This window comes from Vibrio sp. 2130-1 (assembly GCF_033339515.1).
In genome coordinates this window covers 57,672-169,306 of sequence record NZ_JAWOUT010000012.1, presented here as the reverse complement: position 1 = coordinate 169,306, position 111,635 = coordinate 57,672, and the positions used below count along the sequence as shown (strand labels likewise).

Annotated in this window: 99 protein-coding genes and 1 tRNA gene (1 of these 100 only partly in view); 54 read left to right on the top strand and 46 right to left on the bottom strand. The window is 44.4% G+C overall.

The window, feature by feature from the left end:
• Together R7Q09_RS17995 and R7Q09_RS17990 are read left to right on the top strand one after the other, a co-directional pair.
• Window positions 1-195, top strand: a 195-nt coding sequence (locus tag R7Q09_RS17995; RefSeq protein ID WP_031855108.1) for a flagellin, incomplete at its 5' end; no start/stop codon positions are given.
• A 116-nt stretch (window positions 196-311) separates the two neighbouring features.
• Window positions 312-1,436 carry a flagellin gene (locus R7Q09_RS17990; RefSeq protein ID WP_154204775.1) on the top strand — a complete coding sequence of 375 codons (1,125 nt, stop codon included), beginning with the start codon at window positions 312-314 and terminating at the stop codon, window positions 1,434-1,436.
• 96 nt (window positions 1,437-1,532) lie between these two features.
• Here the strand turns inward: R7Q09_RS17990 and crr are convergent, their stop codons facing one another.
• The 5 genes from crr to cysZ form a co-directional block, all read right to left on the bottom strand.
• Window positions 1,533-2,042: a PTS glucose transporter subunit IIA gene (crr, locus tag R7Q09_RS17985; RefSeq protein ID WP_005382041.1), complete on the bottom strand. Its 510-nt coding sequence runs from the start codon at window positions 2,040-2,042 to the stop codon at window positions 1,533-1,535.
• 121 nt (window positions 2,043-2,163) lie between these two features.
• Window positions 2,164-3,888, bottom strand: coding sequence for a phosphoenolpyruvate-protein phosphotransferase PtsI (ptsI, locus tag R7Q09_RS17980; protein WP_005389298.1), 1,725 nt, complete (start codon window positions 3,886-3,888; stop codon window positions 2,164-2,166).
• A 140-nt stretch (window positions 3,889-4,028) separates the two neighbouring features.
• Entirely contained in the window at window positions 4,029-4,286 is a 258-nt protein-coding gene (locus R7Q09_RS17975) for an HPr family phosphocarrier protein (RefSeq protein ID WP_005382043.1), read from the bottom strand.
• 300 nt (window positions 4,287-4,586) lie between these two features.
• Complete coding sequence (cysK, locus tag R7Q09_RS17970; RefSeq protein WP_005382045.1) at window positions 4,587-5,555, bottom strand: cysteine synthase A; 969 nt, start codon at window positions 5,553-5,555, stop codon at window positions 4,587-4,589.
• Window positions 5,556-5,719: 164 nt separating this feature from the next.
• Window positions 5,720-6,463, bottom strand: a complete 744-nt coding sequence (gene cysZ / locus R7Q09_RS17965; RefSeq protein ID WP_025998633.1) for a sulfate transporter CysZ — start codon at window positions 6,461-6,463, stop codon at window positions 5,720-5,722.
• Between the two features lie 251 nt (window positions 6,464-6,714).
• On the opposite strand from cysZ, the gene zipA reads away from it, so the two are divergent.
• The 3 genes from zipA (at window position 6,715) to R7Q09_RS17950 (ending at window position 11,694) form a co-directional block, all read left to right on the top strand.
• Window positions 6,715-7,671 carry a cell division protein ZipA gene (gene zipA / locus R7Q09_RS17960; RefSeq protein WP_042523140.1) on the top strand — a complete coding sequence of 319 codons (957 nt, stop codon included), beginning with the start codon at window positions 6,715-6,717 and terminating at the stop codon, window positions 7,669-7,671.
• A gap of 90 nt (window positions 7,672-7,761) precedes the next feature.
• On the top strand, window positions 7,762-9,774 hold the full coding sequence (gene ligA, locus R7Q09_RS17955; RefSeq protein WP_213912460.1) for an NAD-dependent DNA ligase LigA: 2,013 nt from the start codon (window positions 7,762-7,764) through the stop codon (window positions 9,772-9,774).
• Between the two features lie 510 nt (window positions 9,775-10,284).
• A complete protein-coding gene (locus R7Q09_RS17950; RefSeq protein WP_005382055.1) occupies window positions 10,285-11,694 on the top strand; it encodes a hypothetical protein in 1,410 nt (469 codons plus the stop codon).
• A gap of 840 nt (window positions 11,695-12,534) precedes the next feature.
• On the opposite strand, the gene R7Q09_RS17945 is transcribed toward R7Q09_RS17950, so the two are convergent.
• The 5 genes from R7Q09_RS17945 to bcsE all read right to left on the bottom strand — a co-directional run bounded on the left by R7Q09_RS17945 (window position 12,535) and on the right by bcsE (window position 17,452).
• Complete coding sequence (locus R7Q09_RS17945; RefSeq protein WP_005382058.1) at window positions 12,535-12,996, bottom strand: NfeD family protein; 462 nt, start codon at window positions 12,994-12,996, stop codon at window positions 12,535-12,537.
• Window positions 12,997-12,999: 3 nt separating this feature from the next.
• Window positions 13,000-13,917 (bottom strand): SPFH domain-containing protein, encoded by a 918-nt coding sequence (locus R7Q09_RS17940; protein WP_005382060.1) that lies wholly within the window; start codon window positions 13,915-13,917, stop codon window positions 13,000-13,002.
• A 153-nt stretch (window positions 13,918-14,070) separates the two neighbouring features.
• A complete protein-coding gene (gene bcsG, locus R7Q09_RS17935) occupies window positions 14,071-15,696 on the bottom strand; it encodes a cellulose biosynthesis protein BcsG (protein ID WP_213903615.1) in 1,626 nt (541 codons plus the stop codon).
• Complete coding sequence (locus R7Q09_RS17930) at window positions 15,696-15,872, bottom strand: hypothetical protein (protein ID WP_191116321.1); 177 nt, start codon at window positions 15,870-15,872, stop codon at window positions 15,696-15,698. The genes bcsG and R7Q09_RS17930 overlap by 1 nt, the downstream gene beginning before the upstream one ends.
• Window positions 15,869-17,452 (bottom strand): cellulose biosynthesis protein BcsE, encoded by a 1,584-nt coding sequence (gene bcsE, locus R7Q09_RS17925; protein ID WP_213893630.1) that lies wholly within the window; start codon window positions 17,450-17,452, stop codon window positions 15,869-15,871. The genes R7Q09_RS17930 and bcsE overlap by 4 nt, the downstream gene beginning before the upstream one ends.
• A 480-nt stretch (window positions 17,453-17,932) precedes the next feature.
• On the opposite strand from bcsE, the gene R7Q09_RS17920 reads away from it, so the two are divergent.
• The 6 genes from R7Q09_RS17920 to R7Q09_RS17895 are packed head-to-tail and all read left to right on the top strand — an operon-like array spanning window position 17,933 to window position 28,679.
• Entirely contained in the window at window positions 17,933-18,130 is a 198-nt protein-coding gene (locus R7Q09_RS17920; RefSeq protein WP_031781222.1) for a hypothetical protein, read from the top strand.
• A complete protein-coding gene (gene bcsQ, locus R7Q09_RS17915) occupies window positions 18,127-18,906 on the top strand; it encodes a cellulose biosynthesis protein BcsQ (protein WP_213903614.1) in 780 nt (259 codons plus the stop codon). Before R7Q09_RS17920 ends, bcsQ begins: the two co-directional genes overlap by 4 nt.
• Window positions 18,907-18,909: 3 nt before the next feature.
• Window positions 18,910-21,543 (top strand): UDP-forming cellulose synthase catalytic subunit, encoded by a 2,634-nt coding sequence (bcsA, locus tag R7Q09_RS17910; protein WP_213903613.1) that lies wholly within the window; start codon window positions 18,910-18,912, stop codon window positions 21,541-21,543.
• Window positions 21,533-23,818, top strand: a complete 2,286-nt coding sequence (gene bcsB, locus R7Q09_RS17905) for a cellulose biosynthesis cyclic di-GMP-binding regulatory protein BcsB (RefSeq protein WP_120458614.1) — start codon at window positions 21,533-21,535, stop codon at window positions 23,816-23,818. Before bcsA ends, bcsB begins: the two co-directional genes overlap by 11 nt.
• The gene (bcsZ, locus tag R7Q09_RS17900; RefSeq protein WP_120458615.1) at window positions 23,818-24,924 is read left to right on the top strand and encodes a cellulose synthase complex periplasmic endoglucanase BcsZ; all 1,107 of its coding nucleotides are present in this window, start codon (window positions 23,818-23,820) and stop codon (window positions 24,922-24,924) included. The genes bcsB and bcsZ overlap by 1 nt, the downstream gene beginning before the upstream one ends.
• Window positions 24,915-28,679: a cellulose synthase subunit BcsC-related outer membrane protein gene (locus tag R7Q09_RS17895; protein WP_239945333.1), complete on the top strand. Its 3,765-nt coding sequence runs from the start codon at window positions 24,915-24,917 to the stop codon at window positions 28,677-28,679. Before bcsZ ends, R7Q09_RS17895 begins: the two co-directional genes overlap by 10 nt.
• A gap of 60 nt (window positions 28,680-28,739) precedes the next feature.
• Here the strand turns inward: R7Q09_RS17895 and R7Q09_RS17890 are convergent, their stop codons facing one another.
• The 3 genes from R7Q09_RS17890 to R7Q09_RS17880 all read right to left on the bottom strand — a co-directional run bounded on the left by R7Q09_RS17890 (window position 28,740) and on the right by R7Q09_RS17880 (window position 31,853).
• Window positions 28,740-29,594 carry a co-chaperone YbbN gene (locus R7Q09_RS17890; RefSeq protein WP_054578026.1) on the bottom strand — a complete coding sequence of 285 codons (855 nt, stop codon included), beginning with the start codon at window positions 29,592-29,594 and terminating at the stop codon, window positions 28,740-28,742.
• Between the two features lie 472 nt (window positions 29,595-30,066).
• Window positions 30,067-30,894 carry an SDR family oxidoreductase gene (locus R7Q09_RS17885; protein WP_213912466.1) on the bottom strand — a complete coding sequence of 276 codons (828 nt, stop codon included), beginning with the start codon at window positions 30,892-30,894 and terminating at the stop codon, window positions 30,067-30,069.
• Between the two features lie 44 nt (window positions 30,895-30,938).
• Window positions 30,939-31,853, bottom strand: a complete 915-nt coding sequence (locus R7Q09_RS17880) for a TIGR01777 family oxidoreductase (protein WP_005382076.1) — start codon at window positions 31,851-31,853, stop codon at window positions 30,939-30,941.
• 255 nt (window positions 31,854-32,108) lie between these two features.
• Between R7Q09_RS17880 and R7Q09_RS17875 the strand changes: the two genes are divergently transcribed.
• The 6 genes from R7Q09_RS17875 (at window position 32,109) to yfcE (ending at window position 35,355) form a co-directional block, all read left to right on the top strand.
• Window positions 32,109-32,843, top strand: a complete 735-nt coding sequence (locus R7Q09_RS17875) for a DUF1538 domain-containing protein (protein ID WP_005382077.1) — start codon at window positions 32,109-32,111, stop codon at window positions 32,841-32,843.
• Entirely contained in the window at window positions 32,840-33,631 is a 792-nt protein-coding gene (locus R7Q09_RS17870; protein ID WP_005382078.1) for a DUF1538 domain-containing protein, read from the top strand. Before R7Q09_RS17875 ends, R7Q09_RS17870 begins: the two co-directional genes overlap by 4 nt.
• Entirely contained in the window at window positions 33,621-33,971 is a 351-nt protein-coding gene (locus R7Q09_RS17865) for a P-II family nitrogen regulator (protein ID WP_005382084.1), read from the top strand. The genes R7Q09_RS17870 and R7Q09_RS17865 overlap by 11 nt, the downstream gene beginning before the upstream one ends.
• Window positions 33,968-34,375: a CBS domain-containing protein gene (locus tag R7Q09_RS17860; protein ID WP_031781352.1), complete on the top strand. Its 408-nt coding sequence runs from the start codon at window positions 33,968-33,970 to the stop codon at window positions 34,373-34,375. The genes R7Q09_RS17865 and R7Q09_RS17860 overlap by 4 nt, the downstream gene beginning before the upstream one ends.
• A 149-nt stretch (window positions 34,376-34,524) precedes the next feature.
• The gene (locus tag R7Q09_RS17855) at window positions 34,525-34,734 is read left to right on the top strand and encodes a hypothetical protein (protein WP_005382086.1); all 210 of its coding nucleotides are present in this window, start codon (window positions 34,525-34,527) and stop codon (window positions 34,732-34,734) included.
• Window positions 34,735-34,809: 75 nt separating this feature from the next.
• On the top strand, window positions 34,810-35,355 hold the full coding sequence (gene yfcE / locus R7Q09_RS17850; RefSeq protein ID WP_005389637.1) for a phosphodiesterase: 546 nt from the start codon (window positions 34,810-34,812) through the stop codon (window positions 35,353-35,355).
• 39 nt (window positions 35,356-35,394) lie between these two features.
• Here yfcE and R7Q09_RS17845 read toward each other — a convergent pair whose 3' ends face one another.
• From R7Q09_RS17845 to R7Q09_RS17830, 4 genes are read right to left on the bottom strand one after another with little or no spacing between them, the layout of a single operon-like run.
• Window positions 35,395-35,673, bottom strand: coding sequence for a SelT/SelW/SelH family protein (locus R7Q09_RS17845; protein WP_005382088.1), 279 nt, complete (start codon window positions 35,671-35,673; stop codon window positions 35,395-35,397).
• Between the two features lie 21 nt (window positions 35,674-35,694).
• Window positions 35,695-36,450 carry a sulfite exporter TauE/SafE family protein gene (locus R7Q09_RS17840; RefSeq protein WP_213903610.1) on the bottom strand — a complete coding sequence of 252 codons (756 nt, stop codon included), beginning with the start codon at window positions 36,448-36,450 and terminating at the stop codon, window positions 35,695-35,697.
• Window positions 36,451-36,496: 46 nt separating this feature from the next.
• Window positions 36,497-37,012 (bottom strand): transmembrane regulator ToxS, encoded by a 516-nt coding sequence (gene toxS, locus R7Q09_RS17835; protein ID WP_005382091.1) that lies wholly within the window; start codon window positions 37,010-37,012, stop codon window positions 36,497-36,499.
• Between the two features lie 11 nt (window positions 37,013-37,023).
• Window positions 37,024-37,902 (bottom strand): transcriptional regulator, encoded by an 879-nt coding sequence (locus tag R7Q09_RS17830; RefSeq protein WP_130546537.1) that lies wholly within the window; start codon window positions 37,900-37,902, stop codon window positions 37,024-37,026.
• Window positions 37,903-38,173: 271 nt separating this feature from the next.
• Between R7Q09_RS17830 and htpG the strand changes: the two genes are divergently transcribed.
• From htpG to hemH, 3 genes are all read left to right on the top strand, one after another.
• Window positions 38,174-40,078, top strand: a complete 1,905-nt coding sequence (gene htpG / locus R7Q09_RS17825) for a molecular chaperone HtpG (protein WP_213874635.1) — start codon at window positions 38,174-38,176, stop codon at window positions 40,076-40,078.
• 320 nt (window positions 40,079-40,398) lie between these two features.
• Complete coding sequence (gene adk / locus R7Q09_RS17820) at window positions 40,399-41,043, top strand: adenylate kinase (protein WP_005382094.1); 645 nt, start codon at window positions 40,399-40,401, stop codon at window positions 41,041-41,043.
• 167 nt (window positions 41,044-41,210) lie between these two features.
• The gene (gene hemH / locus R7Q09_RS17815) at window positions 41,211-42,173 is read left to right on the top strand and encodes a ferrochelatase (RefSeq protein WP_171344862.1); all 963 of its coding nucleotides are present in this window, start codon (window positions 41,211-41,213) and stop codon (window positions 42,171-42,173) included.
• Between the two features lie 49 nt (window positions 42,174-42,222).
• Here the strand turns inward: hemH and R7Q09_RS17810 are convergent, their stop codons facing one another.
• A complete protein-coding gene (locus tag R7Q09_RS17810; RefSeq protein WP_213874636.1) occupies window positions 42,223-43,611 on the bottom strand; it encodes a peptide MFS transporter in 1,389 nt (462 codons plus the stop codon).
• Between the two features lie 334 nt (window positions 43,612-43,945).
• On the opposite strand from R7Q09_RS17810, the gene rfaH reads away from it, so the two are divergent.
• On the top strand, window positions 43,946-44,446 hold the full coding sequence (gene rfaH / locus R7Q09_RS17805; protein ID WP_213870012.1) for a transcription/translation regulatory transformer protein RfaH: 501 nt from the start codon (window positions 43,946-43,948) through the stop codon (window positions 44,444-44,446).
• A 115-nt stretch (window positions 44,447-44,561) separates the two neighbouring features.
• Here the strand turns inward: rfaH and asnB are convergent, their stop codons facing one another.
• From asnB to nagA, 4 genes are all read right to left on the bottom strand, one after another.
• A complete protein-coding gene (gene asnB / locus R7Q09_RS17800; RefSeq protein WP_005384979.1) occupies window positions 44,562-46,226 on the bottom strand; it encodes an asparagine synthase B in 1,665 nt (554 codons plus the stop codon).
• Window positions 46,227-46,456: 230 nt separating this feature from the next.
• Window positions 46,457-48,046: a cation:proton antiporter family protein gene (locus R7Q09_RS17795; protein WP_047102890.1), complete on the bottom strand. Its 1,590-nt coding sequence runs from the start codon at window positions 48,044-48,046 to the stop codon at window positions 46,457-46,459.
• Between the two features lie 81 nt (window positions 48,047-48,127).
• Window positions 48,128-49,342, bottom strand: coding sequence for a DNA-binding transcriptional regulator NagC (nagC, locus tag R7Q09_RS17790; RefSeq protein WP_005382105.1), 1,215 nt, complete (start codon window positions 49,340-49,342; stop codon window positions 48,128-48,130).
• A 2-nt stretch (window positions 49,343-49,344) separates the two neighbouring features.
• On the bottom strand, window positions 49,345-50,481 hold the full coding sequence (gene nagA / locus R7Q09_RS17785; protein ID WP_151514582.1) for an N-acetylglucosamine-6-phosphate deacetylase: 1,137 nt from the start codon (window positions 50,479-50,481) through the stop codon (window positions 49,345-49,347).
• 489 nt (window positions 50,482-50,970) lie between these two features.
• Between nagA and nagE the strand changes: the two genes are divergently transcribed.
• Both nagE and glnS read left to right on the top strand, forming a co-directional pair.
• The gene (nagE, locus tag R7Q09_RS17780; protein WP_005384985.1) at window positions 50,971-52,464 is read left to right on the top strand and encodes an N-acetylglucosamine-specific PTS transporter subunit IIBC; all 1,494 of its coding nucleotides are present in this window, start codon (window positions 50,971-50,973) and stop codon (window positions 52,462-52,464) included.
• Window positions 52,465-52,740: 276 nt separating this feature from the next.
• Window positions 52,741-54,411 (top strand): glutamine--tRNA ligase, encoded by a 1,671-nt coding sequence (glnS, locus tag R7Q09_RS17775; protein ID WP_005382124.1) that lies wholly within the window; start codon window positions 52,741-52,743, stop codon window positions 54,409-54,411.
• A gap of 221 nt (window positions 54,412-54,632) precedes the next feature.
• On the opposite strand, the gene fcrX is transcribed toward glnS, so the two are convergent.
• Entirely contained in the window at window positions 54,633-55,082 is a 450-nt protein-coding gene (fcrX, locus tag R7Q09_RS17770; protein ID WP_005382141.1) for a ferric iron uptake transcriptional regulator FcrX, read from the bottom strand.
• A gap of 200 nt (window positions 55,083-55,282) precedes the next feature.
• Here fcrX and R7Q09_RS17765 point away from each other — a divergent pair, with 200 nt between their 5' ends.
• A complete protein-coding gene (locus R7Q09_RS17765; RefSeq protein WP_005382144.1) occupies window positions 55,283-55,786 on the top strand; it encodes a DUF4442 domain-containing protein in 504 nt (167 codons plus the stop codon).
• 52 nt (window positions 55,787-55,838) lie between these two features.
• Here the strand turns inward: R7Q09_RS17765 and fldA are convergent, their stop codons facing one another.
• The 3 genes from fldA to R7Q09_RS17750 form a co-directional block, all read right to left on the bottom strand.
• On the bottom strand, window positions 55,839-56,372 hold the full coding sequence (fldA, locus tag R7Q09_RS17760; RefSeq protein ID WP_005382146.1) for a flavodoxin FldA: 534 nt from the start codon (window positions 56,370-56,372) through the stop codon (window positions 55,839-55,841).
• 48 nt (window positions 56,373-56,420) lie between these two features.
• A complete protein-coding gene (locus R7Q09_RS17755; protein ID WP_005393038.1) occupies window positions 56,421-56,642 on the bottom strand; it encodes a DUF2788 domain-containing protein in 222 nt (73 codons plus the stop codon).
• A gap of 112 nt (window positions 56,643-56,754) precedes the next feature.
• Window positions 56,755-57,522 carry an alpha/beta fold hydrolase gene (locus tag R7Q09_RS17750; protein ID WP_017819953.1) on the bottom strand — a complete coding sequence of 256 codons (768 nt, stop codon included), beginning with the start codon at window positions 57,520-57,522 and terminating at the stop codon, window positions 56,755-56,757.
• Window positions 57,523-57,614: 92 nt separating this feature from the next.
• Here R7Q09_RS17750 and seqA point away from each other — a divergent pair, with 92 nt between their 5' ends.
• Both seqA and pgm read left to right on the top strand, forming a co-directional pair.
• On the top strand, window positions 57,615-58,157 hold the full coding sequence (gene seqA, locus R7Q09_RS17745) for a replication initiation negative regulator SeqA (RefSeq protein ID WP_318071052.1): 543 nt from the start codon (window positions 57,615-57,617) through the stop codon (window positions 58,155-58,157).
• A 92-nt stretch (window positions 58,158-58,249) separates the two neighbouring features.
• Entirely contained in the window at window positions 58,250-59,896 is a 1,647-nt protein-coding gene (pgm, locus tag R7Q09_RS17740) for a phosphoglucomutase (alpha-D-glucose-1,6-bisphosphate-dependent) (RefSeq protein ID WP_225473934.1), read from the top strand.
• A gap of 61 nt (window positions 59,897-59,957) precedes the next feature.
• Here the strand turns inward: pgm and R7Q09_RS17735 are convergent, their stop codons facing one another.
• Window positions 59,958-60,731, bottom strand: a complete 774-nt coding sequence (locus tag R7Q09_RS17735; RefSeq protein ID WP_213876690.1) for a DUF1853 family protein — start codon at window positions 60,729-60,731, stop codon at window positions 59,958-59,960.
• 232 nt (window positions 60,732-60,963) lie between these two features.
• Here R7Q09_RS17735 and R7Q09_RS17730 point away from each other — a divergent pair, with 232 nt between their 5' ends.
• Window positions 60,964-61,722 carry a Nif3-like dinuclear metal center hexameric protein gene (locus R7Q09_RS17730; RefSeq protein ID WP_130546545.1) on the top strand — a complete coding sequence of 253 codons (759 nt, stop codon included), beginning with the start codon at window positions 60,964-60,966 and terminating at the stop codon, window positions 61,720-61,722.
• Window positions 61,723-61,814: 92 nt separating this feature from the next.
• Here the strand turns inward: R7Q09_RS17730 and R7Q09_RS17725 are convergent, their stop codons facing one another.
• Window positions 61,815-63,104: a citrate synthase gene (locus R7Q09_RS17725; RefSeq protein ID WP_005382163.1), complete on the bottom strand. Its 1,290-nt coding sequence runs from the start codon at window positions 63,102-63,104 to the stop codon at window positions 61,815-61,817.
• Window positions 63,105-63,500: 396 nt separating this feature from the next.
• Here R7Q09_RS17725 and sdhC point away from each other — a divergent pair, with 396 nt between their 5' ends.
• The 8 genes from sdhC to sucD all read left to right on the top strand — a co-directional run bounded on the left by sdhC (window position 63,501) and on the right by sucD (window position 73,210).
• Entirely contained in the window at window positions 63,501-63,893 is a 393-nt protein-coding gene (sdhC, locus tag R7Q09_RS17720; protein WP_017634811.1) for a succinate dehydrogenase cytochrome b556 subunit, read from the top strand.
• A complete protein-coding gene (sdhD, locus tag R7Q09_RS17715; protein WP_005382169.1) occupies window positions 63,887-64,231 on the top strand; it encodes a succinate dehydrogenase, hydrophobic membrane anchor protein in 345 nt (114 codons plus the stop codon). Before sdhC ends, sdhD begins: the two co-directional genes overlap by 7 nt.
• On the top strand, window positions 64,232-65,998 hold the full coding sequence (gene sdhA / locus R7Q09_RS17710) for a succinate dehydrogenase flavoprotein subunit (RefSeq protein ID WP_005382172.1): 1,767 nt from the start codon (window positions 64,232-64,234) through the stop codon (window positions 65,996-65,998). It begins immediately after the preceding gene.
• A gap of 15 nt (window positions 65,999-66,013) precedes the next feature.
• On the top strand, window positions 66,014-66,724 hold the full coding sequence (locus tag R7Q09_RS17705; RefSeq protein ID WP_005382174.1) for a succinate dehydrogenase iron-sulfur subunit: 711 nt from the start codon (window positions 66,014-66,016) through the stop codon (window positions 66,722-66,724).
• A 171-nt stretch (window positions 66,725-66,895) separates the two neighbouring features.
• Complete coding sequence (sucA, locus tag R7Q09_RS17700) at window positions 66,896-69,721, top strand: 2-oxoglutarate dehydrogenase E1 component (RefSeq protein ID WP_005382176.1); 2,826 nt, start codon at window positions 66,896-66,898, stop codon at window positions 69,719-69,721.
• Window positions 69,722-69,749: 28 nt separating this feature from the next.
• Window positions 69,750-70,958 carry a 2-oxoglutarate dehydrogenase complex dihydrolipoyllysine-residue succinyltransferase gene (gene odhB / locus R7Q09_RS17695; protein ID WP_154204757.1) on the top strand — a complete coding sequence of 403 codons (1,209 nt, stop codon included), beginning with the start codon at window positions 69,750-69,752 and terminating at the stop codon, window positions 70,956-70,958.
• Window positions 70,959-71,171: 213 nt separating this feature from the next.
• Complete coding sequence (gene sucC, locus R7Q09_RS17690) at window positions 71,172-72,338, top strand: ADP-forming succinate--CoA ligase subunit beta (protein ID WP_005382179.1); 1,167 nt, start codon at window positions 71,172-71,174, stop codon at window positions 72,336-72,338.
• Window positions 72,338-73,210, top strand: coding sequence for a succinate--CoA ligase subunit alpha (gene sucD / locus R7Q09_RS17685; protein WP_005382181.1), 873 nt, complete (start codon window positions 72,338-72,340; stop codon window positions 73,208-73,210). The genes sucC and sucD overlap by 1 nt, the downstream gene beginning before the upstream one ends.
• A gap of 119 nt (window positions 73,211-73,329) precedes the next feature.
• Here sucD and znuB read toward each other — a convergent pair whose 3' ends face one another.
• On the bottom strand, window positions 73,330-74,115 hold the full coding sequence (gene znuB / locus R7Q09_RS17680) for a zinc ABC transporter permease subunit ZnuB (protein ID WP_005382183.1): 786 nt from the start codon (window positions 74,113-74,115) through the stop codon (window positions 73,330-73,332).
• A complete protein-coding gene (gene znuC / locus R7Q09_RS17675) occupies window positions 74,108-74,896 on the bottom strand; it encodes a zinc ABC transporter ATP-binding protein ZnuC (RefSeq protein ID WP_005382185.1) in 789 nt (262 codons plus the stop codon). The genes znuB and znuC overlap by 8 nt, the downstream gene beginning before the upstream one ends.
• A gap of 78 nt (window positions 74,897-74,974) precedes the next feature.
• Between znuC and znuA the strand changes: the two genes are divergently transcribed.
• The 5 genes from znuA to R7Q09_RS17650 all read left to right on the top strand — a co-directional run bounded on the left by znuA (window position 74,975) and on the right by R7Q09_RS17650 (window position 83,005).
• Entirely contained in the window at window positions 74,975-75,862 is an 888-nt protein-coding gene (znuA, locus tag R7Q09_RS17670) for a zinc ABC transporter substrate-binding protein ZnuA (RefSeq protein ID WP_033906913.1), read from the top strand.
• Between the two features lie 202 nt (window positions 75,863-76,064).
• A complete protein-coding gene (locus tag R7Q09_RS17665; protein ID WP_318071053.1) occupies window positions 76,065-79,442 on the top strand; it encodes a helix-turn-helix domain-containing protein in 3,378 nt (1,125 codons plus the stop codon).
• Between the two features lie 832 nt (window positions 79,443-80,274).
• Window positions 80,275-80,502 carry a ferrous iron transport protein A gene (locus R7Q09_RS17660; RefSeq protein ID WP_005382190.1) on the top strand — a complete coding sequence of 76 codons (228 nt, stop codon included), beginning with the start codon at window positions 80,275-80,277 and terminating at the stop codon, window positions 80,500-80,502.
• Complete coding sequence (gene feoB, locus R7Q09_RS17655) at window positions 80,502-82,778, top strand: Fe(2+) transporter permease subunit FeoB (protein ID WP_318071054.1); 2,277 nt, start codon at window positions 80,502-80,504, stop codon at window positions 82,776-82,778. Before R7Q09_RS17660 ends, feoB begins: the two co-directional genes overlap by 1 nt.
• Entirely contained in the window at window positions 82,775-83,005 is a 231-nt protein-coding gene (locus R7Q09_RS17650; RefSeq protein ID WP_005382192.1) for a FeoC-like transcriptional regulator, read from the top strand. Before feoB ends, R7Q09_RS17650 begins: the two co-directional genes overlap by 4 nt.
• 108 nt (window positions 83,006-83,113) lie before the next feature.
• On the opposite strand, the gene R7Q09_RS17645 is transcribed toward R7Q09_RS17650, so the two are convergent.
• The 3 genes from R7Q09_RS17645 to argS all read right to left on the bottom strand — a co-directional run bounded on the left by R7Q09_RS17645 (window position 83,114) and on the right by argS (window position 86,072).
• The gene (locus R7Q09_RS17645; RefSeq protein ID WP_005382193.1) at window positions 83,114-83,635 is read right to left on the bottom strand and encodes a YqhA family protein; all 522 of its coding nucleotides are present in this window, start codon (window positions 83,633-83,635) and stop codon (window positions 83,114-83,116) included.
• A gap of 150 nt (window positions 83,636-83,785) precedes the next feature.
• The gene (locus tag R7Q09_RS17640; RefSeq protein ID WP_005382194.1) at window positions 83,786-84,214 is read right to left on the bottom strand and encodes an HIT family protein; all 429 of its coding nucleotides are present in this window, start codon (window positions 84,212-84,214) and stop codon (window positions 83,786-83,788) included.
• A gap of 124 nt (window positions 84,215-84,338) precedes the next feature.
• On the bottom strand, window positions 84,339-86,072 hold the full coding sequence (gene argS / locus R7Q09_RS17635; protein ID WP_005388349.1) for an arginine--tRNA ligase: 1,734 nt from the start codon (window positions 86,070-86,072) through the stop codon (window positions 84,339-84,341).
• A gap of 220 nt (window positions 86,073-86,292) precedes the next feature.
• On the opposite strand from argS, the gene R7Q09_RS17630 reads away from it, so the two are divergent.
• A complete protein-coding gene (locus tag R7Q09_RS17630) occupies window positions 86,293-86,889 on the top strand; it encodes a VOC family protein (protein ID WP_025766980.1) in 597 nt (198 codons plus the stop codon).
• A 72-nt stretch (window positions 86,890-86,961) separates the two neighbouring features.
• On the opposite strand, the gene R7Q09_RS17625 is transcribed toward R7Q09_RS17630, so the two are convergent.
• From R7Q09_RS17625 to purU, 3 genes are all read right to left on the bottom strand, one after another.
• Window positions 86,962-87,330: a hypothetical protein gene (locus tag R7Q09_RS17625; RefSeq protein ID WP_005382200.1), complete on the bottom strand. Its 369-nt coding sequence runs from the start codon at window positions 87,328-87,330 to the stop codon at window positions 86,962-86,964.
• A 4-nt stretch (window positions 87,331-87,334) separates the two neighbouring features.
• On the bottom strand, window positions 87,335-88,954 hold the full coding sequence (locus tag R7Q09_RS17620; protein WP_005382202.1) for a S1 family peptidase: 1,620 nt from the start codon (window positions 88,952-88,954) through the stop codon (window positions 87,335-87,337).
• 206 nt (window positions 88,955-89,160) lie between these two features.
• Window positions 89,161-89,994: a formyltetrahydrofolate deformylase gene (gene purU / locus R7Q09_RS17615; RefSeq protein WP_005382206.1), complete on the bottom strand. Its 834-nt coding sequence runs from the start codon at window positions 89,992-89,994 to the stop codon at window positions 89,161-89,163.
• A gap of 218 nt (window positions 89,995-90,212) precedes the next feature.
• On the opposite strand from purU, the gene R7Q09_RS17610 reads away from it, so the two are divergent.
• The 7 genes from R7Q09_RS17610 to rnd all read left to right on the top strand — a co-directional run bounded on the left by R7Q09_RS17610 (window position 90,213) and on the right by rnd (window position 97,706).
• Entirely contained in the window at window positions 90,213-92,153 is a 1,941-nt protein-coding gene (locus R7Q09_RS17610) for an ATP-dependent DNA helicase (RefSeq protein WP_005382210.1), read from the top strand.
• 29 nt (window positions 92,154-92,182) lie between these two features.
• The gene (gene tsaB, locus R7Q09_RS17605) at window positions 92,183-92,884 is read left to right on the top strand and encodes a tRNA (adenosine(37)-N6)-threonylcarbamoyltransferase complex dimerization subunit type 1 TsaB (protein WP_318071055.1); all 702 of its coding nucleotides are present in this window, start codon (window positions 92,183-92,185) and stop codon (window positions 92,882-92,884) included.
• A gap of 60 nt (window positions 92,885-92,944) precedes the next feature.
• The gene (locus R7Q09_RS17600) at window positions 92,945-93,250 is read left to right on the top strand and encodes a hypothetical protein (protein WP_047102883.1); all 306 of its coding nucleotides are present in this window, start codon (window positions 92,945-92,947) and stop codon (window positions 93,248-93,250) included.
• A 41-nt stretch (window positions 93,251-93,291) separates the two neighbouring features.
• On the top strand, window positions 93,292-93,849 hold the full coding sequence (locus tag R7Q09_RS17595; protein WP_005382214.1) for a Slp family lipoprotein: 558 nt from the start codon (window positions 93,292-93,294) through the stop codon (window positions 93,847-93,849).
• Between the two features lie 6 nt (window positions 93,850-93,855).
• Window positions 93,856-94,710: an alpha/beta fold hydrolase gene (locus R7Q09_RS17590; protein WP_005382215.1), complete on the top strand. Its 855-nt coding sequence runs from the start codon at window positions 93,856-93,858 to the stop codon at window positions 94,708-94,710.
• A 106-nt stretch (window positions 94,711-94,816) separates the two neighbouring features.
• Window positions 94,817-96,508 carry a long-chain-fatty-acid--CoA ligase FadD gene (fadD, locus tag R7Q09_RS17585; RefSeq protein WP_005382216.1) on the top strand — a complete coding sequence of 564 codons (1,692 nt, stop codon included), beginning with the start codon at window positions 94,817-94,819 and terminating at the stop codon, window positions 96,506-96,508.
• Between the two features lie 79 nt (window positions 96,509-96,587).
• A complete protein-coding gene (gene rnd / locus R7Q09_RS17580) occupies window positions 96,588-97,706 on the top strand; it encodes a ribonuclease D (RefSeq protein WP_138939406.1) in 1,119 nt (372 codons plus the stop codon).
• A 77-nt stretch (window positions 97,707-97,783) separates the two neighbouring features.
• Here rnd and minE read toward each other — a convergent pair whose 3' ends face one another.
• Genes minE through minC form a run of 3 tightly spaced genes read right to left on the bottom strand, consistent with a single transcriptional unit; the run spans window position 97,784 to window position 99,542 of the window.
• Window positions 97,784-98,047, bottom strand: coding sequence for a cell division topological specificity factor MinE (gene minE, locus R7Q09_RS17575; protein ID WP_005388332.1), 264 nt, complete (start codon window positions 98,045-98,047; stop codon window positions 97,784-97,786).
• Between the two features lie 2 nt (window positions 98,048-98,049).
• Complete coding sequence (gene minD, locus R7Q09_RS17570; RefSeq protein WP_005388331.1) at window positions 98,050-98,862, bottom strand: septum site-determining protein MinD; 813 nt, start codon at window positions 98,860-98,862, stop codon at window positions 98,050-98,052.
• 17 nt (window positions 98,863-98,879) lie between these two features.
• Window positions 98,880-99,542 carry a septum site-determining protein MinC gene (gene minC, locus R7Q09_RS17565; RefSeq protein WP_005382304.1) on the bottom strand — a complete coding sequence of 221 codons (663 nt, stop codon included), beginning with the start codon at window positions 99,540-99,542 and terminating at the stop codon, window positions 98,880-98,882.
• A 197-nt stretch (window positions 99,543-99,739) separates the two neighbouring features.
• Between minC and R7Q09_RS17560 the strand changes: the two genes are divergently transcribed.
• From R7Q09_RS17560 to R7Q09_RS17545, 4 genes are all read left to right on the top strand, one after another.
• Entirely contained in the window at window positions 99,740-100,021 is a 282-nt protein-coding gene (locus tag R7Q09_RS17560) for a YcgL domain-containing protein (protein ID WP_005382303.1), read from the top strand.
• Between the two features lie 48 nt (window positions 100,022-100,069).
• Window positions 100,070-101,041, top strand: coding sequence for a lytic transglycosylase domain-containing protein (locus tag R7Q09_RS17555; RefSeq protein WP_005388330.1), 972 nt, complete (start codon window positions 100,070-100,072; stop codon window positions 101,039-101,041).
• Window positions 101,042-101,129: 88 nt separating this feature from the next.
• On the top strand, window positions 101,130-102,074 hold the full coding sequence (locus R7Q09_RS17550) for a LysR family transcriptional regulator (RefSeq protein WP_005382299.1): 945 nt from the start codon (window positions 101,130-101,132) through the stop codon (window positions 102,072-102,074).
• A 257-nt stretch (window positions 102,075-102,331) separates the two neighbouring features.
• Entirely contained in the window at window positions 102,332-103,531 is a 1,200-nt protein-coding gene (locus tag R7Q09_RS17545) for a NupC/NupG family nucleoside CNT transporter (RefSeq protein ID WP_005382298.1), read from the top strand.
• A gap of 68 nt (window positions 103,532-103,599) precedes the next feature.
• On the opposite strand, the gene folD is transcribed toward R7Q09_RS17545, so the two are convergent.
• Window positions 103,600-104,460 carry a bifunctional methylenetetrahydrofolate dehydrogenase/methenyltetrahydrofolate cyclohydrolase FolD gene (gene folD, locus R7Q09_RS17540; RefSeq protein ID WP_262687671.1) on the bottom strand — a complete coding sequence of 287 codons (861 nt, stop codon included), beginning with the start codon at window positions 104,458-104,460 and terminating at the stop codon, window positions 103,600-103,602.
• Window positions 104,461-104,663: 203 nt separating this feature from the next.
• Between folD and R7Q09_RS17535 the strand changes: the two genes are divergently transcribed.
• Together R7Q09_RS17535 and R7Q09_RS17530 are read left to right on the top strand one after the other, a co-directional pair.
• Window positions 104,664-104,740 (top strand) — tRNA-Arg (locus tag R7Q09_RS17535).
• 163 nt (window positions 104,741-104,903) lie between these two features.
• Complete coding sequence (locus R7Q09_RS17530; protein WP_005382296.1) at window positions 104,904-106,595, top strand: class I SAM-dependent methyltransferase; 1,692 nt, start codon at window positions 104,904-104,906, stop codon at window positions 106,593-106,595.
• Between the two features lie 93 nt (window positions 106,596-106,688).
• On the opposite strand, the gene R7Q09_RS17525 is transcribed toward R7Q09_RS17530, so the two are convergent.
• The 6 genes in view from R7Q09_RS17525 to R7Q09_RS17500 are tightly spaced (at most 20 nt apart) and all read right to left on the bottom strand, a layout consistent with a single transcriptional unit that may run on beyond the window.
• Window positions 106,689-107,912 (bottom strand): beta-ketoacyl-ACP synthase, encoded by a 1,224-nt coding sequence (locus R7Q09_RS17525; protein ID WP_053307508.1) that lies wholly within the window; start codon window positions 107,910-107,912, stop codon window positions 106,689-106,691.
• The gene (fabG, locus tag R7Q09_RS17520) at window positions 107,909-108,634 is read right to left on the bottom strand and encodes a 3-oxoacyl-ACP reductase FabG (protein WP_213906496.1); all 726 of its coding nucleotides are present in this window, start codon (window positions 108,632-108,634) and stop codon (window positions 107,909-107,911) included. Before fabG ends, R7Q09_RS17525 begins: the two co-directional genes overlap by 4 nt.
• Window positions 108,631-109,095, bottom strand: a complete 465-nt coding sequence (locus tag R7Q09_RS17515) for a hotdog family protein (RefSeq protein ID WP_005388322.1) — start codon at window positions 109,093-109,095, stop codon at window positions 108,631-108,633. Before R7Q09_RS17515 ends, fabG begins: the two co-directional genes overlap by 4 nt.
• Window positions 109,088-110,275 carry a beta-ketoacyl-[acyl-carrier-protein] synthase family protein gene (locus R7Q09_RS17510; RefSeq protein ID WP_318071056.1) on the bottom strand — a complete coding sequence of 396 codons (1,188 nt, stop codon included), beginning with the start codon at window positions 110,273-110,275 and terminating at the stop codon, window positions 109,088-109,090. The genes R7Q09_RS17515 and R7Q09_RS17510 overlap by 8 nt, the downstream gene beginning before the upstream one ends.
• A 20-nt stretch (window positions 110,276-110,295) precedes the next feature.
• Window positions 110,296-110,907 (bottom strand): DUF3261 domain-containing protein, encoded by a 612-nt coding sequence (locus tag R7Q09_RS17505; RefSeq protein WP_104978899.1) that lies wholly within the window; start codon window positions 110,905-110,907, stop codon window positions 110,296-110,298.
• Window positions 110,904-111,635, bottom strand: the 3' end of a protein-coding gene (locus tag R7Q09_RS17500) for an MMPL family transporter (RefSeq protein WP_318071057.1). The gene runs 1,611 nt beyond the window's last position; the window shows 732 of its 2,343 coding nt (coding positions 1,612-2,343); the start codon falls outside the window, past its right edge; the stop codon is at window positions 110,904-110,906. Before R7Q09_RS17500 ends, R7Q09_RS17505 begins: the two co-directional genes overlap by 4 nt.

Genomic DNA, 111,635 nt, shown 5'->3' with positions numbered 1-111,635 from the left:
CGTTTCAACCACGCAATCAGCAACTTGGACAACATTAACGAGAACGTGAATGCGTCGAAGAGCCGTATCAAAGATACAGATTTCGCGAAAGAAACGACGGCAATGACCAAATCACAAATTCTATCGCAAGCGTCAAGCTCAATCCTTGCGCAAGCGAAACAAGCGCCTAACTCAGCGCTAAGTCTGCTAGGTTAATCAATTTAACAAAGCAAGAAACCAAAGCCAGGCTCATCCCTGGCTTTTTGCTTATTGGCTATAACGATTCAGATGTGTCCTGACATTATGTTCGATAAGGCATTCATATCGATTAGATGATCTCTTTAAATTCCAATGTTTCTGCGATGGTGGCGCAGAGACACCTGAGTCAAGCAGCTGCGCAAAATGTTGAGTCACAACGCAACCTAACTTCGGGGTTTCGAATCAACTCGGCGAGCGATGATGCGGCAGGTTTACAGATATCGAATACTCTCCATGTACAAACGAGAGGGCTTGATGTCGCCTTAAGAAATGCGCACGACGCTTTTTCTGTTGCTCAAACAGCGGAGGGAGCATTGCACGAAAGCAGTGACATATTGCAACGCTTACGCTCTCTGGGGCTTCAAGCAGCAAACGGCAGTTATGACTCAAGTGATCGGCAAAGTATTCAATATGAGGTCGTAGCGCTGCAAGATGAGCTTGATCGTGTCGCGATCACGACAACATTTGCGGATAAAAACCTGTTTGATGGATCTTACGGTTCACAAAGTTTCCATATTGGCGCGAACGCTAATTCAATCTCTTTGACGTTACGTAACATGCGTAGCCATATCCCAGAGATGGGAGGGCAGCATTATGTCGGTGATGCGGTCGATAAAGATTGGCGAGTCACTAAAGATAACCAAACCCTAAAAGTCGAATACCAAGACAGTAAAGGGCAAACCCAAACGGAATCCATTGGACTCAAATTGGGTGACCGTATAGAACAGGTCGCCACTTACATCAATGCTCAACAATCGATAGTGAATGCTTCAGTAACGGAAAACAACGAACTGCAATTCTTCGCTTCTACGATGAATGCGCCAGAGGGTGTGCTTCTCGATGGGAGTTTAGCGGATGAGCTTGATGTGAGCGCTGGTCAATTAGTCACAATGGATGACATCGATATGTCGATGGCAGGTAAGGCTCAGCTTTCAGTTGGGGTGATTGATGCAGCAATTAAGTACGTTGATTCGCACCGAAGTGAAATTGGCAGCTTTCAGAACCGTGTAAACGGCTCGATGGATAACTTAAATACTGTGAATCGGAGTGTTACAGAGTCCAAGAGTCGAATAAGAGATACAGACTTCGCAAGAGAATCTACGGAAATGGTGCGTTCTCAAGTGCTCCAAGATGCGACAACAGCATTATTGGCTCAGGCAAAGCAAAGGCCGAGTTCGGCACTTGGATTACTTAGCTGAGCGGATTTCATTGATGTAAGTCGATTAGAAACAAAATTTCAGGTAATAAAAAACGCTGCCAATGGCAGCGTTTTTTCGTGTTCGATTAAGTAAAAATTACTTAGTTACACGTAGAACTGGAGTTTCACCAACAGTTACAGAACCAGAAAGCTTGTTTAGCTCTTTGATTTCGTCCATGTTAGAGATAACAACTGGAGTTAGCGTTGACTTCGCTTTCTCTTCTAGAAGAGCTAGATCGAATTCAATTACAGTGTCGCCAGCTTTAACAGTTTGACCTTCTTCAGCGATACGCGTGAAGCCTTCGCCTTTTAGTTCAACTGTGTCGATACCGAAGTGAACGAAAAGCTCAACACCGTCGTCAGACTCGATAGAGAACGCGTGGTTAGTTTCGAAGATCTTACCGATAGTACCGTTTACAGGAGCTACCATTTTGTTGCCTGCTGGCTTGATAGCAATACCGTCACCAACGATTTTCTCAGCGAAAACAACATCTGGCACGTCTTCGATGTTTACAATCTCACCAGAAAGTGGCGCGATGATTTCGATAGCACCAGCGTCAGCGCTGTCATCAGATACAAGCTTCTTAAGTTTGTCAAACAGACCCATTGTGTCATGCTCCTAAGGTTTGGTTTTATTCTGTCGAATTATAGTATACCAATATAGCTCATTAGACGACTTTTTTCGCCGTCTAATGGCCATTAAGTATTGAATTACTTGGTACTACCGATTACTGAGCTTTCTCAGCAATAAACTTTTCTACCACGGCTTCGATTTCTTCTGCTGTCGGTAGAGAAAGGGCTTCTTCAGCCATTGCTTTCACTTCTGCGAAGTTAGAGTTACGAACTACTTTCTTCACTTTAGGGATTGAAATGCCGCTCATTGAGAACTCGTCCAGACCCATACCTAGAAGTAGAAGTGTTGCACGCTCGTCACCTGCAAGTTCACCACACATACCAGTCCATTTACCTTCTGCGTGAGAAGCGTCGATAACTTGCTTGATCACTGTAAGTACAGCTGGTGATAGTGGGTTGTATAGGTGAGAAATCATCTCGTTACCACGGTCAACCGCTAGCGTGTACTGAGTTAGGTCGTTTGTACCGATAGAGAAGAAAGACACTTCCTTCGCTAAGTGGTGTGCGATCGCAGCAGCAGCAGGAGTTTCAACCATAACACCGATTTCGATGTTTTCGTCGAACGCGTGGCCTTCAGCGCGTAGCTCTTCTTTGTACTCTTCGATCGCTTTCTTAAGCTCACGGATTTCTTCGACAGAGATGATCATTGGGAACATGATACGCAGTTTGCCGTGTGCAGAAGCACGTAGGATGCCACGTAGCTGATCACGAAGGATTTCACGACGATCTAGACTGATACGTACAGCACGCCAACCTAGGAATGGGTTCATCTCTTTTGGAAGATCCATGTATGGGAGATCTTTATCGCCGCCGATATCCATAGTACGGATGATCACAGCTTGACCGTTCATTGCTTCCGCAACTTCTTTGTACGCTTGGTACTGTTCTTCTTCAGTTGGTAGCGCAGTACGGTCCATAAATAGGAATTCAGTACGGTACAGACCAACACCTTCACCGCCGTTACGAAGGATACCGTCACAGTCTTTCACTGTACCGATGTTACCGCAAACTTCTACACGATGACCGTCAGTCGTTTCTGCGTGTAGGTCTTTCAGTTTCGCTAGCTCTTCTTTTTCAGCTAGGAATGCTGCTTTAACCGCTTTCGCTTCTTCTAGCTCAGCTTCTGATGGGTTGACAACAATCTTGTTGTTCATTGCGTCAAGAATCAGCATGTCGCCATTCTTAACTTTCTTCGTGATGTCGTTAGTACCAACGATAGCTGGAAGCTCAAGTGAGCGAGCCATGATTGAAGTGTGAGATGTACGACCGCCGATATCACAAGCAAAACCAAGCACGTAGTCTAGGTTAATTTGCGCAGTTTCAGATGGCGTTAGGTCGTAAGCAACAAGAATTACTTCTTCGTTGATATCGCTAAGCGAAACAATGTTGATGCCTAGTGCGTTCTTAACAAAACGAGAACCGATATCGCGGATGTCAGTTGCACGCTCTTTTAAGTATTCGTCGTCTAGAGACTCAAGAGCACATGCTTGCTCTTCGATCACTGAGTGGATAGCGTGATCAGCAGTCATCTTGTCGTTTTTGATAAGTGCTAGGATTTCCTCTTCTAGCTCTTCGTCTTCAAGAAGCATGATGTGACCTTCAAAGATCGCTTCTTTTTCTTCGCCAAACGTTTCAAGCGCTTTTTGCTTGATAGTTTCTAGCTGAGCTGCAGATTTGTTACGAGCGTCAAAGAAACGCTGAACTTCAGCTTCTACTTGATCGTCAGAAATAGTGTTTGTGTTTAGGACAATTTCATCTTCTTGAAGTAGTAGTGCTTTACCGATTGCAATACCAGGAGATGCTAGGATGCCTGAAATCATAGCCTTACCTTAAGTTTGGTCAACTTTATAAAACGGGAGAATAATGGGTGCGCTAACGAATAGTTTTAGCTTAGTTTTGAGCCTATTTCCAACGAAGCCATTTTGCTTTCACAAAATGGCTTCTGGAGTAGGAGACCGGATTAGTGTAGTTGGTCCATTAGAGCAACTAGGTGGTCAACTGCTTGCTGAGCTTGTGGGCCTTCAGCAGAAATAGTAACTTGAGTACCTTTTACTAGGCCTAGTGTTTGTAGTTTGAACAGGCTCTTAGCGCTAGCGCTTTTACCGTTAGAAGTCACAGTGATGTCTGCGTCGAATGCTTTTGCTTCTTTAACAAACTGTGCAGCTGGACGAGTGTGAAGGCCGTTTTCTGCTGTGATTTCTACTTGCTTCTCGTACATGTGATATACCCCAATAAATGTATTTTTTTGTTAGTTTGTGACCAGATTTTAGCTTAACTGCTTTACATCTTGTGCGCTAGCACGGGAAGAGTTCAAAGCGCGTCAGTTCTGATACTAGTCAAAAGTTTGGTAACTACGCAACTGTTTGCGTGCGTAATCACTTTGAAACCTTTTTGTGTTCTGCTTCTTTATTTTGAAGCTAGAAATAAAACACCCTGATATTACCAAAGGTAGGGCAGGGATCAACAAAAAAGCCCCTAAACGGGGCTTTTTTAAACTAAAAATTGATTTGAACACATATTATTGTTGGTTCTCTTTTTCGGTAAAGATACCTGCAAAGAGTGCTGTACTTAGGTAACGCTCACCGGAACTTGGCAAGACAGTTACAATTGTTTTTCCTTCAAATTCAGGTAGTTCTGCAAGTCGGTTCGCTGCAACAACCGCTGCGCCAGATGAGATACCAGCTAGGATACCTTCCTCTTCCATTAGGCGACGAGCCATCTCAATCGCTTCTTCTGAGGTAACTTGCTCAACACGGTCAATAATGTCTAAATCGAGGTTACCAGGGATGAAACCAGCACCGATACCTTGAATTTTGTGTGGGGCAGGTTGGATTTCTTCGCCAGCAAGTGCTTGTGCAATAACCGGAGACTCTGCTGGCTCAACTGCAACAGAAGTGATGGCTTTGCCTTTTTCACCTTTGATGTAACGGCTAGTACCTGTAATAGTACCGCCCGTACCAACACCAGCAACGAATACGTCGATTTCACCGTCTGTCGCTTCCCAAATCTCAGGGCCCGTAGTCTTTTCGTGGATTTCTGGGTTCGCTGGGTTGTCAAATTGTTGAAGAAGTAGGTACTTCTCAGGGTTGCTTGCTACGATTTCTTCTGCTTTAGCAATCGCCCCTTTCATGCCTTTCGCCGCTTCAGTCAGCTCAAGGTTCGCGCCTAGTGCTTTTAGTAGCTTACGGCGTTCTAGGCTCATTGATTCAGGCATGGTCAATGTTAGCTTGTAACCGCGAGCAGCCGCTACGAATGCTAGAGCAACACCTGTGTTACCACTGGTAGGTTCTACAAGCTCTACACCTGGCTTAAGAAGCCCCGCTTTCTCTGCTTCCCAAATCATGTTTGCACCGATACGGCACTTAACACTGAAGCTAGGGTTACGCGCTTCAATTTTCGCGAGAACTTTGCCTTTACTTACTTTGTTTAGACGAACGAGAGGTGTATTACCAATAGTAAGAGAGTTATCTTCGTAGATTTTGCTCATAGTGATGTTCCTTCATTACACGTTGTGTGAATATGGATAGAAGAATATGCGGTATGAAAAAAAGGGAAAAGGATTAAAAAGTTATATCTTATTAGGTTGGCCCAGAACTTGATAAAAGAAAAGGGAAAAGCTGGCGCTGATCCCTTTCCTTAATCTCTAATCGACTATCGTTGGTGCTTAAACTCCGCGACCCACATAGCGGTTGCACCACATATTGCTACAGGCATGACAATGAGGTTCAAAATTGGGATCGTCGTAAATACAGACACCAATACCCCAAAGCCATAGGCCTTACCTTGCTTTTGTTTCAATTTGTAACGCATGTCGTTAAATGGGATTTTGTGGTTATCAAACGGGTAGTCACAATATTGAATCGCGAGCATCCAGGCGGTAAAGATAAACCATAAAAATGGGCCTACTGTTTGTCCAAGGGCAGGGATGAGCAATAACAGGAATAGGCCTATTGCTTTAGGTAAAATGTAAAGGAGCTTTCTCCACTCACGAGCTAAAACGCGAGGAACATCTTTCAGGACGGCAGTGAAACCATCATCATTTACTTTTTGTCCCGTTAAGTACTCTTCCACTTTTTCAGCCAAGAGGCCATTGAATGGCGCGGCGATAAAGTTCGCGAGCGTGCTGAAAAAATAGGAGAAGGTAGCGAGTATCGTCAGAGCGAGTAAAGGCCAAAGAATGTAAGTTAACCAGGATAAAAACTCAGGCAGCTGCCCAATCCAGCCTTCTATCCATATATTAAGGTTTGAAAATAGATAGAAGATGGCACCACCTACAAGCAAGATATTTGCAAGTAGAGGTAAGATGACAAAGCGCCTGATTTTAGGGGCAAGTGCCAATTGTATCCCGTATAGAAAATAACCGAACCCGGTTCTCTGCTGATTGTTTTGCTTCATGTCTATTTTGGCTTCGTGTAAATGAAAACTCATTGTACCTGTGAGGACTTTTCTTTCAATGCCCTGACAAATGACGTCTTGTTAAGTGGAATCGTGGCAAGAATCACAACAAAAAACGGAACTTCTTGCATTAAGTTGTTCTAAATCTACATATAGTTTTGGTAAAGTAAACGTATCATTCAGATTTATTGCACTTGGGTTGCTGCTCAAGGAACTGCGAGTAGTAAAAACAAGTATATTGAGAGTAAATAATGCAGGAATTGCGATTCGTACTCATTGTTGTTGGCGCATTAGCCATCGCGGCATTACTGTTTCATGGTTTATGGAGCAGTAAAAAAGAAGGCAAAGCAAAGTTTGGTAACAAGCCACTTGGTAAGCTGGATGTTGACCAAGAAGACAAAAATGATCTTGTTGAGAAAGAACGAGACTTCGCTCCCGCTCCTGAAGATGACTTTGAGATCATTCGCAAAGATCGCAAAGAACCAGATTTTGGGATGGCGAGCTCTTTCGACAACAAGTTTGAATCTGACCCGTTATTCGGTGGTCCATCTGAAGTCAAACAGACGCAGCAGGAGCCGGATGACATCCCTTCATTTGTTGCAGAAAAAGATAAAGAAGAGGACGTTGAGCCTGTTGTTCAAGCAACAGTAGCTGAAGAGCCATTCCAGCCTGCTGTGGAAGAAGACGTTATTCCCGCCGCGTTTGATATTACGGAGAAAGAACAGCAAGTCGAAACGGTTAGTGAGCCTGTCGTTGCAGAGCCTAAGGAAGAGCCAAAGCCAGAACCTGAAATGCAAGTGATTGTATTGAATGTGCACTGTGCGGGTGAAGAGCCATTTGTTGGTACTGCTTTATTTGAAAGTATGCAACAAAACGGTCTAATTTATGGCGAGATGGATATTTTCCATCGTCATGTCGACTTGTCCGGTAACGGCAAAGTGCTGTTTAGCGTCGCTAATATGATGCACCCTGGTACGTTTGAGCATGCTGATCCTGCTGAGTTTACAACGAAGGGTATTTCATTCTTCATGACATTGCCTTGTTATGGCGAGGCTGAACAGAACTTCAACTTAATGCTCCGAACTGCGCAGCAAATTGCTGATGATTTAGGTGGTAACGTACTTGATGACCAGCGCAACTTAATGACGCCAGATCGTTTAGCATCTTATCGACGTCAAATAGTTGAGTTTAATGCCGCTAACGCATAATCTTAACAGCAAATAATAATAGGGCTCCGGATGGAGCCCTTTTTCTTGGATTTCCCAACCTCACCGATTGAAAATACACGGGGCTTTACTATGTCTGAATCAGTACTTCAGCGACTAGAAGAACTAAAAGAGTCGTTGCATTACCACGCTGTGCGTTACTACGTGGAAGATAACCCAGAGATCCCTGATGCCGAGTACGACCGTTTAATGCGAGAGTTACTGGATATTGAAGCTGAGAACCCTGACTTAATAACCGTAGACTCGCCAAGCCAACGTGTCGGTGGACAGCCTCTCTCTGCGTTTAGCCAAGTGACACATGAAGTACCGATGCTTTCGCTTGATAACGCATTTGATGATAGTGAACTCGATAGTTTCCACAAGCGCGCACAAGAGCGCGTGGGCAGCCAGAGTGTGAAAGAATACTGTTGTGAGCCTAAATTGGATGGACTCGCCGTAAGTTTGTTATATGAGAATGGCGTGTTAGTTCAGGCGGCCACTCGAGGCGATGGTACTACGGGTGAAAACATCACAGAGAATGTGCGTACGATTAAAGCTATTCCTTTAAAACTCAGGGGTAATGACTGGCCAAATCGTCTTGAAGTTCGTGGTGAAGTCTTTATGCCGAAAGCTGGGTTTGAAAAGCTCAATGAATTAGCAAGGAAGAAAGGCGAGAAAATCTTTGTGAATCCACGTAACGCTGCGGCAGGTAGCTTACGACAATTGGATTCACGTATTACGGCTTCTCGTCCGCTTAGCTTCTATGCATACAGTGTAGGCGTGGTGCAAGGCGCAGAATTGGCAGCAAGTCATTACGAACGCTTTTTGCAAATCAAATCTTGGGGACTGCCAATGTGCCCGGAAACTAAGCGAGTTGAAAGCTTGGCGGATGTAAAAGCTTACTACCAAGATATATTGCAGCGTCGTGATGCCCTCCCTTATGAGATCGATGGTGTCGTTATTAAAATTGACGATATTGCCGTGCAAGAGCGTCTGGGGTTTGTTGCTCGCGCTCCACGTTGGGCGATTGCCTACAAATTCCCAGCTCAGGAAGAAATGACGACACTGAATGAAGTGGAGTTCCAAGTCGGTCGCACTGGTGCTATTACACCTGTTGCTAAACTAGAGCCTGTATTTGTTGGCGGGGTAACGGTAAGTAATGCGACGCTTCATAACGCAGATGAGATAGAACGTCTGCAAGTCAAGATTGGTGATCATGTTGTGATCCGCCGTGCTGGCGATGTTATTCCCCAAGTCGTATCTGTCATCAAAGAGCGTCGACCAGAAACAGCTCGAGATATTGTTTTCCCAACTCAGTGTCCTGTTTGTGGTTCGCATGTTGAGCGGATCGAAGGAGAAGCGGTAACACGTTGTATGGGGGGCTTAGTTTGCCAAGCCCAACGCAAACAAGCGCTAAAGCACTTTGTTTCTCGTAAAGCGTTAGACGTTGACGGTTTAGGCGATAAAGTGATCGAGCAGCTTGTTGACCGTGAGATGGTGAAAACTCCTGCTGACTTATTTAAGTTATCAGCGGGGATTTTAACCGTACTAGATCGCATGGGGCCAAAGTCTGCGCAGAATATTGTGAATGCGTTAGAAAAATCCAAAGAGACAACGTTACCTCGGTTTTTGTATTCACTGGGGATCCGTGAAGTTGGCGAGGCAACCGCCGCAAACTTAGCAATGCACTTTAAAACGTTGGGAGCGATCCAAAATGCTACCGAAGAGCAGTTGATTGAAGTGCAAGACATCGGTGCTGTGGTTGCTCAACATATTACGACTTTCTTTAGTGAAGAACAGAACCAAGCGGTGGTTAAAGATTTGCTTGAACAAGGAATTAATTGGCCAGAGATTAATACTACTGAGCAGGTGGGGGAATTACCATTAGAAGGTAAAACAGTAGTATTAACGGGAACACTTTCTCAATTGGGGCGTACAGAAGCCAAAGAAGCCCTCCAAGCACTGGGGGCTAAAGTGACGGGTAGTGTTTCTAAGAAAACCGATATTTTGTTTGCTGGTGAAAATGCAGGTTCGAAGCTCGCAAAGGCACAAGAACTGGGTATCGAAATTAAAACAGAACAAGACTTACTCGAACTGATGAATTAAGTCTTCTCAAAAAAGCTAAAAAATAACTAAAAGCCCCGTATGGTAAGCATGCGGGGCTTTTTCTTGTTCATAATTAAGTGTTTTTTTATTGAGTAATTGATGCCTTTGTTCTTTTCAGTGATCAAGATCGAACCTTGGGTTATTGGTTTTTTTGGCTTTTTTAGTCTGCGAGTGACTTCAAGTTGATACTTTTAATTTAAATCTAAATATTTGATTTTAAATGATATTTTATTGCGTTTTGTTGGTGTTGTTAAAAATAAGATCTGGATCAATAAGTTATATGGAACTTTGGAGTGGCTCATATTTTTTTAGAAAAAAAATAAGTTCCATTTGGATGTTTTTAGCTGCGAAGTTAGTCTTAATCACGTGGATACACGGTGTGTATGCAGGAACTAAAAAAAGCCAAATTAGAAATAATGAGGTTTGATCAGGAATTTACTTCTCTCCTTCGGCGGCCAACTAAAGGTGAGATAGAAAAATACAGCTATATCCATTTTTAGGAGTTTTTCCATGGACAAATTTTTTAAGGTTTCAGCGTTAACCGCAGCAATGTTTGGTGTTGTTGCTGTCGCTCCAGCTACAGCGTCTACTGAAAGTGCAGCAGGTGGCGAGTACGTAGAGAAAGTGAACGAATTTATGCAAGACTCAAGTCTGAATGCATTATTCATAGTTGATACTCGTTCACGAACTCGTACAACAGGTAAGCCCGGCGGTGAAAATGGTGACCGTTGGAGTCGTCTAAACTACTCTTCTTACAACGCAATTTTAGACTTCACTTCTGGTTACCACGATGGTTGGGTGGGCGCAGATGTTGCGGCTTACTACTCTGGCGATCTTTACAACGATAGTCTTTACAATTCAAACGAAGGCTACCTATGTAACGAAATCTCAACTTGTAACAACCTAGACTGGGGTGCAGGTGATGGTCAGCAGCTTAAAGTTTACAAAGCAGCGCTGAAATTCAAAGCAAACGAAAACTTTAATGCTCGTTTCGGTATGTTACAGGCTGGTGGTAACGGTACAATCGGTAACGTTTGGAGCTTTGTACCTGGTACTTACCGTGGTTTCGAACTGAACGCTAAACTTGGTGATTTCAACCTAAGCTACTTTGGCGCAGACCAATTTACAGCACCTTGGCTGCTTCACGAAGATGATTACGCACCAGCGCTTTGGTCTGACACGTCATGGAGCTACCTACACTCTCTAGGTCTAAATGGTAACCTAACTGACAGCCTGTTTATGCAACTTGGTTTGGGTCAAGCTACTGGCGTTCAATATGCAAATGGTGTTGACTGGGGTGCAGGTCAAGTGACTAGCTACCACAACGAGACTGATAACACATCTTACAAAGCGTATTTGAAGTACACAGTGAGCGATCGTACAACTCTAGCATTTGATTTCTACGGTGTTGATGACGATGTGAAATACGATGGTCTAGGTTTCCACACTGGTCTGTCTTTGAACCAATCTTTCGGCAAGCTAGCTTGGATGTCTGAGTTGCGCTACACAGACACAGATAACCGTGCGGACTTCGTTCCTCGTACTATTCATACATATGGTATGAACAATGGTACTTGGTCTCAGTGGTGGGACGCGCTATCTGACTGGAACAAAGCGGGTGAGCTAGCATGGTACAACCGTCTATCTTACAACCAAGGTAACGGCTGGAACTACTACCTAGGCTTTGGTTACGGTACTGGTGCTGACTCTGCAGCAAGCGGAGCATCAGGTGACTGGGATTACGAAAGCGAATACGCAGTTAACGCAACAGTATCTTACTCACTACAAAGTGGCGCGCTTAAAGGTTCTACCATTCGTTTACACGGTACAATCCTAGAACGTGATGAGTACGCAGGTGCTGGCGATGCGGATGAAACAGACTTACGTCTACAAGTTCTTATCCCTTACAGCTTCCACTAATACTTAATGAGATAATAAAAGGAGCCGCTAGGCTCCTTTTCTATTTCACTTCTCGGCCGTCGTATATTTTGCAATATAACGGTGGCAACATATGTACATTACCGTTTGGCAACTCACACTTTATCTCTGGGCCTAACGTACGACCACCGGATGCACCATTAGCATGAGTGGTTAACGGAATTATGGCAAAAGATATTACTAATAGACCAGATAAAAATCTCATAATCATCACCTCAATATAAACTTTAAATATCTACGTACTTGTATAAACCGTGACTACGCAGAAAGGTAAGGTTGAAGAGGGCTCTTATATCAAACTAATCTCTTACTTCTTTACTATTCCCATTCCCCACCTCTAAATCGACACATTTCACTTGGAATATTCGTGACGTCGCCACTTGGCATCTTACATTCGACTATAGGTCCCAAATTAGTTGTACCGCCGTTTCCGTTGTTGTAGGCAAAGGAAGAAAAAGAAAAAATACCGCACAACATTAAAAAGAGAAGCTTATTCATAGTACATCCTCTTACTTACCAAATAAAAAGCACTCAACTTAAATGCTTATGCGTTAAGTATGTATCCGAGGATAAAAAGATCAAAAAATAATTCAATAAAGTTTTATTTTTTAAAATAAATTTAGATCGATAATTTACCTAGATATATTTCTATCTTATTGATTGTCGTGTGTTGAATAATTAAATAATAGGAAATGGTAGGTAGGGTATTAATAATATTACTAATACTTATTTTTTTCTCGATTTTAATTAAGGTAATGAAATGAAAGCAGTTGTTTAGATTAAAGTAATGGAGCATGATTTGCCCCATTACTTTGGCATAAATTAATTAGAATCAGGCTCAATGATTAAAATAATACCTTCCACATCGGTGATTCTTACGCGGGTACCGGCTGGAAGTGCTTGATCCGATTGTGCGGACCATGTGGTATCGGCTACCTTGATGCGATTGAGTCCGACGGAAAAGTCTTCTTCAAGGATAAGAGTACGCCCAATTAACTGCTTGTACTTTTGGTTCAGATCTCTTTCTTGGTCTTCTTGCTTGTCTTTAGACCATTGTCGTCGCCACCAAAGCCAGGTGGTGATTAAGCTGAAGCTTGCAAAGCAAAGCCATTGCAATTGCCAGCTCATTGGCAAAACGGTCATGATTGCTCCAACGATAAGTGCAGACATCCCGAGCCAGAGAAAATACCCTGCGGTACCAAGTAGCTCAACTGCTAAAAGAGCAAAGCCAAACGCTAGCCAATGCCAGAAAGAGATACCTTCCAACAAACTAAAAAAGTCCATAAATTATTCTTTATCTTGTTGTTTAAACATCTCTGCTATCCCTGCAACCGAGCCCATTAGTCCGGTTGCTTCTAATGGAAGCATAATGATTTTACCATTTTCGGCTTGACCAATGCTCTTGATCGCTTCGGTATAACCCTGTGCAATGAAGTAATTGACGGCTTGCATGTCACCTTTTGCAATGGCTTCGGAAACCATGTAAGTCGCTTTTGCTTCTGCTTGCGCGGCACGCTCACGTGCTTCTGCATGGAGAATAGCAGACTGCTTTTCGCCTTCAGCTTTTAATATCTCTGATTGTTTATGACCTTCGGCCTTTAATATCTCAGCTTGGCGAACCCCTTCTGCTTCAAGAATTTCCGCACGCTTATTACGCTCGGCTTTCATTTGCGCATTCATTGCAGCGGTCAGATCGGCTGGTGGCTGGACATCTTTAATCTCAATTCGTGTGACTTTTACGCCCCAAGGGTTTGTTGCTTGGTCAACAATCGCCAACAGCTTAGAGTTGATCATGTCGCGTTGGCTCAGCATTTCGTCCAGTTCCATTGAACCTAAAACGGTACGAATGTTCGTAAGGGTCAAGTTTCTAATAGCGTGTTCTAAGTCGTTGACTTCATAAGCCGCTTTTGCAGCATCGATCACTTGAACAAATCCGACAGCGTCAATAACCACGTTAGCGTTATCTTTTGAAATGACCTCTTGCGCAGGAATATCGAGAACGCGCTCCATCATGTTTACTTTTTGACCAACTTTATCAACGAATGGAATGATCAAGTTTAAACCCGGCTTTAATGTGTGGGTGTAGCGTCCGAAGCGTTCAACTGTCCAGTTGTTTCCTTGCGGAACCGTTTTAATGGCTGAAGATAAGATAACGACAGCAAGAACGACGAAAATACCGATGGTGATCAGTGAATCAATTGGCATGAGTTATTCCCTTAAGTGCATAATGTTCGATCCATTTTTACCTATTTATAGACAATAGACAATTGAAGTTCTGAGACCTTTGAGAGGTTATTGGTTTTTTATATGACAAAGGCCGGAAACACCGGCCTTTGTCATTGCATGGTTTTACTCTCGCTATTTCGCGGGGTATTCAATCCAACTTGAACCATCAAGAGAAACATAATACTTCCCTTGTACTTCAATCACAGTAGAGCCTGAGTTCTGCGCGACAACTCGTGTTTCTGGTAGGTTCTCTGTCAATATTGAAGGGCTAAACGTCTTACTTTGATAAATGTTTTTATCCAGGATATTCGAAACGAGCTGCGACAATGCCAGATAGCTAGATGGCTCGCTTACGTGTTCGGTGTCGCCCTGACGCTGAATTCCTTCTCCGAAGATTTTAATTCCTACCGGTGTATGAATGATTGTCGGTGCAGGAATTTCTCGCATACCTGAAATTTGCATGCGGTCTCCTCGCATACCACCACCATGTTCTGGTACCAAAGCGACAACGATGTTGTGTTTTGAGGACTCTAAGGTTTTAAAGAACGCGTGGAGGTCATCAAGCAAATTCTTAAGGCGCATTTTGTAGCTAGCAATAGATGTGCTTGAGTTCGCATTGATGATCCTGTTGCCATCATGTAGTGAAATTGAGTTGTAGAGTGCCACGACTTTGTCGTCACTGCTGTTAAGTCTTTGCTGCCACCAGTTATCCAATACTTGCTTATCGCGGAAGATCGAAGAGCCATCAAAAGATTTTTGGTAAGGAGTTAAGCCTTCTTGAGACATAAGAGCCCCTTGTAAGTCGCCGTCTTTTTTGATCAACTCAAGGAAGCTATCAAAGACACCATTGTGGTTCATCAGTAAATTTTCTGTGAAGCCTAGTTCTTTCAAACTTTCGAACAAGTAGCACTGCTTTGATGGTGCTGGCTGGAACAGTTGACTGTGTTCTTGTTGACCACAATTGGCTCGTAGCAGACGAATGACAGCAGGCCCACTGTATGACGTAGCGGAGCTAAAATTGTCGAACATGATGTCAAACTCTTTGAACAGAGGATGATCAGCCAGTCCTGCAATTTCGATGTCATCCCACGCGACCGAACAAATACTCAAGAACAGCAAATCAAAAGGAGCATCCATTGCGCTGTTGGTATCGAATGTTACATGTCGGGAAGCTTCTTTAGAAAAGAAATCTGCAGTTAACGTGTTGAGACTGGCATCATTAATTTCCGTTATTTGAGGTTGTTTGCTAGTAGTAACCTCGGTTGGTGGCTGTTGTTGAGTTACTTCTGCAGCCACTGTTGTCTGAGGTTCAGTCGTCATAGGAATACTTATATAGACCATCGCAATAACCACAAAGACTGAAACCCTAACAAACTTGCTCAAAATAAAGTACGCACCACACAAAGCGAGCAATCCGAGTATTGCTTGGAATGATAAAAATCGTCCCAAAAGCTCGACCAGATAACTCAATTCAAACTGCATTAACTGTCCCGCTTGAGCCCAAAGACGGTTTAGAGGAGGTAGGTAAGAATCGTAATGCAAGAGCCACGCTGCGGCGACAAATGAAACGATATGGCGCACCGCATTTAGGCTTTTCATCGAGATAGGAAGCAGGATGAAGATCAACAGCGCAAAGTTTTCCATTGGATGGAAATCGATGATTCCTTGAAAATAGAGCGCTGTTTTTGCGATAAAGTAAATGTTCCACCAGCCCAATCCTATAGTGAGGGGGGTAGAGTCATGAGAATGCGATGTCATTACTTAAGCTTCTTGGTGTTAGTGGCTGATGTATCTAGCTCAAAATAGCGCGAGCGTTTTAAGTGTTTGTGGTAAAAGCGTCGGGTAGCGTTTACTAGGTCACGTAGAAAGTACCCTAGGAGTAGGCCAATACCTGAACTGATACTCACGGTCAGTAAAAAATCGTTAATATTCATGAACGTTCCTTGAGCTCAATGGTTTTTTTCACAGCAAACAAAGGAGGAACATCAACCATAGAATTAATGGCGTTATGGAATATTTTCCTCTCTGTCGCCAGAGCTGAAACGTCGTCGGATATGACGGCTTCATCTTGAACGATGAATTTTAACTCTGTTTCGATATCTAATTGAGTATCAAACGTGTGAGTCGAGTGAAATAAGTCTCTCACTGGGAACTCAAATATATTGTTGAGTGCAATGTCAATATCGCTATGTCGAATAGCACTGAACAAGACATATAGAGCTTTGTTGCAGGCTGTCACGACGTCGCCATCTCTTCGAATATGGCAAAGACGTAAACATTCCTCTGCCGTCATGCCTGGTAATAAGTTCAGCTTGATAAGCGCAAAGTTCACATTTGAGTGTGTTGAGTGGGAAATGACGTCAATACAGTATTGGCTAAAGTCCTGGTTTTGTAAGTAGCCTTTGCTACCAAACTTAAGGTCATACTTTAAGAGCGCCTCTAAACTGTCAGGAATTGGACGCGTAAGCATCTGGCCTTGAATTGCTTCAACCTGAGTCATAAAGCGCATTGGGGGGATTTGCGCGTGAGAAATGAAGTTTGCCCCCGAGCGAAGTAAGAACTTTTCATCTGCATATCTCAGACATTGTTGGGTCTCCCTGACAATAATCTTTAGCTGACGGCCATACGCGGACCTTAAACGGTAGCAATCTAACGCGATCTGTTGAACTTCGCTTTGGTTATCACAGCTGAAAACAATAGTTGAAGAGCGAGGGTTGTTTAACATCGCTATGAGCTCTTGATTACTCTCAGCCATACTCATCCCTTTTGGGGCTTTCTCGCTTTCTCTGAAGGCTCCTCTGCTGATATATATTCTATCACTATCCGATTTGTCTTCCTGTATGGCACGAGGCTGATGCGTTTCGTAAGACGTTGCTTTTAGCTTCTTATCTTTAGTGTTAGAGAGAAGGTATTCGTCTTGGGAAATTACACCGTGTTTATTGGACCAAAAATCCACAAGATAGCAGTAGCGAGCATCATCTAATGATGTCATGGTCGCCAAACCGGCGATGTATCTATTATGAGAAATAAGAATGGGCTTTAATAGTGAAGTCGTCAGATGCCCATATATACAAACACTAATAGTGAGTTTTTTATTATTTGCTAGTTCATTTAAGTTTCGTAGGAAAATACTTACAAAATAATCATCACTTGATGATAGTAGTGAATCTGGAACTACTAATATATATGTGGAGAGTTTCTTTATATTTGTTTGGCGAATGTCTTTCACAAGATTTATAGCGTTCGGCGCTTTATTTGTGAATTTGTTGCTAAGAAAGAAACACTGTTCAATATGGAGTGTGGATAACTCATTGAATTTGCATAAGGCTTCATCATTCAATGCAGACAAAAAAGTTTCCTTGTCTGTAAAGCTTGTAAGTGAAGTGTTGTTATTTTCTGGTAGCGTACTGAACAAATAATCAATGACCATTTGCTTATGTGTAAACAAGTTTACATAAACAGAACTTATCTCTTTTTCAGAAGTAATAGCGGATAACCCGGAGATTGCTGACATCAAAAGGCCTTATATTCAATAGTTTACTGTCATTGTGCGTTGTGGCTTACAATCCGCTGTATGCTAATCGTTACAATGTTAACTTTTCTTGGCGACAAGAAAATGACGCCAAGATATTAAACGAAATTGATCAAAAATTAAAATAGTTATAGCATTGCTTCATATGATGTTTATAAGTTTAAATTCAATAATTTTCAAGCCTATGATTTTGCTGTAAATTATTTATTTCACTTATATGTCGTAAATGGATAATTACAATTCACCTTCATAACCCCTGTTTCTGAAGTCAAACATCATTTAGGGATTTATTAATTATGTGAACTAATAAACAGCCCTGTTCACATTCATTAGCATTCTGTAAATATGAGACGCATAGTTCGATGCGTCAATTTTTTAACAATGGAATTTATACTGCAAAGAGTAATTGGCGGGATTGCCATTACCGCAGTTTAAACCCCGTTATATTGTGAAAAAAATGTTGTGACTGAGTCTGCAAAAGATATTAATTCGATCTACTCTTCTTATAACTTAACTCAACATAAGTATATTGAAACAACAGAAAACGAGTCTTACGTGCAAGCTAAAAATAAGTGGTTGGTCTTTCAAGCCAACGGTGCTCGTAATGCTCTGTTTCAAGTGCGTATTAAGCAGACAGGTTTAGAGACTGAAGCGATATGAAACGCCTTCTTTTTGTTAGTTTAAAAGGTGGTTGTGGCTCAACGACCGTCGCTGCGAACTTGGCACAAGCATTAGTTAAGATAAACAAACAGGTACTGGCCATTGAGGTGGTGTCTAACAGTTTACTGCAAACTCATCTTGGCTTGCCGCAGGAAGAGAAAGATGGCTGGGCGAAACAACTTCTTTCAGATAAACCTTGGACCCAGGCTGGTTATGAAAGCCCACAAGGTGCACTTTTTTTACCGTTTGGCCATCTGAATTCTGAGCAGTTAAAAGCGTTTTTTAACGAGCGTTCTCACTACCTGTCAATGCTAGGTGAAATGACGTTGCAAGTGAGCGAAAACCGTGGTGAGCAGTGGCTGCTTTTTCACGCCGACTTAGCAGAGCTTACTGATCCTGAAGTGCGATCTTTTGTCGACTCAATGGATATGATTGTGGTGGTGGTAACGACAGACGCCCTGAGTTATCTCACTCTTCAATCTTGGCTACAACATGAAGAGCTATCGAGATTGCTTCGCTCTGACAAATTACGTTTTTTGGTGAATAAGTATCAGCCAGAAACCGAAATTGGTCGTGATTTCATGTTGGTGCTGAAAAAGGAACTTAGCGAATCCTTGATTCCTGTTTCGATTCATCGAGATACGGCATTGCTTGAATGTGTGGCAAACCTGACGACCGTTCAACACTATTCGCCATCGAGCCAAGCCGCAAAAGATTTTCAGTCTTTTGCTTTTTGGTGTGTATCAGCGTTATCAAGCGCTCAGGACCAAAGCTAATTTATGCGAAGTCTTAATCTGATTTTCCAACGTTGGGTAGTGGACCAATTCAGACTGCAGAAGAACGCTTACGAGCAAGCCTGGAATTGCAAAACAAACTGGGTTGGTGAGTGTGCTTTGTCTTTTTGGTTTTCATTGAGTTTTGTATTTTTAAAGCCAGTTATTTCGGGTGTTCCCTCATGGAAACTGCCTTTGGTTTACTATCCAAACGTTAATTTTGCTGCGCCAAGATGGTTTGATCCTGTACGTTTTATTATCCAAAGCGTGTGGTTGCTTTGCTTCAAGCAAAACGTAAATACAGCATGGTCCAAAAAAACCAGCAGCTTAGCGATGACTTTAGCCGAGCAAATTCGCAATGCGTTCTACTTGCCATTTGAATTGGTTGCAAAAGGCGTCCGCTGGTTAGAACAGACAGCGAACAACATCAAAGATCCGCAAGTTCGAGAGCGTATTAAAGCAAGTAAGTCAGCGATGGCGTTGAACTACACCTTGCTGTTTTTCGTGGTGTTAATCGCTTTGCTTTGTTTTACGGTGCCATTTGGTTATCAGGCTCAGACTGTCTTTGTGCTGTTACTCTGGGCATTAGCGATGATGGTCCGTCGCATGCCGGGTCGTTTTCCTACCATGCTTTTGATCATCTTGTCGGTTACGGCCTCATGTCGATACTTGTGGTGGCGCTATTCGTCTACCCTGAACTGGGACGATCCTGTTGCTTTGTTTCTAGGGGGCGTTTTACTTCTAGCTGAGACGTATTCTTGGATTGTGCTGATGCTTGGCTATTTCCAAAATATCTGGCCATTGAATCGCAAACCAGTATCGATGCCACCGGACCAGTCAACTTGGCCAACCATTGACTTGATGATCCCTACTTACAACGAAGAGCTCGATGTTGTGAAAGCGACGGTTTATGCCTCGTTAGGTGTCGATTGGCCGAAAGACAAACTTAACATCCACATTCTGGATGACGGCAAGCGTGATAGCTTCCGAGATTTCGCCAAAAGTGTAGGGGTGAACTACATCCGCCGCCCAACGAATGAACATGCGAAAGCCGGTAACATTAACTATGCGTTGAAGCAGACCAGCGGTGAGTTTGTTGCGATTTTTGACTGTGACCATATTCCTACACGAGCATTTTTTCAGCTCACAATGGGGATGTTCCTGAAAGATCCAAAGTTGGCGCTTATTCAGACGCCGCACCATTTTTTCTCACCGGATCCTTTTGAGCGTAACTTATCGAACTTTCGTAACGTGCCAAACGAAGGCAACTTGTTTTACGGCCTGATTCAAGATGGTAACGACTTATGGGATGCGACTTTCTTCTGTGGCTCGTGCGCTATTTTACGTCGAGAGCCTTTAGAGGAAGTCGGTGGTATTGCAGTCGAAACCGTGACGGAAGATGCGCACACGTCTCTGCGCATGCACCGTTTAGGCTATCGTTCTGCATATCTTAAGCAGCCGATTTCTGCTGGTTTGGCGACAGAAACATTGTCTGCACATGTTGGGCAACGCATTCGTTGGGCTCGCGGGATGGCGCAGATATTTAGGGTAGATAATCCATTGACTGGAAAGGGGCTTAAGCTCTCTCAACGGCTTTGTTACGTCAATGCCATGCTGCACTTTCTATCTGGTATCCCGAGGATTGTATTCCTGATCGCACCCTTGGCTTATTTGTTGCTGCATTCCTACGTGATTTATGCACCAGCGCTGGCGATCATTTTGTACGTATTACCCCACATGATTCACGCCAGCATGACCAACTCTCGTATGCAGGGTGACTACCGTTATTCGTTTTGGGGTGAGGTATACGAAACCGTGCTTGCTTGGTATATCGCAAGGCCAACAACGGTGGCTTTGTTTGCGCCCCATAAAGGGACATTCAACGTAACGGCAAAAGGCGGTTTGGTTGAAAAGTCTCACTACGATTGGGTGATCTCTCGACCATATTTGGTTTTGGTTGCACTCAACATTCTGGGCTTTGCTGTAGGGATTTACCGAATGGGGTGGGGGCCTCAAGACGAAATCGGTACGGTTATCGTGAACCTCGTTTGGACGATGTACAACTTGTTGATTTTAGGTGCTGCTGTCGCCGTTGCGGTAGAAGCCAAACAAGTGCGAAAAGATCACCGAGTAGAGGTGGCGATTCCTGTCGCGGTAAGGCTTCACTCAGGACACTTGATTCAAGCGCAGATGAAGGATTTCTCTTTGGGTGGCGTGCGCATTGAAATAGACGGAGTCGATGAACCAACCTGTGCGTACCTACTTGGCCAAACCTTAGAAGTGATCCTCAATCGCGGTGGTCAAGAGTTCGTGTTCCCGATGACGGTTGCCTATGCTCATAAGGGGATATTTGGTTTACAACTCAACGAATTGTCTCATCAACAACAAATCCAATACGTCCAATGTACATTTGCACGTGCAGATACGTGGGCGAAATGGCAACAAGGCTATCAATCAGATAAGCCTCTCTCGAGTATGCAGGCTGTACTGCAAGTCGGCTTTAATGGATACAAACGCTTGTTGCAACATTGCCCTAAATTTGTTCAGGCCAGTGTGGATGCACTTTTATTTTGTATCGAATTTATTTGGTCACTAAGACCTCGTTATGTCCCAATCAGGACCTCAAGTCATGCTAAATAATAAAAAACTAACAGCGTTGACGACGGCTATCACTCTCATGTGTATGTCGGGCAGTCTCGCGGCACAAGAAGTAAGTCAGCAACAACCAACGCCTTTGGCACAGCAAGATGCTGAAAATTCGACCGTATTTAAGCGTGTCATTCCATTTAGTCAATTGGGTTACAGTGGTTCAATTGCTATTCAAGGTAGTGAGGCCAGTGCTTATATTGGTTTCGGTTCGCGACTCGATGAGGTGGTGTCTAAAGCAACGTTGTACTTTGACATCACACCCTCACCAGCGTTGCTCTCTTTGGTTTCTCACGTCAAAGTGTATTTGAACAACGAGCTTATGGGAGTGGCGTCAATCGTCGATGGTCAGCAAGGTAAAAAATTGAGCTTATCGATGCCGCTGGATACTCGTTACTTCAGTAACTACAACCAAATTCGCTTTGAGTTGATTGGGAATACTCAGAAAGACTGTGCTAACCCAAATGACTCGAGCATTTGGGCCGAGATCAGCCAAAGCAGTCGAATTGAAATGTTTGCCCAAAAGACAATGCTGGAAAGTGACTTGAGCTTGTTGCCAGCGCCGTTTTTTGATGTCCGTGATTTTAGCCAGTTAAATCTGCCCGTCGTTATGGGTGGCAAATACGATCTGGATGATGTCAAAGCAGCCGGTGTCTTGAGCTCTTACTTTGGTGCTCTTGCAGGTTGGCGTGGTGCTCAATTCCCTTTTAGTGTCGATACGTTACCTAAGCGCAACGCCATTGTCTTTGTTACCAATGACAACAAACCTGAGTTTCTGAGAGATTTTCCAGACACGGATGGCCCTCGTCTTCAAGTCATCACTCACCCAACTGACCCGTACGTGAAGCTTCTTCTAGTGATAGGCCGTGACAGTAAGGATCTTAACGTTGCAGTGCAAGGTTTGGCGTTGGGAAACCAACTTCTTACTGGGCCAATCGCAAAGATTAATGAAGTCAAACAAATCAAACCACGAGTCCCGTACGATGCGCCAAACTGGGTGAGTACGGCTCGTCCCGTTGCATTATCTGAACTAGTCGAACAAAAAAGCATGTTGCAAGTGGAAGGCCGAACACCTCCTCCAATCAATGTGAGTTTGCGCTTACCACCCGATCTCTTTACTTGGCAGAGCCGTGGTATACCGATGGATCTTAACTATAGGTATTCGCCACCTGCTGCGGATCATTCTGGTTCTCGCCTGACTTTGAGCATCAATGACCAGTTCATTGAGGCGTTTAACTTAACCACAAAAGGCCAAGGTGGTGAGTCTAACCGTGTGCGTGTTCCTCTGTTAGATGACAGTATTCTGAGTGGTGATGCGCTTGTTCGTATTCCGGCCTTTAAAGTTGGCAGTAAAAACCAAATCGAGTTTGAGTTTGGCTTTGCGTCGGTGACTGATGGGCAATGTCAGGTGACGCAACCAAGTAAGCAATACGCGGTCATTGATGGTGACTCTACGGTGGATTTTAGTGGTTTCCCTCACTACATCGAAATGCCAAATATGCGCGCTTTTGCTACTTCTGGCTTCCCTTACACGCGCATGGCCGATTTGTCAGAAACTGCGATTGTTGTTCCAGAGAGAGCACCAAAAGAAGTGTTGCAGACCTTCTTAAACGTCATGGGGTCGTTAGGAAGTGATTCTGGGTACCCAGGTATTCAGGTGCTTTTGACAGATAAATGGAATGCTGAGCAACTAAAAAATAAAGACATCCTGACGATTGGTGTTGTGGATGCACTAGAAGAAGCCGCTAATAACCCTGACCAAGTTAACTTAGTGGTTAAAGAAGGTCAGAGACAAATTCGCCTGCCAAGCAAAAATGAAAAGCAGCTCGGAATGAACTGGATGAGTCCAAGTGATGCTCGTCAAGTGGCCGCGGATTATGTTTCTGTTGAGGCAGAAGGCTCTTTTGCTGCTATTTATGGTGCAGAATCGCCATTTACGAAAAAACGCAGCGTCATTTCTATTATGGCGGCTCACCCGTCAGATTTTGCGTCGGTTGATCGCGCGTTGGCTGACTCCGGTAAAGTGGAGCACATGTTTGGCTCGGTAGTGACTTTGAGAAATAACGAAGTAGCTAGCTACAACGTGGGTTCGCACTACTATGTTGGTAAGCTTCCTGTGTGGCAGCTCGTTTGGTATCACTTCTCTAATCACCCAGTCATCGTTGCGTGCTTTGCCGCCTTGCTAGTGGTGATTGTAACCATTGTGCTTTGGCGCGTATTACGTCAAGTCGCGTCTAGACGTTTAGAAAAAACTGAGGAAGAGGAATAATGAAAAAACTCATCTCATTCCTTATGTTGTTCGTGTCTCCTTACTTGTGGGCTAACACCTGCGAGTGGCCACAATGGGAAACATTTAAGTCTGTATACATGGAGCAAGGCCGAGTCGTTGATGGCAGTGACGAGCGTATGATTACAACCTCGGAAGGCCAATCTTACGCATTGTTTTTTGCCTTGGTTGCCAATGACCCTAAAACCTTCGATCAGGTTTTAAAATGGGCTCAATCACATTTAGCTGGTGGGGACTTGACGGCAAGGCTTCCTGCTTGGTTGTGGGGAAGAAAAGAAAATGGTCAGTTCGGAGTGTTGGATTCTAACCCAGCGTCAGATTCTGATTTGTGGATAGCTTACTCTCTTGTTGAGGCGGGGAGGTTATGGAATAACTACTACTATCAGACCCTTGGACATCTGATCGCGAGTCGTATTTTACGTGAAGAAACCGTCAACATAGCGGGAGTTGGAACGGTATTGTTGCCAGCTCCAACGGGCTTTGATGCCGACGGCCAGTACCGTGTGAATCCGAGTTATGTTCCGTTACAACTGATTGCTCGTATGCAGTCGCTGTACCCGCAATACAACTGGGACTCAATGTATAAGGCAAGTGTTCACATGCTAGAGAAAACGATGCCAGCAGGCTTTAGCCCAGACTGGGCAGTATTGAGAAATGGTCGTTATAGCTCAGATGTGGTTACAGGGCCGATGGGCAGTTACAACGCCATCCGCACTTATCTTTGGGCGGGTATGCTAAATGACCAAGTTTCAGAAAAAGCAGTATTAGTACAAAAAATGCAGCCGTTTGTCGCGGCAACCAAAGCCCTTGGTGCGCCAGCGAGAGAAGTAAATACTGAAACGGGTAAATATACCCAAGCAGGAAGCGCAGGTTTTTCTGCTGCGGCTCTTCCGTTACTCGCGGCTTCTGGTGAATCTACGCTGTTGGAGACGCAGTTTCGTCGTGCTCAAAATGAACTTGTGGTGGACAAAAACGATCATTATTACGACAACGTATTAAGTCTATTTGGACTTGGTTGGCATGAAGAACGTTACCGTTTTGGTGTGCAAGGTGAATTGCTTCCTGTATGGAGCGAGAGATGTCAGTAACAGGACGCGTGTTATGGTGGATTCCACTGGTTGCTTTGGCGGCTGGTGGCGTCGGCACTGTGCATGCAGAAAGCTTTAGCTCAACACCTCTGACAAAGTCGCAGCTCGCACAGGTCTACAAGCCTATCGAGCTGGTTCAATTTTCCACATCATTAGCACGAGTTGACTCGGTTGAGTGGTTGGTTGAGCAGCTAAAACTGGCGGATGCGATTGGCCGAGATGATATTGTCGAGAGTACTCTGGAGAGGCTGTTCGCGATTGAAGAAAGCAATCCAACGGGGCTTTTCTATCAAGCGAATATGTATCTGAAACGTAAGCAGCCAGAATTAGCAAAACTGGTATTTGAGCGCTTAATCAGACAGGCGCCTCATTCGACTCAAGCGAAAAACTTGTCATCGATTATGGCTATTCAGGGAGAGAAAAGAGCGGATTATCAGCGCGCTCAGTTGCTTGCAAAATCTGGTCGTTACGATGAAGCGATTCAAGCTTACAAAGCCCTTTTCCCAAATGGAATGCCATCACCAGCGTTACAACTGGAATTCCTACAGTTGCAAAGTAATTTGCCAGGCAGTTGGATCTCGGTAAAACAGGGACTGGAACGTTTAAATGCAAATTATCCTAGTGTTCCGTCTTTTCAACTCGCGTTAGCCAACCACATTCGCAAAGATAATCCTGCCGATCCATGGATTCTCGATACCTATAAAAAGTTAGCGCTTGCTCCTTCGGTTGGAACAAATGCGGCAACGTCGTGGTTGCGTGCATTGGATCAATTGCCTATTTCAGATCAAGTTGTTCAGCAATATGCCATCTTAGCTAGCTACTACCCGTCTGACATGGAGATACAAAGAGCGAATCAAAGCGCGAAAGATCGCTGGAAAAAGGAAAAGGAACTACGCAAAGACCCCACTTATCTCGCCAAGCTCAAAGGGTTAGCGTTGCTCGAGGAAGATAAAACCGACCAAGCAGAAGCTCAGCTGCGTTATGCGTTGACGACTCGTCCGCAAGATCCTGAATTGCTTGGTGCTATGGGTAAGGTTTATCTACGTAGAGGGCAGCAACAAAAAGCGCTCGGATACTTTAAACAGGCTCAGCACTTAGATCATAATCCTGACTCGGCCTCAAAATGGGCAGCGCTAATCGAGACTTCTCAATATTGGGCGTATCTTGATCAAGGTGATGCCTTGGTCGAAAAAGGCCAGTTTAAGCAAGCAGAAAGCGCTTATCAAAAAGCGATTCAAGTAGATAAATCCCAACCTTATGCTTATTCATCATTAGGCTCTTTGTATCTGGTACAAGAAAATTATGCCGCGGCAGAGAAGGTTTTCAAACAAGCTTTGCAACTGGATAGCAGCAATAGCTCTGCATTGCGTGGTCGCTTAGATGTTCGTATTCAGCAGCAAGATTGGTCTGGCGCGGAAGCACTCGCGCGCAGTTACTCAGCCCCACAGCAGAAAGTGGTCGCTGAAAAAATAGCGAGCATCAAGTCGGAAGTTATTTTGACTCGTCTGCGGATCGCAATCGCTCAAAATGATCAGGCAACGATGAAAGCGTCCGTAGAGGAATTGATTGCGCTACAGCCAACCTCCCCATGGTTAAGGCTTGATATTGCTGACGTGGTTCATTCAATGGGCGACAAAGTACGCGCGGATACGCTGATGTCCGATTGGGCTACATCTAGTAATGACCCTGAAATGAAATTTGCTTACGCGCTTTATCTCGCGCAGGACTTCAAAGTGAATGAGGCCATCGCTGAGCTAGAGAGCATCGCACAACATGACATGACAGACGCAATGCAGCGCAATTTAACTCGCTTGAAGCTTGATGCTCAGTTGAGAGAGATTCGAACGCGTTACTTAGCTTCTCCTGAATCAGTAACGGCGACATTACGTGCGCTAGAGTCGGATTATCAAGGTCAAATTCAACCGCTCGCTCGTCTAGTGAGTGCGTGGTTAGACATTGATGAAGTTAAGGAAGCTGAGAGGATTTTCCAAAGCATTTCGTTTGCAGAAGATTGGTCAACCGATGACAAACTGGCTTACGGCAGCATGATGGTAAGCTTGAATCACTTTGAAGATTTTGATAGTTGGTATGCGAGCTTAGCATTAAATTCCGCAACACAAGATTTAAGTGCTTCGGAAGCATTACAGCTTGATGAACTCAAAACCCGTCGACTGTTGAGTCAAGCGGATCTGATGCTGGTTAATCAACAGCCTAAGCTTGCGTTGGATTTGTATGAACAAGTTTCTTTAAAGCCTGAGCCATTTAAAACTCAAGCAGAAATTGGCATGTTGCAAGCTAGTGCTTTGACTGGATATGAAGCGACGTATCACGACATGCACCTCATTTTGAATAAAAAGCGCGATAGCTTAACTGCGGCACAGTTGATGACAGTGGCCGCGGTGTTTAATCAACAAGGCTATCGAAATGACGCTAATGCGCTAAATCAGTTGTTGGATGCGATGCCTGATGCTGACGCATTAGCATTTCGCAATAGCATGTCTATAGCAATGGAAAATCAACAGTGGGCGTTAGCTGAAACACGCGCCTATCAAGCCTTAAATCGTGACCGAATGGATAAAAATCGTGAAACTGAAGAGGCGAAAAAAGAACCCCTAAGCTTACGCGAGCTATATGATACTGCTGACGACTACTGGTTGACTCGTAACGTCAAATCGGACATCGATAAACTGCATGATCGGAGTGATGGGCATGTCATGATTGGCTGGGATTACAGTGCACGAGATGGCCGTAATACTTCGAATCAAGTGCCCATAGAAGCCCGAATCCCGATAGAGAGCTGGGATGGGCACCTGTTGCTAAAAGCCGATTATGTTTCTATCGATTCAGGTCAGTTGGACTATTATGAAAAAACCACCGATTCTGACAGCACTTCGTTCCAAAATGACGCATCAGGTATGGCATTTGGAGTGGGCTGGCAGGCTGAAGATTGGTTGGTCGATATCGGCACGACACCAATTGGTTTCGACCATACCACATGGGTTGGTGGTGTGCGCATCAATGGGGACCTGGGTGAGTTCGGTTGGACGGCAGAAGCTTCGCGTCGCCCAGAGACCAGTAGCGCGCTTTCTTATGCTGGAATGTCTGTCCCTAGCGGCACGACTGACCCTCAAGGGACTAAATGGGGCGGAGTTGCTCGTACAGGTGTGAAGTTGAGCTCAAGCTGGGACATTGGTGGCCCTTACGGTTTTTGGAGTAGCTTGCAGTATCATGTTTTGACTGGTGAAAAGGTTGAGGACAACACTCGTTTAGGCGTGCTAGGTGGAGCGTACTACAAGTTAATTGCAACGGATGACCAGCGTTTAAGTATAGGTACGAACTTAATGTACCTTGATTACGACAAAAATCTGGGTGAGTACACGCTAGGTCACGGTGGCTACTACAGTCCGCAAAGTTACTTCTCGGTGTCTTTACCTATCAACTTTTATGGCCGATACAACAGTTCTTGGTCATATCAATTGAGTGCATCCGTCTCTAACTCTTGGACTAAGGAAGACGCGCCATACTTATCGACAGTAGCGGAGTCAGACAAAGGTGGTGGTTTTGGTACGTCGTTGCAAGCGGCGGTGGAAAAGCGAGTCAGCAAACGTTGGTATCTTGGTGCGTTAGTCGATGTACAACGTTCTGAGTTTTATACACCAAACCATTTCATGCTTTATGCCAAGTACACCTTTAATGATCGTTGGCAACCAATAGAGTATCCGCCAGTAGCACCAACGTTGTATAGCGACTTCTAACAAAAAACAAAGGCCGGAAATCCCGGCCTTTGTTGTCTTCTTCCTAGAAGAATGCGACGCTTAGTACAAAATTGAGTAAAGCTGGCGACGATATTTGCTTGCTAATGCGTTACCTTGACCTAGCGCACTGAGAATATCCATAAAAGTCTTCTTCACTTCACCGTCTTGGGCGCCCAAGTCTTTTTTAAGAATATTCCACAGCAGTTCCAACGCTTCTTCATCCCGACCAACTTGGTTGTATTGTACCGCCAATTCACAAGCGAGTTCGAAGTTTGCCATGTCTGCTGCGTATGCTTGTTCTAGTCGCTGTAACTCAGGGCTATCTGCAGCCTGCAAATGCAGCTCGAGCTTGGCTATTAGGCTCTTGTAGTAGTTATCTTGATACTCGAGAGGGATAGCGTTCAGTAGTTCTTGGGCAATATCAAATTGTTTGGTTTCTAGCAAACAATCAGCCATCGCGAGTTTCACATCACCACGCTCTTGCAGCTCTGGCGGCAAAGTGTGGATGATACTCAAAGCCTGAGCATGCTCACCTTGCTGAAGAAGTTCACTGACTTGTTTTAATAGTTGTTCATCTGGGCTTGGCAAATGCTTTTGTAGCATGGTAGCAATGGCATCAATTGGCTGGGGGCCTCCCAGACCATCGACGGCTTGACCATTTATAAACAGCGCGATAGTTGGCAATACTTGCACGCCAAATTGAGACGCTAAAGCTGGCTGATCTTCACAATTTAGTAGAGCAAGCGTAAATGCACCGTTGTACTGTTGAGCAAGAGATTGCAACTCAGGGAGTATCTGTGCGCTTTCTGGCTGAGCGTTGGCCCAAAAGTGGATCAAAACGGGCGTGTTCATTGATCCTTCAAGCGTTTCGCGAAAGTTCTGTTCTGTTATCTCAACGATAAATGGGGATTGCATCAGAGTATCCTTGCCTTGTGTCTTGTCGTTGATATTAGATATGGAGTTGATTTAGGTGAAATTCAAGCGACATTCACCATCAATAATGAATCATTCTATTTTGAGAAAACGTGAGGTAATAGAGTGAGGTTATTGCTGCTCAGGTGTTAGATAAAAAGAAAACGCTGCCGAAGCAGCGCAATTCTAATGCTATTCGTTAGTGCGGTATCAAAATAGGATGAACATGGTCAACACTACACCCACACTAAGCCAGTTAAGCTGATTTAATGTCATTGTTGCCTCGCAGTAGTATAAACATTGCTACAAAACGTAATGGGTGGCGATACCAAATCTAAGCAACTCAATCACTTTGGGCGAAAGAATCCCCGCTGAATTGCGTAGAAATTGATTCGTTTAGTTGAGGTTTTTTTAACCTACATGTTCATAATGACATCACATTGTTACGGTGAAATTACATTTCGACAAAACTTTTTTATGCAGCCTGTCGCAAAATTTTATCAAGTACATGGGTTGGTAATAGTCTTTTCAAGACTGCGAATAATTTAGTCGGTGTAGTAATTCGATAACGAATTTTCGGTGAAACGCTAGTTAATGCATGAAGAACTGGTGCGATGCAAGACTCTGCAGGCAAAACAAATCGATTATTAGACTTGTCGTTGTTGAGTCGCTCTCTTTGTCCTTCATAAGCATGACGATGGGGGCTAGATTCAATATCAACCCACTTCTCAAAGGCTCGTAATGCATTGTTTCTAAATTGAGTTTCGATCGGTCCTGGTTCTATCAATGCCACTTTGATATTCGTATCCGCAAGCTCTAGCCTGAGCGTATCTGTCCAGCCTTCTAAGGCAAATTTTGATGCATTATAGGCACCACGGTATTTCATTGCGGCAAAACCAAGAACAGAGCTGTTTTGTATGATGCGTCCTTCGCCTTGCAGGCGCATATGAGGAAGCACTTCTCTGACCAACTGGTGCCAACCAAAAAAGTTGGTCTGAAATTGATCTTGAAGAGCCTCGGTGGGTAAGTCTTCCAGTGCTCCGGGCTGACCATAGGCACCATTATTGAACACTGCGTAAAGCTTACCTTCTGCTAACTCTAGCGCTTGCTTCACGCCCGAAGAAATGCTTTCTGGGCTATTTAGGTCTAGATTGATGCAGGTTAGCCCTTCATTAATTAGGCGCTGGACATCTTGTTCTTTCCTACAAGATGCAATGACATTAAATCCCTTGTTTTGTAGGGCGTGAGCGCACACGTAACCGATGCCGGTTGAACAACCCGTAATAAGAATCGACTTTTTCATAATTTAATTTAAGACTCAGAAACCTTGATTAGAGCCATCATTCATCAGCTCCGGTCATGAAGCAAGTGCTTGAGTGCTGGCTCTATTCTGGAGTAGCTAAATTTAAAGCCCAGTTCGGTGAGTTTTTTGGGTTTGGCTCTCATGCTATCAAACAATAAGCAGGAAGATTCTCCCATTAGGAGTTCCATCGCCCATTTAGGCGTGAACAAGATATGCGGACGTTTTAGCGTTTTAGCTAGTGTGCCGCTGAATATACGATTAGTCACAGGATGGGGGGCGCACATATTGAATGCACCGTGGGCATGTGGTGTTTCAAGCAAGTACATGATGGCGCGGACCATATCTAGGATGTGAATCCAAGGCATGTACTGATTACCGTTCCCAAGTGGGCCGCCTACGCCAAGCTTGTAAGGTAATAGCATTTTTGCCAACGCACCACCATTAAGGCCGAGTACCACGCCAGTTCTCAGTAGACAAACCCGTGTTTGTTCCGACTCTGCGCGCTTGGCTATTTGCTCCCACTTTGCACAAACCTCGTGAGGAAAGTCGTCGCTATTAACATGTAAGCACTCATCAAACGGATGGTCTTGTTGATCACCATAGTAGCCAACTGCCGAGCCACTAATAAAAACAGAGGGAGGTTCGGTACTTGCGTGGATCAGCTCAACAATTTGCTCGGTAATTTTCCAACGACTTTTGCAGATTTTTTCTTTTTGCTCGCTGGTCCACCTTTTATCCGCAATAGGCTCACCTGCAAGATTAATGACGGCATCAACGTGATTGAGATCGGCGAACGACTCGAGCGAGTCAAGGTATTCGATATTACCCAGATCAGCATGCTGTAGGCGTTGTTTTGCTCGCTCTGGAGAGCGTGTAAGTAGCATAACCTGGTGAGTTGATAGCAGCTTGAGCAACTCCGAGCCAATAAACCCAGTGCCACCTGTGAGTAATATCTTCATGTTATCTCTTTGAATGTACACGTATTAGAACATTATAGTCGTTTTGTGCTTAGCTTGATCATCTCAACACCATTATTTCTGGGATAGTGACAAGCTGACAGAGAGGCTATTAACTTCACATATTAGAAAATATGTAACTAAATGTTATAGATGGCGCTAGTGCATTCACGGTAGAAGAGTGAAATCTATGCCAGACTAAAAGTTATCGCTCATTGGAACGAGCGTAATCAGTTTGCATAATCAAGGAGGATAGGCATGGAAGCATTTGTTGCGCTTTTTCGAGCGCTCCTCAATAGTGCTCGTGACTTATTACCCATCATCATTGTTATCACTTTTTTCCAATTAGTCGTTTTGCAAGAGCCGCTGCCCAACCTGGTCTCCATTCTTTTTGGCTTGTTGCTTGTCGTTTTAGGATTAACCTTTTTTATCTTTGGCCTAGAACTTGGTCTTTTTCCTATCGGAGAGAGTATGGCTCAAGCCTTTGCAAAAAAAGGCAGCGTGTTTTGGTTATTAGTCTTTGCGTTTTGTTTGGGGTTTGGCACCACGATAGCTGAACCTGCATTAACCGCGGTAGCGGAAGAAGCCTCAGAAGTTGCGGCTGAGGGCGGAATGATCGCTAACTCAGAGCAGTCCATGCAGGATTACGGAGAAGGACTTCGAGTAACAGTAGCTCTCTCTGTGGGGATAGCCATCGTTATCGGCGTTTTGCGTATCTTAAAAGGGTGGCCGATTCATTACATGATCATTGGTGGCTATGTAGGCGTTGTAATACTGACGTGGTTTGCACCTGAAGCCATTATTGGCGTCGCTTACGATTCCGGAGGTGTAACCACGTCCACCATAACAGTACCTTTGGTCACTGCTCTGGGCGTCGGTTTAGCGTCTTCTATTAAAGGGCGCAACCCTATGGTGGATGGCTTTGGTTTAATTGCTTTTGCCTCGCTGTTACCGATGATGTTTGTGATGGTTTACGGAATGGTCGTAACATGATTTCAATTGATCATTTCCTAGACACTTTATTATCGACCGTTAGAGACGTCGTTCCCATCGCCAGCATTATTTTTGGTTTTCAGTTAGCCGTGTTAAGGCGTCCTGTTAGCAACCTTAAGAAAGTTTTGCTTGGGTTCGTTTATGTGATTTTCGGGTTAGCTCTTTTTTTACTTGGATTAGAAATGGCGTTGTTTCCACTTGGGGAGACGATGGCTGTGCAATTAACGGCGCCGGAGTTTTTACAAGAGTTCAAAGTATCGGTAGGGAAAGCCTTAATGTGGGTCGACTATTATTGGGTTTACACCTTCGCCTTTTTTATAGGCTTTAGTACCACGATTGCAGAGCCTTCTTTAATCGCTGTAGCGATAAAAGCAAACCAAGTCTCTGGAGGCAGTATCAGTATTAACGGCTTGCGCGTAGCCGTTGCGTTTGGGGTGGCAATTGGTATTGCATTAGGGAGTTACCGGATTGTCGTGGGCGATCCCATTCATTATTACATCATCGCGGGTTACATCGTCGTTGTGATTCAAACGTTTTACGCTCCTAAGCTTATTGTTCCACTCGCCTACGATTCTGGAGGCGTAACAACTTCTACCGTCACTGTCCCACTTGTAACTGCATTAGGGTTAGGGCTTGCTTCGACCGTCCCTGGAAGAAACCCAATGATTGATGGCTTTGGCTTGATCGCGTTTGCCAGTCTATTTCCTATGATCTCTGTGATGGGCTATGCGCAAATAACCCAGTGGCTGAATAAAAACGTCTCGGAGGAAGAAGAAAATGCGCTTTAAATTGATACTTGCGTTTGTTGAAGACAGCAAAACAGACAAGGTGTTGGACGCTGCACGCGATGCTGGTGCGACCGGTGCAACAGTGATTAACAATGCTCGCGGGCAAGGTTTAAATCAAAAGCGAACGTTTTTTGGTTTAACGCTAGAAGTGCAAAAAGATGTGCTGCTGTTTGTGGTCGAGGAACATCTCTCTCGACACATATTAGAAACCATTAATGAGGTTGGTGAATTTGACAGAGAGTCGGGACAGGGGATTGCTATTCAGATCGATATTGAAGATGCAGTCGGTGTCGCGCATCAAGTAGAAACGTTGACCAAAGTGGTTGAGGATGAGTTATGAGCAGTCAAACGATAATTAGAGTTCGAGATGTAATGGCGGCTACTTATGTCATGGTTGATGGGCTAATGACAGTTTATGAAGGCATAACGCTAGCGAAAAAATACCAAGTCAAAGCACTGGTGGTGAAAAAGCGAGATGATAATGATGAATATGGCATCGTGTTGATGAATGATATCGCCAAAAAGGTGCTGGCGAATAATCGTTCTCCTCAGCGCACAAATATTTATGAAATCATGACCAAGCCCGCTTTGTGTGTCGAACCAGATATGAACGTAAAATATTGTGCACGTTTGTTTGAGCGATTTGGCATAAGCAGAGCGCCGGTCATTGAAAGTGGCGAGGTCATTGGGATGGTGAGTTATAACAATATTGTCATCAATGGTATGGTGCGAGAAGAAGTGTAATAGGTTGATATAAATGAAAAATCAACGAATTTTTTCTCAAGTCAGCGACTGTTACAAAGAACTAAAATATTTAATATATGTTAGGTTGCATATGTGTTAATTCACCATTATTCTTTGCGCCCTAAGCCTAATGTCGAGGAATCTGTATCATGCCTTTAGTCTCTTGCCCCGTGTGTGAGAAACAAATCTCAAAACGCGCTCATGCATGTCCAGGATGCGGAGAGCCCGATCCGCTGCACCATCTAGCCAAATCAAAATTTATGTCGATGGTGTTTTGGATACTGGTGTTGGTTGGAACAGCGTATGCAGCATGGTTCTATGTTTTGCCTATGGTCATTGAATCATTGCGCTATCAGTAGTATTCAAACCGTCGTAGGTTGAGCTGCTAAAAAAATGCCGTAGAATGACCTCATACTTTTTGAGGAGACGATGTCGTGAAACTATTTTTTGCCTCAGACCTGCATGGCTCTTTGCCAGCAACTAAAGAAACCATTGATCTATTTTTGGCCTCTGGTGCGCACCACCTGATTTTGCTAGGAGATACGCTAAACCATGGGCCGCGAAACCCTATTCCAGAAGGCTACAACCCTCCACAGGTAGCAGACTTATTGAACCAATACAGTGATCAAATTATTTCTGTACGTGGCAACTGTGATAGTGAAGTGGACCAAATGCTATTGAAGTTTCCAATGATGATGGATTACTCATGGGTGCTACTTGAATCTGGCAAGAGAATCTTTTTGACTCATGGTCACTTGTACAACTCTGAAAAACGGCCGCCACTGCGTGAAGGTGATATCATCGCCCACGGTCATACACATGTTCCCGTCGCAGAGATGCAAGACGGAGCCATTATATTCAACCCAGGCTCGATGACATTCCCACGTAATGGCTTACCGAGAAGCTTTGGTACTCTAGAAGACAATAAGCTAACGGTAAAAACGCCAGAAGGCGAAGTATTAGCACAAACCATGATTTAACGGTTTTACTAAGTAAAAAAATAGGGAGCGAATTGCTCCCTATTTTGTGTCTGAATGTCCTAAATCGCGTTCTGGGTCGATAATGTCTCTAACGCGCTGTTTTAGCACCTTGGCTTCAGGAAAGCCGCTGTCTTTTTTCCGTTCCCAAATTTGCTGGCCATTACAGAAAATTTCGAAGCGACCACCTGTGTCCGGGTGTAAGCTGATTGTTTCTATTTCTTCGCTAAAAGTATGCAGTAATTCTTGCGATAGCCAAGTTGAACGCAACATCCAGTTGCACTGGCGGCAGTAATAAATATCAATGATTGCTTTATCCATGAAACTTTCCTTTTAATCTTTTTAAACCAGCAACTTGATGCCCACGGCAAACGTGAGAATTTCGAATGCAACTTTAATCACTCTGTTACTGTATCGAGTCGCGGCCCATGCGCCTAAACTGCCGCCTAGAAAAGAGCTTAACAATAAAACAGGTAACCAAACCCAGTGAATAGGCGCCCCTGCCTGTACGACGGCAATGCCTCCAATGCCATTCCAAAACAGGCCGACACAAATCATGGTGTAAGCAACGGCTTGTTTGTAGTCGTAACCAAACCAGCGCACCAAAAATAGTGTCACGAGCAAACCAGAACCTGCGGTAAGAGATCCGTTGATGATGCCGATAAACAGTAAGCCAATTCCACCAATAACCCAACCGATAGGATGACGGTTACGTATTACTTCAGCTTGGCCTAGCGATGTCTTAAATCGCGAGTAGATACCTAGCGCTAGGATCATCGTACCGAGCATCTTTTCCGCGATACCATCAGGGATCTGTACAATTAAGTTAGCCCCTAAAATCACGCCAATACTACCGGACAATATAAGGTAGAGCGCGATTTTCCATTTAATAGTGCCTGATCTTAAATGCGTGCTTGCTGCGCCTAAGCCTAAAGCGACCGAAGCCACTTTATGTGTGCCTAGCGCAACGGAGAACGGTAAGCCGAGAAAGATGAGTAAAGGGAATTGAAGCAAGCCTGCTCCGCCACCAGAAAGTGAAGCCAGCGTGTTGGCGATTAGTGAACCGAAAAAAAGGGTAAGGGTATCTAGCCAATCCATAAGCAAAACAAAGGGGGCGTCTTGCCCCCTTATCATCCAATCAAAATTAGTTTTTAAACAGTACCGAAGAACCGTGGTTCAAGCTAGTGAGCAATAGTGTTTTTTCGTTCACGACGTCAATACGACGACTTTGCTCCGCATCTAGCTTAAAAATTTGAGTAATCAAACGTAGCTGTGCTTCGGAAAAGTCTTTTGATTGAGAAGATGAAATATCTTTAAACTCCGAAGGCGAGACCAACAAATAGTTGTCACTTACTTCCCAGCGGCCTTTTTCCGAGATATTTATCGTTGATTCTGCGGTTGAACCTTGAGCGAATAGTTTTATATTTGCTACGCGAATATAGTCACCATTAGGGAGATATTTCACGTTTGATTCAACATTAACTCGGCGTAGTGGGCCGACAGTATCGTCAGGCAAGCTGTCTGTAATGACTGTCACCATGGTCGACTGCCATTCGTTTGCTGTGAGGAGCTGCTCCACTTTTAGGTCACTTCCCCAATACAACCAACTACTAAAAAGAACGGATACGGCCAAAACCGCAGATGCTAATTTAATCTTCATATTGGCCTCCTTTATTTGCAGATGTCTGTTGGATCGTTTTGACCTGCGAAAATACGCAGTGTTACGTTCTCGTAAGAGTGGTTACTGTCATGAATGTAGTTCAGAATCAGCTGGTTATTTTGTCCACCAGTGGCAATCACTTCAACTGGCAACGAGTCTTCTGCATGGTGCTTCACGTAGCGCTCAATGCATTGCTCTATTGAAGGCAACCAGTTGTTGATTTGAGGGTGATTTACAGGTGTCATCACTGGTACATTTTGATACTCACCAATCTGACGGAATTGGGATTCCGCAGGGTTCGTGAATAACAATACGCAAACAGGAAGCAGCAGAGACAAAAAGATAATGACACGCGGTAGCCAGTTAATCGTGTTAGATGCTGGCTTCGGCTGAGTTTTAGTCGGCTCTACTTGAGGCTCAAGATCAGCAGTAGTATCAGTCACTACCTCTGTTGGTGGCATATCGCTCGCTTCTAACTCCACTGCTGGCGCTTCTTGTTCAGAAGCGGTTTCTTCAACGTCAGTGTTAGAGTCAGTAGAAAATGGGCTCAAGCGTTCCACTGAACAAATGAGTTGGTAGCCACGTTTAGGTACCGTTTTAACAAACTCTGGAGATTTTGTTGAATCCTTCAACATCTTACGCAGAGTAGAAATCGCTTGAGTCAGGCTTGAGTCATCCACCTCAAAACCTTGCTCACGCCAAACAAACTCGTGAAGCTCGTTACGGGTTAAAACTTCGTTTGGTCTCTCTGCCAACATCAGAAGTATACGGCTTTCGTTGCTTCCTAATCGTACAACGTCGTTGCCGTTTTGTTGGTCAGCGAGCGAATTACTATTTGGATCAAAGGTGAACCTTTGAGCAAGTAGAAATTTGGTGCCAATGTTAGTCATTTAGTTCTTCTTAGATGGATGATGTTGTAATTATGGTGATTTATGTCACAAAATTACCGGGGCGCTTGGAGTGCGCACGACATTTTAGATGCTTTTAGACGGGTAGGATAATTAAAATTTTCTAAAAAAACACCGTTTTTAGCAATATTGACCTTGAATTTACATTTGTCAGCCACATGTTAAATGACATCTCGGTAAGGTGATTTCAAGGGGAAAATCACAAACTTGTCCCTATGAAAAAGCCAATTAGTTTAGATGTTATGGAGCACACATGAGCGAAACCGTATCTCAAAATAAAGAAACTCGTGGTTTTCAATCAGAAGTAAAACAACTACTGCATTTAATGATCCATTCTCTTTATTCAAATAAAGAGATCTTTTTGCGCGAGCTGATCTCTAACGCATCAGATGCATCAGACAAACTGCGCTTTCAGGCGTTATCTAACCCAGATCTATACGAAGGTAATGCAGACCTTTGCGTGAAACTGTCGTTTGATGAAAGCGCAAATACCTTAACCATTTCTGATAACGGTATCGGTATGAGCCGTGATGATGTGATTGAGCACTTAGGAACAATCGCAAAATCTGGAACAGCCGAGTTTTTCTCAAAGCTATCTGAAGAGCAGAGCAAAGACTCTCAGCTTATTGGTCAGTTTGGTGTTGGTTTCTACTCGGCATTTATCGTTGCTGACGCCGTTACCGTGCGCACTCGCGCTGCGGGTCTAGCCGCTGATGAAGCGGTACAATGGCACTCAGCGGGTGAAGGTGAGTACACCATCGAAAACATTACCAAAGAGTCACGTGGTACCGATATCATTCTTCATATGCGTGAAGAGGGTAAAGAGTTTTTGAATGAGTGGCGTCTACGTGACGTTATCAGTAAGTACTCTGATCACATCGGCATTCCTGTTTCAATCCAAACTGTCGTTCGTGATGACGAAGGCAAGGAAACAGATGAGAAGAAGTGGGAGCAAATCAACAAAGCCCAAGCACTGTGGACGCGTAACAAATCTGACATTTCAGAAGAAGAGTATCAAGAGTTCTACAAGCACGTATCACATGACTTTGCCGATCCATTGGTCTGGAGTCATAACCGTGTAGAAGGTAAAAACGATTACACGAGCTTACTATACATCCCATCGAAAGCACCTTGGGATATGATGAACCGCGACCACAAATCAGGCTTGAAACTGTACGTACAGCGCGTATTCATTATGGACGATGCAGAGCAATTTATGCCGTCATACTTACGCTTCGTACGTGGTTTAATAGACTCAAACGATTTACCGCTAAACGTATCGCGTGAGATCTTACAAGACAATAAAGTGACTCAGTCTCTACGTAATGCTTGTACTAAGCGCGTGCTAACGATGCTCGAGCGTATGGCCAAGAATGACGAAGAGAAATACCAATCATTCTGGAAAGAGTTTGGTCTTGTGATGAAAGAGGGCCCTGCGGAGGACTTTGCAAACAAAGAGAAAGTTGCAGGTTTATTGCGCTTTGCTTCAACTGAAGTGGGCTCTTCTGAGCAAACTGTGGGCTTGGCGTCTTACGTTGAGCGCATGAAAGAAGGTCAAGATAAGATCTACTACTTGACGGCAGACAGCTATGCAGCTGCGAAAAACAGCCCTCACTTAGAACAGTTCAAAGCGAAAGGCATTGAAGTTATCTTGATGTACGACCGCATTGATGAGTGGCTGATGAACTACTTAACTGAGTTTGATGGTAAACAGTTCCAGTCAATCACTAAAGCTGGGCTTGATCTAAGTCAGTTTGAAGATGAAGCAGAAAAAGAGAAGCAAAAAGAAACCGAAGAAGAGTTCAAGTCGGTTGTAGAGCGCACGAAGTCTTACCTAGGCGATCGTGTGAAAGAAGTTCGTACGACCTTCAAACTCGCATCTACGCCTGCTGTTGTGGTAACGGACGATTACGAAATGGGCACTCAAATGGCGAAGCTTCTTGCGGCAGCTGGTCAAGCTGTGCCGGAAGTGAAATACATCTTTGAGCTAAACCCTGAGCACGAATTGGTTAAGCGTATGGCTGACGAAGCCGATGAAGAAGCGTTTGGTCGCTGGGTTGAAGTTCTGCTTGGTCAGGCAATGCTAGCGGAGCGAGGCTCTATTGAGGACCCAACAGAGTTCTTAGGAGCCGTTAATCAACTTTTGACTAAGGTGTAATAACCTCTGCAAATCAAAAAGCTCGCATTTCGCGAGCTTTTTGTTTGTTGTCGCAAAATTTTGCATCTCAAGTGCTGAGTTAATAATCAATAGGGCGTGAAAGAGGGTACTGTTAACATTCTTTAGTCTTAATACACTCTTTGCTCAGAGAACCTGTGATAGAATCTGCGACTTGAATGTGAGTAATAAGGCGTGTATTTTTGCTCGCCTATATACGTTATACCGAAACTTATCGTTGCAGGTGCTTCTCAGGTTTGATGTCTAAGAGGTCAGCTATTGTGAGCTTCGGTATAAATCTTAAATATTAAAGAGGATAAATCATGCGCATCATTCTTCTAGGTGCTCCAGGTGCAGGTAAAGGCACACAAGCAAACTTCATCATGGAAAAATACGGTATTCCACAAATCTCTACTGGTGATATGCTTCGTGCTGCTATCAAAGCAGGTACAGAGCTTGGTAAACAAGCCAAAGCTGTTATTGACGCTGGTCAGCTAGTTTCTGATGAAATCATCCTTGGTCTTATCAAAGAGCGCATCGCTCAAGAAGACTGTGCAAACGGTTTCCTACTAGATGGTTTCCCACGTACTATCCCTCAAGCTGACGGCCTAAAAGAAATGGGCGTAGACGTAGACTACGTTATCGAATTTGACGTTGCAGACGATGTAATTGTTGAGCGTATGGCTGGTCGTCGTGCTCACCTTCCTTCTGGTCGCACTTACCACGTGGTTTACAACCCGCCTAAAGTGGAAGGTAAAGATGATGTAACTGGTGAAGATCTTGTTGTTCGTGATGACGACAAAGAAGAAACAGTACGTGCTCGTCTAGGTGTTTACCACGAGCAAACTGCACCGCTAATCAACTACTACGGCAAAGAAGCTGAAGCAGGCAAGACTAAGTACCTTAAGTTTGATGGTACTAAGCAAGTAGCTGAAGTTAGTGCGGATATCGAGAAAGCACTATCTTAATTTGCTGAAGTCAAAAATTTAATATTTTGATATATTGAAAGCGGCCCAAGTGGTCGCTTTTTTTAGTTTACTCGTAAACATATATCTAATTAACTTCAGCTCGGCTATTCGTTACTTCGAGGTTACTTAAATATATGAACCAAGCCGTTTACCATGAATAGGATGTTATGAAAGAGAATAATAAACAGGGTGTACTCCTAGTTAACCTGGGAACTCCTGACGCACCAACCGCTCCTGCCGTAAAGCGCTTTTTAAGTCAGTTTCTTCATGATCACCGAGTGGTAGACATGACTCGATGGCTTTGGTGTCCACTATTGCACGGCGTTATCCTTCCTATCCGAGCTCCTAAAGTTGCCAAACTCTATCAATCAGTATGGATGGAAGAGGGCTCGCCGTTGATGGTGTACTCTAAACGCCAAACTGAAAAGTTAGCACAAAAGCTTGATATACCTGTAGAGCTTGGTATGACGTATGGTAACCCAAGTTTACAATCAGGCTTTGAAGCCCTATTGGCGCAAGGCGTTGATGAAGTCATTGTTTTACCGTTGTATCCGCAATACTCGGGAACAACAACGGCAGCGGTTTCTGACGGAATCACTAAAGCATTTAAAAACCTGCCTGTGATGCCAAGCTTTAGCTTTATTCGTGATTATTACAATCACCCGAAATATATTGAAGCGTTAGCGCATTCAGTTCGTGAACATTGGCAAAAGAATGGTCAGGGAGATTACCTGCTGTGTTCTTATCATGGTATTCCAAAACGCTATGCTGACAATGGTGATGTTTACCCACAGCATTGTGAAGAGACGACTCGCTTGCTTGGGGAAGCGTTAGGTTTAAGCGAACAACAAATTGGCATGACGTATCAGTCCCGATTTGGGAGAGAAGAGTGGCTTCAACCTTATACCGACAAGACCCTAGAGGCACTTCCTGCAAAGGGTGTGAAAAATATTAATGTTGTGACCCCTGCATTTTCGTCAGATTGTTTAGAGACGTTGGAAGAGATCTCGGAAGAGTGTAAAGAGATTTTCCTTGAAGCTGGTGGTGAAAACTTTACCTACATCCCTTGTTTGAACGATAGTGAACTTCATATCGAGATGATGGTTGAGTTAGTTCAATCTAAACTTTAGATACAAAAAAGGGTCGCAATAGCGACCCTTTCTACGTTTAGTTGAGCGATCAAGCAACTTGTACTTGCTGCTCTTCTACTTGCTCTGCCGTGCTGTGCGTATTTTCAGCGCCATGCATCCAGCGAACGAGTGTATTAGAGAATAGGAGCAAAATTACGCCACTTACGGTTGCGCTGACCGCAATACCACTAAAGATAGCCATAGCGCCTAACTCGCCTACGTGAGAGCCCACATAGCCCGCAACATAGTTAGCAATCGCATTACAGCCAAACCATGCACCCATCATAAGTGAAGCTAAGCGAAGCGGTGCTAATTTAGTCACCAATGAAAGACCAATTGGTGATAAACACAGCTCGCCTAATGTGTGGAAGAAGAAAGCGCCGACCAACCATAACATCGATGTTTTTACTGTTGTATCTCCACCTTGTTCTAGCACTGCGCCAACCATACAAAGGAAACCAATCGCCAAGAAAAATAGTGCCATCGCAAATTTCACTGGCGAAGTAGGTTCACGTTTACCCAATTTTACCCAAAGGACAGCCAGAACTGGCGCTAGAGTAATAATGAAAAATGGGTTTAGTGATTGGAACCACGCAGCAGGAACTTCGAAACCACCAATCATGCGATCAGTATATTGTTGAGTGTAGATGTTCATCAGACCACCAGCTTGTTCAAAGCCTGCCCAGAAGACAATAGTGAATAAGCTCATGACCAGAATTACTTTTAGTCGATTCACTTCTTCTTTGTTGAGTGGCTGCTTCGTGGTGGCGTTTTTGTTGTTTAGATCTCGTTTCGCCGCTGGTTCGCGACCAATATCACCAAGCCATGATTGAGCCAGTACCATTTGCATCACTAGGCTAACCAGCATACCCACACCAGCGGCAACAAAGCCTGCTTTCCAACCGTAAGAGGTTGTCACAGAGCCAGAAACGACGCCGGCAAGTAATGCACCTAAGTTGATACCCATATAAAAGATAGTGAATGCGCCGTCACGACGGTTGTCACCTTCTTGATAAAGGTCGCCAACCATGGTTGAGATATTTGGCTTAAAGAGACCGTTACCAGTGATAAGTAGGCCAAGACCTAAATAGAAACTGTGTAGCGAACCAATACCTAAAGCATCAGCAGGAAGTGCAAGAGTAAACTGGCCGATGGCCATTAACGCGCCACCAAGCAAAATTGAGCGACGTTGACCTAAATAGTTATCTGCTAGGTAACCACCGATAAGAGGCGTGATATACACAAGCCCTGTGTATATGCCGTATAGGTCTAATGCGTCTTTGGTTGACCAGCCAAGGCCGCCGTTCATTGTTGTATCGGTGAGGTAAAGCACGAGAATGGCACGCATTGCGTAGTAAGAAAAGCGTTCCCACAGTTCTGTACCGAACAATAAGAACAGGCCACGTGGATGACCAAAATATTGATGTTGGTTTGACATAAGCTCTTCTAATAATAGTTATTACATTTTTTAACGACTTCTACGTATACAATGCAATTCAACGAGTGACAAATAATAAAATTTTGCCATTCGACTATTTTTGTTTGTTAAGTAGCTGTTTTTGATTGGATTTGCAGATTATATGATGGTGTATTGGTGGTGTTACAAACTTAATTTCCATTTTTGCCTATGGACTTCTTTATCGTAAGTTGCTGAAAAAATGTCGTTAATGCGAGCGATGTATAATCATACTTTTATAGATAAACTGAATATCAATGACTCAACTTTGGCTTAATGCTAGGATAAAAACAAAATAGAATTGGCTAGTAAAAAGATGAAACGTTGGTATCTACTTTATTGTAAACGTGGGGAGCAGGTTAGGGCGAAACAACACCTTGAAAACCAAGGTGTGGAGTGCTTTTATCCAACTGTAGAAGTTGAGAAGATTTTGCGCGGTAAAAGACAAAAAGTCGAGGAACCGCTGTTTCCTTGTTACGTATTCGCTTACTTTGATTATGAGCAAGGGCCAAACTTCACCTCAGTCCGCTCTACTCGAGGTGTTGTTGACTTTGTGCGTTTTGGTGCTCAACCGAAAGAAGTTCAAGGTGATTTGGTCTTCGAATTGATGAAGCTAGAAAAGTGTTGTAATGACAATACCGTTTCTGAATGCATGCCAAAACCAGGCGATCAAATTAGAGTTAAAAGCGGTCAATTTGCGGGCATAGATGCCATATTCCAAGAACAAGATGGTGAGAAACGCTCAATTATGCTAGTTCAGATGATCACCAAGCGTGTGCCTGTCAGCATAGACAATAGTGATTTAGATTTAAAATAGCCTAATTCCATCAAACATAAAAAGAGGTGCAAAAGCACCTCTTTTTGATCGTATCTAATTTTTTGTCTGTTTTAAAAGGGTTGGACGAACCGACCCTTATCTTTATCGTAGAGAATTAGTATGAGTCGTTGTGAACGGTCTGTACTGCACGACCTGATGGGTCAACACAGTTTTGGAACGATTCATCCCATTCAATCGCCTTCGCTGAAGAACACGCTACTGAAGGGCCTCCTGGTACACACTCTGCTGCTGATGGAAGTGGGAATAACTCTTCAAAGATTTCACGGTACACGTAGCCTTCTTTTGTCGTTGGCGTGTTGTATGGGAATCGATATTGAGCTGTTTCCATCTGCTGGTCTGTCACTTTCTGTTCTGCTACTTCTTTCAGCGTATCGATCCAGCTGTAGCCAACGCCATCAGAGAACTGCTCTTTTTGACGCCATGCGATCGATTCTGGCAGGTAGTGCTCGAAGCACTCACGAAGGATGTGTTTCTCCATTTTACCGTTGCCACACATCTTGTCTGCTGGGTTCAAGCGCATTGCTACATCAATGAACTCTTTATCTAGGAAAGGTACGCGTCCTTCAACTCCCCATGCTGCCAGCGACTTGTTAGCACGAGCACAGTCGAACATGTTCAGAGCAAGCAGTTTACGCACTGTCTCCTCGTGGAACTCTTTCGCGTTTGGCGCTTTGTGGAAGTAAAGGTAGCCACCAAAGATTTCGTCAGCGCCCTCACCAGACAATACCATCTTGATACCCATCGCTTTGATCTTACGACCCATTAAGAACATAGGTGTTGATGCGCGGATAGTCGTCACGTCATACGTTTCAATGTGGTAAATCACGTCACGAATCGCGTCCAAACCTTCTTGAATCGTGTACGTCATTTCGTGGTGAACGGTACCAATTTGGTCGGCAACTTCGCGAGCTGCTTTCAGGTCAGGCGCGCCTTCTAGGCCAACAGCAAAAGAGTGCAGTTGAGGCCACCAAGCTTCAGACTTTTCATCATCTTCAATACGCATCGCTGCAAAGCGTTTTGCTACCGCAGATGTAATAGAAGAATCTAGACCGCCTGAAAGAAGTACACCGTAAGGCACGTCAGTCATTAGTTGGCGTTTAACAGCCGCTTCTAGCGCTTCAGTCAATTCTTCTTTGCTAGTGCTGTTACCTTGTACTGCTGCGTACTCGTTCCAGTCACGAACATAGTAACGTGTTGGCTCAGTATCTTTAGAGCTGTAGTAGCTACCAGGAGGGAATTCACTTACTGTTTTACATACTGGAACAAGAGCCTTCATCTCTGATGCCACATAGTAGTTACCATGCTCATCGTGACCTTGATAAAGAGGGATAATACCAATATGGTCACGGCCGACTAAATACTCATCTTTTTCTTCGTCGTAGAGCACAAAAGCGAAAATACCGTTTAGTTCTTCAAGGAGATCTGCACCCATATCTTGGTAAAGTGCAAGAATGACTTCACAGTCTGAATCGGTTTGAAATTCGTACTTTCCTTCGTAACGAGCACGAATTTCTTTATGGTTGTAGATTTCACCATTGACGGCAAGGATGAGCTTCTTATCAGGGCTGTATAGCGGCTGTGCACCACTATTTAGACCAACAATCGCCAAGCGCTCGTGCGCTAAAATAGCACGCTCTGAAGAGTAAATCCCAGACCAGTCTGGGCCACGGTGACGAAGTTTTTTCGACATCTCTAATGCGATAGGGCGCAATGCGGCTGCATCGCTTTTAATGTCTAAAATGCCAAATACTGAACACATACTACATCCTTACTAAACTAAACAATTTCTAATCGGTATGGTTTAAATTTGCCATTACTAATAAAAAAAGCAACGTTTTGTGATTAAAAAAATGATAAAAGGCCTTGTTGTATGGAAAACATTTAACTCAACCGTTGTTTTGGTGAATGAGATCAAGGTTTGGTATAAAAACTATACAAAAAAGGCTTTCTATCAATAGAAAGCCTTCCGAAAAATATCAGTGCTGTTGCTTATTTAATTGGTGTGAATTTAGGTTGAAGTTGTTTACAGACGTGTCGAGCAAAACCGCTACCAGCTTCACTATAAATATTGAATGCTGCGTCAACGCCATTTTCAAGTAAGCCTTCCAATTGATCTGGGTATTCGGCGATAGCGGCAATTTGCCCCTTATATTTTCTGCGTTTAAGCTGCTCAAGTGCTGTTTGGTTACCTTGATGATGTGGCATTGCAAGCAGAACCAGTTTTACATGACCTGTATCTAAAATTCGCTCCCAGAAATCCGGGTCGGTGGCATCACCAGAAATAACATTTCTTCCTTCTGAACGATGATGATGTGCAGCGTCTTCACGAATTTCTATACCCAATGAAATTTTGCCATAGCGTGAGCGTAGCTCATCATAAGCGCCCGTCCCAATACGCCCCATACCTAAGATCAATACTTGGGCATGACCTGGGTTGATGAGTTGGTCGCGTTGATTGAGCTTTTCTACCGCTGTCTCTTGCAGCCACTTACCTGAATGTTGATAAATTTTATGGCTAAGGCGGTTAAGTGGCGCGGAAATTACAAAGGATACCGACACCGCAACCGCAATCGCAGCAAGCATATCACTTGGCATCCAGCCCATTTTATAGGCCAACCCTGCAACAATAAGACCAAACTCACTGTAGTTAAATAGTGATAAAGAGGCGAGCAAAGAGGTACGTACTCGAAACTTAAAATGATTAATAGTAACGAAGTACAAGAGTCCTTTGATTGGTAGCAGTAAGATAAATAGCAGGGCGAGAACGACGCCATTCACGCTCAATGAGGCGGATAAACCAATGTTTAAAAAGAAGCAGACTAAAAAGAGCTCCTTCATATTGAATAATGACTTGGATAGTTCTGAGGCTTTTGGGTGACCTGCGAGTAGCATGCCTAAAATTAGCGCGCCCAAGTCTGGTTTCATCCCGACCAACTCGAATAGCCCAGCACCGATAACAAGCGCGAAGAAAATACCGAATAGCACTAGCATTTCGCCGTGGCCAACTTTATCGAGCAGCTTATAGAATAGAGGACGAAGGAAAGGCAGTGCGAACAAACCGATGGCATACCATTCTGGGACTTTTCCGGTTGAAGCAGTCAGGAATACTACGGCAAAAATATCTTGCATAACCAAGATACCGATCGCGAGTGTGCCGTAGGTCGCGTTCATTTCGCCTTTTTCTTGCAATGCTTTTACGGCAAAAACGGTACTAGAGAACGATAGTGCAAAAGCTAAAAGCAGGATTTGGCTGCCGTCCATACTGGCTAGCGAAGTCAAGCCCAGTAGTTTTAAGCCGGATAACGCTAGGGCAAAAAAAGCGGTAGAGAGTATGTTGTGGGCGGTTGCCCCTCCCCATATTTCTTTGGACAGCAGGGTTTTTACATCGAGTTTGAGTCCAATAGTAAACAGAAGAAGAGTAACACCAAGATCTGCGAGAGTGACGATAACGTCATTGCTTTGGTAACCAAATGCATGCAAGCCAAATCCAGCTAGTAGAAAACCAACGAGGGGAGGGAGGCTGCATTTAAGCGCAATAAAACCAGCTAAAAAAGCGGCTGTAATTAGAATAATTTCCATACTGTTAAGCTGTATTCCTGATATACAAAAACGGGCTGTGAAAACACAGCCCGAGATTGTAACTCAATTGGTTGTATAAACTTAGTCTTCCAGTAACTTTTGTAACAAAACTCCGTTCAGCATAGCGCGTTTAATCATCGCAAATGCGCCCATCGTTGGCTGCTTATCAATGTGAGAAGCCACGATAGGGAGGTCGTTATGGAAAGTTTTAAGAGATTGATTCTCTACATTGCGTTGAATTGCAGGGAAAACAATATCTTGTGCTGCAGTAATATCGCCAGCAATTACAATTTTCTGTGGATTAAATAAGTTAACCGTAATCGCAATCGCTTTACCTAGCTGGTTGCCCACTCGCACTAAACTCTGTTTCGCAAGTTCATCACCATTCATTGCGTGCTGACATACCGCTTCAATTGTGATGTTTTCAAGGTCGGTTAAGCTTGATTCGTATCCTTGAGTAATCAGTTGCTTCACTCGTTGAATAATCGCTGGGTTTGCAGCTACGGTTTCTAAACAGCCAAAGTTTCCACATTGGCATTGCTCACCAAGCGGGTCAATTTGGATATGACCAATTTCACCGACGTTGCGGTTAAAACCAAGAAAAACCTGGCCGTTAACGATAATACCTGCGCCAGTACCGCGGTGGACGCTAACCAAAATAGAATCCTGGCAGTCTTGGCTTGCTCCAAAGTAGTGCTCAGCCAACGCCATGCCACGTACGTCGTTGCCAACAAAGCATGCTGTATTAAACTTCTCTCCAACAATTTCACCGAGAGCAAGATTATCGATATCGGTATTAGGCATGTATTCGACCACGCCAGTTGTTGGGTTAACAAGGCCCGGTAAAGTGATGCCGATAGCGATGAGTTGATCAATTTTGTCTTCGCAACGGCTTACGAAATCTTTTAATAAATCGATAAGCCCTGCGATTAAGTCTGCTTGGTTAGTGTAGTGCAATTCATGCTGATCTTCTGCCAGCGCGGTGCCACCTAAATCGTATAAACTGAACTGTACGTAATCTCGACCTAAGCGAACGGCAATCGAATGAAAAGGTTTGACTTCAGTAGTCAAAGAGATCGCACGACGACCACCAGTTGAAGCTTGTTGGGCGACCTCCTTAATAAGGCCGCGCTCTAAAAGTTGGCGGGTTATTTTGGTAACACTAGCAGGCGCGAGCTGACTCACGTCCGCGACTTGAATACGGGAGATAGGACCTTGCTGATCAATCAGCCTATATACCGCAGCGCTGTTAAGCTGTTTTACTAAATCTACATTACCAATCTGTCCGCCATTCATGCTTAATTTTGCTCGTATTGTCCGTTAACAACCGTCGCTTTTACTTTAAAGTCACGATCGAAAATAGTCAGGTTTGCAACCATCCCTTTTCGAACTCGGCCAAGGCGATCCTCAACACCAATTGCTGTTGCTGGGTATAACGTGGCCATTCGTAGAGCTTCGTCTAAAGCGATCCCCGCGTGCTCAACTGAATTCTGAACTGCTTCAATCATTGTCAAAGCTGAGCCGCCTAGCGTGCCATTTTCATCAACACACTTACCATCTCGGTAATATACTTTCTTACCGACAAAAATAAAGTGATCAATGTTAGCACCTGCTGGAGCTGTGGCATCCGTCACCAAAACAAGCTTGTCACCTTTGATTTTATGAGCAATTCGGATGTTTGCGTAGTCGACGTGAAAACCATCAGCAATAATGCCAGCGTATACGTCAGGAGTATCGTAAATTGCACCAACAACTCCTGGTTCACGACCAACCATTGGTGTCATTGCATTAAAGAGGTGTGTAGCAAAAGTAATGCCTGCTTCAAAGCTTTTACGTGCTTCGGCGTAGGTTGCATTTGTATGGCCAATTGAAACCACGATGCCAGCAGCCTTTAATCGCGCAATATGCTCTGGGTCGTTATGCTCAGGTGCTAGTGTTACTTTCGCTACGATATCGGCGTTTGCGCAGATAAGGTCGATCATGCTTTCGTCTGATGGGCGAATAAAATCGACGTTATGGATGCCTTTTTTCGCGACGTTAAGGTAAGGACCTTCGAGGTGTAAACCAAGCGATTGATTTTGATACTTGTTGTGGTACTCACGAGCTGCGGCAATTGCAGTTCGCATATCTTCATCAGATGACGTAATGAGTGTTGGCAGGAAGCTAGTACAGCCAGATTTGAGGTTTGCCTGGTGCATGATTTGCATGGTTTTAGGGGTAATTGCATCGTTTAGCATTACACCGCCACAACCGTTCAACTGCAGATCGATAAAGCCTGGACTTAGATTAGCGCCTGCAAGGTCTTTTACTTCGATGCTTTGAGGTAGCTCAGAAACCGGCACAATAGATTGAATAAGATCGTTTTCGATGATGACCGCATGATCGGTAAGAACATCACTACCGGTATAAATTTTACAGTTACTTAGCGCGTACATAGTCAGCTAGTCCTTATAGATGAGAATTCAATTTCTATATCGTTATCTAAGTAGAGACTGCTTCAGTCATATGGGTACTTAGTTTGTATCACTGAATTAGATAACGAGTCACATACAGCAAGTCGCGTTTTATCGATGTTATTGTCATAGTAACTAACTGAAAAGTAATAATTGTATGGTTTTTTATGATTCTTTTTCAGAGCAAAGTTACAGTGATTTACCCGCCTAGATACCAAAATAACACTGATTCTGCCTTGCATAAAGTGCGAGAATATTATCTTTAAAACGCCATTTTTTCGTATAATAAAATAAGTTTTATGATCTCGCTAGCAAAAACCTTCCGAAAGGGCAAATTGTGGTGATTATGATCACAAACGGTGAGCTTTTAATTTGCGGAGCAAAATTAATATCATAAACTTAGGATGACTAAATTGGACGGCTGAAATAAGTCATTCAACATAACATCTAATCCTATAGGGGGAACTTAAGGTGAACATTCTCGGATACTTCCAGAAGGTGGGTAAGGCGCTTATGGTGCCGGTTGCCACACTTCCTGCAGCAGCAATACTCATGGGTATTGGCTACTGGATCGACCCAAATGGCTGGGGCGCAAACAGTGCACTTGCTGCATTTCTTATTAAAGCTGGTGCAGCGATCATTGACAACATGTCAGTATTGTTCGCTGTTGGTGTTGCTTACGGAATGTCTAAAGACAAAGATGGCGCCGCTGCACTTTCAGGCTTCGTGGGCTTCTTAGTTGTCACAACGCTTTTGGCCCCTGGTGCAGTATCACAAATTCAAGGCATTGACCCAAGTGAAGTACCTGCTGCATTTGGTAAAATCAATAACCAGTTCGTCGGTATCTTGGTTGGTATTGTTTCTGCTGAGTTGTACAACCGTTTTTCTCACGTAGAGCTGCACAAAGCACTGGCGTTTTTCTCTGGCAAGCGTCTTGTACCGATCCTAACGTCTTTTGCTGGTATCGTTATTGCGTTCATCCTGATGTACGTTTGGCCATCAGTTTACGGCGGTCTGGTCAGTTTTGGTGAAAGCATTCAAGGTATGGGTGAAGCAGGTGCAGGTGTTTACGCATTCTTCAACCGTCTTCTAATTCCTGTTGGTCTGCACCATGCACTAAACTCAGTGTTCTGGTTTGATGTTGCTGGTATTAATGACATTCCAAACTTCCTTGGCGGTGCGAAATCATTAGCTGAAGGCACGGCAACGGTAGGTGTTACGGGGATGTACCAAGCGGGCTTCTTCCCAATCATGATGTTTGGTTTACCAGGCGCTGCTCTAGCGATGTACCATACTGCGAAATCAAAGAATAAAGAGAAAGTGGCATCTATCATGATTGCAGCTGCGTTTGCTTCATTCTTTACAGGTGTAACAGAACCACTTGAATTTGCATTCATGTTCCTTGCTCCAGGACTGTACGTTCTTCACGCAGCGCTGACTGGTCTATCAGTTTATATCGCGGCATCAATGCAGTGGATTGCAGGTTTCGGTTTCTCTGCTGGTTTAGTCGACTTAGTATTGTCGACTCGTAACCCGCTAGCGGTAAACTGGTACATGCTCATTGTACAAGGTCTTGGTTTCTTTGCGGTTTACTACTTCGTGTTCCGTACCGTGATTGTTAAGTTTGGCCTTAAAACACCGGGACGTGAAGATGATGAAGAAGCTTCATCTAACGTGGCTGGATCAAGCAATTCTTCAGAGCTTGCTCGTCAGTACTTGAAAGCACTTGGCGGTCATGACAACCTAAGTTCTATCGATGCCTGTATTACTCGTTTGCGCCTTTCTGTGAAAGATATGAGCGTTATCAATGAGAAAACTCTGAAAGATCTTGGAGCTATGGGAGTTGTGAAGCTAGGTACAAACAACCTACAAGTTATCCTTGGTCCACTAGCAGAGATTGTTGCTGGTGAGATGAAGAATGTATCTAAAGATGAAGACTTAAGTGGTGTTCAGTTACCAGCTTAACTGTTTAATAGTGGTGCGATTGTTTGTTATTGGTATTGCAAACAATTGATACTACAACATCGCAAAAGGCCTCCGCAGGAGGCCTTTTTTCGTTTAGGCCCTTTGAATCTGCTTTGCTTTCACGCCAACTCGATAAATATTGTCGTTTTAGAGCGAGTTCTTGTTGTCTAATTGCTTAGAATTGTGGATCATTAGGAACAATGTACTCTGTGAAACCATACTTGGATACAGGGTTCCGTTTTCTCTGACAATACTAATATTTTTGAGGTGCTATAGATGAGTGAAGCTGATGCTCGTCCATCAAACTTTATTCGCCAGATCATTGATAAAGATCTAGCGGATGGTAAACACACTAGCGTGCATACTCGATTCCCGCCGGAGCCAAATGGCTACCTGCATATCGGTCATGCTAAGTCTATCTGTTTGAACTTCGGTATTGCTCAGGACTACCAGGGTCAATGTAATCTGCGTTTCGACGATACAAACCCTGAAAAAGAAGACATCGAATACGTTGAGTCTATCAAGAAAGATGTAAACTGGTTGGGCTTTGAGTGGAGTGGTGAAGTATGTTACTCATCAAACTACTTCGATAAGCTTTACGAATATGCAATTGAATTGATTAACAAAGGCTTAGCGTATGTAGATGAGCTAAGTCCAGAGCAAATTCGTGAATACCGCGGCACACTAAAGGCGCCAGGTAAACCAAGTCCATACCGTGACCGTTCTGTTGAAGAGAACTTGGCGTTGTTTGAAAAAATGCGCGCTGGTGAATTTGAAGAAGGTAAAGCGTGTCTTCGTGCTAAAATCGACATGGGTTCTTCATTCATGGTCATGCGCGATCCAGTTTTATACCGTGTGCGTTTTGCTACGCACCACCAAACTGGTGATAAGTGGTGCATTTACCCAATGTACGACTTTACGCACTGTATTTCTGATGCATTAGAAGGCATTACGCACTCTATTTGTACGCTTGAATTCATGGATAACCGTCGTCTGTACGATTGGGTTCTAGACAACATCACGATCGAAAGCCGTCCACATCAATACGAGTTCAGTCGTTTAAACCTTGAATACACAGTGATGTCTAAGCGTAAGCTTAACCAGCTAGTTACTGAAAAACTGGTTAATGGTTGGGATGATCCACGTATGCCGACTGTCTCAGGTCTGCGTCGTCGTGGCTTCACACCTGCATCTATTCGTGAGTTTTGTAAGCGTATTGGTGTAACGAAGCAAGAAAATATGATCGAGTTTAGTTCATTAGAATCTTGTATTCGTGATGACCTAAACGAGAACGCTCCGCGTGCAATGGCTGTACTGGATCCTGTTAAAGTTGTTATCGAAAACTTTGAAGCAGGCGCAGTAGAAAACTTGACAGTTGCCAACCACCCAAATAAACCTGAAATGGGCGTGCGTGAAGTGCCATTCACGCGTGAATTGTGGATTGAGCGTGAAGACTTCCGTGAAGAAGCGAACAAAAAGTACAAGCGTTTAGTGCTAGGTAAAGAAGTTCGTTTACGTGGTGCTTACGTGATCAAAGCTGAGCGCGTTGAAAAAGATGCCGAAGGCAACATCACAACGATCTTCTGTTCTTACGATGCAGATACGCTAGGTAAAAACCCAGCAGATGGTCGTAAAGTGAAAGGCGTTATTCATTGGGTGTCAGCTGATAAAGCTCTTCCAGCGGAAATTCGTCTGTACGATCGTTTATTTACGGTGCCAAACCCAGGCGCAGCGGAAGATTTTGCTTCTACTATCAACCCTGAATCATTAGTTGTGATCAATGGCTTTGTCGAGCCTAGCCTAGCTTCTGCAGAAGCAGAAAAAGGTTACCAGTTTGAACGTATGGGTTACTTCTGTGCAGACTCGAAAGACTCTTCAGCAGATAATCTAGTATTCAACCGCACGGTCGGTCTACGTGATACCTGGGCAAAAATTGAGAATCAATAATCTCGATTAATGCTGAGAATGATGAAAAAATGCCAGCAAACGCTGGCATTTTTTATACCTACTCCCACAGAGCGCTATATAGATGTGCAAGACTGTGGAGAAAAAGATGGGCGTTTAGTAGCTTTTGTTCTGTAACCAAAGTGCTGACGTCTAAGGTACTTACTTCTAGAAACAAAAAACGCCAGCATGTGCTGGCGTTTACTTTTTAAATTAACAAACCCTTATTTTTTCGGTTTGTGTGCATCTGGATTGTCTTTACAACCACCATCGCTACACTTGCCGTACAAGTATAAGCTGTGGTTTGTTAGTGTGACATTGTACTTAGCTGCAATCTCTTTTTGACGTTCTTCAATAAGATCGTCAGAAAATTCAATTACCTCACCACAGTCTAGGCACACTAGGTGGTCGTGGTGATGTTGAGTCGATAATTCGAAGACTGACTTTCCACCTTCAAAGTGGTGACGAGTTACAATACCAGCATCGTCGAACTGGTTTAGAACTCGGTAAACAGTTGCTAGGCCAATTTCTTCACCTAGATCAATCAACTTTTTGTACAAATCTTCAGCACTGATGTGCTGGCAGTCTGGCTGCTGAAGTACTTCTAGAATTTTTAGCCTCGGAAGGGTTACTTTTAAACCCGCATCCTTCAGCGCCTGATTATTATCTGACATATACTTTCCCGTTGGATCATCTGCAGCGATTTAACAGAATTCAATCTTCCTACCATTATAGGATAAGCGTTCGGAACATTAAACCACGAACTTCAAAGGGTTAATAGAATCTTTTTGTAAATTAGAAACAGGTCCATTATATTACAGCTCTGACCAGTTACAATTGTGTAACATTAAGCTTGGAGAGGGCAGGGATAGCGATGAATAGGCGACTAGCGAAGATATACAAACCAGGAATTGTAAAGTTCGCACTCAATATTTGGCCTCCTTTTTGGGGGGCGGGTATTAAAATCTTACATATTTCTCAAGACTTCCGTACTGTAAAGGTACGTTTAAAGCTTCGCTGGTGGAATAAAAATGCCAATCGCACCCAATATGGCGGCAGTATTTTCTCTTTAACTGATCCTATTTACTCGTTGATGCTGATGGGGATTCTACGAGAGGAATATTATGTGTGGGATAAAGAGGCAAGCATTAACTTTATTAAGCCGGGGCAAAGTGATTTGTTTGCAGAATTTGAGGTCACTGAAGGGATGCTGGAAAACATTTATCAAATGACACGGAATGGAGAAAAGTGTTTTCCTGAGTTTATTACTCATGTAAAAGATAAACAGGGGAATGTGGTTTCAGAGGTTCAACGCAAGCTTTATGTAAGAAAGAAACCTCAGTATCGCGAAGAGGAAGTACTTACCGATGCTGTGTGACAATACATACAAAAAGACCTCCAAGTGGAGGTCTTTGCATCATTCAATTTGATTAGCCTTCTAGCTCAGCTAAACACATCTCTTCATAGATCTGTTTAACCCAGCTTTCAACACGCTCGTCAGTCAATTCTGGTTGGCGGTCTTCATCAATACATAGACCTACGAATTGGCTTTCGTCACCTTCAACAAGTGCTTTAGACGCTTCAAATTCGTAGCCTTCTGTCGAGGTATGGCCAAGAATTGTGCCGCCTTTAGATTCAACGATATCACGGACTGTGCCCATCGCGTCACAGAAGTATTCTGCGTAGTCTTCTTGGTCGCCACAGCCAAAGATAGCCACTAGCTTAGTAGAGAAGTCGATTTGCTCAAGCTCAGGGAAGAAGTCATCCCAATCACATTGTGCTTCGCCGTAGTACCAAGTTGGGATACCTAGAAGAAGAAGATCGAAGTTATCAATGTCTTCTTTGCTGCTTTTCGCGATGTCTTGAACGTGAACTAGATGTTTACCTAGTTGCTTTTGAATCATCTTTGCAACGGCTTCAGTATTACCTGTGTCGCTACCGAAGAAGATACCTACACTTGCCATAGAGTCTATACCTTTACATTGTTTGTTATTGGCGATGCTACTAAGGGTTTAACCTAACCCTGAGCCTTCCCAAGTTAGCTGAATTACACCTTTTGCAATAAAGCCAGCACAGCCTAGGAAAAGGACTAACCACACAATACGACGACCAAAAACAGGTACATTGCCTTGCTTTAGCACATCTTTTATCGCCATCCCGATGAAAAAAAAGATAGCAGCAAAAAGAAGATCGAGTCCAATAGACTCGAGCATATCCATATAGTCGTAAAGCATTTTAGCCCTTCATGCCGAAAAATCTTGGGCGCACTATACCACTGTTAAACGGTAAAGTTAATGCACTACAAGAAGGGTTATTTCAATAATCTAGTGTTGCTTTTCGAATTTGTTAACTCGAAATGTATTTTCGAATGACTCTCATTACTTCTGTCGGTTTCTCGGCGTGTAACCAGTGACCAGTGCCAGCGATAATGTGTGCTTTAGCATGGTTAAATTGTCGCTTCACTGCTGGCTGATGTTCTGGCATTAAGTAGTCAGAGTCGCCGCCTTTGATAAATAAAGTTGGGATATCTGTTGGTGTGATTTCTTGCCAGCCAATAATTTGGTCATAATTCTCAAAAAGGCTCGGTACGTTAAACCGCCAATCCATCTTATCGCCATTTTTGTACAGTGATTTAGAGAGAAATTGTCTTACACCATCGAGTTCAATATGTTGAGCTAGGATATCCATGGCTTGCTGTCGATTTGCTGGTTTTTCATTAATAACAGCATGTAAGCCGTTAAAAACATTATCGTGACGGTTCGTAGTGTAGGCAACAGGCGCCATGTCGAGAACGACTAACTGCTTGACTACATTTGGAGCAATGTCCACAAGAGCCATCGCGACTTTTCCGCCCATGGAGTGACCAATAACAATAGATGGTTCAACGTTTAAGTGCTGAAGGAGCTGAGCCACATCTTTTGCCATATCGGTATAGTTATGGACTTCGGAGTGGAAAGAGAGGCCGTGATTTCTCAGATCAATACTGATCACCGTGTGATCTTTAATAAGATCGCGGGCGAGTAGACCCAGATTACTTAAACTACCAAACAATCCGTGAATCAAAACAACTGTTTGGCCTTGGCCTTCCTGCTTATAGTTGAGTAATGCTGACATTTTATCTTATTCGTGATGGGTTTAACGTGGAGTATCCGCGTGGATCTCGTTATAATCCCCCAGAGTTTAAACATTGAGAATGTGAAAAGCGAATGAAAACAATTGAGGTTGATGAGGATCTATACCGTTATATAGCTAGTCAAACTAAGCATATCGGTGAAAGCGCCTCGGATATTTTGCGACGCCTTTTAAACCTTGATGGTCAGTTGCAGGAAGCTAAAGCCGCGCCTGTAGTAGAGAAGCCACAAGGGATTGTAGTAAGTAAAGATGCGGGTAAAACGGAATCTGTTGATGTAGTGAAAGAAATGCGTTCGCTGCTTATTTCTGATGAGTTTGCCAGTCTAAAAAAAGCGATTGATCGCTTTATGTTAGTATTATCGACCTTACATAAATTGAATCCAGAAGGTTTCGCCCAGGCTACGAATGTAAAAGGACGCAAACGCGTGTACTTTGCAGATAATGAAGAAACCTTGCTAGCAAACGGTAATACGACCAAGCCAAAAGCCATTCCTGGTACACCGTTTTGGGTTATCACGAATAACAATACAAGTCGTAAAAGACAGATGGTTGAACAAGTGATGGCACACATGGGGTTCCAACCTGACTTAATAGAAAAAGTAACAGGTTCAATCTAAGAAACCTGATAGAAGCCTCATAATGCGTCGCAGTGAGCGGATATTATGAGGCTTTTTTAATTTTATTTGTATTTAAAGAAAGGATGTCAAACATGGCTATGCACCCTCGTGCTGGGCAAAAAGCGCAGCAGGAAGATCTTCACAATATCCCAGCACTCGTTGCTAACTACTTCTTACTTCAACCAGACGCGGCAAACGCAGAACACAAAGTTCAATTTGGTACTTCTGGCCACCGCGGTACTGCAGACAAGCACACTTTTAACGAAAACCACATTTTAGCGATCGCTCAAGCGGTAGCAGAAGTTCGTGCTGAGCAAGGCACAATTGGCCCGTTGTTTGTGGGTAAAGACACGCATGCGCTATCTGAGCCTGCTTTCTCAAGTGTGATTGAAGTACTGATTGCAAATGGTGTGAGAGTGATTGTCCAACAAGACAACGGTTACACGCCAACACCGGGTATTTCACACGCGATTCTGACTTACAACATCAAACACGATGAAAAAGCAGACGGTATCGTTATTACCCCATCACATAACCCACCACAAGACGGCGGTATCAAATACAATCCGACACATGGTGGTCCTGCAGAAGCAGAGTTGACTCAAGCTATCGAAGATCGTGCGAACGAACTGATTGCTGAAGGTTTACAAGGTGTGAAACGCCTACCACTAGCAGAAGCAAAAGCATCGGATCTGTTTGTAGAGATGGACTTGGTGAAGCCATACATTGATGACCTGGTGAACGTTATCGATATGGAAGCAATCCAAAAAGCGAACCTGAAGATTGGTGTAGATCCATTGGGTGGCAGCGGTATCGATTACTGGCGTCAAATTGGTCAGGCATACAACCTAGACCTAACGCTAGTAAGTGAATCGATCGATCCTTCTTTCCAATTCATGTCGCTAGATAAAGACGGCGTTGTGCGTATGGACTGTTCTTCTCCTTACGCAATGGCGGGTCTATTGGCACTGAAAGACGAATACGATTTAGCATTTGGTAACGATCCTGACTACGACCGTCACGGTATCGTTACGCCAAAAGGTTTGATGAACCCGAACCACTTCTTAGCCGTTTGTATTGACTACTTGTACCGTCATCGTGACGAGTGGGGTAAAGATGTCGCTGTTGGTAAAACACTAGTTTCAAGTGCGCTGATTGACCGTGTTGTTGCGGATCTAGGTCGTGAGCTATGTGAAGTGCCTGTTGGTTTCAAATGGTTTGTAGACGGTCTGTACACTGGTAAGTTTGGTTTCGGCGGCGAAGAAAGTGCTGGTGCGTCTTTCCTTCGTAAAGATGGCAAGCCTTGGTCAACAGACAAAGATGGCATCTTGCTATGCCTTCTAGCAGCAGAGATCACTGCGGTAACGGGTAAGAACCCACAAGATTACTATGAAGAGCTAGCGGCGAAGCACGGTGAGTCGAAGTACAACCGTATTCAAGCTGTAGCAAATGGCCCACAAAAAGACGTATTGAAGAAGTTGTCACCAGAAATGGTTGCGGCTGAAACTCTAGCAGGTGATGAGATCACTGCTCGTCTAACGCATGCACCAGGCAATGGTGCTGCGATTGGTGGCCTTAAAGTAACGACAGCTAACGGTTGGTTCGCTGCTCGTCCATCAGGTACAGAAGATATCTACAAGATTTACTGTGAAAGCTTCAAAGGTGAAGAACATCTGAAACAAATCGAAGCTGAAGCACAAGAAATAGTTAATCAAGTATTTGCAGCCGCTGGTTTGTAAAACATCCAATGGTCAATGTATCTAGCAAAGGGTTGATGTGAAAACATCAACCCTTTCATGTTTAAGTGCCCCGAACCGCTTTATCTCCGGGCCATGAATCTGGTACCACAAACCAGAATTGACCGTCTTCCGTTTGTGCGTGTATGAATCGATCTAAAGGCTTTTCAATAGGTTGAGAGAAATCGTCTGTACCGATCGCCCAGCATGGTTTATGTAAATGATAAAGGGGTTTACCAATTAAATCCCATTGACTTTGATAGCACCAGTAACCACTAATCTGACTTGGATTTAATTCATAACCCAAGCACTCCTTAGGAGTTGGCTCTGGAGTAAACGGATTAATATAGAGTCGTCCTTGCATCATTAGGCGCTCTTCTGGAGAGTCGTTTAAAGGAATTATTTTTTGAAATTCCGGGCGATCGCTCATTTTCAGCTGATGCGTGAGCATTCTATGCAATTTTGCATGTAACTGGTCGTGAGCATTCGGGCCATACCAAATGCCGTTGTAAAGAAGATAAAACTTAATCGCCACTTCCCAATGTTCTATCTGATTTGATTCTGTATTCCTCAACACCAAATCGACAGCACCAATGGTCTTACCTTCCGCGTCGTTTAACTGAATTTCTTCGGCAATAATCTGATATCGTTCTGAATTAGAAAGAGCCGCAGTGCATAGGTGCTGATATAAAAAACCCAGTCTCGGATTACCATTGTATTGTTCTGAGCTATTCAAAGGTTTGACCGAGACATCTTCTAAGGTTGCAAACGGAGGGGTTAACTTGAAAAGCGGAGGTGAAGTGGCGATCCATTGGTAAAAGCGTTGTAGTTGGTTCATCCGTATCCCTAAATTTATGGTGAGGCGACAAGCTTTGTTATTGTAACTAAATTTGCTTTTGAGGGTAGGGTGGCTAGCATCGATATTAGGGTTCGAGATACACTGTAAAGACCTAAATGATATCAAGGTGCCAGATGTCAAAAACGTTGTTGTATCAACTAGGTTGCACTCTTTCGTCTGATTCCATCGAGAGGTTATTTAGGTTTACATGCGCTAGAAATTGGAAGTAATAATGAATAACTTAAAGCTAGAACAGATTCTTAATGACAAACTGTCACCGCAGTTAATTAAAGATTACGCACCAAATGGGTTACAGGTAGAAGGGAAATCGGCGGTAAAGCGTGTTATCACTGGCGTAACCGCCTCTCAAGCCTTAATCGATAAAGCGATTGAGCTTAATGCAGACGCATTGCTTGTTCATCATGGCTATTTTTGGAAAGGTGAGCCTGAGCCAATTCGTGGCATGAAAGGTAAACGAATTCGTAGTCTGATCAAAAACGATATCAACTTATATGGTTATCACCTTCCTCTAGATATTCATCCAGAGCTAGGCAACAACGCTGAATTAGCTCGCTTACTTGAAATCGAAGTAGAAGGGGGGCTTGAAGGGCACCCTCAGTCAGTTGCTATGTTTGGGCGCTTGAAAAAGCCGATGTCTGGTGTTGAATTTGCGAGTAAGATCAACCAAGTTCTTGATAGAGAGCCTCTGCATATCGCTCCAGAGAATACCGATAAGATGATTGAGACAGTCGGCTGGTGCACTGGTGGAGGGCAGGATTTCATTGAACTTGCTGTACAGCACGGGCTGGATGCATTTATCTCTGGAGAAATTTCAGAGCGCACCACTTATACCGCTCGTGAAATGGACATTCATTACTATGCTGCAGGTCATCATGCTACTGAGCGTTATGGTGTTCAGGCTTTAGGCAAATGGCTAGCGGATGAATATGGCCTACATGTGGAGTTTATCGATATTGATAATCCGGTTTAGCGTTCTCCATTAATAACGTTAAACGCAAAAAAGAAAAAAGGGTTGAGACGAAAATCTCAACCCTTTTGTTTTTCTATCTTCGTACTAAAAGATCATTCACGTTCGTGAAGTGGAGAAAACTCACGTTGTGTTTCGCCAGTGTATAGCTGACGAGGACGACCGATGCGGTTCAGTGGATCGCTGTGCATTTCGTTCCAGTGAGCAATCCAGCCGATGGTACGAGAAATCGCGAAGATAACCGTAAACATAGAAACTGGAATACCAATCGCTTTAAGAATGATACCTGAGTAGAAGTCTACGTTCGGGTACAGCTTCTTAGACACGAAGTACTCATCAGAAAGCGCAATGCGCTCAAGTTCCATTGCAACGTCTAGCAGAGGGTCTTGAATGTTTAGCTCTTTGAGAACTTCATGACACGTTTCGCGCATTACTGTCGCACGTGGGTCGTAGTTCTTGTAAACGCGGTGACCAAAGCCCATTAAGCGGAATGGGTCATCTTTGTCTTTCGCGCGGTCTACATATTCAGGGATGTTATCGACGCTGCCAATCTCTTCTAGCATTCTCAAGCAGGCTTCGTTTGCACCACCGTGAGCAGGTCCCCAAAGGGATGCAATACCAGCGGCAATACATGCAAATGGGTTCGCACCAGAAGAGCCAGCTAGACGAACAGTTGATGTCGACGCATTCTGTTCGTGATCCGCGTGTAGAGTGAAAATCTTATCCATCGCACGGGCAACCACAGGATTTACTTCATACTCTTCGCAAGGGTTTGCGAACATCATATGCAAGAAGTTCTCTGCGTAGCTAAGGTCGTTACGAGGGTAAATAAATGGCTGACCGATAGAGTATTTGTAACACATCGCCGCCAGTGTTGGCATTTTTGACAGCAGACGGTACGCTGCAATTTCGCGGTGTTCGTCGTTGTTAATGTCAAGAGAGTCGTGATAGAAGGCTGCAAGTGCTCCAACTACACCACACATTACCGCCATTGGGTGAGCATCGCGTCGGAAGCCATGGAAAAAGCTTGCGATTTGCTCGTGTACCATTGTGTGACGAGTAACGGTCGTTTTGAATTGCTCGTATTGTTCTCGGGTAGGGGCTTCACCATAAAGAAGGATGTAACATACTTCTAAGTAATCTGCGTTATTGGCTAATTGATCAATCGGGAAACCGCGGTGCAAAAGAATACCTTTGCCGCCATCGATGTACGTGATTGATGATTCACAAGATGCAGTGGCAAGAAAACCTGGGTCAAAAGTAAAGTAACCATTGGCTCCCAGCTTACGAACGTCAATTACAGGTGTACCTAGCGTACCGTCCATAATTGGCAGTTCGATTGGCGCTTGACCTTCAACATGAAGGGTCGCTTTCTTATCCGCCATAACAATCTCCTTTGTTTATTATTTAATCCGTCCAGGATGTTTATGTGCCATTTTTGTACTGTTGTTAAAGCTTAAAGTCAATTTTTCTCCATCTTTGTGTGCACTTGTTATGATTTTTCTCATGAAAATCGTTAAAAATCTGTTCTATGTAGCATAATTTGTTACACCAATTGTATTAGAATGTTGCTCGCCGTATATTGGCAAAGAAAATTTTAGTTAAATCCTTATAAATTCGGGGCTAGAAACAAAGTGTGAGGTTTGTTGCTGGATTCCGTTTGTTAACAAATTGTTTACAATTATCTGGGTGGTTACTCGCGATATTTGTTAAATAGATGTTAACTTTTGTACGTTTGGAAGCTGAAATTGGTTATAACAATAAATGCTCAATGGAGCTGAGTGAGCAAGCCCGTGAAAGAAAGAAAGTCAAGACCTGTTAATTTAGATTTACAGACCATCCACTTTCCTATCACAGCAATCGCATCCATCCTACACCGTGTGTCTGGGGTAATTACGTTTGTTGCGGTGGGTATATTACTGTGGTTACTATCCATTTCTCTGTCATCCCCAATGGGTTTTATGGAAGCCGCTGACATCGTCGATAGCTTCTTCGTAAAATTCATCCTGTGGGGAATTCTTACTGCACTTGCCTACCACATCGCAGGTGGTATCCGTCACTTATTGATGGATCTAGGTCACTTTGAAGAACTAGATTCAGGCACGATGAGCGCTAAAGTCGCGTTTGGTGCAACAGCAGTATTATCATTATTGGCGGGGATCTTGGTATGGTAAAACACGTATCTTCATTTGGTCGTAATGGTGTACACGATTTCCTACTAATTCGTGCAACTGCAATCATTATGACGCTATACACGATTTATCTGATTAGCTTCTGTGCATTTTCAGATATCTCTTACGCATCTTGGACCCAATTCTTTGGTGGTACCTTCACTAAAGTATTCACCATGTTGGCACTTGTCTCGATCCTGATTCACGCTTGGGTTGGTTTGTGGCAGGTATTAACTGATTACATTAAGTGCGCGAAACTACGTGGCGCACTACAACTTGGTGTTATTGCCGTGCTATTCGGCTATGTCTTCTCTGGTCTATTTATTCTGTGGGGTGCGTAAGTGTCTATTCCAGTTCGTGAGTTTGATGCCGTAGTAATCGGCGCTGGTGGTGCAGGTATGCGCGCTGCACTACAAATTTCAGAACAAGGCCTATCATGTGCTTTGTTGTCAAAAGTATTTCCAACACGTTCTCATACTGTGTCTGCACAGGGTGGCATTACTGTTGCTCTGGGTAACTCGCACAAAGACGATTGGCAATGGCACATGTACGATACCGTTAAAGGTTCCGACTACATCGGTGACCAGAACGCGATTGAATACATGTGTAAAAATGGTCCTGAGTCAGTTATCGAGCTTGAAAAAATGGGTCTTCCATTCTCTCGTTTTGATAACGGTACCATCTACCAACGTCCATTCGGTGGTCAATCTAAAGAGTTTGGTGGTGAGCAGGCTGCTCGTACAGCCGCTGCTGCAGACCGTACTGGTCACGCACTTCTTCACACGCTTTACCAGCAAAACGTAAAACACAAAACAACCATCTTCTCGGAGTGGTACGCTTTGGATCTTGTGAAAAACCAAGACGGCGCAATCATGGGTTGTACTGCGATTTGTATGGAAACGGGTGAAATCTGTTACTTCAAATCAAAAGCAACCATTCTAGCTACAGGTGGTGCAGGTCGTATTTACGCATCGACCACTAACGCGCACATCAACACGGGTGATGGCGTTGGTATGGCACTTCGCGCAGGCGTTCCAATGCAAGACATGGAAATGTGGCAGTTCCACCCAACAGGTATTGCTGGCGCGGGTGTTCTAGTGACGGAAGGTTGTCGTGGTGAAGGTGGTTACCTTCTAAATAAAGATGGTGAACGCTTCATGGAGCGCTACGCACCAAACGCGAAAGACCTTGCTGGTCGTGACGTGGTTGCTCGTTCAATGATGATTGAAATTCGTGAAGGCCGCGGCTGTGATGGTCCTTGGGGTCCACATATCAAGTTGAAACTTGATCACCTTGGTAAAGAAGTACTTGAATCACGTCTACCAGGTATCTGTGAACTGTCTCGTACATTTGCACACGTTGACCCTGTGAAAGAGCCAATTCCAGTAATTCCAACTTGTCACTACATGATGGGTGGTGTACCTACTCAAGTCTCTGGCCAAGCAATTAAGCAGAAGGCCGACGGTAGCGAGATGGAAGTACAAGGCCTTTACGCATGTGGTGAGATTGCTTCTGTATCGGTACACGGTGCTAACCGTCTGGGCGGCAACTCATTACTAGACTTGGTCGTCTTTGGTCGTGCTACTGGCTTGCACCTTGGCGAAACGCTAGCAGCGCAAGCGGAAGCTCGTCCTGCAACAGAATCTGATATTGAAGCGTCTCTAGCGCGTACTATGCGTTGGGAAAACAGCACTGGTGGTGAAGATCCAGTTCAGATTCGTAAAGACCTACAAGCATGCATGCAAAACAGCTTCTCGGTATTCCGTGAAGGCGATGCGATGGCAACCGGTCTAGAAGAGTTGAAAGTGATTCGCGAACGTTTGAAAGACGCGCATCTAGCGGACAAGTCTTCAGAGTTCAACACGCAGCGTATCGAGTGTCTAGAACTTGATAACCTGATGGAAACCGCGTTTTCAACTGCCGTTGCAGCGAACTACCGTACAGAGAGTCGTGGCGCACATGCTCGTTTCGATTTCCCTGAGCGTGATGATGAGAACTGGCTATGCCACTCTATCTACAATCCGGAAACAGAAGCGATGACTAAGCGTGATGTGAACATGACGCCAACGCATCGTGAAGCTTTCCCGCCGAAAGTACGTACATACTAAAGGGAGGATACGACTATGAAATTAAACTTCTCTTTATACCGTTACAATCCGGATGTGGATACTAAGCCTTACATGAAAGAGTATACCCTTGAGGTAGACGAAGGCTCAGACATGATGGTGCTTGATGCATTGATTCTGCTAAAAGAGCAAGATCCAAGCATCGCGTTCCGTCGCTCATGCCGTGAAGGGGTATGTGGTTCTGATGGTTTGAATATGAATGGTAAAAACGGCCTAGCGTGTATCACACCGTTATCTGCTCTACAAGGCGATAAGATAGTTATTCGTCCACTACCAGGGTTACCTGTCGTGCGCGATCTTATCGTTGACATGACGCAGTTCTATGATAACTATGCGAAAGTTAAACCATTCTTGATTGATGATGGTGCATTACCACCATCACGTGAGAATCTACAATCGCCTGATGACCGTGCGCATTTAGATGGATTGTACGAATGTATCATGTGTGCATGTTGTACAACGTCTTGCCCATCATTCTGGTGGAACCCTGATAAATTCATCGGCCCAGCTGGTCTTCTCGCAGCGTACCGTTGGCTAATTGATAGCCGCGATACGGCAACAGATGAACGTTTGTCTGATCTTGATGATGCATTTAGCGTTTTTCGTTGCCATGGCATCATGAATTGTGTAAGTGTTTGTCCTAAGGGATTAAATCCGACGAAAGCCATCGGTCACATTAAGTCGATGTTGGTTAATCGTTCGGTTTAATTTACTCGCTCTTAGGAATGTCGCAGTGTTGCGGATCACCCGATATGACCGCTTCACTGCTTCAGTAATATTCGAGTAAAGAATACAAAAATTGCCGACCGTATTTTTAGTCGGCTCTTATAGCTCGGCAAAGACCGAAGCAAACGTGAAAACTACTGGTTAAGGGAAAATATGCACAACGGCGTGATGAAGGCATGGCTCGAGTCTTCACACTTGGCTGGCGCCAATGCAACGTATGTAGAGGACCTCTACGAACTGTATCTAAGTGATCCCGATCTGGTAAGTGAGGAGTGGAAACGTGTTTTTGAAGGCTTGCCTAAGCCATCAGAAGAAGTGGCAGAACAACCACATTCACGTGTCCGTGACTACTTCCGACGACTCGCTAGAGAAACAAAGCATTACAATGTCCAAGTTAGTGACCCAGATGTCGATGCAAAACAAGTAAAAGTTCTACAGCTAATCAACGCATACCGTTTCCGCGGGCATGAAGCTGCAGAATTAGACCCACTAGGTCTATGGCAACGCCCAACCGTGGCGGAGTTAGACCCTGCTTTTCATAATCTTACCGAAGATGACTTCGAAGAAACTTTCAACGTAGGTTCTTTTGCTGTTGGGCAAGAAACCATGAAGTTGAAAGATATCTATGAAGCCCTCAACAAAACTTATTGCGGTTCCATCGGTGCTGAATACATGCACATGACTGACACAGAGCAAAAGCGTTGGATTCAGCAACGCCTTGAGTCTGTCGTAGGCCAGCCATCATTCAACAAAGATGAGAAGCGCACATTCCTAGAAGAGCTAACAGCCGCTGAAGGTTTGGAGCGTTACCTCGGGGCGAAATTCCCAGGTGCAAAACGTTTCTCTTTAGAAGGTGGTGATGCGTTGATTCCGATGACGAAAGAGTTGATTCGTCATGCGGGTACAAGTGGAATGCGTGAAGTGGTTATCGGTATGGCTCACCGCGGTCGTTTGAACATGCTGGTGAACGTACTTGGTAAGAAACCTCAAGACCTGTTTGATGAGTTCGCCGGTAAACACGACGAAACTTGGGGTACGGGTGATGTGAAATATCACCAAGGTTTCTCTGCTGATTTTGCGACTCCAGGCGGTGATGTTCACTTAGCGCTTGCATTTAACCCATCGCACCTAGAAATCGTAAACCCGGTAGTCATGGGCTCAGTTCGAGCACGTCAAGACCGCTTGGGTGATAATCAAGGTAGCAAAGTGCTTCCTATCACCATCCACGGTGATTCTGCAATCGCTGGTCAGGGTGTGGTTGCCGAAACGTTCAACATGTCTCTTGCTCGTGGGTTCCAAGTTGGTGGTACGGTGCGTATCGTCATCAACAACCAAGTAGGCTTTACGACGTCTAATCCTCGTGACACGCGTTCTACGATGTACTGTACCGATATCGCGAAGATGGTGCAGGCGCCAATTTTCCATGTAAATGCAGATGACCCAGAAGCAGTTGCTTTTGTTACTCGCATTGCATTGGATTACCGTAACGAGTTCAAGCGCGATGTCGTGATCGATCTTGTATGTTACCGTCGCCACGGCCACAATGAGGCGGATGAGCCAAATGCGACTCAGCCTTTGATGTACCAGAAAATCAAAAAGCATCCTACACCACGCAAATTGTATGCAGATGTTCTGATCGACAAAAATGAGTCAGATATCGAGACAGCGACTCAGTTAGTCAATGAGTATCGCGATGCATTGGATCGCGGTGAAGTGGTTGTTAAAGAATGGCGTCCAATGGCGTTGCACTCTGTAGACTGGTCCCCTTACTTAGGGCACGAATGGGATATGGAGTGGGATTCAAAATACGACAAGACACGCCTTATTGAGCTAGGCAATCGTCTGTGTCAGTACCCAGAAAGCCATAAACTGCAAAGCCGTGTTAATAAGCTATACAACGATCGTCTAGCAATGATGACCGGTGAAAAAGCTATTGACTGGGGTATGGCTGAAACATTGGCGTATGCTACATTGGTTGACGATGGCAAGCGTATTCGTCTTTCTGGTCAGGACTCGGGGCGTGGTACTTTCTTCCACCGTCACTCGGTTCTTCATAACCAAACCGATGCAAGCACTTACATTCCATTAGCGAATATTCATGACAACCAAGGACCATTCCAAGTCTTTGACTCAGTATTGTCAGAAGAAGCTGTGTTGGCGTTTGAATACGGTTACGCAACAGCCGAACCAGGTGGTTTAACTATCTGGGAAGCACAGTTTGGTGATTTTGCCAACGGTGCACAAGTTGTTATCGACCAGTTTATCTCGTCAGGCGAGCAAAAGTGGGCGCGTTTGTGCGGTCTTACTATGCTTCTACCTCATGGTTATGAAGGTCAAGGTCCTGAGCACTCATCTGCACGTTTAGAGCGTTACCTTCAGCTTTGTGCTGAGCAAAATATGCAGGTTGTGGTTCCTTCAACACCGGCTCAGGTGTACCACATGATTCGTCGTCAGGTTGTACGCCCAATGCGTCGACCTCTCATTGTTATGTCGCCGAAATCTTTGCTGCGCCACCCTCTATGTACTTCAACGATTGAAGACTTGGCGGATGGTACATTCCAATCTGCAATTCCAGAAGTAGATGATTTAGAACCAAGCAAAGTGAAACGTGTCGTGTTCTGTGCTGGTAAGGTTTACTTTGATCTACTAGAGCAGCGCCGTAACAACGAGCAAGACGATGTTGCTATCGTGCGTATTGAACAGCTTTACCCATTCCCAATGGAAGAAGTACAAGCAGCAATTGCTCAATACACTAACGTTGAAGACTTCGTGTGGTGTCAGGAAGAACCTCAGAACCAAGGTGCTTGGTACTGTAGCCAACATAACTTCCGTGCCGCTATTCCTGCAGGTGCAAATCTTAAATACGCAGGTCGCCCAGCTTCTGCTTCGCCAGCAGTTGGCTACATGTCGGTGCACTTGAAACAACAAAAAGCGTTGGTTGAAGACGCTCTGAACGTGAACTCAAAAACTTCGAATTAAGAACTAGAAGTTAAAGGAAGAAACAGATATGACAATTGAAATTCTGGTTCCAGATTTACCTGAATCAGTTGCTGATGCAACCGTAGCGACATGGCACAAACAACCAGGCGACGCAGTAGAGCGTGACGAGGTTTTGGTTGACATCGAAACAGACAAAGTTGTGCTAGAAGTTCCAGCTCCGGAAGCTGGCGTTTTAGAAGCTATTGTTGAAGCAGAAGGTGCGACAGTACTTTCTAAACAAATTATTGCTAAATTGAAGCCAGGCGCAGTTGCAGGTGAACCAACTGCAGACAAAACAGAAGGTACTGAAGCATCTCCTGATAAGCGTCACAAAGCTGCGCTTAGCGAAGAAAGTAATGACGCACTAAGCCCAGCAGTGCGCCGTTTATTGGCTGAACATGGCTTAGAAGCAAGCCAAGTGAAAGGCACTGGTGTTGGTGGTCGTATTACGCGCGAAGATATTGAAGCGCATCTTGCGAACGCTAAATCTACGTCAAAAGAAGACTCGCCAGCAGTGGTTGACGTACCAGCAGCAGCTCGTAGTCAGAAACGTGTTCCAATGACTCGCCTTCGTAAGACAGTTGCTAACCGTTTGCTAGAAGCGAAGAACAACACGGCAATGCTAACGACGTTTAACGAAGTGAACATGAAACCAATCATGGACCTTCGTAAGCAGTACAAAGATCAGTTCGAAGAGCGTCACGGTATTCGTTTGGGCTTCATGTCTTTCTACGTGAAAGCAGTAACAGAAGCGCTTAAGCGTTACCCAGAAGTAAATGCTTCGATTGATGGCGATGACATTGTTTACCACAACTATTTCGACATTAGCATGGCGGTATCAACGCCACGTGGTCTAGTTACACCTGTCCTAAAAGACTGTGACAAGCTTGGTTTCGCTGATGTTGAAAAAGGCATCAAAGAACTGGCTATCAAAGGTCGTGATGGCAAGCTAACGGTAGACGAGCTAATGGGCGGTAACTTCACTATCACAAACGGTGGTGTGTTCGGTTCACTAATGTCTACACCAATCATCAACCCACCTCAATCAGCGATTCTTGGTATGCATAAGATCCAAGAGCGTCCGATGGCAGTGGATGGCAAAGTTGAAATCTTGCCGATGATGTACCTAGCGTTATCTTACGATCACCGCCTAATTGACGGTCGTGAATCAGTTGGTTTCCTAGTAACGATTAAAGAGTTACTAGAGGACCCAGCACGTCTCCTATTAGACGTTTAATATCGCTAAAACGTCTAGTTATCGTAGGTAGCTAGACGTTAAAAATTTCAATGGCTAGACTAGCTCAACGTTTGGCCTTCATTTGAATCCTTCAGTATGAGAACTCATGATGAAGGATTGATTTGAGAAGACCCTACAGACGTACAAGCAGCCAAGACTGCAGCGTTATGGAAATAATAAATCCCTTAAGGGAAAAACAAACGGAATATCGAAATGAATTTGCATGAATACCAAGCCAAACAGCTGTTTGCAGAATTCGGTTTGCCTGTGCCAGAAGGCTACGCGTGTGATACACCACAAGAAGCTTTTGAAGCCGCAGGCCGTATCAGTACAGCCAAGAAAGTAGTTAAATGTCAGGTTCACGCTGGTGGCCGTGGTAAAGCGGGTGGCGTAGAGCTACACGATACAAAAGAAGGCGTTAAAGAGTTTGCACAGAAGTGGTTAGGTAAAAACCTAGTAACTTACCAAACAGACGCAAATGGTCAGCCAGTAACAAAAATCCTTGTTGAAGAAGCTTCAAATATTGCGAACGAACTATACCTAGGTGCGGTAGTTGACCGTGCTAGCCGTAAGATCGTTTTCATGGCTTCTACCGAAGGTGGTGTGGAAATTGAAAAAGTTGCGGAAGAAACGCCGGAACTCATCCACAAAGCAGCAATTGACCCACTAGTAGGTCCACAAGCTTACCAAGGTCGTGAGCTAGCGTTCAAACTTGGTCTTGAAGGCGACCAAATCAAACAATTCGTTAAGATCTTTATGGGTCTTGGCACTATGTTTTCTCAGTACGATCTTGCTCTGCTAGAGATCAACCCACTTGTGATTACTGGCGAAGGCAACTTGCTATGTCTTGACGGTAAGATCAACATCGACTCAAACGCACTGTATCGTCAGCCTAAGCTTCGTGAAATGCACGATCCTTCACAAGAAGATGAGCGTGAAGCACACGCAGCTCAGTGGGAGCTGAACTACGTAGCACTAGACGGTAACGTTGGCTGTATGGTTAACGGTGCAGGCCTAGCAATGGGTACGATGGATATCGTAAACCTACACGGCGGCAAACCAGCTAACTTCTTAGATGTAGGTGGCGGCGCGACGAAAGAGCGTGTTGCTGAAGCATTCAAGATCATCCTATCTGATGACAATGTGAAAGCGGTACTTGTTAACATCTTTGGTGGTATTGTACGTTGTGACATGATCGCAGAAGGTATTATCGGTGCGGTTAAAGAGGTAGGCGTAAGCGTACCTGTTGTTGTTCGTCTTGAAGGTACTAACGCTGACCTAGGTCGCGAAGTTCTTGCTAATTCTGATGTTGATATCATTGCTGCTGAGTCGCTAACTGATGCTGCTCAGAAAGTTGTTGCTGCTGCGGAGGCTAAATAATGTCTGTATTAATTAACAAAGACACTAAAGTAATCTGTCAGGGGTTCACTGGTGGTCAAGGTACTTTCCACTCAGAGCAAGCTATCGCATACGGTACGCAAATGGTTGGTGGTGTGTCTCCAGGTAAAGGCGGCCAAACTCACCTAGGTCTTCCTGTATTCAACACAGTTCGCGAAGCAGTAGAAGCGACTGGTGCAACAGCGACAGTCATCTACGTACCAGCTCCTTTCTGTAAAGATGCAATCCTAGAAGCGATTGACGCGGGTATCGAGCTAATCGTAACGATTACTGAAGGTATCCCTACTACAGATATGATCGACGTGAAAGTGAAGCTAGAAGAAACTGGCGTTCGCATGATTGGTCCTAACTGTCCGGGCGTTATCACTCCTGATGAGTGTAAGATCGGTATCATGCCTGGTCACATCCACAAGAAAGGCAAAGTAGGTATTGTATCTCGTAGCGGTACTCTAACTTACGAAGCAGTTAAACAAACCACTGACGAAGGTTTCGGCCAGTCTACTTGTGTTGGTATCGGTGGTGACCCAATCCCGGGTTCAAACTTCATTGATATCCTAAAACTGTTCCAAGAAGACCCTGAGACAGAAGCGATCGTTATGATCGGTGAGATCGGTGGTACTGCAGAAGAAGAAGCAGCAGCATACATTAAAGAAAATGTAACGAAGCCAGTGGTTTCTTACATTGCTGGTGTAACTGCGCCTCCTGGTAAGCGTATGGGCCATGCTGGTGCGATTATCTCTGGTGGTAAAGGTACTGCTGAAGACAAGTTCGCTGCACTAGAAGCGGCTGGCGTTAAAACTGTGAAATCTCTAGCAGAGATTGGCCAAGGTCTACGTGAAGTGACGGGTTGGTAATCGACCACACTGCTTAATAAGTATTAAAAAGCCTGCGATTTCGCAGGCTTTTCTTTTTCCGTTTCAGTGGATTTATGTTTGTTGTTAGCAAGGCCTTTCGCGTTTAATGCTCAATGCGATTATGCTTTGCTTTTAATCAGCTGGCTCAGCATAAATAAGGATGTTGCGCTGATCACTACAGAAGGGCCGGCCGGTGTATCGAAGTGCCATGATAGGCTAAGCCCCATCAGTACTGCCACTGAGCCAATAATAGATGCGAACAATGCCATTTGCTCTGGTGATGAAGAGACTTTACGTGCTGTTGCTGCTGGGATAATTAGGAGCGAAGTCATGATCAACGCGCCAACGAACTTCATACCTACTGCGATTACTACACCCACCATTAGCATTAACACCAATCGAACTAAGTCTGTATTCACGCCCTCAACAGCGGCAAGTTCTTCACTAACAGTGCTAGAAAGCAGTGGGCGCCAGAAGACGTACAAACACGCGCTTACCGCAACAACACCTGCGTAAATAAACATCAGATCTTGTGGAGAGACGGCAAGTAAGTCCCCAAATAGGTAGCTCATTAAATCGACGCGCACGTTTTCCAAAAAGCTAACCGATACTAAACCGATAGAGAGTGCACTGTGTGCCAAGATACCTAACAACGTGTCTGTAGCCACAAGTTGTTGCTTTTGCAGAGTGACAAGCAAAACGGCCAGAGCTAAACAGCAGACGAGTAGCGCAAGGTAGAGATTTACGTTGAGCAAGAAGCCCAGCGCTAGGCCCATTAACGATGCATGAGCTAGGGTATCTCCGAAGTAAGCCATTTTACGCCAAACGACAAATGACCCAAGTGGACCGGCAATGATCGCGATACCAATACCAGCAAGAATAGAAGGTAGGAGAAACTCAATCATGATGGTGATGTCCGTGTTTATGGTGGGAGCATGATGTCGCATCACCGCTTACTGGCGTTCCGGATAAATCGTGATGATGGTGCTCATGGTCGTGATGATAAAACGCGAGAGATTCTCTCGCAGCATTGCCAAATAGTGCGATGTAAGAAGGGTGCTGAGTAATAGTGGCAGGTGAACCTGAGCAGCAAACATGGTGATGCAGACAAATAACATCGTCCGTTTTCGCCATCACTAAATGTAAGTCATGCGACACCATAAATACGCCACAATCAAAGCGGTGACGAATGCTCTCAATTAAGTCATAGAGATCGATTTGACCTTGGATATCCACACCCTGAGCTGGTTCGTCTAATACCAACAGCTGAGGACGCTGAAGCAGAGCGCGCGCCAGTAACACTCGTTGGTTTTCACCACCGGATAAGCGATGCATATTACTATTAAGTAAATGTTCAGCGCCAACAAGCCTTAATGCATCAATGCACTCCTGCTTACTGTATTTTCCTGCTAAATTTAGGAAGCGGGTTACATTCAATGGAAGGGAGTCATTGAGCTTCAACTTTTGAGGAACGTAACCAATTTTCAGTTTTCTTTGTCGGTTCAACTTGCCGCTAGTCGGCTTTTGAAGACCTAAGATAACTTTGACTAACGTTGATTTTCCCGCTCCATTGGGACCAATTAGGGTAGTTATTTTGCCCTTTTCTAATTCCATACTAATGTTATCGAGAACTCTGCGGCCATCGAACTCGACGCATAACTGCTCAAGATGGACTAAGGAAGACATGAATGAAACTCATTTGCAAATCAATAATGTTATAATGTAACATTATCTCACTTTCCACGCCATATCCCAAGTAAAACTATGAAAAGAGCATTAATTCTTGCTGCCTCAGCAATGTTAACACTGCCAGCACAGGCGGTAACGGTACTGACGAGTATCAAACCTATTCAGTTGTTAGTAACAGAGCTTACTCAAGGAGTAACTTCACCAGACGTGCTATTGCAGTCTAACACATCACCCCATGACTATGCTTTGCGTCCATCGGATGTTAAAAAGGTCGCTTCGGCTGATTTGGTTATCTGGTACGGACATGATCTTGAACCGTTTCTAGAGAAAGTTGTTTCGGATAGATCGAATACTTTGACTATTAGTCAAATTCCAAATCTAGAATTGCGTGAATTTGATAGTGAGCACAACCATGACCATGATGGGCACGATCATGGCTCACATGATCCGCACTTTTGGCTAGGTGTAAGCCAAGCACAACAAGTGGCCAAGGCTGTTGTGAATCAACTTGTATCACTTGATCCGGAAAATGCAGCTCAATATCAAGCGAACCTCAAAAAGTTTGAACTCGAGCTAAAAGACACTGACCAACAGATAAAGCAGAAGCTGGCACCAGTAAAAAACAAAGGTTACTTTGTATTCCATGATGCTTACGGTTATTTCGAAGATCGTTATGAACTAAATCAAATGGGGCATTTTACTGTGAGCCCAGAACGCAAGCCAGGAGCGAAGACCTTAATTCAAATTCGTCAAAAGCTAAGTGGTGGAGATGTGGCTTGTGTATTTTCTGAACCTCAGTTTACCCCGGCTGTCGTTCAGAGCGTAATGAGAGGCAGTGATGTCGCTAAAGGCGAGCTTGACCCGTTAGGGAGTACAATTGAAGCAAAACCTGGCAGTTACTTTACTTTTCTCAACAATATGGCGAATAGTTTTGAGCAATGCTTGAACAAAAAGTCAGATTAAGTGCTGTCGTAATGTAGGAGTAGTCTTTTTAACGTGATCCAGTAGTAAGAATTACAACCTTTGGTAAGGCGAGCCTTTTCTCAGAAAGTAATTGAGATATCATTACCAATAATTATCAGCTCAAAATAACCGTATCAATCCATGTTTTACAAACGATGAACGGTCACTTTCAGAGCACAAATTGATACAAAAGGTTTTCGTCTTGCTACGCCAATTAGCCCTTGCTCTGTTGGGCTTTGTCTTATCCTACCAAGCATTTGCGCTTCATAATGCAAATGCAATCTTTTACCCTTTGCCAACTCAGGCAAAGGGTACTTTTATCGCGGCTAAAAAGTTGTTCTTGGGTGAAAAGGGCGGTTTGTGGATTCATGACGTACACGGGAGAGTCCTGTTTTACGATGGTCAAACTATATTGCCTAAATCAGGTAGCTTCCTACAAACGTCGGCCAAGCAGTTGGCCTATCATAAAGGTGCTTTTTGGACCTTTATTGAAAATGAGGTCTATCGAACTTATCCAAATCAGGAGCGACGTTTAGTCTTTAGTTTAAATCCAGGCTCACAAATAAGAAAAATAGGGTCTTCAAAGAACTATATTTGGGTGAGTGATGGCGCGCATTTCTATACCTACAATATCGACACTAGCGAGTTAAACTCTTTCTCTCTATTGCAGCTCTATCAACATAGTAATAATAGCTACGTTTACATTAATGATGCGGTGCTAGTTGAAACGAAGTGGGCACTAGCAACGACTTCCGGCTTCTATCTTTCTGAAGGTGATAAGTTTGACCATGTCGCTGCCTCAGGTCAAAACTACATTGAGAAAGTCTATTATTCACACACGCGAAGAGAAATTTTGATAGGTACATTGCGTGGCGCTTTAATTTTCAACATTTACCAGCCTGATAAAGAAGTGATTAGAATTGGCGGCTCACATGTTTTGACATTCGCAGAGACAAATCAAGAGTATTGGGTGGGGACAGAGCATGGCCTTTATTTGTACTCATTTTTTTCAGGTGAGGTCACCGAAGTCGCGCCTGCAAGTTTTCTTGAGTTAGAGTTAGATAACACGAAGATTTATTCGTTGTTGAGCGACAATATGGGAGGGATGTGGGTTGCGACTAACCAAGGTATTCGTTATTACTCGCTATTTAGTAAAAAATTTGAACGAGTGACCTTTAGTAGTTATGACTCACACACCCTGTCAGGACGAATTCGGCAAACTATTGAAGGTCCTGATGGTGCGCTTTGGTTTGCTGATGACCGAAAGATTTATCGTTCAGGAAAGAGTGGGATTAACCAAGTCTTAGAGTTGGAGTCGCAGATCAATGAATTTGCGTTTCAAAACGGCATGCTGTGGCTTGCAACCTCAAAAGGGCTGGAAATATTTGAGCTAAATGGTCTCAACAAGATTACATTTCCTTATTTACAGGTTATGGCTGGACATGCAGTAGAGCATTTGACCGTTGATGGTGATGACCGTCTTTGGGTATCAAGCGGATACCATCTTTACAATGTTGATACTGCTGCACAAAGCGTACGAAACTTTGGAAGTGAGTGGCTAGTAAGTCAGTATTTGCCTGCTAAGGTTACGCGCCTATATGATACTGAAGATGCCCTATTAATAGGCACCGATCATGGCGTATACCAATACAGTAATGACAACATCCAGTTTATCCGTTTTTCAGAAAAGTTTGGTGAATCATTAGACATGACCACGGCGGTTGATGGCAGCCAGTGGTTTGCTTCATCTTATGGTGTGTTTAAAACAGATACACGAAGCGATGAAAAACGTGTTGTTGAAATGAGTGAGCCCAACGCCAGACCTGCTTGCTTGATCAGAGACAGGCAAGGTGTATGGTTAGCTTCCTCTGTTGGTTTAAGCTATTACCACCTTTCGGGTGAGTTAGTGAAACATTACTCATCGTCATCAGGCTTAATGAACAATGAGTTCCTCCCTGGTATTTGTAGCGTTATACAGCAGACAGAAATTGGTGAGCGAGAGCTTGTTCTGGGGTCGAAGTACGGACTCGTAAAAGCAGAAGCATCCAAGCTGCTTGTATCTAATCCCCCAGAGTCTAAGTTTATTGTTAGCCAAGTTGTGCTTGAAAATGAAGTTCTGCAAGTTGGTAGTGCCGATCTGAATGGGATCACACTGCCATATGGATCTTCGCTGAGTTTTTTATTCGGTGTGATGCCAAAACCAGACAGTCAAAATTTGTACTATCGATTGAACAACGATGACCCATGGCAAACGTTAGAGGGGGGCCAACTGACACTCGAGCACCTTAGTTCCGGTGAATATCACTTGCAGGTCAGTAATGAGTCTCAAGTTGCCACTGGAGTCGTTGGTTTAGAATCTCACTTTATCGTCCTTCATCCTTGGTATCTATCGCGATTTGCTATTTTAGGCTTTGTCGTAGCTAGTATTGCGGTCGTCGCATTACTTGTTTTCTGGCGCTCTCGCTACGTTGTACAGGCTAACCGTGATCTAGCAGCTCAAGTGACTCTCAAAACGAATCAGTTAAGACATCAAAGTAGAGTGTTGCTTACGAGCAACCAGCAATTACGTAAACAGATTCAAGTTAGAAACCTACTCGTAGACCATGTAGCTCTATCCATAAAATCAAGCGTCGACTTTATTGTGGCGAAACTACCTATGCCTCTCGATACTGCGACGGAGGATCATTTGGCTAAAACGAATTGGCAGTTAAATGAACTCAAAAGCGTTCCAAGTGATGTAAGTGGTGGGAGTCAGAACTACAACTTGAGTCAGATAACTCAGTCAGTGGTTGATGTATGGCAAGATGACTTTGCAAAAGCGGGTATTTTGGTAGAGCTAGAAGATGAGAGTAAGCAGAGCCGGGTTGCTCTGGAAAGCTTTAATCTTGATGTTATTTTCAATAGCATTTTTGCCAATATCATCAAGCGCTCTTTCCGGGGTCAAACGGTTAGAATTATGCTAGAAAAGGGGCATGATATTGTGTCATTGAGCTTTCTTGATTACGGGACGCAATTACCTAATAAAGTCGCGACTGGGCTTCCATCTAACTTAAATCACTCTGAGTTGAGTATTGACCACCTTGCCCAACTAGTGACAACGAGTGGTGGTTATTTGGCTGTCTTCTCTTCTGATGCTCAAAACAAAGTCGAGATTACATGGCCATCTGCGAAGGAAAGTAGTTATCTGGATGAACCGCAGCAAGAACTCAATCCTGTAACTATTGCAGAAGATCAAGTCACACCAGAGAAAGAGTGGTTGCAAAAAGTCTATCAATTAGTGGCAGAGCATTACCATGATCCTGAATTTGGCACTGCGTCAGCCGCTAAAATGCTGTATCTGTCTGAACGCTCTTTGCAGAGACGTTTTAAATCTGCCTCGTCAAGAACGTTAAAAGACTATGTCACAGAGGTTCGTTTAGAAACGGCGTGTGAACAGTTATTGGCGGGTGAGAAAATCAGTGAAGTCGCCTTTAACTGTGGCTTTAATGATCCATCTTACTTTAGCCAAAAGTTTAAGCTGCATTTTGGTTTGCCCCCTTCCAAGTTTGCTTTGACTCAAGAAAGCCAAGAAATTAACTAGAAAACCTTCATTATACGCTCCCTAGTTAATAGTTAAGATGCTGGGGAGCTGCATACAGTGCTCTATTATTGCTGCAGTTGCTAACGCAGTAAGTTTCATTGTTTCTTCATCACATCTAGCCTACAAATCCATTCTCAACACGTAAGCACGATCACGTTCTATCTGTTAGTCGCGATGTTCATAGCAATAAGCATAAATGGCTTCAAGAGAATGATTTACTGATAGTTGCAACAAATAAATGACAGTTGTATTGCTGTATCAAAAGAGCGTTGTTCATTTGGGTGAATGATGGCATGCGACATTCGTGAAAACGAAAACTGTGTTGAAAAGATGGATAAGGTAAAGAAGTTTTGAAAGAGGTGAAAAAAATATCGTGGTATAGCCGGGGGGACTATACCACGGGTGTCAAGGACACCTTCGCTTGCTGCCGGAGTGACATGTTGCCATGCCACCTCTGGAATTTATTAGAGAGGTTGCCCTCTCGATGGAGTAACTATACGAGAGGTTACTTATTTTTCTTATAAAAATAACGCCATGTTTATATGAGAAAAGCGACAATGTTTGGTTTTTTACTTAAGCAATTGTTTTAATTTGTATTTTTTGTTTTCTATCTTGGTTTGTGACATTTTTGTTTCGTTAGGTGTCATTTTTAATTGTTAATTTTGACGTAAATAACGAGAGGAAATTTACGAAGTTAACGTTTGAAAGCGTGAAAACATTTACGGAATCTTTGATTTCACACAAGGATTGAAGGGGTATAGGGGAGTAATATTGGCAACCTAAACTTATGAAATAATAATATTTCTCATTAGCAATACTCTTAAGGGCCACTATGAAGTTATCAGAGATTAATCCTGGCGATACGGTGACGATTCGGTTGTTAGATGGTCTTTCATCAGATATCAGAAAGAAACTCATGGTAATGGGGCTGCTTCCCAATACAGAAGTCAAAGTGATTCGACGTGCGCCAATGGGCGATCCTTTACAAGTCGAAGTCCGTGGTGTGTCTGTCGCATTGCGAGAAACAATTGCTCAGAAAATTGAAGTGGAGCGAGTGTAATGCAATATCAAGTGCTAACCGTAGGTAACCCTAATAGTGGTAAAACGACGCTATTTAATGGTTTAACTGGCGCAAAACAGCAAGTTGGTAATTGGGCAGGTGTCACGGTTGAAAAGAAAACGGGACAATTCAAGCATGCTGGGGATGAGTTTTTGCTCACTGACCTTCCGGGTATTTACTCATTAGACAGTGGTAATGATAGTAATAGTATTGATGAATCCATCGCATCGCGTGCGGTTCTAACTCATCCTGCTGATCTCATTATTAACGTGGTGGATGCTACAAGTTTAGAGCGCAGCTTATATATGACGCTGCAACTTCGCGAACTTGGTCGCCCTATGATTGTTGTCCTCAACAAGATGGATGCGCTAAAGCGTGAACGTCAGATGATTAACGTTGCAGAGCTTGAGAAAACGTTAGGTTGTCCGGTTGTCTGTTTATCTGCAACCAATAAAACTCAAGTGGCAGAGTTTAAAGAAAAGCTCCATAAATCCATCGTTCAAGGAGTGCCACTTAAAGAATTGTCTTTGAATTATGGTGAGAAGATGGAGTCGGCAATTCAAACGGTTTCCGCACTTTTTAACGACCAAAACGTCGCTCATCGTGCACTAGCGATTCGTGCGCTTGAAAAAGACATAATGGTGCTCAATAGTCTTTCTGATATTGATAGAAGCAAAGTCTTGGAAGTCATTACGACGATAAATTTGGATATCGATTTGCATGTCGCGGATACTAAGTACACGCATCTGCATGAACAGTGTAAAAAAGTTCGCCGAAGCGAAGGCAAGTTAAGTCGTAGTGTGACTGAAAGACTCGACCAGTTTATTTTGAACAAGTGGATTGGAATTCCTTTCTTCTTTGTTGTTATGTACCTGATGTTTATGTTCTCGATTAACATCGGTAGTGCATTTATCGACTTTTTTGACATTGGTGTGGGCGCATTGTTGGTTGATGGTGGGCATCACTTGTTAGACGGTCATTTGCCTGTGTGGTTAGTTACGGTTCTTGCTGATGGTATCGGTGGTGGTGTCCAGACGGTTGCAACCTTCATTCCGGTTATCGCGTGTTTGTACCTCTTCCTAGCGGTACTTGAGAGCTCAGGTTACATGGCTCGTGCAGCATTCGTACTAGATAAAGTGATGCAGAAGATCGGCCTACCGGGCAAAGCATTTGTACCGTTGGTTCTTGGTTTTGGCTGTAACGTACCGTCAATCATGGCAACTCGTACTCTAGACCAAGAACGTGAGCGTAAACTGGCTGCATCTATGGCGCCATTTATGTCATGTGGTGCTCGTCTGCCTGTATACGCGCTATTCGCTGCGGCATTCTTCCCAGGTTCTGGCCAGAACATTGTATTCGCACTTTACCTACTTGGTATTGTGGCAGCGATCTTCACAGGTCTTTTTCTTAAGCACACGCTTTACCCAGGTAGCAGCGATAGCCTAGTGATGGAAATGCCAGATTACGAGCTTCCGACGCTACAAAACGTGGTGATCAAAACTTGGCAAAAGCTAAAGCGCTTTGTACTTGGTGCAGGTAAAACCATCGTTATCGTTGTTGCTATTCTGAGTTTCTTCAACTCATTGGGTACTGATGGCAGTTTTGGTAACGAAGACAGCGAAAACTCTGTGCTTTCTAAAGCTGCGCAAGTTGTGACTCCAGTATTCGCGCCAATCGGTGTTCAAGAAGATAACTGGCCAGCGACGGTTGGTATCATTACCGGTATCTTCGCAAAAGAGGCGGTAGTTGGTACGCTTAACAGTCTATACACGACGCCAAGTGACGGTGAAGACGCAGAATTTGATCTAATGGGCAGCCTAGAAGAGGCAGTAATGAGTATCCCTGAAAACCTAGCCGGTTTGAGCTACTCAGATCCACTAGGTATTGAAGTGGGTGACTTAACTGACTCAAATGCCGTTGCAGAAGAGCAAGAAGTCGATGCTTCTATCTTCGGTAACATCAAATCGCAGTTTGCGTCTGGTAATGCCGCATTTGCTTACCTAATCTTTATCCTACTGTACACACCTTGTGTGGCGGCGATGGGTGCTTACGTACGTGAGTTTGGTCATAAGTTCGCACGCTTTATCGCGGTTTGGACAATGGGTTTGGCTTACCTATGTGCGACGTTCTACAACCAATTGACGCATTTCGCAGATAGCCCAGTAACAAGTGGTATTTGGATGGCTGTGGTCGTAGCTATCTTCTTTGGCACATACCGTGTGTTCAAACAAGTTGGTAAGAAACAAAACGGTGCATTAGAGGCGCAAATAGCATGATTTTAAAAGAGCTTTATCAATACATTGCAGACAAAGGAACCGTCTCCCAGTCAGATCTGGCTAAACAGTTTGGGATGAGTGAAGATGGCGCCGACGCGATGTTAAACGTGTGGATTAAGAAGGGCAAAATTAGCCGCCTAGTCGACACTAATAAAGCTCATGACGTGACTCGTGTTCGCTACTCAGTGACTAAACAAGATGGTTTGTCTCTGACAGTCACCATGTAGCGACTATCAAAATTAGTCACCTAAAAATTATCACGTAAAAACGACAAAGCCGCATCAGCAATGATGCGGCTTTTCTTTTGCTGGTTATTGTTTGTGAATACAGCGAAATTAATGTTCTTCAGAGTGTTTAGTCGCGCCTAACTCTAGGAACTTTAAACCAAGACTTAAAACTAAAATCGAAATAGGTAATGTTAAGATCGTCCAATCTAAGCTGTCGAAGTTAATCAGCACGAGCTCTAAGAACTTCACAAACAAGATCACGATGATGACTTCAGCCAAAATGTTTTTTAGATGGCCGATGTTTGGGGTTCTGATCCAATGCAAAACCGACTGCTCTTGTGTTTTCGCTTTAGCTTTGTTGGAAATAAATAGTGTGTAGATGCCGTGAGCAAAGATGAACAAAACTAGTGCGACAAGAAACGTATCCAGTGACTTGATCAAATAAGCGATCGCGATGTCTGCTTTATCTAAATGTGCGAGTGCTTCTGGAGGTGTTTGATTGAGAATGAAGACCGCAAATGCCGAATAGGTTTTTGCTGCACCCATAAGAAAAAGCAAGAATGAAGCAGCCATAGAACAGATAATGGCGATCCAGCTGACGTATCGGAATGTGTTGAAGACTTGTTTCATGATGACCCTCTCTAACTGAGCTGGTAGTCTAAACAAGTTTTATTTTAGTGATAATCCCAGAAAAATGAGAAAGATTGTTACAAATACGTATTAATCTTTCTCTGTCTATTTCAGCCGTATTCAAAGGCGAATTATTTTCGCTAGCAGTGCTTATGCTTTTTGGAAAATAGAACTCAGTGACAGCACATTTTTAATGCGACCAAGCAATTCGTTTTGCTCTTCTTCTGTACGGAATTCACCTTTGGTGTTACCCCAAACCGGTCCCGGCCATGCTACGTCATCTTTGAAGCGAGCAATATGGTGAATGTGCAGCTGTGGCACCATATTACCTAGCGCACCAAGGTTTAGCTTGTCTGGACGGAATGTTGCTTCCAGTGCTTGGCTTACCGCTTGAGACTCTAGCAAAAACTGTTGCTGTTCTTGCATTGGCAAGTGGTGAAGCTCTTTTAGGTTTGCACGTTTAGGGACCAAGATAACCCATGGCACGGCGTTATCTTTATGCAGAAGCGCCACACACAGTGGGAAGTGGCCGATAACGGTGGTGTCTTTTGCCAGTTGAGGGTGCAGTTCAAAACTCATTATGTTGTCCGATTTGAATTGAATGACATCAGTATACGCCAGATAAAACAAAAGGTTGACGCTTTCACGTCAACCTTTGTCATCATTTAGCTTGTGCTACTTAAGCTACCTACGTAAAAGCGGATTACATACGCTCTAGAGTATCAATACCTAGTAGAGACAGACCTTGCTTGATGGTCTTCGCTGTTAGCGCAGCTAGTTTCAGACGGCTTTGTTTCACAGCTTCGTCTTCAGCAACTAGGATAGGGCACGCTTCGTAGAAACTAGAGAACTGACCTGCTAGTTCGAATAGGTAGCTACACATGATGTGCGGTTGGCCTTCGCGAGCGACAGATTGAACCGCTTCTTCGAACTGCATAAGTTTAGCAATAAGTGCTTTCTCTTTCTCATCAGTGATTTTGATGTCGCCTTGGAGAGCGTCCATAGCAACACCAGCTTTAGCGAAAATAGAAGCTACGCGAGTGTATGCATATTGCATGTATGGTGCTGTGTTACCTTCAAACGCTAACATGTTGTCCCAATCGAACACGTAGTCAGTCGTACGGTGTTTAGATAAGTCAGAGTATTTAACCGCTGCCATTGCAACTGTTTTAGAGATCTTCTCTTTTTCTTCCGCATCTAGCTCAGGGTTTTTAGATTCGATCAGTTGTGCTGCACGAACTTCTGCTTCATCTAGAAGGTCGGCAAGGCGAACGGTACCACCCGCACGAGTCTTGAATGGCTTACCATCTTTACCAAGCATCATGCCGAACGCGTGGTGCTCAAGAGATACTGACTCAGGTACGTAGCCTGCCTTACGAACAATTGTCCAAGCTTGCATTAGGTGCTGGTGTTGACGTGAGTCGATGAAGTAAAGCACACGGTCTGCGCTTAGCTCTTCATAACGATATTTTGCACATGCGATGTCTGTTGTTGTGTATAGGAAACCGCCATCGCGTTTTTGAACGATAACGCCCATTGGTTCGCCATCTTTGTTCTTGTATTCATCTAGGAATACAACTTGCGCGCCATCATCTTCAACGGCAAGACCTTGTTCTTTTAGGTCTGCAACGATCTTAGGAAGCATGTCGTTGTACATGCTCTCGCCCATCACGTCGTCACGAGTCAGTGACACGTTTAGACGGTCGTAGTTGCGCTGGTTTTGGATCATGGTTACATCAACGAGTTTTTTCCACATTTCTGCACAGTACTCGTCACCGCTTTGCAGTTTCACAACGTAGTTTCGCGCCTTTACTGCGAAGTCTTCATCTTCATCGTACAGCTTTTTCGATTCGCGGTAGAAGCCTTCAAGGTCCGCAAGCTCCATAGAAACTTCGCCAGACTCTTGTTGTACACGTTCAAGGTTTGCGATAAGCATACCGAACTGAGTACCCCAGTCGCCGATGTGGTTCGCACGGATCACTTTGTGACCTAGGAACTCAAGAGTACGTACCACCGCATCACCGATGATGGTTGAACGTAGGTGACCAACGTGCATTTCTTTAGCTACGTTTGGTGCAGAGTAGTCAGCAACGATAGTTTGAGCTTCGTCTGCTGCAACGCCAAGACGTGAGTCAGCCAGTGCTGCTTCCGCTTGTTTTGCTAGGAACTCTTCGCTTAGGAAAATGTTGATGAAACCAGGACCAGCGATTTCTGTCTTGCTTGCAATACCATCTAGGTCTAGAACATCCAGTACTTTCTGTGCAAATTCTCGTGGGTTAGTACCCAGTTTTTTAGCAACGCCCATTACGCCGTTTGCTTGGTAGTCACCAAATTGTGGCTTTGCTGATTGGCGTACTGCCGCAGGACTGCCTGCAGGTGCGCCAGCGGCTTCTAGAGCCTGAGATACTTTGTCATTAATAAGTGCTTGGATATTCACACGCGTTTCCTTCAATTCAAGGACGAAGAACTCGGCGAAGTAAGTGCCGAGTTCTGTTGGAGTTCACAAAAATGGGGCTAATGATAACAACTTTATTGCTTTTCATACAGAGAGGAATTGGGGAAATTTATACTTTTTCGATTGAATGGAAATGTGGTTTGGTTTGCGTTTACTATTGCGCTCAGAGTAATGAGATAAATCGCCCCAAAAGAGAACCACAATGACGACTCAACTAGTTGAAAAACGCCTAGCGCCTGAATTGATGATCCAAGATTTGGATGCATTTATGGCGAAGATTGAAGAGTTTGCATCCCTGTTAAAACTGGATCTGAGCTTTGCTCAAGCTGACCATATTGCGTTGCGTATTAACGATACTGATACCGCAAAAGCTGCGCATGAGGCTTGGAGTCAATACGGAAAGGTGATTTCACAAGCGAAAATCAACGGTCGCCCAATTATTGTTATTGAGTTCGATAAAGCGTTGGAAAGTCGTGGCTGGAAGATTGAGTGTCTGGAGCTGCCATACCCTGCGGAAGGCAAAATCTACCCAACTGAAAGCTGGGAACATGTGGAGTTTGTGATTCCGTCTCATGCCGAAACCGCAGATGAGTTTCTTGCTGATTTGAGACACACTTATCCAGCGTTTGGCGCACGCTTTAATGAGTTAGAAGAGCTGGGTGTGAAGATCAAACTGTCGAGCCCGAAAGGGGATGGCGAACGCTTGAATAACCCAACAGTGGCGTTTAAGTACCAAGGCATTTGTATCAAACTGCACCCGCATTCACTTAAGCGTATTGTGGAGTCTGAGCAGGCGTAAAACGCTAGGGTGAGAATTGCTGAGTTGCGATAGGCAAAAAGGGAGCCGAGGCTCCCTTTCGTAAGCGAATCACTATTTAGCCAGTGACTTGCTTTTTGGGTTGGTAATGGAAAGTTTTTTGCCTTTCAACTCTTCATCTAAAGGCAGTGTAAAAGTTTTGGCAAACGGCATTCGTTTACAATGATCCGCCTTGTCTCTAACGATAGTAATAAGAGCTTCTGTCTGTGAGCTTTGCTCTATTTTTAGGCTAAAATCATCGTTCTTACTGCAGCCGTTAGACTCTGTGATAAATGAAATTTGACTCTCACTTGTCCTATAAGTCTCTACCATCATTGCTTGGTGCTCAGACGTCTGGTTTGTTTGCAGTCCTGCGTTTGCTGAACATGCAGTTAAACTGATAGTGCCCAAACCAAGTAGGAATATCTTGAGTCTATGTTTCATCTCGTTACCTTTTTTTGCGTCGTACGAATGAACCTGCAGCCATTAACACCAGTAGGCCAATAGATAAACTGCCGCCTGAACTAGACTTTTTATTAACGTCGTTACCAGCATCGCCCGTATTATCTGTGCTGACTGACATATTTATGTTGCGAACAAATGCTTGCGCGCTGTAAATGCCACTTGAAAACGGGTGTTGGACGTATTCAAACGTTATCGTATTAGATGCTTTGTAAAGATCGATCTGGATCTCTTTATAATCGAGGAGTTGGTTGGTGCTATCGTAAATTTCACCATTAACTAAGATGAACAAGTAATCAAAACCATCGGACATTACTTTGAGATCCATGGTAAGTTTGCCCTTCGGAAGATCGGTCAAAACCAGCTCAGATACACCAGGATAAGCTCCCATATCCGCTGATTGCAGTTCACCATTTTCAGCCGTCCAAGCGTTTTGACCGGTATAAACATTTGCGTCTGCTAGCGGAATGGCATTACGCACTGATCTGCTTGCTTTATCTACACCTGAATACTCGAAAGTTGTTGTGAGTCTGGACAGTTTCGGATGATCGGTAAAGAGCTCTATCGTTGTTTCTGATCCCGAATAGCTAGGTTGGTAGCCGACGGTAATTTGACAGCTTTGCGAAGGCTTTAAGGTACCAGTACAAGTGCTTTTCTCGATGGTACTTCCGTATGATATTGTGCTTTGGTAGATGTTGAATGGGATAGTATCGTCATTACGAATAGTAAAGGTCTCTTGCTGCGCTTTTCGCTCAACGAAACGAAGATCTCGGTACTTAGTGAAGCTGATAGTATTGCGATGGCTATCTATCCATCCATTGTGTTGAAAATGAGCGACGTTGGCGTAAACACCATAAGCGTTTGGTTGAGCACATCCATCCCCCCAGCTGACCACGCCTAGCAATTTGTTGATACCGTTATCATCAACGATGAGTGGACCGCCGCTATCTCCTTGGCAGCTATCTTTACCTCCCCAATAGTATCCGGCGCAAATACCGTCATCTGATACATTAGAGTAGTTTCCTGGTAGGTTTTGGCAGGTAGCTCGATCTACGTATTCCAAATCTACTTGTTGTAAAACGGTTGGGTATATTCGGTCTGTCGTGGACGTATTTCCCCATCCAGCCACGTGCAACTTGTCTCCTACGCGTACGCTATCTAAAAGTTCTGGCGTTGCCAGGTCAATAGTTGCGCTATCGATATTGCGTTCTAATTCAATAAGAGCGATGTCATTGTTCGTTGTTATGTTGTTATATTCATCATGTGAATAGATGTTTTTAATGGCGATGCGCTGTGCTTGAGACTCTCTGTTTTTGTCATAAAGACCAAGAACGATATCCAGATCGTCCGCATTAAGACCTTCCACACAGTGCGCAGCAGTTAATACGTATTTTCCACCTAGGAAACTGCCACCACAAAAGTGACCAATAGATGTAGGTTGTCCTTTACGTACCAGTGAAGCAATAAATTTCCAGTCGGAAGTGTTGGCAGGTTCGCCGCCGATAATGCGAGTGGATACATCATTCTGAACAGGTTCAAGAGTATCTGCGATTGTGGTTGCTGGTAAAGTCAGCCCAATCAGAAAAGCCACTAACGTTTTTTTCATTTTAATTCCGTAATATTAACGTGGTTTATTATAAGGAGGGCAAATGATAAACGGAATCATTCTCTCAGTAAATAGTTGTGGAGAAATGAAAAATTATAACGTATCGGTTTAACTTTGATGGTTAGAATTGGAGGGGGGATCTTCTGAAAAGATGAAACCCGCCAAGTTGGACGGGTTTCACTATCGTTGTAACTAGTACGGAGGGATTACAGGATCACTGTCTTATTCCCATAAACAAAGACGTGGTCATTGATCACTTTATTCAAAGCCTTACTCAATACGTTCTTCTCTACATCGCGTCCCGCTTGCGCCATATCTTGGGCATTGAATGTATGGTCGACAGGAATTACGTCTTGCTTGATGATCGGCCCTTCATCTAAATCATTAGTCACGAAGTGTGCTGTTGCACCGATGATTTTCACACCGCGATCGTAAGCTTGTTGATATGGCTTCGCGCCAATAAAAGCAGGTAAGAAGCTGTGATGAATATTAATGATTTTGTGGTGATATTTCTCAACAAACGTCGGCGTTAATACGCGCATGTATTTAGCTAGCACCAAAAAGTCAGCATCGTATTGATCGATCACTTCTAGCATCTTCTGCTCGTGTTCTTCACGGCTAAGGTTTTCATGGGTCACATGGTGGTAAGGAATGTCGAAGCGTTCAGTGAGAGTTTGCAGTTTGTCGTAATTCCCCACCACAGCGGCGATCTCAACATCTAGGCTTCCATCGTAGGTTTTCATCAGAATATCGCCTAAACAATGCGCTTCTTTTGTGACGAGAATGACGATGCGCTTACGGCGAGAGCCAACCAATTTACGCTTAGCACCTTGCGGGAGAGCTTGGTCCAAGTCGGCAAGAAACGTTTGATCGTTGAAGTACCCCTCCAACTCCGTTCTCATGAAAAAGTGGCCACTGGTATTATCAACAAATTCGTTATTGTGAACGATGTTGAGTTGGTGCTTGTAACAGATATTAGTAATTTTCGAGATGAGACCCGGGGCGTCAGAACAGTGGGTCAACAGTGTTTTCTTTTCCATAAATCAGGTACTTCCATGCATTAATATTTTAGCGTACGAATTTGTTATTATTCCCTGGCGGGTGTAACTGTACTGCCATGTTTCACCATAAATAATCTATTCTTACGTTGGTTTCAACAAAATATCCGCGTGTCGCCGCAAGCTGGTCAGATTGTGGGCTGATGTCACTCCTATTCCTCTGATATACTCTCGATAATTTTTCAAACTCAATACCAAGCATGATCGCAAAAACTTTTTCCTCTGATGGCGCGTTAGGTAAGGCCATTCCTGGCTTTCAAGCTCGTCAGCCACAAATCGATATGGCGGAAGCCGTCAGCAGTGCGATCAAAGATCAAACCCAGTTGGTGGTGGAGGCAGGAACCGGAACCGGTAAGACCTTCGCCTACTTAGTCCCTGCGCTGTTAAGCGGTAAAAAAGTGATCATCAGTACAGGCTCGAAAAACTTGCAAGAGCAGTTGTACCATCGTGACTTACCGCTCATGGTCAATGCGCTTGGTTTTTATGGCCAAGTGGCGTTATTAAAAGGGCGTTCTAATTATCTGTGTTTGGATCGTTTGAGCCGCCAAATGGTCGAAAGCCACACTAATGAATCTGACCCGACGTTATTAACTCAACTGGTTAAAGTGCGTGCTTGGTCATCAGAAACCAAAACAGGTGACCTTGGTGATTGTGATGATCTGCCAGAAGACAGCATGATCATTCCGACTATCACCTCAACCAATGATAACTGTTTAGGTAAAGAATGTCCGAGCTACACTGATTGCTTTGTATTGAAAGCGCGTAAGCGAGCCATGGATTCCGACATTGTTGTAGTGAACCATCACTTGTTTCTTGCTGATTTAGCGATCAAAGAAACAGGATTCGGTGAACTGATTCCAGAAGCCGATGTGTTTATTTTTGATGAAGCTCATCAGTTGCCAGATATTGCGAGCGAATATTTCGGCCAGTCAGTTTCAAGCCGCCAAATTCACGATCTTGCCAAAGACATTGAAATAGCCTATCGCACCGAAGCCAAAGATATGCGTCAATTGCAAAAAGTGGGCGACAAACTCATGCAAAGCGCAATGGACATGCGGATTGTATTGGGTGAGCCAGGCTTTCGTGGCAACTGGCGTGAGGCGTTGCAATCAGGTTCTATTAAGCGAGAATTATTGCGCTTAACTGACAGCCTCGAATTGGCGATTGATGTACTCAAAATAGCCTTAGGGCGCAGTCAATTACTGGATACCGCCTTTGAACGAGCAAATTTGATCAAAGGCCGTATCGACCGGGTATGTGATGTCGATATTACCGGTTACTCATACTGGTACGATACCTCGCCTCGTCATTTCGCTCTGCACATTACGCCTCTTTCTGTCGCGGACAAGTTCCATGAGCAAATAGAGATTAAACAAGGCGCTTGGATTTTCACGTCAGCAACCCTAGCCGTATCGGGCGATTTCAAGCACTTTACTGAGCGCCTTGGCCTCAAGCCTACAAAGCAATTTTCTCTGCCGTCCCCCTTTGATTATCAAAAGCAAGCGCGCCTTTGTGTGCCAAGGTATTTGCCAGAGCCAAACAGTAACGGCTTAGCGGATAAGTTAGTCCGAATGCTTGCTCCGGTGATTGAAGAAAATGATGGTCGCTGCTTCTTTTTATGTACCTCGCACAGCATGATGCGTGAACTAGGTGAGAAGTTCCGAGAAGTACTTGAGCTGCCTGTGTTAATGCAAGGGGAGATGAGTAAGCAGAAAACCTTGGCGGAGTTTATGGAACTGGGTAACGCTTTACTCGTGGCGACGGGCGCTTTCTGGGAAGGGATTGATGTTAGAGGTGATGCGCTGAGCTGTGTTATTATCGACAAATTACCGTTTACCGCCCCTGACGATCCGTTACTCAAAGCCCGTATCGAGGATTGTCGATTACGTGGCGGTGAACCATTTGCTGAAGTACAAATCCCGGATGCAGTGATTACGTTAAAGCAGGGAGTCGGGCGATTAATTCGAGATCAGAAGGATCACGGTGCGTTGATCATTTGTGATAATCGCCTCGTCACGCGAGACTATGGTGGTATTTTCCTCGGAAGTCTACCACCTATCCCAAGGACGCGAGACTTAGATGGAATCAAAGCATTCCTGAAAGCAGAACAATCTGTCACAGACGCAAGTGCTGAGGCATAACCCAATAAATGAGAGTTGTAGAGAGTTAAATGAGCGCAAAAATTCTTGCTATCGATACAGCGACTGAAAACTGTTCAGTTGCGTTGTTGGCTAATGATCAAGTGATTTCACGTAGCGCGGTTGCACCACGCGATCACACCAAAAAAGTACTGCCAATGGTTGATGAAGTACTCAAAGAAGCTGGCCTGACTCTACAAGAGCTGGATGCGTTAGCGTTTGGACGTGGTCCAGGTAGCTTTACTGGCGTTCGTATCGGTATTGGTATCGCACAAGGTTTGGCGTTCGGTGCTGACTTACCTATGATCGGCGTTTCAACGCTGGCTGCAATGGCTCAAGGTAGCTATCGCTTACATGGTGTGACCGATGTCGCTGTGGCCATTGATGCACGTATGGGTGAAGTTTACTGGGCACGTTACACTCGCCAAGCAAACGGTGAGTGGGCAGAGATGGATGCAGAGTGCGTAATTCCACCAGCACGTCTAGTTGAAGAAGCACAAGCAGACGACAAAACGTGGACGACAGCAGGTACTGGTTGGGATGCTTACCAAGAAGTATTAGCAGACCTACCGTTTAATTTGACGCATGGTGACGTTCTGTACCCTGATTCACAAGACATTGTGATTCTTGCTGAACAAGAATTTAAAAAGGGTAATACCGTGCCGGGCGAAGATTCGAGCCCTGTTTATTTACGTGATAATGTGACATGGAAAAAACTTCCTGGTCGCGAATAGTCCGTTTTTCATTAACCTGACAAAAAGCAGGGCGTTTGCCCTGTATTTTTATGGAGTGCTATGGCGTCGATTAATGGCTTGCCTCCTTCTTTGATTCCCGGTGCAAATCGCACTAATAAAGCCAGTCAAAAGAAGCAGGTAAATAAATCACAAACAAAGCAGCCTGTAGGTCAGCCTTCAAAGGTTGCTAACGCCGTGGCGCACTCCATAAAACACGTGGATGAGTCCCAAATTCACCGAGCTCAAGTGCAATATGACCTTCCTGAAGGGGGCGCACGTAAAGCAATGGAGCAGTACATGGATGTCATGAATCGAGCTAAAAAAGAGGAACTGGCTCAATTACTTGGTGTCGATATTTACGTGTGAGATCTCCCCAGCTTGGGGTTACTAATATTGAAAGGTGGTTTATGAAGGTTTTTGGACGGTTTTTTCTCGCATTATTTGCTACGGTTGGTTTGTCTGCGTGTAGCTCGTTGCCAGAGGAGCTAAATGCAAGCACAGAATTGGTCGTTACAGACTATAAAGCTTTTGCTGAGTCTCAGGGGCAAGTGAGTGAAGATGTTCGCCTTGGTGGAATCATCGCTAAAGTGGATAACTTTAAAGATAAAACGCGTCTAGAGATTGTAAACCTTCCTATCAGTAAGTCTGGTAAACCTGATATTGATGAAGAGCCTACGGGGCGTTTTGTCGCCTATTTTGATGGCTATTTAGAGCCTGTCGCCTTTAGTGAAGGCCGTTTGGTGACGGTTGTAGGCAAAGGAGCAGGGGAAGAAGAAGGAAAGATCGGTGAGCACGGTTACATCTTCCCGGTAATTAAGGGGGAAGGGTACCGTTTATGGAAAATTGAAGAACGTGTACGCATGTATGACTCGCCAACCTACTTTTACCCATGTTACTCGATTAACTGCCGCATGTGGCGTAATGATTTCCCACAAGACGGTAAAGTGATAAAACAGGTCAAATAATCTGCGATGCATGAGCGTCAATTCGAGCTTCCTGCCGGCAAAATGGCAGCCCTTGAGATAGGGAACGAGAAAACGGCTGACTTGTCAGTCGTTTTTCTTCATGGGTGGTTAGACAATGCGGGCAGCTTTAAAGCGCTCATGGAGCAGTTGAACCAACTTAATCCTCACTTACACCTCCTAGCCATCGATCATTTTGGTCACGGTTTATCGAGTCATAAATCTCACGATAATTATTACCCCTTTCACGACTATATTGCCGATTTGTATCAGTTTTTGGACGAATTATCACCAAACAGACTGATATTAGTAGGGCATTCACTTGGTGCTTTAATCGCAAGTTGCTATAGTGCAGCGTTTCCAGAGCAGGTCGAAGCTCTTGTGCAAATTGAGGGAGCAGGACCTCTTCATGAGGATCCTACTAACAGTTTGCCTCGTCTTCGCGATGGCGTTTTAAGTCGAATAAGACAGCAAAACAAGCCAGAGCGAGCCATTGCCTCCTTCGATCTGGCGTTAAAATTACGCATGCAAGCCAACCAATTAACCGCTGAGCAGCTTCTACCGATAGTCGAGCGTGGAACAGAGCAGCGAGGAGATAAATGGTATTGGCGGCATGACGCCAAGTTAAAATGTGCGTCGCTTTACCGAATGGCGCAAGCGCATGCTAACTCGATTACCAGCCAAATACGTTGTCCTCATTTGATTGTATTAGGCGATCAAGGATTTCAGAATTTACCATCTAACCAAGCTGATTGGGGAGAGAACCCACCGCAAGTGGTTTCTGTCAAGGGTGGTCATCACTGTCATTTAGAGCAAATACTCGAGGTCGCAACGCGAATTCTTGGTGTAGTTAACAAAATTTAAACAAGTGTTTGAGAGTTGCGTGCTCAAGCACGTTCGCTGTGCTGTAATAGCTTTCAAAATAAAAAGGACGCTATTTTTTAGCCAGTTATAAACGAGGAGTAACATCGTGGATAAACCATGGCTTTCACGTTATCCAAGTGACGTACCTGAAACCATTAATCCAGAGCAATATGAGTCTTTGGTAGAAATGTTTGAACAGTCTGTACAAAAATATGCAGACCAACCAGCATTCATGAACATGGGCTCGGTTATGACCTTCCGTAAATTGGAAGAGCGTAGTCGCGCATTCGCAGCGTATCTGCAAAACGAGTTAAAACTGCAAAAGGGTGACCGCGTTGCTCTGATGATGCCAAACTTACTGCAATACCCAGTAGCATTATTTGGTATTTTGCGTGCAGGTTGTATCGCCGTAAACGTTAACCCACTTTACACTCCTCGTGAACTTGAACACCAATTGAATGACTCAGGTGCGACGACGATTGTGATTGTGTCTAACTTTGCGAATACGCTAGAACAAATCGTCGATAAAACACCGGTCAAACACGTAGTGTTAACCAGTCTTGGTCAAATGCTGCCACGAGCGAAAGGTACGATTGTCGATTTTGTCGTGAAGTACGTTAAGGGCATGGTGCCTAAGTACGATTTACCTGGTGCTATCTCAATGCGTCAGGCTCTACGTAAAGGTCGTCGTCTACAATACGTTAAACCGTTTATGTCTGGGGATGACATTGCATTCCTGCAATATACGGGGGGGACGACAGGTGTCGCGAAAGGTGCGATTCTGACTCATCGCAACATGATTGCGAACGTTCTACAGGCAAAAGGCGCGTACGGACCGGTTTTATCTCCGGGGCGTGAATTAGTCGTAACAGCATTACCGCTGTATCACGTATTTGCTCTTACCGTAAACTGTCTGCTGTTTGTCGAAATGGGTGGTCGTAACTTACTTATTACGAACCCTAGAGATATTCCAGGGTTCGTGAAAGAGCTACAAAAGCATCCGTTTACTGCGATTACGGGCGTGAATACCTTATTTAATGCATTGGTCAATAATGAAGATTTCCACGAGTTGGATTTCAGTAATCTACGTTTAGCCGTTGGCGGCGGCATGGCAGTGCAGCGCTCAGTGGCAGAAAGATGGCAAAAGACCACGGGTTGCTATTTGCTCGAAGGTTACGGTCTAACAGAGTGTTCTCCGTTGGTGGCGGCATATCCGCATGATCTTGTTGAATACAATGGCTCTATTGGTCTGCCGGTACCATCAACAGAAGTTCGTATCGTGGACGAAGAAGGTAACGCTCTTGCGAATACTGAAACTGGCGAACTTCAAGTTCGTGGTCCTCAGGTTATGCAAGGTTACTGGCAACGACCTGAAGCAACGAAAGATACGATTAACGAAGACGGCTGGCTATCAACCGGCGACATCGTTAAGTTCGATGACGAAGGCTTCCTGCATATCGTTGACCGTAAGAAAGACATGATCTTAGTATCAGGCTTTAATGTTTACCCGAACGAAATCGAAGACGTTGTAGCACTACACGGAAAAGTACTTGAAGTTGCAGCTATTGGTCAGCCGCATGAAGTGTCTGGTGAATTAGTGAAGATTTATGTCGTGAAACGCGATCCGAGCTTGACCAAAGACGAAGTGATCGCGCATTGTCGAGAACACCTAACTGGCTACAAAGTTCCGAAGTTGGTTGAATTCCGCGAAGACTTACCTAAAACCAATGTCGGTAAGATCTTGCGTCGTGTTTTACGCGAAGAGAATGACGCTGAACTTGCGAAGAAAAGCGCATAAGCCGATTTCGTCGAGTCGAGATATTTAAAAAATGATAGAATGCCAGCGTTTTGCTGGCATTTTTTATAGCGAGAAGTATGTGAACTATCAAATTATTACTAAAAACAAAGACCTAGAAGAGGTTTGCACTCATGCCCGAGAGGCAGACGTAGTGATGCTGGATACCGAATTCGTTCGTATTCGCACTTTCTACCCGCAGTTAGGTCTGATTCAGCTTTTCGATGGTAATCGCCTCTCGCTGATTGATCCGACTGAATTAACGGATATGACGCCGTTTGTAGCGCTATTAAAAGATACTTCTGTGCTAAAAGTGCTGCACGCATGTGGTGAAGATTTAGAAGTTTTCCAAAACGCTTTTGGTTGTACACCATTCCCTATGGTGGATACGCAGCTGATGGCCGCTTTTCTCGGTCACGGCCTATCGACAGGCTTCGCTTCGCTGGTGGAAGAATATTTAGGCGTAGAGCTCGACAAAAGTGAATCACGTACCGACTGGATGGCTCGTCCACTGACACAAAAGCAATTAGATTATGCTGCCGCAGATGTTCATTACTTGTTACCGTTATACGAAAAGCTGTTCGATAAGGTGACGCAAGCAGGTTGGTGGGAAGCTGTACAGCAAGAAAGTGATTTACTCGTTTCGAAACGTATTCGCGTAACCAATGAAGAGCATGCCTACCTTGATATTAAGGGCGCTTGGCAATTAAAACCTTCTGAGCTGGCGATTTTAAAGCCATTGGCGACGTGGCGTTATCGTGAAGCAATCAAACGAGATTTAGCGCTGAACTTTATCTTCAAAGAAGGTGATCTATTAACGGTCGCTCGTCTTGGTTTAACGAACTTTAAGAAGATGGAAGCAGAAGATATTGATATCCGAGCGATTAACCGCCATGGCGCGAAGATTGCCGCGATTGTTAAACAAGCGAAGCAAACACCTTCTGAAGAGTATCCTGCGAAAATTGAGCGTTTAATGGACTATCCGGGTTACAAGCAGGTCTTCAAAAATATGAAAGACTTGGTGAAATCGGCTTCGCAGAAGTCAGGTTTAGCCACGGAGTTCCTTGCCTCTAAAAAGCAGATCAATCAGTTGATCAGTTGGGTTTGGAAAAAAGATCGTGACCCAGAAGTATTGCCTGATTTGATGCAAGGGTGGCGTTTGGATTTACTCGGCGACAAGATGAACAAAGCATTAAAGTAATGAAAGATGAAAAAGGTTGGCCTCGATGCCAACCTTTTTCGTTCTAATTAGAGCATTCGTCTGGCGAGAGAAACTGATTACTTTTCTTCGTCTGGTAGCTTCACATTCAGCTCAAGAACTGAGATATCGTCGTCTTTGTGCTCAAATGTTAAGTCAACCATATTTGGATCAATTGCCACGTACTTGCTGATCACCTTCAAGATGTCTTCTTTTAATTGAGGCAAGTAAGACGGCGCAGGATCATTTTGGCTGCGGCGCTCTGCGACAATGATTTGCAAACGCTCTTTAGCTAGATTCGCAGAAGTTTTCTTCTGTGGACGGAAAAATTCTAATAATGACATGTCTAGCCTCCAAAGAGTCGTTTAAAGAGTCCTTTCTTCTCCTCAGTAAGGAAACGAAATTCAACCTGATTGCCTAATAAGCGATCAACGGTGTCAGAATAAGCCATACCCGCATCGGTGTTATCGTCAAAAGTGACTGGCACACCTTTGTTTGACGCGTTAAGCACGGCTTGGCTTTCTGGAATCACACCCAGTAGTGGAATATGTAAGATCTCCTCTACGTCTTCAACGCTTAGCATTTCGCCTTGAGTGACGCGAGATGGGTTGTAGCGAGTCAGTAGAAGGTGCTGTTTTACTGGCTCTAGCCCTTGTTCTGCACGCAGTGACTTGGAATCTAAAATACCGAGAATGCGGTCAGAGTCACGCACAGAAGAGACTTCTGGGTTCGTTGTGACAATGGCTTCATCGGCATAGTACAAGGCCATTAACGCGCCTTGCTCGATACCTGCTGGTGAATCACAAATAATGAAATCAAAGCCCATTTCATCAAGTTCGCCGAATACGCGCTGAACACCATCTTTTGTCAGTGCGTCTTTATCACGAGTTTGAGAAGCAGGAAGAATAAATAGGTTGTCCGTGCGCTTATCTTTGATCAGCGCTTGGTTTAATGTCGCTTCGCCGTTAATGACGTTTACAAAGTCATACACGACGCGGCGCTCACAGCCCATGATTAGATCGAGGTTACGCAAACCGATGTCAAAATCGATCACCGCGGTCTTTTTTCCCTTAAGAGCTAGACCAGAGGCGATGGCTGCGCTTGAAGTGGTTTTACCAACGCCACCTTTACCAGACGTTACTACAATAATGCGTGCCATTTTTTTTCCTTTTTAGATTAAATCGCGAGAACTTCTAAATGTAATGATTCATCGGCTTTACTGATCATTACTTTCTTTTGCCAGTACTCGCTTTCAATTTGATCGCTTAACCAGTAGTCACCCGCAATGGATACCAGTTCTGCTTGTAAATCGTGGCAAATAATACGCGCTTCCTGCTGACCACTTGCTCCTGCAATCGCACGACCTCGAAGTGTGCCATGGATATGAATAGAGCCGTCAGCAATGACTTCAGCACCAGCACTTACGTGCGCTAGCACCACCAAATCACCATCTTTTGCGTAGATCTGTTGTCCTGAGCGGACAGGCGTACGAACTACTTTCGTTGGTGCCATTTTGGCAGGTGCTTGGCTTGGTGATTTGCTCGCCGACATAATGGCGAAGCCAGCTTCGGAAGCAAGGTTTTGTACACGCTTGTCTTTACAGCCCGTTACACCGACCGGAATAAAACCAGCATCTGAGATGCCTTGTTTAAGCTTAGGGAAATCAATGTCGCCTTGTACTTTTGCTATATTGATTACCAAAGGCGCGGATGCAAAAAAAGAAGGTGCTTGAGAAACTTTTTCTTGCAAAAATTCGACAGTCTTTGCGATCTCATTGTCAGAAAGGTGTAAAACTGACAATGTAAAACTGCTACCTTTAAGGTCTGGTGAATGGGTCATCGTGGACTTCTTGCCTTTATTGAAAGAGCGTTGCCTTAAACTAGGTATGTCATGTTATATTTCATCCTTTGACGCAGCAAGTTCTCTCGTGGGCAAATAGGTGAATTAATCTCAAATTTGCTATTAAGTTTGCGAGAATTTGACGTTTTCAACCTAATCCGCACTCAACGCGGCTAAATCAGCATAAAAGGCGTGTCATGCTTTGTTCTATTTATAAAAGCTCGAAAAAAGAAGGTACTTATCTCTATATTCCGAAAAAGGATGATTTTTCACAGGTTCCTGACACCTTAATGCAGATGTTCGGTAAGCCTATCGCTGTCATGACGATTAAACTTGATGGCCGTAAATTGGCACAAGTTGATATCGAAAAAGTGAAGGCTTCATTACAAAATGATGGCTTCTTTCTTCAGGTTCCACCGCCGCCGGAGAACCTATTAGAAAAGTACAAAGAACAAAAAGCCCAGCAGAAAGGCGAATAACGTCATCGTTTTTCATCTGGGATTTCTGCCTTGCTCAAGGAGGGCAATATGAAAAAGATACTGGCTACCATGCTTAGCGTTGGTATGTGTACCTCGGCTTTTGCAAGTAGCGAGGGTTTTGATGAATACTTGAATAAGCTGCGTGCTGAAGCTCGTGATAAAGGTATCTCAGAGCAGGTCATTAGTGCTGCTTTTGCTAATGTTGAGTACAAGCCCCGAGCAGTAAAAGCGGACCGAAACCAACCAGAAAAGAAACTGACATTGGATGAGTACATTCCTCGCGCGGTGCCTGAGTGGAAGGTGAAGCAAGCCAGACAACTCTACAAAGAGCATTATACTGAGCTAAAGCGTATAGGCGATGAGTACGGTGTCCACCCGCGCTTTATTGTGGCGCTTTGGGGAGTTGAAAGTAACTTTGGTAAGTTTACCGGCAACTTTAAAGTGATTGATGCACTATCCACAATGGCATTTGAAGGCCGTCGTGAAGAGTTTTTCCGTAAAGAGACTATGTCGGCACTTCAGATCCTCGATCAAGGCCATATTGAGCTAGAGAACTTTAAAGGCTCATGGGCTGGTGCGATGGGTCAATGCCAGTTTATGCCAAGCTCTTTCCTTCGTTTTGCTGCTGACGGCAACGGTGATGGTAAAAAAGACATATGGCAATCTGAAGCGGACGTGTTTGCATCAACCGCTAACTATTTGAGCAAGTCTGGTTGGGATGATAAATATACTTGGGGTCGCCAAGTTAAGGTTCCTAAAAATATTGATCGCAGCCTAGAAGGGCGCACGGCTGAAAAAGGCAAATACCTTCAAGAGTGGAGCCAATTAGGTATCACAAAATATGACGGTAGCCCGTTGCCAAAACTGGATGAAGACATCAAAGCATGGTTGATCATGCCGGACGACGAGAATGGTCGTACGTATCTGGTTTACAATAACTACAACGTATTGATGAAGTGGAACCGCTCTTACTACTTCGCACTTGCTGTGAGTCACTTGGCTGACCGCATTAAATACTGATCTGCCATCAAACAATTTGGCATTCAGTCTTCAATACAAGGGCTCTTCGGAGCCCTTTGTTTTTTCTATAACCAAATCGAGGTAAAGCGTGTTATCTGAACGTGCCGCACAAATGGTGATTTTCTCCGCTCTTCTTAAACACAAAAGCTTCACAGCTGCTGCAAAGAGCTTAGGCGTGTCGGTGTCTCATGTGAGTAAACAGTTGAGTCAGTTAGAAGCGTCTCTTGGTATCAAGCTTGTTCAACGCACTACGCGAAGCTTTACGCCGACTGAGGCAGGGAAAACCTTTTTTCATCACTGTGAGCAAGTGGTACAAGCGGTGAGCAGCGCCACATTAGAGATGGAAACCCAGCGGGATGAAGTAGCAGGTTTGGTACGTCTTGGGTTGTCGCAATCATTTGGTACCTTACATATTATTCCAGCGATTCAAGAGTTACGCGAACTGTATCCTCAACTTCAAGTGGAAGTACATCTGTTTGACTATAAGGTCGATATGTTAGCCGAAGGGCTCGATTTATGGGTAACCAACAACGAGCATTTGCCTGAAGGTTACATTGCGCAGCGTTTGACGGATTGCCAGTTTGTTGTTGCGGCATCGCCAGATTACTTATTGAAACATGACACGCCAGCAGAACCGGATGACCTATCTGCTCATAACTGCCTCATATACAGAAGCTGGGAGCGTGACTATACGGGGTGGGCGTTTACCAAAGATCAGCAAGAATTGAACGTAAAAGTCTCGGGTAACTATTCAGTGGATCTGGCAGAAGCCGTTCGGGATGCGGCTATTGCAGGTTGGGGTATTGCCTACCTTGCCACTTACTTGCTGGGGGATGAGTTTAGAACGGGTAAGTTAATACAGCTGTTACCTGACTGGAAAGCCAGCCAGTCGATGCCGTTTTATGCGGTATACCCAAGCCGCCAGCATATGCCAAAAAAAATATCCGCAGTGATTAACTTTATCAAACAGAAGATCGGCAACCCTTGTCATTGGGACCAACGTTTGGCGCCTTACATCTCTATTCCTAAATAACAGGATCAATGACGTTGTAGAACGACACATAAGGTGATTCACTTCACAAAAATTTTTCCTGAACCAGAAACATATTTTCCATATGGAAATAATTAAAATAAGCAAACGTTTATCTTCAATAAATTCAATTGGTTATTTTGTTGGTCAGTTATTGGTCGCTTAAACTTTTCACACTGTTAACATCCTCAACTTGCAGCATTTTGAGTCCGCTATACAATCCGGTGCCTTCCATATCCCCCTTCTGTCGGATTCATTTTATGAACTCAATTATTGGTATCGTAGCCATACTATTCCTAGCATGGCTACTTTCTACAAATAGAAAAAATATAAAGCTGAGAACGGTGTCGTTTGCGTTTGCTTTGCAGGTACTGTTTGCGTTGTTGGTTTTATATGTACCAGCAGGACGAGATGCGCTGAATTCAGTGAGCAGTGTTGTGTCGAATTTGATCAACTATGGTCAAGAGGGCATTGCGTTTTTATTCGGTAATTTGGCGACAGGGGGCTTCACCTTTGCGATCAATGTTCTGGGTATCATCGTTTTCTTCTCCTCTCTTATCTCAGGTCTTTATCACATTGGTGTGATGCCAAAAATCATTAACTTTATCGGTGGTGGTATTCAAAAGCTGCTAGGTATCGGTCGTGCTGAGTCTTTGTCTGCTACGGCGAATATCTTTGTTGGCACCATTGAAGCACCATTAATGGTAAAGCCTTACCTAAAACACATGACTGACTCGCAGTTCTTTGCAGTTATGACAGGTGGTTTAGCGTCAGTTGCTGGCGGAACGTTGGTTGGTTACGCATCACTGGGTGTCGACCTCAATTATCTTATTGCTGCTGCATTTATGTCGGCACCTGCCGGCTTGTTGATGGCAAAAATTTTAATGCCAGAAGATACGGATAAAGCAGCAGATATCGACATTAGCCAAGTTGAAATTCCACGTGCAACTAACGTGGTTGAAGCATTAGCCGATGGTGCCATGGCGGGTGTACGCATTGCTGTATCGGTCGGTGGTACGTTACTGGCGTTTATTAGTGTCATTGCAATGCTAAACGGCATGTTAGGCTGGATAGGTGATCTAATTGGGACACCATTAAGTTTTGAGCTCATCCTAGGTTTTGTGTTTGCGCCAGTCGCTTGGTTGTTGGGTATACCATGGCAAGAAGCAACCACAGCAGGCTCGCTGATTGGTAACAAGATTGTGGTGAATGAGTTCGTCGCTTTCATCCAGCTTGCAGAAGTGAAGTCTCAACTTAGTGAACACTCACAAGCAATCGTGACGTTTGCTTTGTGTGGCTTTGCAAATATCTCAAGCATGGCGATGCTGATTGGTGGGTTGGGCTCTTTGGTACCAGAAAAGCGTGCATTTGTTTCTAAGCATGGTTTCCGTGCGATTATCGCTGGTGTCATGGCGAACTTAATGAGCGCTTCTATTGCGGGCGTGATTTTAAGTCTGTAATTGAAATAGATATCAACAATTAGCAAAAAGGCTCCTCGCGGAGCCTTTTTCGTATCTGAAGTTTTACGTTATTTGTCTGTGTGGAACTGTTCGCAAGCGAGCATCGTGTTCTCAATTAAACTTGCGACGGTCATTGGGCCAACGCCACCAGGAACAGGAGTAATAAAGCTCGCACTTTCACGTGCTTTGTCGTATTCCACGTCGCCAACTAGTTTGCCTGAATCAAGACGGTTAATACCGACATCGACCACCACTGCGCCTTTTTTAATCCATTCACCAGGGATGAAGTTAGGCTTACCAACCGCAGCCACGACAACGTCAGCTTGACGCACATGACTCTCTAGGTCTTTGGTAAAACGGTGACATGTTGTTGTTGTGCAGCCCGCAAGCAGCAGCTCAAGTGTCATTGGACGACCAACAATGTTTGATGCGCCAACCACAACCGCATGTTTACCACGCAGCTCAATGTTGTAACGGTCGAGTAGGGTAATGATGCCCTTTGGCGTGCAAGAGCGAAGCTTTGGAATACGTTGCGAAAGACGGCCAACGTTGTAAGGGTGGAAGCCATCCACGTCCTTCTCTGGGTGAATGCGCTCTAAAACATGTGTTGTGTCTATGCCCGCAGGAAGGGGTAATTGCACTAGAATGCCGTCAATTTCATCATCGTTGTTTAATTCATCAATCAGCGCTAGTAACTCTTCTTCTGAGCTAGACGCAGGAAGGTCAAAAGACTTAGAAACAAACCCAACTTCTTCACATGCGCGGCGTTTGCTACCGACATAAACTTGAGAAGCAGGATCTTCACCAACTAGAACCACTGCTAAACCAGGAGCACGTAGCCCAGCTTCAACACGTGCTTTAACACGTGCAGCCACTTCGGATCGAACAGTTTGGGAAATGAGAGTTCCGTCTATATTTTGAGCAGTCATGACTTTCCTTATAAATTAAGAAGGCAGATTATCTGCGGCGCATTGTCGCAGAATTTCTTATCAACATCCATACGCAAACGTTTGCTTTGTGGTGTTTTTGAACATTAAGCGTTTTAATGGACTTTTTTTAGGCATTCAGATCAGAATGTTATGAAAACCCGTTGATTTACCCGTTTGAACTCGTATAATCCTGTCCCTGTAGCGCGCCCTTAGCTCAGCTGGATAGAGCACGTCCCTTCTAAGGATGTGGTCATTGGTTCGAATCCAATAGGGCGTGCCATTTATTCAAAAGCCTCGATAACTCTTTGAGTTGTCGGGGCTTTGTCGTTTTTAGGTTTTTGGCTGTAATTGCCACTCTATCTACAACTTTTGAATGGCATTCTAGCCATTGCAATTTCTAGCAATTAATATGGACGCATATTAATTACCTTTCGTTAACCTTTATGCCTGCCACTTCTAACTTTTATGACCGACACGCCGACTCTTTCGCGAAGCAATACACATCGATCCAGTTTGAGGATGTCCACGCGAGTTGGAGAGTCTTCTGGCCCCAGGCTGGAGATCGTGTGTTAGATGTTGGCGCGGGCTCTGGTCGAGACGCGAAATGGATGGCTGAGCATGGGTGTGAAGTTGTTGCGATTGAGCCTGCTCAAGCACTTCTAAGGCTTGGTAAGTCTTACTGTGGCGATTCCGTTACTTGGCTTGAAGATGCATTACCTAAGCTTGAGAAAACCATTAATCTTGGCTTTCGCTTCGATTTAATTCTTGTCAGTGCGGTATGGATGCATCTTGCGCCTACGCACCGTGAACGTGCATTTCGCAAACTTGCAAATTTGTTAGCGCCTAATGGTCGATTGGTGATTAGCCTTCGTCACGGTGACTTTTCTGACGGTCGTAAAGCTTATCCCGTATCGGTTGAAGAGCTCGAAAAGTTTGCAAAGAATAGCGCTTTAATGGTGAGAAACGTATCTCTCGATGACGATCAGTTAAAGCGAACGGGTGTATCTTGGCAAACTGTAGTGATGTCTTTGCCTGATGATGGTTCCGGTGATCTGAATAAGGTTCGCCACATTATCGTCAATGATTCCAAATCGGCTACCTATAAGCTCGCACTACTACGTACTTTACTACGTATTGCAGACGCTCATTCTGGTGCAGTGGTTGATCGCAGCGAAGGTAAAGTTGCAATCCCATTAGGATTAGTTGGCTTATATTGGATTCGTCAATTTAAGCGTTTAATCGATAAAGAGAACATCCAGCAAAGCTCGAACTCGTCTAAAGGGCTAGGTTTTATAAAGCCCGATGGCTGGGGCAGACTTTCCCATTTAAGTCCTGATGATCTTGCTATAGGCACGACATTTTTTGGTGAAGATGCAGTGGCGCTTGATAAAGCGATAAAAGACAGCTTAAAAACCATAAAAGATGGTCCCGTCACTTTTACCTATCAAGGTGATAAATCAAACCCTTACTTTGAAATGATTCGTTCAGCTAAGAAGCCAAAACGTTCAATTGTTGTGGATAGCGAGTTCCTCGAAGGTTATGGGCTGTTTGTGTTGGATGAAAGCCTTTGGGATTGTTTTCGATTGTATAACTCTTGGATTGAGCCGCTGGTGGTCAACCAATGGATTATGGAAATGCAACGATTTCGGTCTAATCAAGAGCGGGGTATTCCACTGCAAACGTATCATGATTGTTTGGTCTGGATTGATAAAGACCATGATACGCGAGTCGTGCGAAAGAGAATTGAACAGTTGAAGCTCAGCCATTGCGACATTGTCAGTGTATGGAGTGGAAGCAAATTACGAAATGAGTATCACGTTGATCACTGTTTGCCATTTGCTTATTGGCCCAACAATGATAAGTGGAACTTACTACCAACATCTAAGGTTGAAAACCTAAACAAGCGTGATCGTATTCCTGCTAGCTATCGATTAAACGCATCCAAGCCGCGAATTTTGGATTGGTGGCAGTTAGCTTGGGGAGAGACGGATAATTTGAGTCGGACGTTTTTTACCGAGGCTTCATTGTCGCTACCTAATGTGCCTGCATCTTGTCAAGATTTTGAGCATGTCTTTGAAGCGATGGGATTACAAATTCGTGGTGTTAAAAGTCGCCTTTGTATCGCGGAATGGTAATGTCTTGTTTGCCGTTACAGCGTGATATATGAACCTGATAGCCACCAACAAAAAAGCGCTGGTTAACCAGCGCTTTTGCATTTATTAAGGGCATTACATCTTTTTAAAGATGATGGAGGTGTTGATGCCGCCAAAGGCGAAGTTGTTACTCATCAAATATTTCACGTCCAGCTCTCGGCCTTGTCCGGCGATGTAGTCTAAATCGCCACATTGCTCGTCGAGGTTTTCTAGGTTGAGCGTTGGGTTAAACCAACCTGTGTGCATCATTTCTAAACCTAGCCACGCTTCAATCGCGCCACAGGCGCCTAGTGTGTGGCCAAAGTAGCTCTTGAGTGAACTGATTGGCACTTTGCCCAGAGCATTCGCTGTTGCGTTGCTTTCCGCAATATCGCCGCGGTCGGTGGCAGTGCCGTGAGCAGATACATAGTCGATCTTCTCAGAAGGAATGCCCGCGTTTTGCAAAGCCATTTCCATACAGATTTGCATGGTTTCCATCTGTGGTTGAGTGACGTGTGCGGCATCACAGTTGCTGGCAAAACCGATGATTTCTGCATAGATTTTCGCGCCACGAGCGACGGCGTGTTCGTACTCTTCCAGAACTAGCGTTCCCGCACCTTCACCAATCACCAAACCATCGCGATCGGAGTCATAAGGTCTTGGTGTGCTTTTCGGGTCTTCATTCTTCAGACTGGTGGCAAAAAGGGTATCGAAGACCGCGGATTCCGTTGGGCACAATTCTTCAGCGCCACCAGCAACCATGACCGTTTGGTAGCCGTGCTTGATCGCTTCGTAGGCGTAGCCGATTGCTTGGCTGCCAGAGGTACATGCACTGCTGGTTGGGATCACTCGGCCTTTCAAACCGAAAAATAGACCAACGTTCACTGCCGTGGTATGCGGCATCATTTGCACGTAAGTCGTTGCGGTGATCGCTTTAGTGGTTTTCTCATTCAGCATGACACCAAATGCGCCGATTGCGTCAGTACTGCCTGTTGATGAGCCGTATGCGATACCCGTTTGACCATTGGTGAGTACGTCGTTACCAATCAAACCTGCTTGGCTTAGTGCGTTTTCTGTTGCGACGGTCGCCAATTTGGAAACACGCCCCATGCCGCGTACTTGCTTGCGCTTGTAGTGCTTTGGCAGTTCAAAATCTAAAATTGGTGCCGCGAGCTTGGTGTTCAAACCATCATACTGTTCGTAAGAAGGCATGTATTGCGTCGCGTTCTGGCAGTCACGCAGTTTTGGTTCGACAGATTGCCAATCGTTACCAAACGCAGTCACGCCTGACATTCCGGTTACAACAACTCGACGGCTCATACTAGGCCTCCGTTTACCGAAATGACTTGGCGAGTTACATAGCCTGCGATGTCAGACATAAGGTAACTGACTAAACCAGCAACTTCTTCTGGCTCTCCCATGCGGCGCAAAGGAATTTGCGGCATCGCATGTTCTTTCACGTGTTCGTCTACCATGCCTGTGTCGATAAGCCCTGGAGCAACGCAGTTGACGGTGATTTTGCGTTTTGCCAGTTCAAGCGCGAGTGATTTTGTTGCACCAATTACGCCCGCTTTCGCTGCGCTGTAGTTAGTTTGACCACGATTCCCCGTTAGGCCAGAGACTGATGCAAGCGTAACAATTCGGCCGCCTTTGCGCTTTTGCACCATTGGCATAACACAAGGGTGAAGAACGTTGTAGAAGCTATCTAAGTTGGTATGAATCACACCATCCCATTCTTCTTCGGTCATCGCAGGGAAAGCGGTATCTTTTGTGATACCAGCGTTGTTCACGACGCCATAGTAAGCGCCGTGTTCGGCGATATCGGCTTCTAGCTTCTCACGACAATCTGCACGGTCACTGATGTCGAATTGGATAAGACGACCGCTACCACCATGCTGTTCGATGGTGTTTAGGGTGTCTTGCGCGCCTTGTTGATCGCCCATGTAATGGACAATGACTTGGAAACCATCTTTGGCTAATTGAACGGCAATGGCTTTACCGATGCCTTTGCTGGCACCTGTAACGAGGACTTGTCGGGTCATTGTTGACTCCTGATTTTCATTTCTTGTAATTTTTCTTCTGATGGAACGTAAACGTTCAATTGGCAAGTCGCTACAACAGTTCCTTGTAGCTCAATACGGGCTGAAAAAACCGCCATACCGTTATCTTCCATAACTTTTTCAGCATACACATCGAGCACCTGTCCGCGAGAAAACGTATCGCATTCAGACGTGTATCGACGGCTACCAAGCAAAAAGCCAATCGGTGGCGCTTGTTCTTTCATTAATGCGTGGTAACCAGACCACGCCGCGACAGATTGCGCCATAAACTCAATGCCAACGTAAGCTGGCACGGTTTGAGAGGTCGAGTCGAAGAACGGGTTGTGTTCTGCGATATCAACCTGGCAGTGAATCGTATCTTGTTGAACATCCAAAGCACGATCAACCAAGATCATTGGTTTGTCGTGTGGCAAAAGTTGTTCGATGGGAGGAAGTTTAGTCATGAGCGTAACCAAAAATAAGACTAATATTATTGCCACCAAAAGCAAAAGAGTTGCTGAGAATCGCTTTGTTACCCAGTTTGGTTGGCGTCTCAACTAACGATATATGGATATCGTCTGCTTTGGTTTCGCAGTGTTGTATTGGCAAATCAAGGTTGTACTTGAGAATATGCCAAGCGATCGCGGCTTCCGTTGCACTTGCTGCGCCTAATGTGTGTCCGGTAAGTGGCTTTGTCGAGCTTACGGGAACGGAGTCACCAAAGCAGCGATGAATGGCTTTGCTTTCCATCGCATCGTTTAACGGCGTTGCTGTGCCATGCGCGTTGATGTAACCAATGTCTTGCACTGTAAGTCCTGCATTGGCCAACGCTTTTTTCATCGCTTCTTCTGCGCCTAACCCTTCTGGATGTGGTGCGGAAATATGGTGTGCGTCTGAGCTGTCGCCAGCTCCGAGAAGAGCAACGGGCGCAGGTGTTTTGCTTAGCAACATTAATGCTGCGGCTTCACCGATATTGATGCCGTTGCGATGTTGGTCAAACGGCTTACAAAGGGTATCGGATAGAGCTTCTAAACCGTTAAAGCCGTTTAGTGTGAGGCGACAAATGGTATCCACACCACCCACAATGACCGCATCAACAATGCCAGAGCGAATCAGGCGTTGCGCGGTTAAAAAGACACGACCACTAGAAGAGCAGGCGGTTGAAACTGAGTAATGTGGGCCGCTCAAATCAAAGTAGGCGGCAATAAAATCGCTGCAGTTGCCAAGCTCTTGTTTGGTGTAATGGTAGTCGGCAGGAAAATTACCCTTTGCCAGCTTTTCACCAAATGCGATTTCGCCATCTGAAATGCCAGATGTGCTGGTGCCGATCACGACTGCGATACGGTCACGACCATATTTAGCAATGGCGTCACGCACGTCGCCTTCGATTTGCTGCAAAGCCGAAAGTGCGAGGCGGTTGTTTCTCGTATCAAACTGGCTGAGTGCGGGTGGTAATTGCGGTAACGTCTGTGCAATTCGACCGATTACTGTTTGGCGGCCTGAATTTAAAATATCTCGGTCAACCACCATGTTGGATGGCTTCGCTCCCGATAAACACTGGTGGATGAGCGCATCATCTTGTCCCATGGCAGAGTGAAAGCCACAGGCCTGAATATACAAAGGTTGAGAAGAGCGAATAGGCATATTGTTATTCTAAATTGTTCTTAATTAATCTGATGTTGCAGTGTTTGAATAGAAATTGAAAACTGATGTTTGAGGTGATGAAAATCAATCTTACCCTCTAACTTGTTAGAAGAGCTGTATTGAATCTCAATGATCTTTTCACCGTCGCTATCAAAGATGGCGCGAGAATTATTTTTATCAATAATTCGCCACCTTACCTCATTTAACGATCCTTCCCAAGCGGAACTCGGCCAGAGCGTGATCATCAGGTTAAATAATACCTGTTCTGGCTGCGGTAGCGAACCTTGTAAACCGTTGAGTACTTCGGTTTGGATTTGTTCTCCATCGTAAGACAACGAGAGCACTCGCGTCCCCCAAGATGAGAAGCCTGCCAGTACCACTTCGTTGCTAGTCACTTGCAGTTGCACCGGAAGTTGCTCAGATATGGGTTTGTCGTCAATTACCCAAGAGGCCGTAATCAATTGGCTGGCCGTCAACTGATAGCCCAAGCTGGCTGGAGTCGGTAAGTTAACTTGGGTGTTCTCAGCAATATCGACTTGAGGTGTCGATTGGTGAGGTACCAAGCTGCATGCACTTAAAAACAGACTCAGTACGATTAACGTCGCGCAGCGAAAAGCATGGTTAAAAATCATGACGTCGTTTCCTCTGTTTTAATCGCAATCGGAGAGAGCAGCCAAGCAACAAAAATACCACTTAACACCGTAATGCCGAAACTGTGAATCGCGTGAGTTTGGCTGAGTGATAGCAACCCAAATGACAACACAGTGGTGATTGCCGAAAGGGTGATCGCTAATAGTGTGCTCACGCTGCGGGCTTTCTCGGCAAAGAACAGAGTGTAATCGATCCCGATACCAAGAATGAGCACCAAGCCAAGCAAGTTGAATAGGTTTAATGTTGTTCCCATCGCGACAGCAGTTGCCAGACCGCAGGCGCAAGCAATCAATGATGGCAGTAAAACTCGGCAACTGTGTTGCAGACCGTACCGCTTGATTAATACCAGAAAGATCACAGCACTGGCGGCTGCCAATAGTTCCATGATTTTGATTCGGTATTCACCAAATAGGGCGGATATTTCCTCAGCTTTGTTTAGATAAACAACATCAGACTGCGATTTGGCAAATGCCTTAACAACGGCGGAGTCTTGCAATTGGTTTAACACCACTACCGTTGCAGATTTTCCTTTGATCTTACCCAAATGGAGAAAACGCACAGGCGCTGATACTGGGTTTTGCAAGTACTGATCAACCGTGACAGGGATAAAGTCGGCGTCCATTTTAGGCTTTTTACTTAAGCTCAGTCCGGAAGCTAGTGGGCTGGATTGTGTCGCGTAAAGATCGCGAATCAATTGATAGTCTTGTTG

What these genes read in the sequence shown, in the direction of transcription:
- R7Q09_RS17990 (WP_154204775.1), top strand. Translation starts at nt 312, where the DNA reads ATGATCTCTTTAAATTCCAATGTTTCTGCGATGGTGGCGCAGAGACAC.
- crr (WP_005382041.1), bottom strand. Translation starts at nt 2,042, where the DNA reads ATGGGTCTGTTTGACAAACTTAAGAAGCTTGTATCTGATGACAGCGCT.
- ptsI (WP_005389298.1), bottom strand. Translation starts at nt 3,888, where the DNA reads ATGATTTCAGGCATCCTAGCATCTCCTGGTATTGCAATCGGTAAAGCA.
- R7Q09_RS17975 (WP_005382043.1), bottom strand. Translation starts at nt 4,286, where the DNA reads ATGTACGAGAAGCAAGTAGAAATCACAGCAGAAAACGGCCTTCACACT.
- cysK (WP_005382045.1), bottom strand. Translation starts at nt 5,555, where the DNA reads ATGAGCAAAATCTACGAAGATAACTCTCTTACTATTGGTAATACACCT.
- cysZ (WP_025998633.1), bottom strand. Translation starts at nt 6,463, where the DNA reads ATGAAGCAAAACAATCAGCAGAGAACCGGGTTCGGTTATTTTCTATAC.
- zipA (WP_042523140.1), top strand. Translation starts at nt 6,715, where the DNA reads ATGCAGGAATTGCGATTCGTACTCATTGTTGTTGGCGCATTAGCCATC.
- ligA (WP_213912460.1), top strand. Translation starts at nt 7,762, where the DNA reads ATGTCTGAATCAGTACTTCAGCGACTAGAAGAACTAAAAGAGTCGTTG.
- R7Q09_RS17950 (WP_005382055.1), top strand. Translation starts at nt 10,285, where the DNA reads ATGGACAAATTTTTTAAGGTTTCAGCGTTAACCGCAGCAATGTTTGGT.
- R7Q09_RS17945 (WP_005382058.1), bottom strand. Translation starts at nt 12,996, where the DNA reads ATGGACTTTTTTAGTTTGTTGGAAGGTATCTCTTTCTGGCATTGGCTA.
- R7Q09_RS17940 (WP_005382060.1), bottom strand. Translation starts at nt 13,917, where the DNA reads ATGCCAATTGATTCACTGATCACCATCGGTATTTTCGTCGTTCTTGCT.
- bcsG (WP_213903615.1), bottom strand. Translation starts at nt 15,696, where the DNA reads ATGACATCGCATTCTCATGACTCTACCCCCCTCACTATAGGATTGGGC.
- R7Q09_RS17930 (WP_191116321.1), bottom strand. Translation starts at nt 15,872, where the DNA reads ATGAATATTAACGATTTTTTACTGACCGTGAGTATCAGTTCAGGTATT.
- bcsE (WP_213893630.1), bottom strand. Translation starts at nt 17,452, where the DNA reads ATGTCAGCAATCTCCGGGTTATCCGCTATTACTTCTGAAAAAGAGATA.
- bcsQ (WP_213903614.1), top strand. Translation starts at nt 18,127, where the DNA reads ATGAAACGCCTTCTTTTTGTTAGTTTAAAAGGTGGTTGTGGCTCAACG.
- bcsA (WP_213903613.1), top strand. Translation starts at nt 18,910, where the DNA reads ATGCGAAGTCTTAATCTGATTTTCCAACGTTGGGTAGTGGACCAATTC.
- bcsB (WP_120458614.1), top strand. Translation starts at nt 21,533, where the DNA reads ATGCTAAATAATAAAAAACTAACAGCGTTGACGACGGCTATCACTCTC.
- bcsZ (WP_120458615.1), top strand. Translation starts at nt 23,818, where the DNA reads ATGAAAAAACTCATCTCATTCCTTATGTTGTTCGTGTCTCCTTACTTG.
- R7Q09_RS17895 (WP_239945333.1), top strand. Translation starts at nt 24,915, where the DNA reads ATGTCAGTAACAGGACGCGTGTTATGGTGGATTCCACTGGTTGCTTTG.
- R7Q09_RS17890 (WP_054578026.1), bottom strand. Translation starts at nt 29,594, where the DNA reads ATGCAATCCCCATTTATCGTTGAGATAACAGAACAGAACTTTCGCGAA.
- R7Q09_RS17885 (WP_213912466.1), bottom strand. Translation starts at nt 30,894, where the DNA reads ATGAAAAAGTCGATTCTTATTACGGGTTGTTCAACCGGCATCGGTTAC.
- R7Q09_RS17880 (WP_005382076.1), bottom strand. Translation starts at nt 31,853, where the DNA reads ATGAAGATATTACTCACAGGTGGCACTGGGTTTATTGGCTCGGAGTTG.
- R7Q09_RS17875 (WP_005382077.1), top strand. Translation starts at nt 32,109, where the DNA reads ATGGAAGCATTTGTTGCGCTTTTTCGAGCGCTCCTCAATAGTGCTCGT.
- R7Q09_RS17870 (WP_005382078.1), top strand. Translation starts at nt 32,840, where the DNA reads ATGATTTCAATTGATCATTTCCTAGACACTTTATTATCGACCGTTAGA.
- R7Q09_RS17865 (WP_005382084.1), top strand. Translation starts at nt 33,621, where the DNA reads ATGCGCTTTAAATTGATACTTGCGTTTGTTGAAGACAGCAAAACAGAC.
- R7Q09_RS17860 (WP_031781352.1), top strand. Translation starts at nt 33,968, where the DNA reads ATGAGCAGTCAAACGATAATTAGAGTTCGAGATGTAATGGCGGCTACT.
- R7Q09_RS17855 (WP_005382086.1), top strand. Translation starts at nt 34,525, where the DNA reads ATGCCTTTAGTCTCTTGCCCCGTGTGTGAGAAACAAATCTCAAAACGC.
- R7Q09_RS17845 (WP_005382088.1), bottom strand. Translation starts at nt 35,673, where the DNA reads ATGGATAAAGCAATCATTGATATTTATTACTGCCGCCAGTGCAACTGG.
- R7Q09_RS17840 (WP_213903610.1), bottom strand. Translation starts at nt 36,450, where the DNA reads ATGGATTGGCTAGATACCCTTACCCTTTTTTTCGGTTCACTAATCGCC.
- toxS (WP_005382091.1), bottom strand. Translation starts at nt 37,012, where the DNA reads ATGAAGATTAAATTAGCATCTGCGGTTTTGGCCGTATCCGTTCTTTTT.
- R7Q09_RS17830 (WP_130546537.1), bottom strand. Translation starts at nt 37,902, where the DNA reads ATGACTAACATTGGCACCAAATTTCTACTTGCTCAAAGGTTCACCTTT.
- htpG (WP_213874635.1), top strand. Translation starts at nt 38,174, where the DNA reads ATGAGCGAAACCGTATCTCAAAATAAAGAAACTCGTGGTTTTCAATCA.
- adk (WP_005382094.1), top strand. Translation starts at nt 40,399, where the DNA reads ATGCGCATCATTCTTCTAGGTGCTCCAGGTGCAGGTAAAGGCACACAA.
- hemH (WP_171344862.1), top strand. Translation starts at nt 41,211, where the DNA reads ATGAAAGAGAATAATAAACAGGGTGTACTCCTAGTTAACCTGGGAACT.
- R7Q09_RS17810 (WP_213874636.1), bottom strand. Translation starts at nt 43,611, where the DNA reads ATGTCAAACCAACATCAATATTTTGGTCATCCACGTGGCCTGTTCTTA.
- rfaH (WP_213870012.1), top strand. Translation starts at nt 43,946, where the DNA reads ATGAAACGTTGGTATCTACTTTATTGTAAACGTGGGGAGCAGGTTAGG.
- asnB (WP_005384979.1), bottom strand. Translation starts at nt 46,226, where the DNA reads ATGTGTTCAGTATTTGGCATTTTAGACATTAAAAGCGATGCAGCCGCA.
- R7Q09_RS17795 (WP_047102890.1), bottom strand. Translation starts at nt 48,046, where the DNA reads ATGGAAATTATTCTAATTACAGCCGCTTTTTTAGCTGGTTTTATTGCG.
- nagC (WP_005382105.1), bottom strand. Translation starts at nt 49,342, where the DNA reads ATGAATGGCGGACAGATTGGTAATGTAGATTTAGTAAAACAGCTTAAC.
- nagA (WP_151514582.1), bottom strand. Translation starts at nt 50,481, where the DNA reads ATGTACGCGCTAAGTAACTGTAAAATTTATACCGGTAGTGATGTTCTT.
- glnS (WP_005382124.1), top strand. Translation starts at nt 52,741, where the DNA reads ATGAGTGAAGCTGATGCTCGTCCATCAAACTTTATTCGCCAGATCATT.
- fcrX (WP_005382141.1), bottom strand. Translation starts at nt 55,082, where the DNA reads ATGTCAGATAATAATCAGGCGCTGAAGGATGCGGGTTTAAAAGTAACC.
- R7Q09_RS17765 (WP_005382144.1), top strand. Translation starts at nt 55,283, where the DNA reads ATGAATAGGCGACTAGCGAAGATATACAAACCAGGAATTGTAAAGTTC.
- fldA (WP_005382146.1), bottom strand. Translation starts at nt 56,372, where the DNA reads ATGGCAAGTGTAGGTATCTTCTTCGGTAGCGACACAGGTAATACTGAA.
- R7Q09_RS17755 (WP_005393038.1), bottom strand. Translation starts at nt 56,642, where the DNA reads ATGCTTTACGACTATATGGATATGCTCGAGTCTATTGGACTCGATCTT.
- R7Q09_RS17750 (WP_017819953.1), bottom strand. Translation starts at nt 57,522, where the DNA reads ATGTCAGCATTACTCAACTATAAGCAGGAAGGCCAAGGCCAAACAGTT.
- seqA (WP_318071052.1), top strand. Translation starts at nt 57,615, where the DNA reads ATGAAAACAATTGAGGTTGATGAGGATCTATACCGTTATATAGCTAGT.
- pgm (WP_225473934.1), top strand. Translation starts at nt 58,250, where the DNA reads ATGGCTATGCACCCTCGTGCTGGGCAAAAAGCGCAGCAGGAAGATCTT.
- R7Q09_RS17735 (WP_213876690.1), bottom strand. Translation starts at nt 60,731, where the DNA reads ATGAACCAACTACAACGCTTTTACCAATGGATCGCCACTTCACCTCCG.
- R7Q09_RS17730 (WP_130546545.1), top strand. Translation starts at nt 60,964, where the DNA reads ATGAATAACTTAAAGCTAGAACAGATTCTTAATGACAAACTGTCACCG.
- R7Q09_RS17725 (WP_005382163.1), bottom strand. Translation starts at nt 63,104, where the DNA reads ATGGCGGATAAGAAAGCGACCCTTCATGTTGAAGGTCAAGCGCCAATC.
- sdhD (WP_005382169.1), top strand. Translation starts at nt 63,887, where the DNA reads ATGGTAAAACACGTATCTTCATTTGGTCGTAATGGTGTACACGATTTC.
- R7Q09_RS17705 (WP_005382174.1), top strand. Translation starts at nt 66,014, where the DNA reads ATGAAATTAAACTTCTCTTTATACCGTTACAATCCGGATGTGGATACT.
- sucA (WP_005382176.1), top strand. Translation starts at nt 66,896, where the DNA reads ATGCACAACGGCGTGATGAAGGCATGGCTCGAGTCTTCACACTTGGCT.
- odhB (WP_154204757.1), top strand. Translation starts at nt 69,750, where the DNA reads ATGACAATTGAAATTCTGGTTCCAGATTTACCTGAATCAGTTGCTGAT.
- sucC (WP_005382179.1), top strand. Translation starts at nt 71,172, where the DNA reads ATGAATTTGCATGAATACCAAGCCAAACAGCTGTTTGCAGAATTCGGT.
- sucD (WP_005382181.1), top strand. Translation starts at nt 72,338, where the DNA reads ATGTCTGTATTAATTAACAAAGACACTAAAGTAATCTGTCAGGGGTTC.
- znuB (WP_005382183.1), bottom strand. Translation starts at nt 74,115, where the DNA reads ATGATTGAGTTTCTCCTACCTTCTATTCTTGCTGGTATTGGTATCGCG.
- znuC (WP_005382185.1), bottom strand. Translation starts at nt 74,896, where the DNA reads ATGTCTTCCTTAGTCCATCTTGAGCAGTTATGCGTCGAGTTCGATGGC.
- znuA (WP_033906913.1), top strand. Translation starts at nt 74,975, where the DNA reads ATGAAAAGAGCATTAATTCTTGCTGCCTCAGCAATGTTAACACTGCCA.
- R7Q09_RS17660 (WP_005382190.1), top strand. Translation starts at nt 80,275, where the DNA reads ATGAAGTTATCAGAGATTAATCCTGGCGATACGGTGACGATTCGGTTG.
- feoB (WP_318071054.1), top strand. Translation starts at nt 80,502, where the DNA reads ATGCAATATCAAGTGCTAACCGTAGGTAACCCTAATAGTGGTAAAACG.
- R7Q09_RS17650 (WP_005382192.1), top strand. Translation starts at nt 82,775, where the DNA reads ATGATTTTAAAAGAGCTTTATCAATACATTGCAGACAAAGGAACCGTC.
- R7Q09_RS17645 (WP_005382193.1), bottom strand. Translation starts at nt 83,635, where the DNA reads ATGAAACAAGTCTTCAACACATTCCGATACGTCAGCTGGATCGCCATT.
- R7Q09_RS17640 (WP_005382194.1), bottom strand. Translation starts at nt 84,214, where the DNA reads ATGAGTTTTGAACTGCACCCTCAACTGGCAAAAGACACCACCGTTATC.
- R7Q09_RS17630 (WP_025766980.1), top strand. Translation starts at nt 86,293, where the DNA reads ATGACGACTCAACTAGTTGAAAAACGCCTAGCGCCTGAATTGATGATC.
- R7Q09_RS17625 (WP_005382200.1), bottom strand. Translation starts at nt 87,330, where the DNA reads ATGAAACATAGACTCAAGATATTCCTACTTGGTTTGGGCACTATCAGT.
- R7Q09_RS17620 (WP_005382202.1), bottom strand. Translation starts at nt 88,954, where the DNA reads ATGAAAAAAACGTTAGTGGCTTTTCTGATTGGGCTGACTTTACCAGCA.
- purU (WP_005382206.1), bottom strand. Translation starts at nt 89,994, where the DNA reads ATGGAAAAGAAAACACTGTTGACCCACTGTTCTGACGCCCCGGGTCTC.
- R7Q09_RS17610 (WP_005382210.1), top strand. Translation starts at nt 90,213, where the DNA reads ATGATCGCAAAAACTTTTTCCTCTGATGGCGCGTTAGGTAAGGCCATT.
- tsaB (WP_318071055.1), top strand. Translation starts at nt 92,183, where the DNA reads ATGAGCGCAAAAATTCTTGCTATCGATACAGCGACTGAAAACTGTTCA.
- R7Q09_RS17600 (WP_047102883.1), top strand. Translation starts at nt 92,945, where the DNA reads ATGGCGTCGATTAATGGCTTGCCTCCTTCTTTGATTCCCGGTGCAAAT.
- R7Q09_RS17595 (WP_005382214.1), top strand. Translation starts at nt 93,292, where the DNA reads ATGAAGGTTTTTGGACGGTTTTTTCTCGCATTATTTGCTACGGTTGGT.
- R7Q09_RS17590 (WP_005382215.1), top strand. Translation starts at nt 93,856, where the DNA reads ATGCATGAGCGTCAATTCGAGCTTCCTGCCGGCAAAATGGCAGCCCTT.
- minE (WP_005388332.1), bottom strand. Translation starts at nt 98,047, where the DNA reads ATGTCATTATTAGAATTTTTCCGTCCACAGAAGAAAACTTCTGCGAAT.
- minD (WP_005388331.1), bottom strand. Translation starts at nt 98,862, where the DNA reads ATGGCACGCATTATTGTAGTAACGTCTGGTAAAGGTGGCGTTGGTAAA.
- minC (WP_005382304.1), bottom strand. Translation starts at nt 99,542, where the DNA reads ATGACCCATTCACCAGACCTTAAAGGTAGCAGTTTTACATTGTCAGTT.
- R7Q09_RS17560 (WP_005382303.1), top strand. Translation starts at nt 99,740, where the DNA reads ATGCTTTGTTCTATTTATAAAAGCTCGAAAAAAGAAGGTACTTATCTC.
- R7Q09_RS17555 (WP_005388330.1), top strand. Translation starts at nt 100,070, where the DNA reads ATGAAAAAGATACTGGCTACCATGCTTAGCGTTGGTATGTGTACCTCG.
- R7Q09_RS17545 (WP_005382298.1), top strand. Translation starts at nt 102,332, where the DNA reads ATGAACTCAATTATTGGTATCGTAGCCATACTATTCCTAGCATGGCTA.
- folD (WP_262687671.1), bottom strand. Translation starts at nt 104,460, where the DNA reads ATGACTGCTCAAAATATAGACGGAACTCTCATTTCCCAAACTGTTCGA.
- R7Q09_RS17530 (WP_005382296.1), top strand. Translation starts at nt 104,904, where the DNA reads ATGCCTGCCACTTCTAACTTTTATGACCGACACGCCGACTCTTTCGCG.
- R7Q09_RS17525 (WP_053307508.1), bottom strand. Translation starts at nt 107,912, where the DNA reads ATGAGCCGTCGAGTTGTTGTAACCGGAATGTCAGGCGTGACTGCGTTT.
- fabG (WP_213906496.1), bottom strand. Translation starts at nt 108,634, where the DNA reads ATGACCCGACAAGTCCTCGTTACAGGTGCCAGCAAAGGCATCGGTAAA.
- R7Q09_RS17515 (WP_005388322.1), bottom strand. Translation starts at nt 109,095, where the DNA reads ATGACTAAACTTCCTCCCATCGAACAACTTTTGCCACACGACAAACCA.
- R7Q09_RS17510 (WP_318071056.1), bottom strand. Translation starts at nt 110,275, where the DNA reads ATGCCTATTCGCTCTTCTCAACCTTTGTATATTCAGGCCTGTGGCTTT.
- R7Q09_RS17505 (WP_104978899.1), bottom strand. Translation starts at nt 110,907, where the DNA reads ATGATTTTTAACCATGCTTTTCGCTGCGCGACGTTAATCGTACTGAGT.